Source organism: Pedobacter sp. KBW06 (assembly GCF_003852525.1).
Classification (GTDB): Bacteria; Bacteroidota; Bacteroidia; order Sphingobacteriales; family Sphingobacteriaceae; genus Pedobacter.
Genome location: NZ_QAJL01000003.1, coordinates 1 through 115,343 on the forward strand (window position 1 = coordinate 1; position 115,343 = coordinate 115,343).

The following is a 115,343-nucleotide window of genomic DNA, read 5'->3' on the forward strand; positions in this document are numbered from 1 at the left end:
TAACCGATAAACAGTCCGTCATTTCGCTCATCTGGTAGTCCCCTAACCGTCCTGGTAATCACGCCTCCAGCATTAAGCGTCCAGCCGAGTCCCACCCAGGATCCAAGCTCAGCCGGCTTCGTCCCTCCGGCATGATAGCTCAAAGAAATGGGCACCACCAATCCTTTACTACCAATCGAACCTAAAGGCAGAGAAATTTCAGGTATGCCATTATAAACATTCACCGGAAAATCAACATATTTAGCCAATGCGGCAGAATTTGGAGAAGGGGGAATAACACTAATCTTAACGGCACCCTCTTGTGATTGTCCAAAGGAAATCAATGAAGCAAAACAAGAAAAAATTATTGCGTACGATTTTAACAGGAAAAGGGGTCTTTTCATCAGATTTTAACAGCTTGAATAATGTGGGAATATTTTACTTTAGAATACACCAGGTCTTTCGAATAAAAACAACCAGGTAGAAAAATTAGATTGAGAGGCATTTCACATATTAAGAATTGATTCCATAAAGTTAAACAAATACTTCAAAAAGCATAATTTTATTATTCTTTCTTCTTTGAAGATATCCTATCTAATCCTTTAAAATCTAAACTCAACATATTTTTCCTGGCGCTGTCGTTCAATAAGTCTTGCTTGGGGGCTTTAATCTGCATTGCTGAAATTTTCCCTATTCCTGAAGTCTTTTCCAAGGTATCTATCAGCTTTACCAGTTGTACAAAATTCCCATAAAACTTCAAAGACTGCAGCCTGCCTACTGTAGTGCTGTCACTCTCCGAAGAGGTGTTTGCTGCAGTGTACTCAATACCAACACGGTGTTTAGCGGCAATTTCAGATCCACGCATCCACAAAAGATCACTCCAATCCTCCCCCACCTGATATCCTTTTAAAATGCGGTCGAGCGCTGCCTGCTTACGTTGAACATAAACCGGGTTAAATGAAATGTCATTTTCCTGCACAGTGTCGACATTCAGTTTCCGATGAAGTAAAATGGCGTCGAAAGTCTTACTAAAAGCCAGGAACCAACTTAATAAAAGACCAATTCCCACCAATGGTAACAGCAACTTATTCTTCTGGATATAATTTAATTTAGGCGGCATATCAATAACTTAAAAGTAATGTAAAAACCTGGGTCCCTTTTTGATCGTCAGCCATATACTTTTCCAGCTTCACTTCCTTTACCCATTGTTTTTCCTTTAGGGTATAAATCCAGTTATTTACGGCATAGATGCTGCTTGTTTGTCCTTTAATTCTCATGCTACCATTATCTGGCTGAGGCACCTTCAAAAGGCCGGAAACAGCTCCGGATAGTGGATTGATCTGCATTTCCTCCAGCATAATTTCCTTTGGTAAAGTCTGCCCGATCTGATCACAGAGGTAAGCATAGGAATATCCTTTGTTCCAACCTAATTTCTGCACCTTGCTCTCTTTTATCTTCACATCTTCTTCCAGCTTCTGACGGTTCTCAAAAACATAAGATTTTTGACCAGCCCTGCTCATCAACTCCTGATTGCCGGAATTATAATAACTAAACACTAAAAAATTCAGCATCAATAACATAAAAAAGAACACAAGTATTAGCATTCCATACTTCTTAAATTTTAACTTCGCGGAGTAATCCACCAAATTTTGTTTGATTTCAGCCGACAGAACTTCAATGAGGTTCAACTGCTCATGGAGCATAAACTGAAAGCCGGCTGCAAACGCTAACAGATAATTTTCCGGCATAGGCTCTATGTCTACCTTGAGCGGAAACCCGGATTTTGCATCAAATGCGAATGAATACTCCTTCCAGTTCTTATCCCCGTCAAAAGTAATATGGTGCCCGTCAAATATCAATTGCGTACCATACGAGTTAATTTGTGGCATTACCTGTTCAACTATAAAAGGACCCAGGCTCAGCAAAACGATATCGGCAGACTTTAATTTAAAGGCAGAGATAATCGCGTCAACAACCTCTTTTCTTATAATGGCAATAAACGAAGAAGCACCTGTAGGAAAATGCTGAACATAAAACTCAGACAGTTTCATCTGAGGGAAAAGATGCTGAAGTCCCTGTTCTGTAACCTGTTCCAACCTATTTGTTTTTTTGATCAACAAGCCTTTTCCGGTAATCGTAAGTGCTACAGGCCCGGAAAGATCATTTTTTAAAACTTCTGCCAAGCTCCCCGAGTACTCTTTCTTAGTTTCAATCTGTATGATTTTTTTTGACAAAGAAAGCTTCAGCAGTCTTAAAGAACAGCTTCCATCAGACTTCAAATGGATTTCTATACCCGTGCCCGCAGCTGTTTTCATATTAATAAATGATCGTTGGTTTAATAAATACAACGGTAACGACTTTATTGTCAGACTTGCTTCGGCTGCTGAACAACCATTTTAAAATTGGTATTCTTGATAAAAATGGAACTCCCTCTCCGCCTTCACTCTTTTCTGTTCGTTCAAGCCCCCCCAATACCACCATTTCTTCATTTTTCATCCTGATAATGGACTCAAATTTACTGGTAGAAGTTGGTGGAGGTGCATCCTCAGGAGGATTGCCAATAAAGTCAGATATATCCACGTTAATTTTTAAAGTCACCTGATCATCTCCTGAAACAGTGGGTCTGATTTTAATATCCAGATTCGCATCTACAGCATGAAACTTCTGTGTAATCAAAGTTTGGCTTGTTAAAGACGGGATTACATTCTGTGTTTTTTCACTATAATATCTTTTGCTTCCTATGCTCAGACTTGCGGCGTGTCCATTTAAAGTAGATAATTTGGGAACGGATCGGATTTCTACATTACTATTGTTCTCCAGGGCACTTAATTTGACATAAAAATTAGGGGTAACCCTTCCCAGATTGATAGAGTTGTTGCGGCCAAGCATAGATAAAAAACTATTGATGGAATTGGCACCGAAAGTATAATTCAGTCCGGGAAACACAGTCCCCCCCGTTTTCATCGTATCTGATACTCCGGCAGAAATCCCCGTCTTTATACTTTTTCCTTTCCTTACATCAATCAGGGTAACCTCTATTAATATCATTGGAACCAGCTTATCCAGTTTTTTGATATAACTTTCTATCTCGGTAATCTGTGGAGAAGAACCAGATAAAAGGATCGTATTTTGTTCTCTGAATTCCTTGATCTCCACTCCTTTTCTCCATTCTGTAGGGATCATATTCTGAATTGTATCAATAGACCGGTTTTGCAATTGAACCAGGCGGTGGGATCGCAATCCTTCTATTTTCCGATCTCCAATCATATAAATGCCATTTTCAACCCTGTAGGTAAAGTCCGTTCCCTGAAATATCGAAGTCAGCAACTGATCAAAACTGATGTCATTTACTCTGGAAGTAATGTTTCCCTTAAGATCTGAATACAGGAAATAACTAGAATTGTCCTCCTGGGCCGCATTCTTAACCAAATCTAAAATAGGAACATTAACAGCATCTATGCTGATCAGCTTCCTACCTCCCGCAGTCCTACTTTGGATTCTAAAATTCGACGGAGAAGTATTCCCCCCTACATTAAGCGGCCTGGGGTTTCTCCTCACAGACGTATTTCTTTCATTATTAATAAATAGCTCTTCACCTTCAGCCAGCGGCTCAAAAACATAGACATTATCATTTGTCTTCACCACTTTCAACTCATTGGCGAAAGCCATTTTTTCTAAAGCAGTTTCCAATGGAGCATCAGAGAAGTAAGCAGTAACCCTTTTCGATAACAATGTAGCTGGAACTACCAAGTTCTTTTGAGACAACATGGTGATTTTACGCGCAACGAGCGCCAGTGAGTCATTATTCAACTCTAACGTTAATGTATTCCGTTCACTATTGTAACTGGCTTTAATCTCCTTTACAGGAATTACAGGTTTTGGGGGCTGAGTCCGTGTCACGGACATGATCGATCCAACAAGGTTGATATCTAAAGCATGTTCTTTACTTAAAAAGATCAACACATTCAATGCAGTTTCGTTGGTAAAATTATTATAGATCTTGAAATCCAACTTTGGATCAATATTAATATTAAGATTATTTGCCTGCGCCAATGCCCGTAAAAATTCCTGAACAGAAACATTAGACACATTCATCTGCACCTTTTGATTAAGGCCAGGAACAGTAATAGCGAGATTTCTCAGGCGATTCTCTACCAGTCTTTCCCGCTCTGAGGCAGCAGTAACCTGAGCATTTGTAATGTTAACCTGTAACAATAAGGATAAGATACAGATCACTGTAAATATAAATTGGAAGGCATTAATTTTGAGCGTCTTCATTAGCTTGTAAAAAGTAGCGGATAAATTTCTTCTATTGTTGTATCTCCGGAGGCAAAAAGGGAGAAAGCATTCTCTCCTAACGTTTTTATTCCCCTCGCCTCCAGCAAGGGATTGATATACATATTTCCTTGTTTAATCTCGACAGATAACTCCTGATCCAGCGGAATTACCTCATAAACTGCTTTCCTTCCGCTGTAGCCCGTATAATAACATGCTTCGCAACCTTTTGCAACATAATGTTCTTTTACCACGCTGTATGGCCTAAATTGTTTGGGATAAGCAGCCGGATCAAAAAGAACTTTTTCCCTGCATTTTTTACACAACAAACGCAGCAGTCGTTGTGCTACTGAAGTATTCAGGGTATTGGCTACTAAAAACGAAGGAATCCCCATATCCATCAAACGTGATACAGTTCCCCATGCAGAATTGGTGTGGACTGTAGAAAGCACCAAATGTCCCGTCAATGCCGCTCTAATGGCCATGTTTGCCGTTTCTGGGTCTCTGATCTCTCCTACCATGATTACATCCGGATCCTGCCTGAGGAAAGTTCTTAAAGCAGAAGCAAACGTAAGTCCAATGCTTTCTTTTAATTGTACCTGATTAATTCCCTGAAGGGTATATTCAATGGGATCTTCAATCGTTAATATATTTCTGGTTTCTTTGTTCAGATATTTGAGTGTAGCATACAGGGTAGTGGTTTTCCCGGATCCTGTAGGGCCACTGATCAGGATAATTCCATTTGGTCTTTTTACACCCTGCAGGTAATTTGCCAGATCAAAATCGGAAAAGCCAACACGGTTCAGGTCTATATTTGCGGCATTGTTGTTTAACAAACGCAACACCACTTTCTCGCCGTGCAGCGTAGGTAAAACTGAAACCCGGATATCAAATTGTTCCCCTCCATTTCTGAAGTTTATCCGGCCATCCTGGGGAAGCCTCTTTTCGGCTATATCCAGATTAGACATGATTTTGATCTTATTGATCAGGGCAGGATACTCCGTCTTTTTCAATACATAACGCTCCACCATCATTCCATCTATACGGATCCGAACCCTGCAACGCTCCTCATAAATCTCAATGTGAATATCACTGCTTTTCAGGTTCCGTGCTTCCCGGATTAAATCATTCAGAAAGCCATCTCCTTCAATCGCAGTTACCGTCTTCTGAAACTGGTGTTGCCCATTCTCTTTAAGGTAATGCTTGTGAAGCAAAGTACTGATGATTTCAGAAGAGCGCTGTTCAAGAAGAATACTTTTACCAAGTAATATTTCCAGTTCATCAGCCAGCAACTCAGGTTCCGCGCCCTCCTCACAAAGGAAAACCATTCTTTCAGGACTGTTTTCCTTCGGAAGAATGCGATAATGCCAGGCCTGCTCTTTACTTACCGCATGGATAAATATCGGGTCGAATTCTTGATTTTCTAAACTCATTTACTGATCAACTCATTAAAATATAAATCCAGCCATCACTATATAAAGTAAATGCCTTAAAAAAATAGTCTGTTATCATTAGTAAGGCAAGTAACATTGCCTGCAAACCCGCTAATGGAATGTGTTTATTGCTTTTCTTAGCCTGAAGCCCCCCCATACCTATCGAATAGAGCAAGACCAGAATGAGACTGCCAATATAAAAAAGCACATAATTTCCAGGAGAAAGGTAAAATGTAATGACAATTAAAAACAAAATATCTCCCCAGCCCAGATAGTCATTGGTAAGATTTACCACTTTCCTGTTCTTTACAGAGAAATAGACCCATAAAAACAACAATTGAATCAGGAGAAATAACAGACCATAGCCTGTCTCTGTAAGTGCATCCCAAAGACCTGTCAGGCTATACTTTAAACCAAATAGCAAAATTGCAAGAATAGGGAAACAAATCCAGTAAACCGCTCTATAACGCATATCCTGATAAAAAATGGAAGCCAGACACATCAGGATTATGATTTGTAAAAAAATCATCAATCCGCTACCACTTCTTTCAGATTCTTGTCCTGATCAATTTCCCAAATGTTGAAGGTACCATCTCCATCAAAATCCGTCACGGCCGTAGCCCTGGCAAGAAAGGCATTATTGGTAGCTGTTACGACTTCTATTTTATAGTTCGCTCTTCCATCTTTCCCGTCGGTGGTCAGTTTTTCCTGTATAAAACCAATTTCGGTAAGATCAGCACTATATTTAGATTTCTCATAAAAGTAGCTCTTTTCGAGTGTTGCTACATGTTCCAGTTGAACCTTTGCTTCTGTACTTTTAGCTTTCGTGATTAATGGAAGCAAATTGGGTAAAGCCAGTAATACCAGGATCCCAATGATCACCAATACCACTAATATTTCTGTAAGTGTATAAGCCCTTACTTTTCTTTTGAGGAGCAGTTTATTCATAAGCAACGATAATTTTGACTAAAATAACGCATTTTTTGTGTAATCATAGGATATTAAAAAATCAAATGGAATTTGGCTTCGTCTCCAGTTTACTCATTCGCTTTTCCAGTTTTTGAATTTGTTTATCTTTCTCAATCAGATGTAAGGTTAACTCCTCTATTTTTTGTAAAAGTTTCCTGTTCATCTCTCCCAAATCCAGCCCATTCTTTTCTACTTCCTTTGCAGCAGGCATATTTGGCAAATGATTGTTCAGTTTAATAAATGAATCGATTTGAGTCAACGTCATGAGGGGATAATCCTTTTTGAATACATAATCAGGCCAGATACCTCCTTCTACCTTTATTTCCTGCGCCCGGATTTTACCTTTAACGGAAAGCATTTCCGTAGGACTAGTGGTACCTATACCATAAAATCCCTGCTCATTACTGATCAGAAGTGTACGCCAACCTTCCCAAGTCGGAGAATTTCCTGATCTGAAAAAGATTCTTCCATCATTAGAAACTGCGAGTTCATGAGCCTTCCCTCCCGTACCATCGGGCAGCCAGGCACGAAATCCCAACACTGCATAAAAGGGATTACCTCCCGTAGAGCCTAAACCAATACTACTTCCGTATTTAAAATGAGGCTCGAACGAGTAAGAATAAGAATCAGGACTGGAAACATCAGACCTGGAATCAAGAAACATTAATTTATTCTGCCCTTTCGCAGAAATCGACACACATAAAATTAGCGCAGATAGAATCCCAAAATACTTTCTATTATTTTTCATTTAATTTGTTTTATTATTTTTCAACTTTGCATTCTCTTTTTCCAAAAGACTGACCTTTTTATCAAGCACTGTTAGATGTAAAGTCACCTACCTCTTCGAGCTTCTCGAGCAACTTTCTGATGATTTCCTCCAATGCTACACCATCGGATTCCATTTTTTTTTGCCGGGAACATAGATGGCAAATGTTTATTGTGCTTAATGTACTTTTCAAGGTCAGATAGAGATAACAGCTCATAATCATCTTCAAAAACATAATCAGCCCCCTCTTCTAACTTTATTTCTTATGCACGAATTTTTCCTTTCACAGCCAACTTATAATCACCAGGCATTGAGGCTTTCACTTGAAAGTCCATTTCCGTTAAATATCCCGGAATTTCCAGATCAAGTTATCCAACCGCTAAGATCAAGGATATTTTGAGCCTGTAAACCTGGGAGATAAATCACCGACATAGAAAGGAGACAATGACAATTTTGAAATAGCGTTTTATTTCAAATATTGAAATTGAACTTCTCATTTACCTTTTTTTAGTTGGTCTATTTCCTTTTGCTGTCGGATCAAATGCAGGGTCAACTCCTCAATCTTTTGTAATAGCTTGGCATTCATTTCTCCAAGGTCAATCCCATTGGACTTTACCTCAGAAGCCATAGGTATTCCAGGTAGGTGACCATTCTCATTAATGAATTTTTCTGTTTCAGCTAAAGCCGGGAGTTTATAAGATTTAGCAAATACATAATCCGGCCAGGCTGTGCTCAACTGTACTTTGATCGATTCGGCAATCACATTACCTGCCACCGCTAATTTATAGCCTTTGGTGTCGGTAGTGCCAATTCCCACTTTACCATCAATTTCTAACAAAACTTTGCTCCATGCCGTACTTGGGTTATCAATAGTTTTTCTAAAAAACAATTGCTGGTCGTAAAAGCTTCCGGCAAATTGCATTGCAAGATTATTATTTCCATTACTATGCCTCACATCCAAAAAATGCCACCAACCTGTAGCACCTGCGGGGTAGTTTATAGGATTATATGCATCAAAAAAACCTGAAGTAGCACCGGCATTCCCCTGAAGGCCTGCATCATTTCTACTTTGTGCAGTAAGACTTAATGGCAGTATTGCTGCCATTAGAATAATTTTAAATGATTTTTTCATATTTATATTTGAGATTATAAAACAAACTAAAAACTATTACTCATCTGGAACATAGGAAGATACATGGCAATAAGAATCACACCAACAACCAATCCCAGAAAAATAATGATTAAGGGCTCCAGCAGACTGCTAATCGTATTGGTCCGATATTCTACTTCCTCTGTATACTGTGATGCAATCTTTTCAAAGAAATAGTCCATCCGGTTTACCTCTTCCCCGACCTTAATTAACTGGATCATTTTGGCCGGATAAAAAGGAAATGAAGCCAGACTTTTGTGCAGGGATTCCCCTTGAAGAATATCCTGTTCCACTTTTAATAATGAGCTTTCAATCGGATAATAACTGATCATCTGTCTTACCAGCGCAATAGAACGCAACAAAGGCGTGTCTGTACTGACCAATAAACGCATCGTGTTGGCAAATCTCGCCAGGTATATCTTTCTGACAATATCTCCCAGCACCGGAATCTTCAAAAGCAGACCGGAAGAAATTTTTCTAAACCATTCGCTCCTTCTCTTGAGGAAATAAACAACAGCAACTCCAACAATAAATAACAGGAATAAGCTAAAATACCGGTCAAACCAATTCGAGAAGCTGATGATTGCTGCAGTAATCCAGGGCAATTTACCACCAAACCGGAGGAAGACATCGGCAAACATCGGCACCACAAATTTGATCATAAAAAATACGGCACCAAGAGAAGAAAGCAATACGATAACGGGATAGGTTACTGCGCTGACAATCTTCCTTCTCTGCTGAATTTTACTCTTATAATACTTCGACAAATCGGTTAATACCTCACCTAAACGACCGGTTTCTTCCCCGATCCGGATGCTATAAAACTCATAGTCACTAAATTTCCCTGTTTCCTTTAGCGCTTCAGAGAGGGCTAATCCCGACAATATTTTTGCGCTGATTCCTTCAAACAAAACTTTGTCCTTTGCCTGTTCCTGGTCTACCAGGATCAACTCAAGTGCGGTCCGGAGATCTATCCCCGAAAGCAACAAAGTACTTAGTTCAACGTACAAACTTTCTTTCTTCTTATCAGAAACCTGGTTACTTCCAAAGCTAATGTCCTTGTTCAGAAACGCAAACAAGTTATCCGTGTCTGGTTTAGCATTTGGTCGCTTCTTTTTCTGGTATTGTGAGATGTCTATTGAAGGCATAGTTATTGAAATAAGTCCTTTGCACTATATGTTTTCTGATAATAAAGTGAAATTGTCTGTTTGTCAATTTCTGTTTCAAAGCTGCACTGATCTACAGGATCACCATCTGCAACCACCTCATTCTCAAATAAAAAATTAAGTTTATCAATTCTCAGCCTGAAAGTGTCTGTTCTAAGAGAAAACTGATCACGAAACAGGTAGGCGTTGTTAAAATTATAATTGACCATACCGTCTTCCATTTCCAAAGCTAATCCATCCTGAACTTTAATGATCTTTCTTGCTTTAAGGAAATCCTGTTTCAACAGTTTGTCGGCAGTAATAAAGACTGCTACCCGATCTTGCTTTCTGACAAAATTAAGGTAAGATCCACTTACAATCCTGTAAGCAGTAAAAGTAACCGCAACAGCTATTGCTGCAATCAGCATCGCAATAGTTACTTCCATCAAAGTAAAAGCTGGCAATTTCTTATTTAGCATCCTCCCTCCCTTTTCGTACAATCTGTCTTGACTTTCCAATCTCTTTCCCATCTTCTGTTGCTGACACGCTAATCTGCAACAACTCAGGATCGTCTATATAAGGCAGAACCGTTTTCCGGAAAACGATACGATCAATTTCTATCGTCTCATCTGTCCAGTTACGCTGATATAAAGATTCCTGAATAATACCCGAACTGAGTGATCTGACCTGTTGCTGTTTCACTGATGGAGAGGAAACGATCACTTTGGTAAAAATCCCCGTTGCAAGTACAAAAACGATTAAAATGATCAGCATCGCTATGATCACCTCCAAAAGTGTTGAAGCTTTTAAGGTGCCCGGTTTCAATTTAACCACTTTAAAATCCTCCTTTCCGGCATTTCTCTTTTAAAGATCACTGAACTCAGATAATATTTACTTAACAGGCTACGGTTCAGTGTAACGTCAATCAGATAATTCTCATAAAGCGTGGCCGGTGTCTGCATGATAAAACGTTTAGCATAGACTTTCCCGTAAACAGTGATCCCACGCTCCATTTTAATATAACCTGTAGCAAAGACCTCCCCTTTCAAACAGCTCTTTGCTCCCAAGGAAATCATGGTCTGCAAGTCAGACCTCTTCTTTTCGTAAGTCATTAGAATCCCTGAAAATGTCACACCTTCTCCAATACTAATTTTCGACTGGATCTTACCATGCTCCGGCTTAAAAACTCCTGCAAAAGAAGGATAATTGAAAGTACAACCCTTCCCAATAACAATAGAGTCTCTTGCGAACAGCTGACAGCTTCCTTTAAAACCAGGAGCGACAATGATAGCAGGAGCGTAAATCTGAACGTCCTCAAGTGTAGAGGTTGCACCTATGGTGACTACAGTATCAGAGACAAGTATCATCTTCCCCTTCAGCTTTGTATCTCCAATCGTCGACTGATTCAGTTCCAACCGATACAACTGAACCGTATTAAAAAAAGAATTTATCAGGGAATCGCGCACATTAAAAAGCAATCCCTTCTCTGGCTTAAAATTCCTCTCCAGTTGCTGTACCAGTTTTTCATCCAATGGAGGAACGTCTCTGCCGCTTTCTCTGATTTTTCCTTTTATCAATTCTTTACCCTCATAAGGCTTTCCATCTACATAGGATTGTTTCAATCCTGACTTGGGCAATTGGGCATCCCCGCTTAGTGTTGTTTTTCCGCTCAGGGAAAGTGGGCGGTCTTCATCTGCAAGGTAAAGTACATTGGGATCTGAAAAGGCATTCCCGATCAAAAAAGTACGTTTCAGCGTGTCTTTAAGCTCAAAAGCTTTTACCATTCCCATTTCATAGGCACCCCAGAACTCTTTTCTCAATACCAGACTGTCTTTTTGGTCAGCAAACAAATCCATTACAACATCTTTGTTGTAATCGCTAAACCCCTCAGAAAGCAAGATTTCTCTTCCTGAATTTTCATTATGAAGCAGGTTGTCCAGTCTCGTCTTTTTTTGAACTTCCAGCCTATAATAAAATGCAATGGTTAGCAATGACGCGGAGATCATCGCAATCAGCAAGGAAATCACGACTACAATATATAAAGTAGATGCTTTAAGCATGGTCAATTTGTTGCATCTTTATTAATTAAAAATGCGCCTTATAAAACCTGGAACAATACTTTTTGGGCTGCTCACTTTACCTTTATGATAATAGATGGTCCTCGTACTGTCGCCAGCAAAAATCTTCTGTTTTCCATGCAGTACCCCGTTGCGGTACTTGCCTCTTTCCAGAACTCCGCCCAGGCTGTCATATTTATGGTAGATTCCATTTTTCTCCCCAAAGTTCCAGGTATAGTCTTCAGTTAGCTTTCCATTCTGACTCCAGCTTCTCCATACCCCGGCTTTTAACCCTTTGTAAAAATACCCCAGTTCTTTTAGATTTCGGTTGGCATAAGACTCCCTGTAATCTCCATTCAACAATTTACCGCTATAGCCACCTTGTGTGCTTTTGATGCGATGAGCAGAAAACCAGTAATAATATTTATCTGTTTCTACAGGCCATCCTCTCACCGGCTTTACATAGGCAACAATGGTACAGTCATCCTGATTGACAATAATTTTATGGCTAAGTAAATTCTTCTCATTACGCTGCCCCGAAGCACTGCCGGCCGAAAAGATAAACGCAGCAATCAGGATTAGAATATTTATACTTGATTTAATCATTGTTTGATATGTTTTTGCTTACCCTGCCAATACACCAGGATGGAATCTTTTTTATTTTTTAGGAGTTTTAACCCTTCCAGAAATTCGCCTTCAGCAAGCATCCTTTCCTTTCCGCTCACCTCCACTATGGATACCAATTTCTTTGTCTGTGGATTAATCACGTAACCTTTATACTTTACTACTCCCCAGTTTATCGGTGGCTTAAATGGAGCAGGGGCAAAATTAGTTGGCTTGGCAGCAATTTCAACAGGTTTAGGTACTGCCTGCACCATACCAACAAAAGGATCCCTATAATTCAAGGCAAGCCTGAAGGTGTCTCTTTTCAATTCGTATTGATCGTAAGGTTCTGCTCTTTTCACAACCGGCTGAGCCTTTAACTGATAATCGTCGTCGGAATTATTGAATAAGACCCTATACAAAATTATTCCCCAAACCGCAACGACCGCACAAATCAACAGATATGTAAGTTTCTTATTCTTCCCCGCCTCCATATTTATTGGATTGTAAAACTCCTCACTTCACCTGCCGGGCCAACATTTCCATTACCATCAATAGCTCTGACTTCCCAAAACAATTTTTCGCCACTCAGCCCGTCTGCAAAAGCATAAGAAGTGGCAGTTAAAGTAAGTGGAAAGGTAGGATCATAAGGTGTATTTCCGTTGCTTTGGTAAACAAAGAGCTTGTATTTCTTTGCAGTTGATAAGGCTTCCCATTTCAGGTTCACAGGTTTGGTTACAGCTACATTGTTTGCCGGAGAAATCAGCACAACCTTCGCTGCCGGGCTATTGTCAAATGTAATATTTCTGACCACTGACCATTTAGATTCTTCCACATCATTCTTAGCCTGTACTCTCCATTGATAAACTTTATTTCTGCTAAAGGTGACTGGATATTCCAGACCAGGAATTGTCTTATCCAGGAAAAGCTTCGTCTCGTCAGAAAAATTATTGGTATCAATCTGTAGCCTGTATTTGTCTGCTCCGTAAAGCTTAGCCCAGCTAAATACAGCGGTTGATTGGTTGGTCGAAGCACCGTTCGCAGGCAGCGTCAACTGAACCTGCTGTAACTTCATAGAAGATGGGTGAATGGTAAAAGCAGCACTAGTATAGTGTGTATTACTACTTCCATTCTCCGCCCGCACTCTCCATTCATAATTACCCGGATCAAGAGTTTGATTGAACTTATTGCCCTTTATAACCGTATCTGCAATTAACCTTACGGTATTGTTAAAACCAGGGCTAACAATTTGCAGGCGATACTTTAAGGCATCCTCAACTACCTCCCACCAAAAGGTCTGATTATAGATGATGGACTCGGCGCCATTTGAAGGTGCCAGCAATACTACATTTTTTCTTTCTATTGAGGGTTCGATAAATTCTTTACAACCGATAAAGAGCATAGCTAATATAAGTGCTATTTTCGAGAGGTTATTTATTTTTAACATGAGGCCTTAAATATAGCTAATTTGACTTAACCTGAGCAATGTTATTAATAACTAAAATTTAACGTTATTGATGCTTTTATCTGGTATGTCAATATCATAAAAAAATATAATTAATAAACAGCAAAAGATACATATCCATTTTTTTTAAATATGATAGGTCATTTTCACTCTTTGTTTCGTTATATCTTGCATCAGCTTTAGCTTGCTCCCTATCTTTTCCAGCCTTTGTATCTTGATGCTTGTTTTTTATTTTTCTCTTGACGATTTTTTGTGTGCTCGGCATGGGCTCTTCTATTTTCCTTTTTGTTTTGATCTGTCTTTGAATCAGAAGCTTTGTCTTTGTTATTGCCTTTCGTCAACAAAAGATGAGCAGCGTTAAGTTTAAAGGATAAAGTCGTTTTATCCGCACCGCCACCAGTTTCAGTTGGCAAAAGAACTAATCCTATCGTATCAGTCAATGAATGACCCGGCTGTTAGGCTATTTAACATAATAGCCTATAAGGGCTACTTTGGTCGCTGGATGGCTTCGCGTGGCTGTTTTATAATGTGTATTATGTTATATAGCTTGGGGTTGGTCTTCCCGGCAGAAGGGGCAGACGGGCGCTAGGGCAGCAAAGCACAGAGTTTTGAGGTCACAAATTGTGACCTCAAACTATCAAGCTCTTCTTTCGTCATCTCAAACATAAAGTCTTCGGGAAAACGGGTAATATTGCATCTTACCGCTTGCTTTAATACCTTGGTTTCAACTCCATACAACTCTGCAAGATCTCTATCGACCATAACTTTCTGATCACGGATCACATAGATTTTGCTCATGACCACCTCATCGGATATAGTAACATTCTTTAAGGAGCTCATAGTACGAATATATTCAGATATTGACTTGTCAGATCAGGTTAATCTTGATTGTAAATCAGTAATCTTTTCACGTTCCAGGTGGAGCAGACTTTCATAGAGACTTTTAATTTCCTCATGAAGTGTTCTGTTCTCTCCGTAGATCGTTTTCAGCTCTTTCATTGCTTCGACTAAAGCGATAACAGGATCGAAATTTTGAGTATTTGTGTTATTCACATCTCCTTGGATTTGGTTATAGTTAACATGTTGACTACCCTGATTAAATGTATTAAAATAGTTAATCGCCGCCTGTTCATTAAAGTTCTCTAATACCTGCACCGGGATTTTTAGCACTTCGGCAATCGAATTCAACAAACCCGGATCTACCATCTCTCTGGATTCTATTAAAGAAATCCTTTTTTGGCTCCACTCCGACCCTAATAGATCGGCCAAGGCCTCCTGTCTTATCCCGAGCATCTCGCGAAAGCGTTTTACATTTTTTCCCTGATGGATTTTTGCTGCTGCATCTATTGTAGTTCCCATATCATTTAAGTTTTATGAAATCAAATTTACCGAAACAATACGATATAAATAATACAATAAAGAAACTATTTTTCAGTTTAATTAACTAAAACTTAAATAGAATAAAAACTGCATGGGTTAGAATTTCCGGATTATATCTATTCGCTTAACAAACACATGGAAATCATGAAGACTAAAAACATTTCTACAAAAACACTTCTACTTTATAACCTCAGCCAAAATGAAATCGAAAACCCCAAGGTTATATTGAAAGATTTTTGCCTTCATAACTACCTTCCTGCCCATCTGGAACAGCTTAAGTATTGGCGCAACCTATTGCTCAGTAATAAAACATACAGCAGAAGAAATTGCCCATCAGACTTATTCCTTCAATACAGAATGACCATAAAGCTATTAGAAGCAGCCTGGCTATTGAGAGAAAAAGGCAGGCTTAACAATTTCAATCCGGACGAATCAGAGAAAGCACTCAGAGAAGAGTTCCTCAGCAAAGAGCAACAGGAGTTTAAATTTTATCCAACAGTGTTGAGCGTAGAAGAAATCTGGAATCCAGGAATACTGTTTAGCAAGCTGTTTAAACAGTATAAACTGACAGACTACAGGCGTATTCTGCAATACTGGATGAGCGAAGCATTGAGTCCTTTTTGCAGTGACGAGCTCCTTATGAAGGCCGAAATCATCATCGTTTATGAAAACCTTCAAAAGCTTTACGAAGCCAGTTGGCTGGTATACGAACGGGACAACAGAACAAAAGAAATTCAGAACTAAAACCAATTTATCCACTCACATAAAAAAACAATAACATGAAAACAGCAACAACAACTTTAGCAGAAACAAACTTCAGACAACTAACCAGTTATGAGATCGACTTCCCAATGTATTGTATTGGTAAATTCTGGATCCTTGATGCATATATCGAAGATTTCCGGATTGAGGTATACAATTGGATTAAAACAGCATGTTCATTGTCGAATGATCAATTTGGAGACCCGGACGAATTTGAACTGCTCCACCATCAATGCATTAAACTATTGGAAATTGCGCACATTCTATATACCAGCGAGGAAAACCTAAGTATAGAAACAGACCATCCTGCGCACAGACCTGATAAAAACTGCTTTGGCTATCATCTGGAAGATGAACAGGTTTTAAGCTGTCCAAACCTATACCTCCGCACGCTGGTAGGAACCGAAATCAATGACGTTAAGATTTTCTTTGAGGAGCTTTTTGAATTTAGGAGTTTAACGGAGTGGTACGACATTCTGGATCAGCTACTGATCAGTTCAAGGGAAGAAAGCAGTATAGTAAAAAACGAAGAAATAGGCCCTGTGATTTTGGAAATTAATGAGTATCTGGAGAAATTAATGGAATCAATCTATGTGGTCTATGAAACAAAAGCAATGGCTTACATCAATCAATATCATCCTGAATTGTTTGATTAACCCGAAGCCTGGCACAAGATTAAAACTGACTGTGATAGTTATTCTGGCCGGAAGAAATTCCGGCCATTTCTCACATTTTGACCAACAATTCAGAAAGAATTGTTTACATTTTTGGTAAACTTCTATGTATATTTGATAGGCGATGCACGTATTAAAGAACAGCATACGTGAAAAGCAATTCGTAACCATAGCTAAAATTGATACGATTGAAATTTCACTGATTAATAAAACGAAACAATTTGATTTCAACTGGAATAAAGAAAAGCTTTTCAATGTTTACAAGCTGACCGTAGAGGAAAACGATGAACCAATTGGATTACTTTCACTGGATGAAAGATCAGATGATTATGCTTTGGAAATCAGACTCCTCGCATCATCCAAACAGAATATTGGCAAATCGAAGAAATATAGCCGTATTGCTGGCTGTCTCATTGCTTTTGCATGTAAGGAAGCATTTAAAAGAGGCTTTGATGGTTTTGTCTGTTTAAAACCAAAAACAAAGCTGGAGGCGCATTATATAAAGAAATATGGATTCAGATCAACTAAGCTGTATCTGATCACAGAAGGGGAAAATTCACTAAAATTAATTAAGGAATATTATGAAGATTAAAAAAAACAGAAAAGAAATTCAAGAAACAACTTTTTCAAAGTTTACAGAAGAAGAACTTGCTGATGCTTTTGTCTTCCCTTCCGATAAAGTTCTGACTGCGAAGGAAAAAAAAGAAGATAGTGACTTTTGGACAGCTCGTCGAAAACAATTTGAAAATCGTACTCCCATACAAAAGATGTACTCCAGGTTGCTGCAATTGAAATTTCAACTGGAAGACTACGTAAATAGCGATCAATATAAGGAGGCACTCAATTTTGGATATTTCCTAAATGAGTATGTGAGCAGACAGGATAAAAAAGACAAACAATTTGCAGAAGAAGTGGATGTTACTCCAGCTGTGCTTAGTCAATATATCAATAACCATAGGAAACCTAAAGATGAGTTTGTGATTAGACTTGAATTACACTCTAATGGAATGATTCCCGCAATAAGTTGGTTTAAAGTTATTCAAAAAGACAAAGAACATGAAATCATGACCAATCAGGAATTAAGAGAAGAGGAAAGTAAACATGTTAAAAACAGGCTTGAATTTGCCTACTAAACCAAGCTATTTATATGTCATTCAATTATATTAAAATCATACTCATTATTAGTTTTACAGCCTCAATATTTAGTTGTCAATCTGAAAAAACAACTCAAAATAACAAACTAGAAGAAATTACCTTTAGAACTGATACTTCAGAAGGATTTAGAGACATTTCTCTAAAAATATTATCCGATAAACCAACAGATAGTACGCACATCTACCTTGCAAAAGGTCTTTATAAAGGTAAAACAGTAGGAATACAGATTGAAGTTAAATCTGATATGCCTGCAGGTATAACAAAAGACGGTGAGATCAGTAATACGGGGTTTGTTAAAAAACCCGTAACATTTTTTTCTATTGGTAAAGAAAGTAATGAATTTGTAAAGGCATTAAGCAATCTATACGCGGTCGATACGTCCAAGCCATTTACAAAGCGAGTAACAGCAACGACTGCATTTTCCTTAAACAAAGACATCGCTAATCTTAATACTGCAGGTGGTTATAAATTTAAACTATTCTTTGAAACTGAAACCGATGTTCCTGAAATATACTTGAACTTAAACCTTCAGGAAGGAATCATAGAAATATCAGAAAAAGATCAAGCCTATAGGAAACCTATAATGAATATTTTAACTAAATAGTATAACCAGATCAAAATTCGGCATTATACCCTCTGAAAGAGGTCTGTCTGAATACCCGGTGGGCTTTAAATTCAAAATGATCCGGATCAAAGCAACTAATGATTGCACGAGTCGTAACACGGTTAAAACCTGCCAACTCTGAATCTACAGCATGATAGCCTCCATCATTAATCTCGAAAGTTAATAATATAGATTGCCCTTTTATCCCTTCTAAATAATTCAGGAAAAAGCTTAGACCCGCAACAATCGTGGACCTAAATTCTATAGGCAATTCTATTTCCGGCACGTTCCAGATCACGTTACTATCATTATTCAGGGATTTATACATTTTTATTTTTAGATGGGCATAAGCTCTATTCATTGCGCCGGCATACAGCGCCTTCCCTTCTACAGGACTTAAATCCCAGTTAGCCAGGTAGGCATTTATATGATTAAACTCCTTAGCTTCAATTATATCTGATTTTATTCTTACTGCTTCCACAATTTTTTGATTTATGTAAAAAGTTACCTGTCCATGCTTCGTGAGACAAAATTATAGTTTCTCAATTTCTTCAATAGAAAGCTCTGTGATTTCGAAAATTTGATCAACCGACATTCCTGTTTCCTTTAATTTAAGAGCAATAGCCAATCTTTCTTCTAGTCGTCCCTCCAGTTGTCCTTTTTGCTCCCCTTCCTCTAATCCTTCAATCCGAGCCTGTTTCCCTGCCTCTTTTCTCGCGAAATCAATACTATTCTCATAATCCCACTTTGCCTTTAAGTTGGATTCATAAATTTTCCGTTGCTCTTCTGTTAATTTACTCACCTCTGCAATTTTAAATAATTTTTGAAAGATTCCTTTATTGAGGTACAGTGGTATCTGATCCATTTGGCTCATATTTTTAAGAATATAAAACCATTTGTTCAGATCTGACATGGGCTAAATTAGGAATTCTACATCATGAAGCCAAACTTAAAGAAAATTACTATCTTAATAATAAAAAAAACTCATCTGCAAGGAATTTAGATCACCGGTTGTAAGATCATATAACCGGACTGAAATCGCAAAATTAAATCTGCACAACAAAGCATCATCTATTTTCCTATCTTTATTCGAGCCAAGTCAGCGAGGATCCATACAATGAACAACAGCTTCAAACCACTTTACCGCAAAGAAAACAAAGTATCCCTATCCAATAAATACAATGTATCAACCGGCAGTGAATACCGCTATCAGCGACGTAGCAAAGCGTTCCTGAATGATGACCGCAACCACAAATCCATGACAAGCGGCAAATACGGATACGACTATACTCCCCTGTTTAAATTCCTTCTTTCCAAAGTAGGCAACGATTGGGACAAAATATATGCTGAAGCAAAAAATAGACTTAATGATCCGGCTCCCATATTCTGGATGGTAGCACTGCACGAATCCAAACGCAGAAACATCGTACGAGTTGGCGATTCCACCTATTATTCAGGGCTATTTGTCGATGACAATGGAATACTAAGTATTGTAAATCCAAATATCAGCTCTTCTGAACTTCCAGATCCGTATCCAGGGGAAACTCTTTCCTTCAACGGGCTCGTCATAGATAAATAAAGCACCTTAATCCCGGAATCGATTGCCGAAAGCATATTGCAAAGGAATACTGCTCTCATTTCACCTATATTTTAGATAAAGGATTAATCAAAAATCACAAAACGAATCACCCCAGGTTAAATGATCAAATATTTGATGTATTTGCTAATATTTTTAGTATTATTGTGGTCTAAATTTTTATGTTATGGCCTCGGGGGAGAAAAAAACAAAAGTAAATGATCCGTTTTATGAGGATCGATTGAAGATATCATTACAGGCGCACGCAAGTGGATGCCTTATCCAATCAATTTTAACCAAGAAACTTTATACTCCAAAGGAGTTTCTGAACTCTGATGAGAAAGTCACTTACACAAATCTTGGATTGGAAAACTACCCTTCTGTTACCCGTCTATATCCTGGGTATATTCTGGAAAGTCGGGTAAAAATAGTTGAACAGGCTAAAGAGGAATTAGCAAAAGCAGAAGCAGATCTGCAGGACGTAATTAAGAAAGTAATCACAACATTTGATTTTACGCCAAAGTCCAAGCGATAGGAACCAATTATGACAAAGGTGGCATCAAGAATTAACTTGAATGCCACCTATCTTTCCCCTGCCCACTGTCTATGAGAATAGGCTTTATAATCGTTAACCAGATGAATCACATCTAAAATAAACCTTAAAAGTGCTTCCCTGTCCCAAAACACTTTCTACAAGAATCTTACCTCCCATTGCTTCAACCTGATTTTTGGTAATAAACAAGCCGATCCCTCTTGCATCTTTATTGGCATGAAAAGTTTTATACATCCCAAAAATCTTATTTCCATTTTTCTCAAGGTCAATGCCTGATCCATTATCCCTGATAGAAAGCAGTACGAAGTTATCTTCTTTTTCTTCTGTAATGGAAATGAGTAACCTTCTTTCATCAGATCTGTATTTGATGGCATTGGTCAGTAAATTAAGAATAGTACTGTCCAGATATGCTGGTATAACATTTACCAATGAATCAGGATTCAATTCAATTTGGCATCTTCCATCCACCTTTTTAAGTAATGCATGTACGTTACCAACGGTGTTGTCTACCACAGTTTTTAGATTTGCAACTTTGAACCCATCATTAAGACTATGGTTCATGGATACTACCTCCGCTAAATGAGAAATAGTCGCTTCCAAATTTGATGTAGCCTGCTCAAACATAGACAATAATTCTGTCCGTGCATTTTCATCCCGTTCTGTCTTCATGAAGTCTATCAGCATATTTAGGTTACCAGAGTGGGATCTAAGATTATGCGAGACAATCTGTGCAAAATTCATCAGTCGCTTATTTTGATCATTGGTGACCTCAAATATCATTTTCACATGATCTTCTGTCTTTTTCCTATTGGTAATGTCAATGATTTGGGAAACAAAATGCAAAGGTTCTCCAAATTGATCACGAACGATTGAAACAGATAAGATGGCATAAATGGTACTTCCATCCTTATGAAAATATCTTTTCTCCATTTCATAAGTATCTTTCTTCCCGTTGACCAATTTATTTAAAGCGTTCAAATCTTTATTGAGGTCTTCCGGATGGGTCAGATCCTGAAAGGTAATCCTCATCAACTCGGCAGGTCTGTAACCTAACATCTTAGACAAACTCTTGTTGACCTGGATCCACTTCCCATCGAGACCAACGATGGCCATACCAATCGGGGCATGTTCAAATGCTCCTCTAAATTGCTGATCACTGATTCTTAATTTCTCATAGAGAATTTCAGAATCAGTCTCATGCCCGGGCGAATTTGTTCTCTTATCTGACAGCATAAATTTTCTGACTCAAATATCCATTAATTTAAATGTTTTTCACAAAAAAAGAGCTAAGAAAGGGAAACTCTGCCTTGTTTTGAATCATACAAGATTGAAATTGCTTAAAATAGTTATTCCCGACCCTTAGAAATTCCGGCCATTTCCCTCGCCTGCGGCTAGCAAAAAATTAAATTCTAACCGATTTCCAAACAATTATGATCGCAATCAAAAGTGATTAATTTCCTAATGCCCTAATTTTAGCAGTACAAACTAATGTAAAGAACTAATAAAGATTCCGTCCAAAACCTGCTTCATCAGACACAGGATTTCTTTAGTGGTGATTTAGAAGTAAAGCAACCAATTTCTAACCAAAATAATCACCATGAAAAGAACACAAATTAATCTCCAAAAGTATTTGGCTATTGGCCTGTTATTTTTCGCAACCGCCTGCAGCAAAAACGAGACTGAACTAAGAAATCCGGTTCAGGCAGAAGATGGCAATTTAGCCAGGAACCAAGCCACTAATGGCCAAACTTCAACATTTAACAACGGCGATGTCCTTCTGGATGTAAACTATGAAAACGGAACATCAAGCTCTGGCATTACCGGTGTAACGGCCACACATGCCCAGGCGGCCGATGCCGCTTATATGATTACGCCAGCAGAAAATGGCAGCAATTACGCCATCGCACACAAAATTGTTTATGGCGATCCTGCTTATTTATCGGATGAAGCCATTAGAAGTGAAAGCGATGCGGTAGCCATACCGGCTGCCCAATTTTTCCCTGGAGATGAACGTCGATATGAGTTTAGTGTATTGTTGAAAGACTGGACGCCATGGGTTTCCGGACCTACACACGAAACCACTGTTTTTCAGCTAAAAGTATCCGGCAATTCAACCAGCGGATCCGGTGTCCCCCTTCAGTTTCGTACAGCAAGAAATGCAATGCGCCTAAGGTATACAGGCTCCTCTTCGATAAAAGATATTATACCTAATCTGCAGCTGTATAAAAATCAATGGATGCATTTTAGGGTAGATGTTTTATGGGCCGATAATGCTACAGGGTATATGAAAACGTATATGAAACTGCCAGGACAAAGCAGCTATGTACTCGTAGATGAAAAAAACAACTACCGCACTTTTGACGGAAATGTGGCTGTAGGCAACAAAGGTTACATCAAATGGGGTGTTTATGTAACCCAGGAAGGCCTTACGCGGATTGCTTATCACGATAATATCCGGATCATCAAACTTCCGTTACAGTAAACGCGTAACATTGTCCAAATAAAGTCCTTCCAGCAGCCATTCTTTTTATCCCCTGACATACCGTTGTCACAGGCCGGAACTATTTTTGCAGCGTGTATGCACGTAACAAATTTAAAAATCCGGTATGAGAACAATAAAAATATTTGGTGCCCGTCAGAATAACCTGAAAAATATTTCATTAGAAATACCTAAGAACCTGATCACCGTATTTACCGGTGTTTCAGGTTCCGGAAAGTCCTCACTTGTATTTGAAACCATCGGCGCTGAAGCACAGCGTCAGATCAACGAAACGCAAAACAGCTTCACACGAAACCGTTTAAATCATATTGGCGTTGCAGATGTCGATAAAATTGAACACTTAAATGTGCCTGTAATTATTAACCAAAAGCGGCTTGGAGGAAATGCAAGGTCAACCGTAGGAACAGCCACTGATATCCAGGCATCCTTACGACTGCTATTTTCGAGACTTGGAAAACCCTTTGTCGGCTATTCCAGTGTATTTTCCTTCAATAATCCCCAGGGAATGTGCCCGGTTTGTGAAGGCCTGGGCTACGTCAGTACGATAGATATTAACCAGCTTCTGGATAAAAACAAGTCTTTGAATGAAGGCGCTATTTTATTTCCGACATTTCAGCCCGGAGGCTACAGGTGGTTGAGATATGTCCTTTCGGGCTACTTTGACGGGGAAAAGAAACTTAAAGATTTCACAAAGGAAGAATGGGAACTACTCCTCCATGCAGAGGAACACAAGCCCGAACATCCGGATAAATCATGGGGAAAGACGATGCGCTACATCGGGCTAATGAGAAGAATAGAGAACGACTTTTTAAAGAAGGAATCCAAAGAACATCAAAGGAGGCAAAAGGACCTGCAAAAGATCATCACATCAGGAACTTGCCCGGATTGTAAGGGCAAAAGGTTAAACAAAAAAGTACTTTCCTGTAAGATAGCCGGAAAAGATATCGCTCAATGTGCAGCGCTTCCGATGGAAGAACTGCTGGAATTTGTACAGTCGCTCTCCTCAAAGGCATTTGAAACGATATTAAATGAACTTAAAAAAAAGCTTGAAAATGTAATTACCATTGGGCTTCAATACCTTACATTAGACAGAGCAACCAATTCTTTGTCGGGCGGAGAATCACAGCGCATCAAAATGGTCAGGCATTTGGGAAACAGTCTGGAAGACCTGTTATATATATTCGATGAACCGAGCATTGGACTTCATGCAAAAGATCTGGACCATATTTCCCAAATCATCAAACAAATAAAAGAAAAGGGAAATACGGTACTTATTGTGGAGCATGACCCTGACATCATCAAGATTGCCGATCATATTGTTGACATGGGTCCATTTTCAGGTATCCATGGCGGCGAGATCATTTATCAGGGTAATTTCAAGAATCTCAAGACTTCAGAAGGCAAGACCGGCAAATATTTTTCGACCGCACGCAGCTACAAAATGAATCCACGTAAAGGGATTGGATCCATAAAAATTGAAAATGCGAATTTGTATAATTTAAAAAATATTTCTGTTGAAATCCCTAAGCGGGTGTTATCAGTGGTTACAGGTATTGCGGGATCTGGTAAGAGTACCCTGATCAGCAGGGTTTTGCCAGTTCAGTTTCCTGAAGTTATCATTATTGATCAGTCTCCTGTTGCAGGACATTCAAGATCTACGCTGCTGACTTATTTGGGAATTTCGGATAAAATAAGAAAGCTATTTGCAGATGCCAATCAGACGGGCAACCAGTTTTTCAGCAGTAATAGCAAGGGTGCTTGTCCGAACTGTAAAGGGCTCGGTACGGAAAAAATTGACCTGGCATTTATGGATGATATTGAGCTACCTTGTGAAGTATGCCATGGAACTGGATTTAACCCCGCTGTTTTAAAATATAAATTTAAGCATAAAAATATTGCCGAGGTCATGAGCTTAACGGTAGAAGAAGCGGAAGCCTTTTTTGAAGAACCTGATTTTCTGGCGTATTTCAGCCTGCTCTCAGAATTAGGCTTAAGTTATTTGAAATTGGGACAACGCCTTAATTCATTCTCAGGGGGAGAAATGCAGCGGCTAAAACTCAGCAGGGAATTGAAGGGTGGAGAAAATGTGCTGGTGTTGGATGAGCCAAGTACAGGATTGCATCCATCGGACACAGAAAGGTTGATGCGTATTTTAAATAAGTTGGTAGATGAGGGCAATACACTCCTGGTTATTGAACATAATCTTGACATTATTTCGCAAGCGGACTGGATTATTGACATTGGTCCTGGTGCAGGCAAATATGGCGGAAAGTTGGTTTTTGAAGGGACAGTAGCGCAATTATTAAAAGATAAAAACTCCGAAACTGCCAGGTATTTGAGAAAACACCTGGCATGACCAGCGCCAGGCAATGGGTGTTTTTATACCAGATATAGATTCTATTTTAAGTTTCGTCTGCCTGCTTCGTACTTATGGCATCTGCTTTACCAATCACAAGCATCGTTATTCATTTATCAATTGCTGAATCTTTGTCAAATCAACAGCAGTCCCTGGTTTAAATGCAGCCCCGGCCATGTATTTTTCCAGGCTGTAGCGCAGCTGACGGGCTTCCGGGCGTTTGTCCTGGTCCGTTAGCAGGTCTATCGCCGAAACCAGCAATTTGCCCTTTCCAACATTACATTCAAAGACCAAACCCAGGGAACGCGCCGTTACCCAGTCGTCGATAACCCTTACAATTGGTTTGATGTCTTTTCCTATCGCGCTAAGCTTGATGGCATTTGAATGTGTCATTGCATCCCACCATTGCCAGTTGGAATGGTACTGTGTAGGAAACTCTGCCAATGCCGGGTGTTTTGGATCACATAGAATTCCCATCGTTGTTGGAGGCTGACTTTTAGTCCATGCCGTATTCCAGAATATAGTAGAGAATCCGATTTTAATATCACCTCCCATTTCTGGCTTAACCGATCCTTTTTTAAGCGTGAGCAATACCTTCCCGCCCTGATTTAGTGTTTCAATTGCCTTAGTATCCAGCTCCTGGGTCAGCATGATTTCTTTATAGGTTTCAGATCGTTCTTCCGGATAAACAAAGATGTCCCATGTATTGGTATGGTTTGATACTGTTGCTTTCAAAATGACACGTTGTGCTTTTTTAATTGCTCCGAGCGACTGCCGGATGGTTCCTAACTTTATGGCATTTCCCATCGCGATTGTCTCATTTTTAAAGCTTCCGTTAAATAACCGGACTCCGCTTTCAGACTCGATACTCCAGCTGACAATATCTTTTATAGGCGCATCACTGAAGTTGGCGATTTCTAATGGAACAATGAATTCTTCATTATTGGTATAAACCATTTTCGGCAACCTCGCCAGCAGGACTACAGGCGCACAAAACCGGCTATATTCAGACGCATTAATATAAGGTTTCGGTTCCCAGAATGGATCTAAAACGCCAACCAACGCTGTTCCCTGACCAGGAAAATCATTTAAACCCAACAGTTGAAAACCTGCAAAGCCAGGCGTACGCAGTGCCGCTTCAATATCGGCCTTATAACACAGGGACTGCAATTTTCCTGAGGCCATAAAAAAGCTATCCGCCAGCATAGAAAGTCCGTTTTCTTCCAGTTTATCTCTAAAGATCTCGAAGTTCTTTGGCTTTAAGACCCCATCATATTTTTTAATTTCCCTGAAATTAGGGTATACACACCACTGACCAATTTCATGACTAACCGTAGGCTGTTTCCAGTTGGAAATAATCTTTGTAAAATCGTAATCTGATCGTGGCGCTTCTTTATTGATGATACTCGACAGTCCCTGCCCCCAGCCCTGAATTCTTGGTTCCGGCATATTGTTATAGTCACTTACATCGTTTTGTGGCCATCCCGCAGCGGTGGTATACATTCTTCTCGGATCTTTTGCCTTCCAGTAATTGACAAAATCGACCAGGTATTTAACCATATCTTTCCCTCCCGGCTCATTTCCATAAGTCATCATTACAAAAGAGGGATGGTTGCCATAGGCTTTGACCATTTTCTCACTTTCCTCATAAATGTATTTATCCAGGGCTAAACCATCACCAATTGAAGCACCATTACCCCCATTTGCCCAGGCAGAGGATTCGACCTGCAAAAACAGACCGAGACGATCGGCCGCCGTAAAAGCGGCTTCTGGCGGGCACCAGGAGTGAAACCTGATGTGGTTTAATCCGTGGGCCTTTACCGTATTAAAGATCTTCAACCAGCTTGCTACATCGGTTGGAGGATAACCGGTTTTAGGAAAAGAAGCACAATCCAGAGCGCCTCTTAAAAAAGTAGGCTTGCCATTGATGCTGAACTGTGTTCCATTGGCTTTGAATTCGCGCATTCCAAAGGTTATAATTTTATGATCAGATGCTCCTTGTTTTTGCTGTTCAAGGCTGACCTGCATTTTGTATAAATTGGGATGAAATTCATTCCATAACAGGGATTGATCTCCCATAGGATAAACGATCTCGACGGTCTTTTCCTTTTCAGAAAGCAGTAATTTCCGGCTCAGAGATTTCCCTTTCGCGGCTCCCTTTTTGTCTATAATAGCCGATAGGTTTAAAGTTACTTCCTGTGAAGCACCAGTGGTATTGTTCAGCTGAATCTTCGCAAGTACCTGGTTGTTTTTAAGGTCCGGATAAAGCTGTACATCAGCAATGAAAACATTTGACCTGGCCCGGAGACTCAACTCTCCCACCATTCCATTCCAGTTGGTCTGAGTATGGTCGCTCACACTATGTGCGTTCTCGCCCATGTTAAAGGTCTTGATCCTGTTGTCTACCCTGATCGTTAACCGGTGTTTTCCTGCTTTTAATTTATGGCCAATTTCAAATACCTGCGCTGTTCCCAGACTGTTCTCCATTCCAACCTGAACATTGTCTAACCATACTGTTGTTTCCCAATGGCTTCTTTCGATAAAGAGTTGTATCGTTTTGTTTTTCCAGTTAGTCGGGATCTCTATTGTTTTCTGATACCAGGCAGCACCTTTATAGTACTTTTCCGGTTGCAGCCAGAAGGGAATTTTAACATTTCCAGGTTGTCTGTATTTTGCATATTCGCTGCTGGTAAACCAGGATTTGTCAAGGATCTCTCCTGTCCATGGTGTATTTACTGTAATTTCGTTGCCTTTTCCATTGGTAGTCATTGATCCCGGAAGCTTAATTTGCTCCCTTAATTTCAGGTTGTACCATTTGTCGGCAACACCTTTATCCAGCGAATCGATTTGAAAAGCCCAGGTTCCGGAAAGGTTAATCTGAGCATCATTTTTAGACTGTGCGGCGGCTGAAAACACGATCAGATGCACTATTAAAAGTGACTTACTTAATTGTGTAAGGAAATTTTTCATATATCTGGTTGGTTGGCAATACAACAAACTTATCAACCAAAGGCACTTTACACAATAGACAATCTTATGCAAAGGATGGACATTCTCATTTCTGCTATCGTCTGTCTTTTATGATTTCGGTGATGTCTTCGTCTGAATGAATTCCTGCTTCCGCTTCGGTAGTCTCGTGTTGGGCTTTAGCGGCGTATTCAAACATTTTGGTCTCATAGTTTTCTATGGCCTCCTCTATACTTTCAAATTGTCCGCCTGTAAGACTTTCGGCCAGATACAAAGCGTCCAGCAAACCTATATTGACCCCTACTCCTGCAAATGGTGGCATGACGTGCGCTGCATCCCCAATCAGGGTGATATTGCCTTTTTTATACCAGGGCTTGTCGAGCGGCATTTTTCGCATCGGTAAAAGTGTAAAGGTTTCAGTTGCCTGAATCAGTTCTTTATAGGAGTCATGCCAGTTCTTTAATAAATCGTTCAGAAAGGAAGCGATGGCTGCTTTGTCTTTGAAATCCAAACCATGCTCTTTTATCCAGCTTTCAGGTCTTTTAAATGAAACATAATAATTCATAGCACCATTGGATTTGGTCTGAGAGAACAACATTTTTTGTTCGCCCATTACCATGAAATTGCCCTGTCCGGATGTTTCTTTGAAGTTTGGACATGCAGTACCGGGGTTTGAAACTTCGCCCTGGATGATGATTGTTCCTGTATACCGAGGGGTCATATCGGTCACGTAATTTCTTAAATTGCACATTCCCCCATTGGCACCGATGATCAGATCGGCAGTTTCGGTGATATTGCCCTCGAAATGTACCTCCCAGGACTCCTTGTTTTTTGTCAAGGAAAGGAATTTTCTATCCCAAACCACGGTACCTTCCTCTAAATTGTCGAGCAGCAATTTCCTCAGTTCAGTCCGGTCAATTTCGGGTCTATAGTACAAGTGTTCCTCGTCCGGAAACTCTTCCATAACAATGCCACCATCCATATTTGCTGCCCTTTCTCCTGTCGGTCTTGCAATTTTGTAGAATGCCGCGATCAGTCCGGCTTTTTCCAGGGCTTTTTGTCCGGTGTCGTTGTGGAGATCCAGCGTGCCTCCTGTTACCCTCGCATTTGCATTTTCATCGCGTTCATATACTTTTACACTTGCACCTTTTTGCTGCAAAAGTCGGGCAAGGGTTAATCCTACCGGGCCTCCCCCTATGATGGCTACTTTTTTATTTTTTAATAACATATGATTTTACCTGTTTATTTACAGGACAAAATTACTTTTTACTGATGGCAGAAATTTGAATAAATCGGCCGTTTTCATTTCTATGCAATTCTTTTGGATTTACACCGGATAGCTTTTTCACCTCCCTGCTGAAGTGGGCCTGATCGGAAAAATTTAATTCAGGAAAAAGTTCACCCTTTTTAATTTGTACAAAAGAAGCTTTAAAACGGAGGATGCTGCAATAGGTTTTTAACGAAAGACCAAAGTATTGGGTAAAGTAGCGGTTGATCTGCCTGCTGCTCCAAAATGATTGTTCAGCCAATTCGGCAACGGTCATTTCGCCATTTGAGGCATAAATTAATCCGAACAGGTTTTCTTTACGGCGATCGATGCTGGCAGGGATTAAGCTTTTAATTTTATCGGAAGCTTTTACTGAAAAGGCTTCAAAATCGTTCAGGTCGGCTTCTTCAAAGTTCCAAAAATCGTTCGGCAATGGCTGAAACTCATTTAGAAGCCCTGCAATTGATCGATGGAATAAATATTCAAGTGCCAAAAGTTTGAAGCTGATCAAAAACATTTTGGTATTAGCCTCTACTTCTCTCTTACCATACAAAGTGCCCAGTCCAAGTAAAGAAATCTGAAAGGGTTCGCCGGCATCTTTCGAAAGAACCAGATCAAAATTGGCATCAGGCATCACCACCACTTCTTTTTCGATCCCCGTGGCGTTTTCGACCATCCAAAAGCACTCCACAAAATCTGCTATCGATTTATCGGGGAGCCGTTTTTTATATTGAATTTCGTTTAGATCTCCTTTATGATCCTGGCTTTGCATGACAACGCTGAAATTTGTTTTTCTATTCCAAGATAGGCTTTTATTCATGTAAATGAGTAGTCTCAGGGGATGGTTGAGTCGGATTTGTGCAAAAAAAAGTCCTTTTAAGTCAATTTTTTATATGGTTTGCTTTTGTACATTTGAATTCAACCAAATTATCCGAATGAAAAAAATATTTATCGGCGTCTTCACCGGCGCAATATTTTATTTAAACGTACATGCACAAAAAAATGTGATCAGCCTACAAAATACAATTCCTGTAACCGCCACTGATACAAAAGCATCTATTATAGCTAAAGCGGCCCATGTAGTACCCAGCGCCAATCAGCTTGCTGCCTTAAAAAACGAGTTTATTGCCTTTATACATTTTGGTCCCAATACTTTTACCCGCATGGAATGGGGAAATGGTAAAGAAGACCCGAAAATTTTTGATTTAAAGGAACTCCATACCGATCAGTGGTGCCAATCGATGAAATCAGCAGGGATGAAAATGGTGATCCTGACGGCAAAACACCATGACGGATTTGTACTTTGGCAAAGCCGATATACCAATCATGGGATCATGTCTACAGGTTTTCAGAATGGCAAAGGAGATATTGTGAAAGCCTTGTCCGCTTCCTGTAAAAAATATGGCTTAAAATTAGGGATTTACTTGTCGCCCGCAGACCTCTTCCAGATTGAGAGCGACAGCGGCTTATACGGTAATTTAAGTAAGGTTAACAAACGTACCATTCCGGGAACGGTTGCTGGCAGACCCTTTGCCAACAAAACCAAATTTGAGTTTGAGGTGGATGATTACAACGAGTATTTTCTTAACCAGCTCTTCGAACTGTTAACAGAATATGGTCCGATCGATGAAGTTTGGTTTGACGGGGCTCATCCGAAGACAAAAGGTGGCCAGAAATACAACTATGCTGCCTGGAAAAAACTCATCCATACTTTGGCGCCTAAGGCAGTTATTTTTGGTAAAGAAGATATCCGCTGGTGCGGTAATGAAGCCGGTGGAACGCGAAATACGGAATGGAATGTTATTCCATATCCTGAAAATCCCAATACTGCAACTGATTTTCCGGATTTAACTGAGGAATCACTGGGTACCAGGAATGAACTGTATAAAGGGAAATATTTACATTATCAGCAGGCGGAAACAAATACCTCCATACGTGAGGGCTGGTTTTACCGGGATGATGAAAAACAGAAAGTTCGGAGCAGCGATGATGTGTTTGACATTTACGAAAGAGCCGTTGGCGGTAATTCTACTTTCTTATTGAACATTCCGCCAAACCGGGAAGGCAAATTCTCTCCGGAAGATGTAGGTGTACTTACCGAAGTAGGCAAACGCATTAAGGAAACTTATGGCAAAAATTTATTCGCTGCTGCAAAAGGCCCGAAACAGGTACTGGATAAAAACTTAAATACCTATTTATTGCTGACAAAGCCGGAAAACAGCATAGAAATTACGACCGGCAGTCCGGTTACCATCAACAGAATTGTTTTGCAGGAAGCGATTGCGTCTCATAGTGAACGGGTGGAAGAACATGTACTGGAGGCCTTTATTGAAAATAAGTGGCAGAAAATTGCTGCTGCAACGAATATTGGTTATAAGCGCATTCTCCGTTTTCCAGAGGTGACGGCTTCCAGATTCAGACTAAAAGTTTTGTCGTCAAGGGCTGTTCCGGCAATTGCCACAATTGAGGCACATTACTACCGGTCAAAACCACCTCAACTTCAATTCGACAGGGACATTAATGGCCTTGTGACCATATCGCCCAAAAAACATGAGTTTGGATGGAAACCACATGGACAGGATGCTACAGGAAACCTGGGTACCGGTACTCAAATTTATTATACCACCGATGGTACCGAACCCTCTTCTGCTTCAAAAAAATACACAGCCCCTATCCTGGTCGTTAATGCAGAGGTTAAAGCCATTGCCATTGCGAATCATGATAAAGGAAGTGTTGCCAAAGCAACATTTGGCCTGCTGCAAAAAGACTGGAAACTCTTAAATGCAGGAAGCGAACCAAACAAAGGAACAAAGGCTTTTGATGCCAACAAAGACACTTACTGGCAAGCGGAATTTAACGATGAAACATCGCTGATGTCTATAGATTTGGGTGTTGTACATAAGTTAACGGCCTTCATTTATACGCCTCCCAAAGCTTTTTTTGATGGCATGGTGGAAAAGGGAATCATTCAGACCAGTAAGGATGGTAAAAACTGGGAGGATGCAGAAAGTTTTGAATTTGGCAACCTGATTAACGATCCAACCGCCAGAACACACTATTTTAAAAATGAAATATCAACCAGGTATATCAGGCTGAAGCCAACAGCAATTGCCGGAAGTAAAAAGTCAGTAGCGATTGCAGAACTGGATTTTTTGTCACTAAATTAGTGGCCCGCATCATCCAAAAAATATGAGAAAAATAGACCTCGTGACCGACTTTCAGAAAAAATCGATCGCACAAATTCGGCAAGCTTTCTTCAGGGAGCGCACAGCGTCCGGGGAATTGGTATTTGAACTTGAATTTTGGTCAGTGTGTTTCGACAAGATCTTATATCTGTATCCCGACTATAGAGAGCTGCCAAAGGAGAGCGTCATCTACAAATATTGCTGGTCGAATGAACATGATGACGATGTTTGGGGCAATGAAGACGATGGCGAGGTGGAATTTGATCGCGTTGAAGAATTCTACGGACACCTGAAATCTATCACCCTTCCTGAGGATTCGTACGGGAAAGAAGAATATCATGCGATTCTTGAAATATGTGAATCAGCCATAAAGAATAAGAACAAACTATTCTTTATGGCCGATTACTAAGGCAAAGCCCTATTACCTCCCTTTGGCTACAACATAGCGACCTTTGGCTACATTTCTCTTGCGCTTAGTTCGGACTTTTGACTTAACAAAAAAAGCAAAACATGAACATCGTACTTACAGGCTCGCTTGGAAACATTGGCAGGCCACTCACAGAAACATTGGTTGGCAATGGCCATACCGTTACCGTTATCAGCAGCAATGCCGAGCGTAAGAAAGACATTGAACTCCTGGGTGCAACAGCAGCCATTGGGACCTTACAGGATGTAGATTTCTTAGCAGAAACTTTCAAAGGCGCGGACATTGTTTACCTGATGGAAACTATGGAAGCTGCCGGCAATATGTTCGATCAATCCGTTGACTTTATCAGCGACATTACTAAAATCGGCGAAAATTACAAAGCGGCTGTAGAACGCTCCGGAGTGAAACAGCTGATCCACCTCAGCAGCATTGGCGCACATACCAATGAAGGGACCGGGATCATCCTTTTCCACCACAATGTTGAGACCATTCTCAGACAACTTCCGGCCGGGATCGCGATCAAGTTCATTCGTCCGGTAAGCTTTTACATCAACCTGTTTTCTGCTATTCACAACATCAAATCCCAGGGGGCCATCATTTCGAATTACGGTGGTGATGTCAAAGAGCCATGGGTTTCGCCGAAAGACATTGCTGCCGTTGTTGCCGAAGAGGTAGATAAACCTTTTGAGGGCAAAACCATACGTTATGTGGCCAGTGATGAAGTTTCGCCTAATGAGATTGCTCAGGCGCTGGGAGAAGCCATCGGCAAACCTGATCTGAAATGGCAGGTTATTCCAGGCGAACAGTTGCTGAATAGCTGGCTTAGCATTGGTTTTAACGAACAGGTAGCCAGGGGTTTTGTGGAGCTGCAGGAAAGCCAGGGCAACGGAAAGCTCTACGAAGATTACCATCAACACAAACCGGCTTTAGGCAAGGTGAAGCTGAAAGACTTCGCCAAAGACTTTGCCGAAGCCTATGAAAGGGAATAAATAACCCGTTTAATGTTCCAGGTATTTATTAATTTCGGATAAAAGGCAATGCAAGAGGAATAGCAGGCAAGCGCATGAGAAAAATTAAAAAATTAAAAACCATTAAAGAATTTCATCAGACCAGAAGTCTTAGCCCTCCTGAGCACCCTTTAATCAGCATCGTGAATTATGCGGAGATCCAAATGCTGCCAGAGTACCTGGAATACAAATGGACCTTTGATTTCTATCTGGTAGCACTTAAAAAGAATATTGGTGGCAAGGTAATGTACGGTCAGCAGTCCTATGACTTTGACGAAGGTGTGATGTTCTTTATTGCTCCTGGTCAGGTATTCGGCATAGAGCAGATTGCCGGTACACCTGCCGATAAATCTGGCTGGATGTTGCTCATCCATCCGGATTTCCTTTGGAATACTGCTTTGGCTAAAGGGATAAGGAAGTATGAGTATTTCGGCTATGCCATTCATGAGGCCCTCTTTGTATCTAAAAAGGAAGAAGATATCCTGATGGGGATCATCGGTAACATTGAGCGGGAATATCACGCCAATATTGACAAGTTTAGTCAGGGGATTATTATTTCCCAGCTGGAGACGCTGCTCAATTACGCTGAGCGATTTTACAACCGCCAGTTTATTACCCGAAAGCGTGCCGGCCACCAAATGCTGGATCAGCTGGAATTGTTGTTTGCCGATTATTTCGGCCAGAATCTCGCCAGTGCGAAAGGCCTGCCAACGGTGCAGTATTTCGCGGAAAGGTTACACTTATCTCCGAAATATTTAAGCACGATGCTAAAGACCTTAACAGGGCAAACGGCTCAGCAATTTATCCATGAGCAGCTGATAGAACTGGCTAAACAGCAATTGTCTGTCACTTCTCTCAGTGTAGGCGAAATCGCGTATCTCTTAGGTTTTGAGCATTCCCAGTCCTTTAACAAGCTCTTCAAGAGCAAAACTTCCTTTACACCGCTGGAATTCCGAAAATCATTTGAGAACCAGAACTGAGACGTGATCTCCCCCCTTAATTGTCGCTATCTCCACGCGCAGGTTCGGAGAGGCTGCCGTACATTTGACATACAAACCTATAGTTATGAGAAAGTTAGTAATGAAAATGTCGCTTTCCCTCGATGGCTTCGTATGCGATGCAAATGGCAAGAACGATTGGATCTTCAAAACCGGAGACGAGGAGTCTCTGGCCTGGAGTGTCGAGAAAAGTAGTGACGCAAGCCTGTTGATCATGGGCAGAAAGTCGTTTGAAATAATGGCCCCCTACTGGCCCACTGCGACCGGGCCTTTTGCCGCACCGATGAACCAGATTCCAAAGGCGCTTTTCACAAAAAAAGGATTTAAAGGCATCAAATCCGGGAATGTCGGAACTGCGCAACAGACAGCTGCAGCGGCCTCCTGGGCAGAGGCAAAAGTTTTCGACGGGGATCTTGCCGAAGAGATCACCGCACTTAAAGCTGAATCCGGGAAGCCGATTGTAGCATTTGGCGGGGCGGAGTTTATGCAGAGCCTCATCGCAACGGGCCTCATCGATGAATACCACCTGGCCATCCATCCTGTGGTTTTGGGCTCTGGATTGCCAATTTTTAAAGGTTGCAAAGTACCTTTTTACCTGAAACTGGCAGAGGTAAAGGCTTTTCCGGGAGGAGTCGTTGCTCTGACCTATCGCGTGTAAAATATTAGTTTTTGGATAAATTGATCATCTTGCCGAATTAGTAAGGTGATCAAATATTCTTAAACTGAAACAGGCAGGAAATATGCTATATTAGGTTGACAAGTAAGTAATTTACCTATGCATACAATTTTACCTTTTCTACTGGCCATGGTAGCAGCAATCGTGCTGTTGAATATGTGGGCTGCCAAACTTAAAATCGCGTACCCTATTCTATTGGTTGTTGCCGGGCTACTGGTTAGCTTTATCCCCGGACTACCAGCAGTAAATATTGATCCGGACCTGATCTTTTTCATATTTCTGCCACCTTTGCTGTTTTCGGCAGCCTGGTCCATTTCTTTTAAAGAGATGAAAAAATGGTGGCGCATCATTGGCAGTTTCGCTTTCCTGGTCGTGTTTTTCACCGCCCTTTCTGTGGCTCTGGTCACCAATCATTTGATCCCTGGATTTACCATCGCTTTAGGCTTTTTATTGGGCGGGATTGTGTCGCCACCTGATGCAGTAAGCACGGGGGCCATCACCAAATTTGTAAAAATCCCCAGATCAACATCAGCAGTCCTGGAGGGTGAAAGCTTGCTGAATGATGCTTCTTCACTGATCATCTTTCGATTTGCACTCGTAGCGGTTGGCACAGGCCAGTTCATATGGCAGGAAGCCGCGCTCAGTTTTCTCTGGATGGTGATTGGTGGTGTCGGCATTGGTTTACTGCTGGGCTGGATATTTGTGCAGAGTCATAAAAGATTACCGACCGATGCACCTTCAGATATTGCACTTACCCTCATTGAGCCTTATTTTATCTACTGGATTGCAGAACAGCTTCACAGCTCGGGTGTAATGGCGGTGGTAACTGCGGGTTTATATATGTCTGCGAGAAGGTTAACTTTTCTGGACAGTGCCAGCCGCATCAAAGGCCACAGTGTATGGGAAAGTTTTATATTCATTCTGAATGGCATTGTCTTTCTGATTATAGGGCTGGCACTACCGGAAATTGTAGATGGACTGCGTTCGAAAGGGATCCCTTTAAGCACCGCAATTGGTTATGGCTTGCTGGTAGCCGGGGTATTGGTTGGCGCCCGCATCATCAGTTCTTACGTTGCCATGACGGCCACACTTATTTTCCGGCCAGGTGTTGCACCTCGTGCCAGGTCTGGAGGAATGCTGCTGACCATGCCACTTTTGCTTGGCTGGACAGGAATGCGTGGCGTGGTGTCCTTAGCTGCGGCACTGGCCATTCCGGTCACTTTAGCGGATGGCACTGCTTTCCCCTACCGCAACCTGATCCTGTTCATCACTTTTGTGGTGATCTTGCTTACACTGGTGGTACAAGGGCTTACCCTCCCCTTTTTTATAAAACGGATCGGTGCATTTGGTGGAATGATTAATGAAGAAGCAGAGGAATTGGCCAGACGCGAAATGAAGAAAGGCTTGAAGCAACACGCTTATCAATTTCTCAAAAACAAGTACGACAATGAGCTAAAGGGCCATGCAGGCATGGAAAAAATCCTGAAGCATTGGGAAGAAAAAACACAGGCGGCAGACGACAGCTGGATGAACGACGAAACGAAAGCTATTTTTGTCAGCTTGCTTGATAGTCAGCGGGAATACCTGTCGGAACTCAATAAAGACGTTTCCATTGATGAAGAAATTATTCGTCAGCAATTGTACCAGATAGATTTGGAAGAAGAGCGGCTAAAGATTATTTAATTGCCCTTAGAATTCCTTTCAGCCAAAATTCAGCGAGACGTTTGGATCCCTCAGCATTGGGATGCAAATAAAAGGTGCCATGCTTTCCATCCTCCGCTTTAAACAATTGTTTATGTTGCTTTTGAAAGAAACTGAATACTGCTTTATTGCCTAAATAAACCTGATTTGGATGGATAAGTTTATGCTCTGCATATACAGATTCGATTTGTGAAAAATAACTGCTTAAGCGATCCAGTCCTTCCTGCATGTATCCTGCGTTGTTGTGGGTATTCGGACTGTACCAAAGCGGGTATTGCAGGACGAATTTGGCATTGGGGTATTTTTTAATCAGGGTATTGATCAGGACATTCAAATTGTCTTTGTACTGAGCTGCCTGGACAGGTGAACCGTTTGGCCCAAACATGGCGCTGTCGTTGGTGCCCAGCATAATCGAGAACAACAGAACTGCTGTTTGATCTTGTGCAAAGGCATCGGCAGCCTGCAGTACTTTTGGAAAATCAATGTTGTTAGCCGGCAAAAAATCTACGGTAGTGTGTCCGCTAAACCCTTTGTTACTGATATTTACGGCACCAATATCTTTACGATCTCTCAGCAGTTTGGCCACATAGACCGGCGTAGCTTCTGTTTTTGGATCGGATAAAGCACTGCCTTCGGTAATGCTATCGCCAATAAAAACAATATTTAATTTTTCTGTCTTTTTTCCAGAAAAGGAAGTCAGCATTACAAGCAGGAACAAACAGGTATACTTAAAAATAGGTTTCATCATTTTTAAAGGTCGATAATTTTAAGCAGATTTTTAAGTGGTTTCGAACTGCTGATTTAATAACCATAAAAGAAATACCGCTGCATTGTAGTTAAGCGTTTTATTATTAACTTGCATTAAAACAAAACAAACATGGAGCGTATCATCAACCTTACACTGATTTTCTCTGTTGTCATTTTAATAGCAATTTTAACTTTTGAGTTTTTAAACTACAAAGAAGGATTTGTTAGCCGGTTTCCTTACCCTTTAATCACCTCAATCTGTTGCCTTTATTTTATCAAAACGAAGCGGGCAAGACGTATTCAGCAAGATTTGGAACAGAAAGGCTAAATTATTGATATGTTTAAGAATCTCTTTAACAAAAAAAATGATAAGCCAACGATGATTACTATGGAATTTTGGCCTCAGCAGGTTTACTTGTTTGGGATGTAAATTAGTTTTAATCAAAAGGAAATGAGCTCCCCTTAGGCGAATTTTACAAAAAAGAATTTTTCAGCTTATTCACTTCTTAAGGCATCCATAGCATTCGCCCTCGTAACTCTAATGGATTGAATACTTACGGTTAGCAAGGCAATAAGCAGGGACAGCACTGCTGCCAGTATAAACGGAAATGCAGATATGGTTACCCTAAAATCAAAGGACGATAACCATTTATTGATGACCAGATAGGCTAGCGGAAAGGCAATAAGATTAGCAATGATGACTAATTTTATGAAATCCATATTGAGCGAAGTCAAAATGCTATAGGTATTTGCACCGAGCACCTTACGGATGCTGATTTCCTTTTTACGTTGTTCTGCCATGTATAAAGCCAAACCGAGTAAGCCCAGACAGGAAATAAATATCGCGAAGCCCCCAAACCAATTCGATAAGGTCCCCAAGAGCTGCTCCTGGGCAAACTTTTTCTCAAATGATTCGTCTAAAAATGTACGGTCGACCGGAAAGTCAGGACACCAGACAACAGCGTGTTAAAAACTCAGAAATTAAATGATTTAGGTGACCAGCCCCTACCTTAGCACATTCTCAGACAGAAAAGATTGCCGCAATCCTGCGTTCGGCCTCTTTCAATGAAATTCCTGCATAATAATCCCGAACAAATGGATGGTTAGGGTCTTCATGAGGAATCACGTCAGGACGTTGATTGCCTTTTCTTGTTTCCACATTCATTGGAATTGAGCCGCTGTAATCGTAGTCAGGAAGCCAGTTTGACAACCAGCCAAAGTAAACAACCTCATGGTTTTCGTTGTCAAAATTCTCATTATAATCCAGGAAGCTCTTTTCACTCAATGAAACCCATACCCCATAATCCAATCCTTCACAGCTTCCGATTACTTTTTGAGTCAGTGTGGTCCGTATAAAAAAGTCAGTTTGATCGGGATATTCAATCACACAAAAATCTTCATTGAGTTCTGTTTGTCCGTATTGTTTTTCCTCCTCAGTAAGTGAACCATAACTGGAAGGAAAAGGGAAAGCCAGCGCAGGCCACTGGGTATGTTCTTTGCCGCATGACGGGCAAATGAAAGTGTGTAAAGCATTCATAGTATCGCCAAAATTAGAATAATTCCCTAACTCCGGAAATACAAAAGCCCCAGATTTCTCTGAGGCCTTGTCTTGGAGCGTCATCAATTTATAATCAGGGGAGATTATTATTTAAATGACTCTGCTGTTCATCCTAACCATATGAAAGGAAATTACAGCGTTATTTAGTTGAAACACAACCATGATCTCTCTATGTATTCTCCACCTGCTTGTGTATAATAATCTGTTTCAACACAACCCTCAGAACTTACAATATTGGATTTGATTGCATGTCTTCCTCCATTTACGTGTTTCAATTCATCCCTGGTAAGTTCTTTGTTTTCTGAAGAGAATTTACCCTTCATTCCATTTAATTTTTTCATAAAAATAACTTTAAGTGAATAGATACTTAAATATAAAAAGAAATTTAGAAAACAACAAATATATCACATAATTGTGAATTAATTTAAATCAGCTTGGCTTTATGTAAAAAAAAATGCTGTAATACAGCGCAGACTACAGGCTTTTACCCTGTGTTTGTGATAATAAAAGTAATATCATTAAATTTGCCGCCCAACGAATAAATGGGCTGAAATACCTGGAATACTTTAAACAACTACAAAAGAATAAATGGAAGAGAACGACTTTGTCTCCATCTGGCTGGAAGAAAGCGGAAACCCCGCGATAGAGGAATTATCACAGTTGAACCTGGACCTTGCCAGTAAAACTGTAAAAGTACTGGCCGATAAAGGCCTTTCTGCAAATGACCTAGCTGTTTCCCTGGACATCAATCCGGACGAAGTGAACAGATGGCTGACCGGCAGACATACTTTCAGTGCAAAGATTATAAAGGAAATCTCTGGTAATTCTATCCACGATCAGAATTAAGAGCTCCAGCTCAGCAAATGTTTTAGCAAATGAAGCTAAAAATGATAATATCCAGAATGATATGGCTGGCCTAGCCAGCCTTTCTTTTTTTCAATTTCTCCAACCATTCTCGTGCCCCAAGGCTGAATGAGCGCCATACAAATACAATACAATACAACAGGGTTAAGTCATAGAAATGTAAGCAATCTTAGACACTTACCTGACAAAACTTCGCTTTTGATTTTTAAAACGGCCAAATTTGTCAGCACTTTTAAACACGAAAACCTTTACAATATCATGACAACATATTGACAATTAAAATCAGAACTGCTTTATTGCTATATTCTGCCAAATCTTAGGGCCTTTTCTGTCAATAAAGACAAAATTTCAGCATGACAAATCGCATGTGAATTTATTCTTAAAAAATTACACCGGAGGTTTAGGTACAGGATTTGCCTTGTCTTTAAGGGCCCACACAATATGCATCATAATACTGACTACCAATAAATTACCAAACCAAAACCGAAACGATTATGGAACAAATCACGAAAACCCAATTTAGGAAGATCATCGAAGATCTTCCCTCTTCATTGGAAAACGCTGGTAGTCAAGATGACGAAAGCGATGCCAGTACCGTCCAAGCGGGACCCCGACATGTAATCGCTTGGGCAATCAGTAGAAACCGTACCGGTATGAAGCTTTTTTTGGAACAGGAACTTCCGGAAAAATTGAATATCATCATGCAACAATCCTTTGTTGTATTGGACCGGTATAGCCAAAGATTCGAGTCGATAGACTTTAGTTTTTGGGAAAACGACCGGGCTACCCTTTTGGAGGCTCTATCATTCGCCGAGCACCATACTGTATGGTCAAAATTGTGCCGTTCCAGTATCGTTCAGGGTCAGATCATCTCCCCTATTGTCGTAGCTATTTTTTGCGGAAGCACCGTGTTTTTTGCAGCAAAACTTGGCTTGATTTCAGGCAACACAGCTCAGGCTGCGACGACGATACAGTTGAAGCCCGTCTCTGAACATTATAGGATTAATGGACAAGTCTTAGTTAATGGAGTTCCTAAAGCTGGCGTCAGAGTTGACCATCATCGTTCAGGTGTACAAATCACTGATGAAAAGGGGAAATTCATTCTGGAATGCAATGTTTCAGATCATACAGATAGCCTGACGCTTTATCTGGGTACCATCACCTCAAAGGCTGCGATCCCTCTCCACCTCAACACCGTCAGATACAATTTAGTCCTGCCAGTTGGGCTGCGCGAACTTGCCCAACGATAATATATCAAAAGATTTGAAGGGCAGCTAAGCTAATTATGCGTGCTGCCCTTTATTATTCCACGAACATTCTTTTAATATCGCAATGCAAAATAATATTTCCTCCGACTTGATTATCAAAAATATTTTGCCCTACTTTATTATAAATTATTAACGCTCTTAAAAACCAGATCATGGAAATGACGCTCCCTCACATTGTTGAGATATTGAAAAAATATCTCCCAAAAAACAACATGCCTGAAATCTTGTACGACTCGCCTGAAACCAATGCAGTTTACAATGAGAAAAGACAGATCTTCAACACCTATTATCAATTCCGTCCTACGGCGATTGTATTTTGTAAAAATACAGCGCAGGTATCAGAGGTGATGAAATGTATCAAAAAATACGATTACAAAGGGGTCCTGAGGGTACTCTCCGGAGGCCACGATCATGAAGGTGAATGCTCGGCCACAGATTCCCTTGTGATAGACCTCTCGGGTATGGATACCGTTGACATCCAGCCGGAAAAGAATTATGCCATTATACAGCCTGGCATCATGTTTTTAAGCCTTATTGAGCAGATGAATGCGAAGAATGTAGGCTTACCACATGGCACCTGCTTTTCAGTACGCATCGCAGGTTTCTCCTTCGGAGGTGGCTGGGGTCCCTGGACACGTCAGAAAGGAATGGGCTGCGAGAGCCTGGCCGGAGTGACCATTGTATTGGGTGATGGCGCTTACCGGACAATTATAGACAATAAGCTGATCCCGGTATATCAGGGAGGTCCTGTAAAAGACCTCAATGAAGAAGACCGTAAACTGCTATGGGCATTGCGTGGTGGCGGAGGCATGAGTTACGGAATCGTGACCGAGCTGATCTATAAAACATTTACACTGCCGGATTATACGACTAAATTTACGATCTCCTGGGAACAAAAACCCGGCAGGGTTATTCCTCCCGCAGTTGACTTGCTGAAACGCTGGGAAGAACTCATCACTTACAATGAGAACAAGGACCTCCTTGGAACAAATCTCAAAATTGTGGCCAAATACAAAGATGAAAAAGATAAAACCCCGGTAGAAAAATCACTGCACAATTGTTATTTCTATGGCTATTATATGGGCAGTAAGTCCCGGTTTAAAAGTCAGCATGACTTTGAAAAGGCACTGGAAGAAATCATCGTTAAAGACTGGTTTCCACGCAAGCAATATGATTTATATGAGGTGAAATTTGAGGATAGTATTGAGGCTGCATTGTCCAACAACACGACGGATGGATCATCAGGCAAACTGATGGCAGTTCCCGATATCAACAGACGTGCATGGAGTACTTTTTCTGCATGGGACAGAGTGGTAAAATGGGATACGGATGATCATAAAAATCCGCTTCTGGAAAGTGTGTATGATACTGCAGCACTACCCAGGCACTTTGAAGCCATCCCTCCGGAAATGGATTTACCTGCTCCCCATAAAATCACCTCAAGATTTGCCACTGTACAAAGTGATAAGCATCTGGCCGATTTGCGCAGGAAAAAATTAATTGAAAGTCTGGAGTCCAATCTTTTGGATGTCCAAGGAGCAAAAGAAAAGCTATCGGCCTATTTTACGCTTGGTGCCATTACCGGTGAATACTATAAAAATTACAACCATAAAGCAAACGAGTTTCCTCAAGGCAGTGCCTTCCCTTACAAAAAATGCTACTATACGATACAGTATCAGGTTTGGTGGGACAATGAGGGTGTAAATCCCAAGGTACAGCCTTATGTGAACCGTGCGTTAGACTGGCTGGAGCGATGCCGTGACTATGAGATCCCGGCCACATATGGTGCTTTCATCAGTTTTAAAGATGATAGTATTCCAACACAGGTTTATTTTCAGGAAAGCTATGACCGCTTAAAGGAAATCAAAGCAGCCTACAGTAAGGATCCTGACAATATGTTGAGCAGCCGGAAAACGATTATTTAATCTCCGGGATTCGAACCCTGGGAAATTTAGGGTTTACCTATAATAGAACAGCCTNNAGGCTGTTCTATTATAGGTAGTTATCAGATTTTATAACCAATACTGAAGACTGTTCTTCTTGGCCAAAACGGTCTGTAAACCCCATCAGTAGCCAGATAACCTGTATTATTTGTTAAATTACTGACACTTATCCTGGTAAAGATATTTTTATATTTATATCCTGCTACCAGATCCATCGACAAGTAACTCGATACTTTCTGGTTGGGCAGGTTCAGCGTGTTGCTATAAAACTGACCTCTGTAAGAAAGTCCATAACCAACGTCAAGGCCTTTTAATAAAACCTTGTCCAACTGATAGTCAACCCACAAATTGGAAATTACTTTTGGCGCTCCGGATAAAATATTTCCGGTCTTGTAGGCCGGGTCAGCTACCACCTTTGCTTCGATATAGGAAGCCGCAATATTGACAGACAAATCACTGGTAATTTTTCCATTGACATCAAGTTCGATTCCTTTACTGCTGTGTTTTGCACCGTCATACAATGCCCATTTAAATTGCTCATTGTAGAACAGATGCGGAAAATCCGGTTTGCTGCCCAGCCCCATCACATAACCTGTTACATCTGTTTTATTGATTTTGAAAACTGACAATGAAATCCCAAGTCTGTCATTTAACAGATTTGATTTGACACCAAAGTCCAGCTGCTCCCCCATCGTAGGTTTCAACATAATTCTGGAAATCGTTTCCCATCCATTTTGTTCGTATGATTTGGCATAGGAAGCATAAAAAGAAAGATTAGCGTATGGCTTAAATAACAAACCAAATCTGGGCGTAAAAGGTGTTTGTTTATCGTCCAGATAACCTTCCGGTGCCGGAACCGCAGCTGTATATTTCTGGCCCCTGATCGTTTTATTAAAGCGTATGCCCAACAGAAACTGGATTTTATCCTGCCATATTTTGATCTGATCCTGTAAATAAAATCCATACCTTTTGATAAAACTTCTCTCTTTGTCTTTATCCCCTTCATAACCCGGAATCAGGGGCAATTCATTCTCTCCATACCTGGGGTTATAAATATTGAATGGCTTCAGTTGCTTATATTCAGCATTATAGTAAGCATTATCGCTATAGAAATTATCAAAGCCTAACACCACATTGTGGGTGGTATTCAGTACCTTGATTTTACCGATTAAATCGTTGGAAGTTCCGATGTTTTTTTCAAAAGTTTTCCAGAATTCATTCGTTCTGTTCAAATCTCCATTGTCCAGGACTTTGTTATCCGTAAAAAAGATAGACTCATACGAAGAATTTGCTTTTGTATAATAAAAGGTATTCTGGAAATGCCAGTTGTTATTTACTTTGTAACTCAAGGTAGAGTATACGCTCGCTTCATTATATCTTGCCTGCGTATTCGGTTCTCCCAGGAATGTGCGGATTGGCATCTTCTTCACTTCAGAGAAATCCGCATTTTTCGAGACAATTCCGGGAGCCATGGTTCGCTGGTCATTTCTGGCCACCAATTCTATGTTCCAGTTCAGGTTGTCCGTTATTTTCCAGGCTACCGTTGGCGCAATTAAATAGGTTTTGTTTTTTACATAATCAACAAAGCTACTGCCGCTTTCGTAACTGGTATTCAACCGGTACAACAGTTTATTGTCTTTGGTAAGTTTACCATTGATGTCTATTGCAGGCCTGATCATTCCATAGTCGTCAGCTTTTAGTTCGAACCTTTGAAAAGTAGAATCCAGGGGCTTTTTGGTGACAAAATTCATTACCGCTCCAGGTGCGATGTCACCAAATTGAATAGAGGCCGGTCCTTTCAAAATTTCGATACTTTCTATGTTGTCTGTATAGAGCTGGGTATTGTTGTACGTAAAAATGCCGTTTCTCCGGAAGTTTGCAGAAGAGTTTAATCCAAAACCTCTTCCATTAAACATCGAATAAGCACCATTATAAGTGTCTGTCTGGGTAAGGCCACTCACATTTTTAATGGCATCTTCTATGCTCGTGATCTGTCTTTGTTCAATGAGTTTATGATCGATCACCTGTATAGATATAGGAATATCAATTAAAGCCAATTCTGACTTGGTAATTGAAGCCGTTTTGCGCTTTTGTCCGGTGATCGCAACCTCAGTAAGGCTTTCGGATTTGAACTCCAGCTTAAAGACAAGCGCGTTCTGTTCCTTATCTTTAACAGTAATGACTTCCTGTAATTCCTGATATCCTAAAGCTTTGATGCGTATCTGATATGTTCCCGCGCTGAGGGCGTTGAATTTGAATTCACCCCTCCTATCGGTAACTGTTTTATGCTTTGTATTCAGAAGGGTAATGGTTGCCTTATCGATTGGATTGCCTGATAAATCAGTCACCCGGCCTGATAAGGGGACTTGTACATTACTCAGGCTATCGGGTACCTGAGCTGATAAGAGTGTGGGGAATAGGGCTAACAAGATAAAATAGAGGTGTTTCATATCAATATTCTTATTTAGATTTATTATAAATTAGGCGAATATATATAATAATTCCAATATGATAGGTATCAATGGTATGTTGGGAGAATATTGTGGTTGGTTCAATATACCGATGATAAAACAGCATAAAAGAAAACAGCCGAACTACATTTTTAACAAGGTTTTAACCGAAGTTTTCTTCTGTTTTGAAATGGGTACCTTCTGACTACCGTAATCCATAACCAGGTATCCGGAATCTTCATTGAGGATACTGGTCACATGTGTTTTATTGACCAAATGTGACTGGTGACAACGAATAAATCCATAAGGGCTCAGCAATTCCTCATACTCATATAGGGGTTTTGAGATCAGGTATTCCGTTCCGTTGGTCAGAAAAAACGTGGTATAGTTATTTGAAGAGCTGCAGCGAACAATATCCTTTACCGGAACCAGATAAGTTTCTTTCAAGGTGGGCAAAGCGATTTTTTGCTGCTCGTCCGGTAATTTACGGTCTAACAGTTTAAAGAGGTTGTTTAGGCGAAGGTGATGCCTTTTGGCATTGACCGATTGGGCTATTTTGTCTACCGTATTTTTGAGCTCTGCAATATTTATGGGTTTCAACAGATATTCCAGTGCTGAAAATTTAACGGCCATGATGCCATAGGCATCGTAAGCGGTCACAAAAACAACATCAAAACCAGGATCTTCTATAGACCTTAAAAGATCAAAACCATTCTTTCCGGGCATGTCGATATCAAGAAAGACTACATCCGGCGCTAATTCCAGGATATGTTCTTTTGCCTCATCTGCATTCATCGCGGTGGCCACGACCTCAATTTTTTCACAGTGACGGGCCAGCAAAGCTTTCAGGTTATCTATATTGATGCGCTCATCATCGACTAATACTGCAGTTATCATCTAATTATTGATCCAATTGTGAAATGTTAAAATCGCTTCCGTTCCGGATTGTTTATGGAAATCAAGCACAATCGCCTGTTCTTCTCTCAACTTGTTGATCGTCAGTATTCTTTCTGCGGTTAAAGAAAGACCATAGCCTGAATCTGTTTTTTTATCCAGCCAGGTTCCGTTATCCTTCACGATCACTACAAAAGTATTCTTTTTCTCCCCTTCCCTGCAAATGATCAGCAATCGTCCCTGATCACCAAGCCCCGAAAGGCCATGTTTAACCGCATTCTCGATCAGGGGTTGCAGGAGTAAAGTAGGAATTTCTATGTCGGATGTATCGAGCTCCGGGGCGACTTCAATGTCCCAGGAAAAATTGAAGCGCAAAGCTTCCAGGTTCAGATACATGCGCATCATTTCCAGCTCCTGATCCAGGCTGTTAAACACCGCTTTGCTTTTAGCCAGCGTTTTCCTCAGCAGAAGGCTAAATTCCTGTAAATAATGATTGGCTTCCTCAATGCGACCGGTGTTCATCAATCCCTGAATAGAGCTGAGTGCATTAAAGGTAAAATGTGGATTTAACAGAGACTGCAGTCTAATCGCCGCCTCTTCCATTTTTTGCTGCTCCTTTTGTGAGGATCTGACCTTATTTTTTAAACCTCTTGTGATCAATAGAAAACCGATGACTACCACTACGAATAGAAATATCACATAGCTGATCAAAGATTGATACCAGTAAGGTTTTACATGGATGTAAGTGAGCTGTTGGCTTTCTTTTTGAACCACATAGTTAACCCTTAGTTCATAATCTGTATTCGCAATCAGCTTTAAAGAATCGAAGCCGGTTTTTCCAACTCCGCTTTGAACCCTTCTGGTCTTTAGGTTGATTAAAGTATATTCCAGCTCCATATCTTTAAAATCAGTCCTTGCGGAAATGCCTAATTTTATTTCTCCAGGCGATGTGCTGAGTTCATCAGAATGATCTACGGAAGATGAAATATGGAAGGGGTTTTCGCTGTTTTCAGCCTGATGGAAGAACCTGACTTCAGGAATCAGCTTCGGCCTTTTGATGACATAGCTGCTCAGCACCGTATCATTGTTTCTGTCCAATACATTGATGGAAAACTCCTGACCAGGGTAGATATAAACCTCGAAACCACCCTCCCGAACTTTAGTCTCATTTTTGGTATTCTTTTCGGAAAGCTTGTGGATCAAGCCATTAAATGCAGTGGTGGTATGAACGTGAATAAAGCCACCAGAGGTATAAACTTTCGTCAAGTTTCCCTGCACGGTTTCCTTAACCTCAGTCCCCCGAACCTCTGCAGCTTCAAAACGCAGGTATGATTTTGCCGGTGCATGAACTTGCTGACCATAGGCACTTTGAATGCAGGCAATCAGCAATAAAATAAAGGGAATTAAGTTCATATGCCTTTCTTAAACCACGAATATAATGTTAATATCATTTGGCTCCTTATTGTGCCCCGGCAATAGCGATCATTGCTTCCAGTTCATTGATGAGTTCAGTATCAGTTGAATATCCTATAGTGGAAAACCTGAGTTTGCCCTTTGCGTCGATGACGATTTTGGCGGGAATTCCATCTATTTTATAAGCGGATGCCACCTGGAACACTTTCGGATGCTGATCTGAAGGCCGGTCCATCAATACATTAAGTGGGAATTTATGCTGTTTAATATAGGACTTTACCCTTTGTTCTGCAGCTTTTCCCTCCTCTCTTGTTGCCACAAAAAGAAAGACAACCTCCGGATGTGCTTTACTGATTTTTTCCATTGCCGGCATTGAGGCAATGCAGGGATTACACCAGGTGGCCCAGAAGTCGAGCACAACAACTTTTCCCTTCAGGCTGGCAAGCGTTACACGCTTTCCATTGAGGTCTGAGAGGCTGAAACCCGGAGCTTCCAGGTTAGTTATCATTTTCTTAGCAACCTCAATTTTATAGGTATTACTGATGTTTTTTTGAATGGAATCCAAAAAGATGACAGCTCTTTCGGTTCCCATTTTGTTGACACACAAGCTCCTGAACTGAAGGTTCATATTTAAGTTTGATTTTCCAACCCTGGTCATTTTCAATAATATTTCATATGCTTTATCCTCCTGCCCCTGTGATGCCAACAGTCTGGTATAAAGTGCCACTGATGATGTGCCAGCATCTTCCAGGTTAAGGTCTTTTAATGCTTTCTCTTCGAATAATAGTGCGGTTTTATCATCGCCATTGGCATGAAGAATTTCGGCATAGGTTTCGTAATACGGATATGCTGCCATCCTCATAAACCGATTCCAATCTTCCAAAGGAAAATTGCCTGGCCTCGCCGAAGGATCATCTTTGTAAGAATCGTACAATTGGACAGTTCTTTTTGCCAGAACTTGCGCGTAAGCTATGTTAGCTTTGGCATCAAGTAATTCTGCCACTGCGAGGTTCAGGTAAGAAGTCTGGTTAAATTTGTTGCTGATCAAACCGATATAGGCTTCAAATTTTGGAAATGCACCAGCTTTGAGAAAAGAGATGGCAACCTGTCCTTTTAGCATATCAATGTCCTCTGCGTTTTTAAGGGAATCCAGTTTGTATTCCCTGATGATATTGTGCAGGGAAATCACATTTTTTTCCGGGTTCATTTCTTTAGTCATCGATTGAATCCGGCTCTGCATGGTTTGGCTGGATTGTGCTTTTACAGTCCATGAGAGGCCAAATAACATGCTTAACAATAAAGTGCTGATCGTTTTCGTTTTTTTCATAGGGCTAAAATTAAGCCCGGGTATCAGCAAAAGAAAGGCAGACTGTGAGAACGGGCTGTCTGGCTGTGAATTCAGAAACAGATGCCGGCCAGTTTAACCAATCACACCATCCACTTATTTACCTTACCGATCAATTCATCTAAATCAAAAGGCTTGGCAATATAGTCGTCGGCACCCGCAGCTTTGGCAATCACCTCCCCTTCTGTGCTTGCCGAATACATAATCACCGGAAGGTTAACTATACTGCTGCTGTCTTTTATACTTTTTAAGACCTGATCTCCTGATAATACAGGCATCCAAATGTCTAAGATCAGCAAATCAGGTTTTTCCTTTTCAATTCGGGAGATGGCATTCAGACTATTGATTTCTGAGATGACTGAAAATCCGGCATCCTCCATGATCAGTTCGATTAAGTCTAATATTCCTCTGTCGTCATCACATACCATTACTTTTTTAATCCCCATAAGCCGCTTTTTTATCCGGATTTACCGGTAAAGTAAAACTAAATACCGATCCTTCTCCCAGTTCACTTTCTACCCAAAGCGTTCCTTTATGATTTTTTATAATCTGATCACAGATATAGAGACCAATGCCCATACCCGGATAATTTTTCTGAATATCCCCAACACGATAAAACCTTTCAAATACTTTTTTCAGATCATCCTCTTTTATGCCAAGTCCATAATCTCTGACTGAAAACTTAATAAAACTACTCACCCGGGAGATGTGGATCTCGACCTCTTTGGAATCCGGCGAATATTTGATGGCATTACTGATCAGATTGTTGATCACCTGCACCAGGTTGGATTCATCACCATAACACTGATGAACAGGTTTCCCTTTAACAACGATGCGGTGTCCGGGAGCAGCGGTCTGGAGCCCATCAATGGTCTCCCTAACCATTTTATCGAAGTCGAAATAATCCATATGCAATTCGATATTGCCAGATTGTATGCGTGAAACATCCATCAGTTCTTTCAGCAGCTGATTCAGACGTGCAACATATGTTCCTGTTTTTTCGACTACAGAACGGAATTTCTCTGATGAGTTTTCAGGCATAAGGCGCTGCATCATCTGCACATAACCAACCACAGTGGTTAAGGGGGTTTTCAACTCATGACTGGCAATGGAAAGGAAATCATCTTTGCGTTGCTCAACGGCCTTTCTTTCCGTAATGTCTTCAATTGCCAATAAAATCCGATCCTTAAACTGACCTTCCAGCTCTACCCTATGCGCATTCAATAGCATCAGCTTCCGGCCGATATGCGGAAACTCGTGTTCGACCTCATAATCAAGCACCGGGTTATTGGTTGGCAATATTTCTTCCATCATTAACCTCAGTTCAGGAATGTTCCATTGTCCGTTTCCAAGGTCGTACAACAACTTTCCTTTGGTATCATTGATGGACACCTTGAAAGTATTCAGAAAATGGTTGTTTGCACTTAAAACCGTATAGTCTTTATCCATGACCAGCAGGCTTTCGCGGATGGTTTCCACAATACTGGAAAGGTACTCTTCACTCTCTTTCAGCATCCGCGTTCTGTCGATCACCTGCCTTTCAATTTCCTTAAAGTTCATTTGAAGCGTCTGTTCAGCTTTTTTTCTTAAGCTCACATCATTTTGTATGCCGATAAAATGAGTCACATTACCAGCGGCATCTTTCACCGGGGAAAGGTAGAGCTCATTGTGAAACAACCGCCCATCCTTAGTGTAGTTCCTGATTTCCACCACACAGTTTTCACCATCTTTGATGGCCTGGGCAATTTTAAAGCGAGACTCCTGACTGCGATCCTTATCCTGTAAAAAGCGGCAATTATGACCGATGATCTCGTCGTGGTCATAACCACACATTTCCTCAAAAGCAGCATTGCAATAGATGATAGGGTTGTCTGGCAATAAATTATCAGTTATGACAACACCTGTATTGGTCGCATCCAGTACACTGGCGAGAATAGCCGGATCAATAAACCGTTGTTCCGACAGGGGCGTATATTTTATGTTTTTCGTATCCAAGGGCAAATAAATTTTTCAATTAAACTCAAAAAATATAGGGTTTGTTTGAAATTTCGATGATTTTTTCAGGAAACAGTTCATATTTAAGTCCTTTGGAAATTAAAAAAATCCAGCTCAGAAGCAGATTTAGCGGCGATTTTAATCAATATATAGCCTTACTTTAACCAAATTCATTAATTTAGTATTTGTGGCCTGGAAACATCCTGCATAGCACATTACTCCTAATTAAGAAATGATAAACTTTCCAAAAATGATGAGATTTATTTCTGTACTTTTTTTAACGCTTCTGGCGATCAGCAACAATGAATGCGCCGCACAAAAGGCGTCCTCAAACCAAAATACATCCAATAAACCAGGAATAATCACAGGTGCCGATCAGACTGAAAAATATTTGCCTTATCTAAAAGGAAAACGAATTGGCCTTGTTGCAAATCAGAGTTCCATTATCGGTACAAAAAGCAGCGTAGACAGTCTGGTGAGCCTTGGAATTAAAATTGTAAAAGTCTTTGGACCTGAGCATGGCTTTAGAGGCAATGCCAGTAATGGAGCAGTGGTGGGCAATGAGGTAGATGCCAAAACCGGCATTCCAATCATTTCATTATACGGCAAAAACGAGAAGCCAACAAAAAAACAGCTGGCAGATATCGACCTGATGGTCTTTGACATTCAGGATGTGGGCTGCCGCTATTATACGAATATCAATACGCTTGAGTATGTAATGGAAGCCTGTGCAGAAAACAATAAAGAACTGCTTATTCTTGACAGGCCCAATCCTAACGCATATGTAGTTGACGGGCCGGTAATGACTGATGATAAATTTAAATCTGCCATAGGGATCCACTATACGCCCATGACGCATGGTATGACTATCGCTGAATTTGGACAATACCTTAACGGAGAGGGGTACCTGAAAGAACAATGCAAATTAAAGATTATAAAAGTTGCCAATTATGATCATGACATGTCTTATGTATTACCGGTAAATCCCTCACCGAATTTAAATACACAGCAAGCGGTGATGCTTTTCCCAAGCTTATGCATGTTTGAAGGAACAGCGATCAATGAAGGCCGGGGAACGTATATGCCATTTACCATATTGGGCGCACCTGCATTGAAAGACAAGTACTCTTTTTCCTACAAACCGGTAAGTATTCCGGGAATGAGTGAGGCCCCACGTCACAAAGACGCAGTTTGCTATGGCCCTGACCTTCGCAGTTATGACATTAACAAGCTTCGGAAAAGCCGCCAGATTAATTTATCCTGGTTAATTGAATTGTACAATGCCTACCCGGATAAAGCTAATTTCTTTACTCCCGGAAGAGCGAACCAGGATATATCCGCTTTTGACCTGCGCATAGGTACCGATCAGCTGAGAAAACAGATCATCGCCGGCGTATCTGAAGCAGACATCAGAAAAAGCTGGGAACCCGGATTGCAGAAGTTTAAGGCCATCCGGGCGAAGTACCTTTTATATCCCTGATTGGTTAAGTTAAGCGCCAAAGGTTGAGGTATCCTGAATCAGGTTATACTTTGAGCGAAGCACGAAAGCCCCTTGCGCCGTAATAAGATTCTGCGCCGTTGTGGTAAACGAAGATCGTACCGTAGCGGTAATCAGCAAAAATTGCTCCGCCAAGCTTTCTGATATCTGCAGGTGTTTTTATCCAGCTGGAAGTTTTGGTATCAAACTTTCCAAATTGCTGCAATTCGCGATATTGCTCTTCCGTTAAAATTTCGATACCCATGGCAGCAGCCATCTCGAGGGCACTATTTTTGGGTTTATGCTCTTTCCTCGACTCCAGCGCTTCGCCATCATAGCAAACACTTCTGCGTCCTTTCGGGCTTTCGGGCGAACAATCATAAAAAATGTATTCGTCAGTTTTTTGATCATAACCAACAACATCCGGTTCGCCACCGCTGATTTCCATGTCGTCGAGTGACCAAAGCTTTTGGGGCTTAGCTTCCAGTTTTGCCAACACATTGGCCCATTCCAGACCTTGATGACGGTTCATATTTTTCTCAAAACGCGTTTTTAAGGTATTGAGCAGTTCTTCCCGTTGTTCCGGTAACAATTCTTTTTTATTATTTTTCATACATGCAGTTGGATAAACAAATCCATGATTAAATATATTTGATTTTAACGACAAAAAAAATGGAAAGTATTTTTTAAAACATAATGGGTCGGGCCCGGCCCTGTTTTCATTGGGATTGGATCGATAGTTGAATTGAGTGAATTACGCTAAATTCAAAGCTTTTTCATTTAAATAATGAGTTTATCTTACGCAACATCATACAGATTCCAAAACTTTAATATATTTGTTTAAACGGGTAACTTGTTTAAACAAATATATTAAGCTGATAAATATGACCTTGCGCTTTAGTGATAAACAAGAAAATGCCCTCAAATCTATTTGGATATTAGGTATTATTGTTGCGTTTCTTCAAATAAGCAATTATTTTGTAGACAGTTACGGACCAGACAATTCCTTTTACGGTTATCTGTGGCAGGCACAAAACTGGTTTTTAGAAAGTCTGGTTTTTGCCTGGTATTTTTACAGGAACAAACTCATTGCTAAAGGCGTGCTGATACAACTCCTTTTTATTCCCTACTATATCTTCAAATCAGATTGGTCAGCTTTCCTCGATTATCATTTAGATATAGAAAACAGCATGGGCATTTATAATGCGATGAGGTTTGTTACCTTTTTTATTCCGCTGATCTGTTTTACGGTATTTTACTTTAAAACTGAAGCCAAACCGGCAGGCATATCCAGGTTCAAATCCTTCATTATCCCCTTGTGCGGTGCATTGGTTTTCAGCTATGCGGTATCCTCCGATCCGGACTCTTTATATAAATACACCGAATTTATAACTGCAGAATCTTTATACGTAAAAGACATTCTCGTTTCGATCATCTTCTTAGTGCTCTCTTTTAAAACCACGGCGGTATTAATTGGCTTCCTGTACCTTTCCAACCGGATTTATTCCATTGAAAAATTAATGTACCCAATTGACCGTCAAGCCATTTCCGGTACTTTCTTTAAATGGGGCTTTATCATCAGTTACACGATCCTGTTACTGACCATTTTGGATATGATAGGGTCGATATTTTCTATGTCGTTCTCTTCCTCTTCGCTAAAAATAACAACGATCACCTATATCTTGTCCTATTTGACCGTATTGATCATCAGCGGGAGATTTTTCGCTAATTTGATTCAGTACAGGAATTATACCTTACAGAAGTATTTGGGTGTTTTAAATGCCATATCGGTCTTACCCATCTTAAACCTGATCTCCTTTTTTGTATTGCTCTTCGTTAAAAAGAGTGTTGCACCTGTTGCCAGTTACGTTGAAAATTTAAAGAAAAACAGAAATATCCACCTGATGGTTTATGGGGCGCTAATTACCCTATACATTCTTTATAAATATTTTGGAGACCCTGCGGCATACCGGGAGCCTGCTATATTCTACAAAATACCGGTATTTATTATTGCCGTAGTATTACTGAGCAGGTATAAAGTAAGTACGAAAATAGTTCCTTTTTTCGTCTTTCTATTTCTGTATTACAGCGATATCAAGGAGTTCTTCGATTTCACAGAAGGTTACCTTTCCTTCTTTAAAGGCAAGATCCTATCCTTTATCTGGCTGGGACTTACCGCCTCGGCCCTGGTTTACTATATCATACATTATGTCCTTCACAAGTCGTTTTACACGGAATATTTTGAGGAACATGATGCAGAGAAATTTGAGCAGTATATGGAAGAGTTTAAATAACTTATTTTCTCAGTATGATGGAGAATCCTTTGGAAAAGCTGCTCAGGTCCTGTGTAAGTTTAAAATCAAAATTATACTTGCCGTCTTTGGGTACGACAAACTGAGTGTTTTCAATTTCAAACTTATGTTGTGAATAGTAAACGGTTGAATCTTTTCCGGAAGAACTACTGGAACGATAAGATTCGGTTGTCTTCTTTGAATTGATCTCATGTTCGCCTTTAAACACATCCAAACTATCGTACAGCAGCGATTTCCCTTCACTTTCGATATGGTACCTGACCTTAAAAGCAGGAGAATCATCCTTATCATTCATCTCCAGTTTAGACCAGATCATGACCTTATCGCCTTTTTTTAAGTCGATCCCTTCAGCCGAAGACACTTCCCCTACCTTCAAAGGAATTTCAATGATGTCGGTTCCGACAGGATTGCAGGAAATCAGTGCAAGCAGCAATAAAGAAGGGAGGATATGATATTTAAACATGAGTTTAGGTTTTAGGTGTTCCTTATTTGGATTTAAGATCTAAAGTATGGTGCTTACTAAAGTAATTAAAGATTTTAACGAACAGGTCTACATCACCAGCCTGCAGGTCATCTACCATAGTTTTTAGTAGAAAGCTTTTATTGCGATAATCTATCGGGCAAAGCACTTCTACTGTACCTGGAGCAAATACACCATCATACCCTTTGTGCGAGGTCTTTATGATGTAACAATTGCCATCGGTATTTAAGGTATACCTGTTCTGGTTGTTTACATCAAAAACATCCCGATTATAATCCAGATTAGTTAACTCACTTACCTTATTTGCTTTTACCGCATCAATAAATTTATGAAAAGCCAATTGCTCATTTGTCGTTAGCCTGGATAATGCGGCAAGCTCATAATTAGCTTCCGTTCTTGGGGCTATGGTTTCACCTTCTTCCAGAAATATGGCCTGCTCTTTTTCCAGCTTTTTAAAAAACCTATTGAGCATATTTACTTCGATCAAAGGCAGGTTATGTGCATACTCTTCCCAGGAACTGAATTGAATGGCCGGAGTATTTTTATCCGTAAAGTTTTTAGCGTTCCTGATCAGGTGTGCAAAGAGGTTTATCTTTTCCTCCTTTGGAAGCTTTTGACTCCAGCCCATTTCAGCTTTATAAAAAATATAGCTTTTATGCAGCACATCATATTTCAGGTAGAGGGCGATAAAATTATCATTCTGATCAAAAATAATACTGTTTTCATCCTGGAAGTAAACCGTTTCCACATTGGGAAAATCTGCTTTGACGTCTTCCACAGTAAGCAATGTCGAATCGGCTTCCGGAATGATCATGATGCTCTGATGGTACAAACGCTCCTCTTTGGAAAAGACATTTCCAAAAGAAATGACCGAAATGCTATCTTTCAGGGTCGAAAGGTCCAGTTTCCCTAGTTTATGGTCATCTTCCAGTTCCGTAGCCGCCAGCCTTTGTACTGCAAAAATATAATGCGCAGGTATGCTAAAACTATACTGCTGATCCACTAAAATTGTTTTTTGCGGCAGCTTCAGGCTCATAATCTTCTTCATTTCGGCCTTAGAATCTGCTTCAGAAACGGCAGGAGCCTGCTGGGCCTGATGATCTTGTTTAACCACGCGCTTACAGCCCGAACCGATTAAAATAAATAAAATCAGGTATGCCCAACAGTTTCTAAAAATCATACTCATAGTATTTCGTTTATTTATTTTCAAATATATAATTTAACCCGTCAATTATTCCTTATTCTTTATGTCAATTAAAAGCCTCCTGAACCAGAGGATCAAAGGACATAGATCATATAACTAAATGAATCAATCCAGAAATACGCGATAAGCCCAATTATACTCCTCCTGTCTATTGTTGGATCTGAACAAAGCAGCCTAAAAATTATAAAAAAAGTTGACCATGATTGCTTATTTAAAATCCCTGGATTCCGGGAAGAGCTCTGCCTGGATTACCTTTTTACCTTTTTTAATATCTGTTTCTACGAGTCCCTGCAAAAGACCCGAGAAATCATAGCAGTGTTGTACCACCACATGGGTCACTTCTCCCTCCCGCTGTAATTTCCCTTCTACCATGAGCAATTTTGCCCTTAAAATTTCCTTGCGGTATTTGGTAAACAGTTTTTGAAAAACCACGAGATTCGCGATTCCTGTTTCATCCTCAATTGTGATGAAACAAACTCCTGTGGCCGTTCCCGGTCTCTGCTTCACCAGGACCAATCCGCAGACCCTGACCAGTGTACCATCGGGCCAGCGCTTTAATTCTTTAGCAGAGAGCACCTGACGGTGGAACAGTTCCTTTCTGATAAAGCTTACCGGGTGGGCTTTTAACGATAAGGAAGTGGTACTGTAATCATGAACCACATGTTCCGACAAAGACATCTTTGGCAATTGGATTTGCTGCTCTTCTTTACTTTGTTCTTTTAATTCCCCTTCGAATAAACCCAGAGGGCGGTCGGCAAGTGCGGTTACTTCCCATAAAGCCTGCCTTCTGTCCATTCCCATAGAACGGAAAGCATCTGCATCGGCTAATTTTTCCAGTGCAGCCAGAGACACACCCACTTCCATTAAGGTATGGATATGGCGGTAAGGTTCCTGTTGCCGTCCCGCAACCAGCAGATTGATGTCCTCCGCATTCAGGCCGCTGACCTGACGGAAACCCAACCTCATTGCACAGTATTTACCGGATAATTCTTCAAGGGTATTGTCCCATGCCGATAAGTTCACATCAATTGGCCTGATCTGCACTTGATGTTTCCTCGCATCGCTGACAATCTGCGCAGGCTGGTAGAATCCCATAGGCATACTGTTCAGTAAGGCCGCGGCAAAAATATCCGGATAATAATGCTTTAGCCAGCAGGATACATAGACCAGCAAGGCAAAACTTGCCGCATGGCTTTCCGGGAAACCATAACTCCCGAATCCTTCCAATTGTTTAAATACCCGTTCCGCAAAATCTTTTTCATAATTTTTTGCGACCATGCCATCCACCAATTTCTTCCGGAACTTGCTCACCATCCCATGTGATTTGAAACTGGCCATACTCCGGCGCAACTCATCGGCTTCCGCTGGTGTGAAGCCCGCCGCAACAATGGCAATTTTCATGGCCTGTTCCTGGAACAAAGGAACCCCCAATGTGCGACCAAGAATATCTTCGAGTTCCTGTGAAGGATAAGTAATGTCCTCTTCTCCATTCCGGCGCCTCAGGTAAGGATGCACCATATCCCCCTGAATTGGTCCCGGGCGGACAATGGCCACTTCGATCACCAGATCATAGAAATTTCTCGGTTTTAATCTCGGCAGCATAGACATCTGTGCCCTGCTCTCGATCTGAAACACCCCTATGGTATCCGCATGACTGATCATGTCATATACTTCTGAATCATCCTCAGGAATATTGGCCAGGGTAAGGTCAAGGCCATAATGTTGTTTCGCCAGGTCAAAAGCTTTTCGGATACAGGTTAGCATGCCCAATGCCAGGACATCTATTTTAAGGAAGCCAAGGGCATCAATATCATCCTTATTCCATTCAATACAAGTCCTGTCTTCCATGCGTGCATTCAGAATCGGGCAAAGCTCGCTCAGCTTGCCCCTGGTGATCACAAAACCACCTGTATGCTGTCCCAGCTGACGGGGAAAACCGATAAACTGCTGTGTGAGCTGCAGGATCTTCATCAGGTGCGGATCATCGTGTTTAAATCCATGATCAGAGGGCGCTTTGCCCTCCAGCCATTCGTCAGTAAATTCCCACATGGATTTAGAAAGCCGGTCTACCGCATCTACAGAAAGGCCCATCGCTTTGGCCACATCACGCACTGCCCCTTTCCGGTGGAGCTGGGTAACGGTAGCTACAATGGCTGCACGGTCGCGTCCATATTTGTTATAAATATACTGGATCACTTCTTCCCTCCGCTCATGCTCAAAATCCACATCAATGTCTGGCGGTTCATTTCGTGCAGAAGAGATAAAGCGCTCAAAAAGCAATTCAAACTTAGTCGGGTTTACAGAAGTGATGCCCAGGCAGAAACAGACCGTTGAATTGGCAGCAGATCCCCTGCCCTGGCACAGGATATTTTGTTCCCTGGCGAACCTCACGATGTCATATACCGTGAGGAAATAAGGTGCATAGTCCATTTCCTCGATGAATTTCATTTCATACTCAATGGCAGTCGTAATTTTTTCCGGCAACTCCTCCCCAAAAAAATCCTTTGCCCCCTTCCAGGCGAGGTAGGTTAATTCTTCCAGAGGGCTCCGTCCTTCAGTGGTAATTTCCTCCGGGTAGACGTATTTCAGCTCGTCAAGGGAAAACTGACAGGCCGCTGCGAGTTCCTGACTTTGTTTGATGGCATCCGGATATTGCCTGAATAGGCGTTCCATTTCTGCTGCAGGTTTCAGGTATCTTTCTGCATTCTGATAGAGGTGATAACCTGCATTATAGATCGTACACTTTTCCCGGACACAGGTCACGATGTCCTGAAGTTCGCGCCGGTCAGGATGATGAAAATGCACATCATTTGTGGCCACCATTGCTGCTCCGATCTGATCTGCGAGCGCTGAAATCCTGTACAATTTTTTCGCATCATCACCACGGTAGGAAAAGCAGGCACCAAGGTAAAGATTCGATCCAAATGCTTCTTTATATTCCTTTAAAGCGGTTTTAAACTCTGCATCTAAATCGAATTCCGCGTTTAATTTACCCGGAGGGACAGTGATGAATCTGATGCCTTTAGAGAAGTGATAAACATCCGCTTTATACAATTCGCATTTGCCTTTTTCTGTACGCAGGTTGCCTGTAGAAAGTAAAGCAGACAAACGGGCATAGGCTGGCTGATCTGTCGGATAGGCCAGCAGGCTTGGTCCATCTACCAGGTCGAGCCTGCAGGCAGGGATGATTCTGATGCCATTTGCTTTGGCAGCAGCATGAGCTCTGACAATCCCGGCAAGGGTATTGTGGTCGGTAATTGCAATCGCGCTATAGCCAAGCGATACGGCCTGCTGAATCATTTCTTCAGGATGCGACGCCCCCCTCAGGAAACTAAAATTTGTGGTCACCTGTAATTCTGTATAACTCATCTCTCTCCTTTAAGCAAAAAAACCATGTATAAACCATTCCGGCTCGTCGTCATGATAATGACCCGAGCGGAATACCCAGTAACGTGCACCCTGCTCGTCCTCTACCCGATAATAATCTCTGACCAGTCCCTGTTCGATCCACCATTCCCGTTCAATTCTTTCCGGCCCGTCTGCTTTTCTGATTTTATGAACTATTCCCTTATAAATAAACAGCATGGGCGGATAATCCGGGATTGGCGAGGTGACCTGAATTCTTTCCGGGCGGGGCAATAAGCAGAGGGGCCTGGGCTGATCTTCCGGCCAGGCAATGGCTGGTTTTTCCTGTAAACTTTTGGCTTCCCGGATCGAGCGTTCCGGCCAGTGGTGCTGATCAGGCAGGTAGCGGTGGATGGCATTCGCGCCAAACCGCCCTGCAATCCTGTCCAGCAAACCTGCGATGGCGAGGTGTTCCTGATTGCTGGCTGCCCAAAGGCTTTCCTGTTGTATGGAAAGTTCTTCTACCACAGGCGCTTCTAAAACAAACAAGTCGATTCCCAATCCCGGTGCAATCGTAGCGATCTTCAGTTCGAAGAGCTTAAATAAATGGCCTATATTTCTCACCGGCTCATTCGTCCCGATTGCGATCTGCTGAAGTTTCCCATCGATCCGGTAACCTTTAAACACGGCCTTCCTCATTCCCTTTCCTTCGCGGAATAAGCGCTGACAAATAATTTCCAGGAGCTTCCGCAAGGCGATTTCAATGCCTGTGGCCGTACGGATGGGCTCCAGGGATGGAAGTGATTCCTGGTATGGAACGATGGCCTGAATTGGTATGATCGGCTCAGACACCAATCCCAAGGCCTGATCCAGCCTGTTTAGCAAATCCTGTCCGAAACGTCTGCGCAAGACCCTTTGCGGCATATTGATAAAACTCCGGATCTGGTACAGGCCTAATTTTTGCAGGCGGTCCAGGACCGGTGCTTCCAGTCGCAATGCAGCTGGTGGCAAAGCCTGTAAAGCATCAATATGAGCTCCCGGCCCGATTACCGGACTGTTTTGTCCGAACCGGGAAATGGCCCATGAGGCACCGATCGTATCTGCTATCGCCGCCCGTACTTCATAGCCAGGCTTACGGAGTTTGCTTAAAATATCTTTGAGGTAGGGTTCTTCGCCACCCCAAAGGTGGGCACAACCACTGATGTCCAGAATCAGGCCATCCGGCAGGTCAACAGCAGCAATCGGCGTATACCTCAAACTCCATTCGGCCAGGGCACGAAGTAATTTTTCTCCCCTGAGCGGATGGTCATCCAGGACCTCCAGGCTAGGAATTAAGGCCCTTGCATCAGCCAATACCATTCCTGCTTCAATTCCTTTCTCTGTGGCAGCGGCACTGCAGGCCTTTACCACCATTCGTCCGCGTTCGGCAGCAGCCAGTACAAAGGGCTCCCCTTTCAGCTCCGGCTTGCGGATCGCGAGTTGATCCGTCGTTAAATGACGGAACCATATCGTAAGGTATCGCCTTGACATGTTATCCGGTTTGTTGAATAAAAGTACTTTCTGTGGCTGTTGTTGTCAAATGGGTAAATCGCCCTGCCGACCATTCCAGCTGCCAGCTTCCCGGTTTGCCATTGCGAATCTTTTGCAGTTCGACATTCCAGCGGGGATCACCTACCCCCGGAACACCCGCTTCCAGATGGCTGACAATGGGACTGATCTCCCATCGGGATACAGAGGCTATATGGTTTGTCTTTTTAGCATTGCAGCGGTGCAGAAAACCTGTGACCCGACTTCTTTCTACTGCCAGCTGTAATCGCCTGGATTCAGTGAGACTGATTTCTTTGAGTTCGGCAACTACTGCAGTCAGGGCGCTGCATTTCAGGCCTTCTTCGATTGCCCAAAGCACATCGCGTTCGCGCTGCAGGTCTATAAAAATCATCCGGTCTGGCGAGATTCCGAAGGCTTTGAGGCCAGGAGGGAAAAGCTGACGTCCTGTGCCTACCCAAAGGCAGGTACCTTCCGTTTTCATTAAATGGCTGATCAGGCCGGCCATAAAACCTGTTGTTGCTGCTGCAGCTGCTGCATGGGCACTCACAAATTCATGCACCGCAGCGGTTGGAAAAATATGGTTAGGAAAAGCTTTTTCCATTGGCCCGAGGCCAATATCCGGGCGTTCATGATCTAAAACTGCAGAGAATCCCTGCATCAGGAGCATCTCCTTTTTCAGTTTTTCAATGATCTCACTTTTATTCGCCGCTTCTTCCATCACAATTAATTTTAAAATTACTACATTTGACACGATCAGTGTCAAATATTTGACACTAATAATAACAATACAAAATGAATACTCAAAAAGTTTTTTTTTCTGCCAATATTAAGTTCCTCAGGGAAAGGAAGAAACTGAGTCAGGAAATGATGGCTGAAAGCCTGGGGATAGGCCGTTCCAAGCTCAATGCACTGGAAAGCGGGCAGACCAAGGCCCCCCAGCCGGAGGACCTCATCAATTGTTCAAATATTTTTAAGATCAGTATAGACAGCCTGCTGAAAGTGGAACTTTCCAGGATTTCGGAACTCAAGCTCCGGGAACTGGAAGCCGGAACTGACATTTATTTACAGGGAGGCAACCTGCGCGTCCTGGCGATCACGGTGGATAAGGACAACAAAGAAAACATGGAATATATTCCTGTAAAGGCGAAAGCTGGCTACCAGGCAGGATACAAGGACCCGGAGTTCCTGGCCGCTTTGCCCAGGTTTTCCCTGCCCAATCTCCCAGAATCCGGTACATTCCGGATGTTCCCTACCACAGGGGCTTCGATGTTGCCCATTCCGGAAGGTGCTGAGGTGATCTGCAGGTTTGTGGCCGACTGGCAGCAGTTAAAAGCCCGCAGCCTCTGTATCGTGGTCTTGAAGGGAGAACAGGATTTTGTGTTTAAGCAGCTGACGCTTGAAAAGGAAGGAACGATGCTGCTGGAATCTTTAAACAAGCTGTTCCAGCCCTATCGTGTACCTGTTTCTGAAATATTGGAATTGTGGCAGTTTCATAGTTACCAGAGTCAGGAGATTCCGGAACAGGAAACCGATTTAATGGAAATTAAGCACATGATCAGTTCCTTACAAGACCAATTGCTGAAAAAGAATTAAAGGTTGAGGTAGAAAATAGAAGCGTCATATTTTGCAAGCTCACCAGTTTCAGCAGGCGCTTCCTTTTTATCAATTAACAGCTTTTGGGGTTTATATACCCCTTCTTTAAATTCCAAATTAAGCTCATAAGGAGTTCCATCGGCCAGTTTCAGGTAAAAGCTTTGTGGCTTAGTCCTCGCTAAAACATATATTTCTTCAGAATACAGCTGATAATAATTGAACTTTTCTGAGCCATAAGAAAACGTGGGGCGAATGGAAAAGCTAATTTGTTTCTCTACACCTTTATCATCTTTTTGAAATAGCTTAATCTGATTCAATGTATAAGCCTCTTTATTGGCTGGATTCAATAAATCCAGATTAGCTACATTTTTAATCACCAGCGCAACCCCCGGATAAGTAGCGGGAGAACAGGCACAAAGTCCATCTGTCCTTGATATTTTTTTACATCCCAGATTGGCGATAAAGAGCACAACGAAAGCAATGATAATTTTTTTCATATGGAGTTAATTTAACTCAAATATATTATTTTAAAACAAAAAGAAAATAATGTTTATCATTAAAATCCTCAAAAGATTCTGAAGTCCAGCAGGTAACATCCAATGCATTCCAAACCTCCGCGCCCGATCCCGAGCCTGAGCACAGGTGGGCAAAACAGTTGCGCTAAACACAAAACCACAAATTAAAACACTACAAATCAATCATTTAAATAATTATCTGAGTGATTAAAAAACCAAGATGGAATGATCTTGCGTAAGTGTTCTCAAATCATAAAAACAAAAACATGAAAAAAATACTCTTATCTGCAATTGTCCTGGCAGCCATCACATTTGCATCTAACATCACAGTTCAGGCACAGTCAAAAGCTGGCATGACTGAAAAAACAAAAATGGTTGGCGGTGCAGCGATGTATCCTTCAAAAGACATCATTGACAACGCAGTGAACTCAAAAGACCATACTACATTGGTTGCAGCAGTTAAAGCAGCAGGCCTTGTGGAAACCCTTAAAGGCGCAGGTCCTTTCACCGTATTTGCCCCAACAAACAGTGCTTTTGACAAGCTTCCAAAAGGAACTGTAGAAAACCTGGTTAAACCAGCCAACAAAGCAACATTAACGAAAATCTTAACCTACCATGTCGTAGCAGGAAAAATGGACAGCAAAGCAATTGCTGCTGCCATCAAAAAAGGAAATGGAAAAGCTGAGTTGACTACTGTAGAAGGTGGAAAACTTTGGGCCTGGATGAAAGGTAGCAAACTCGTACTAAAAGACGAAAAAGGCGGAATGAGCACTGTAACTATAGCAGATGTTTATCAGAAAAACGGGGTCATTCACGTAGTGAATACCGTTCTGATGCCGAAATAAGCCAATCAGCTAAAAAAGGTCGTCCCTGAAATTTCAGGGACGACCTTTTTTTATACAAGCAACTCAGTGGTTCGTTTTCCTTCTGAAAACGAACCACTGAGTTTTGATTAAAAAATTAAGTATCTTGCTGTAAGATGCAACAGTCCCTTCTCTCTCCTCCTGTTTATGATCAGGAAATATTAAAAATATTTCTATCCGTACTCTGTGGAAGCGTTCTTGGCTTTGAGCGGGAAATCCGCGGCAAATCTGCCGGATTCAGGACCCTGGCTTTAATTTGTTTTGGTTCTACCATATTTACCATTTGTTCTTACCTTTTAGGTGTAGACGCCAACCGTGACCGGATTGCCGCGAACATCATTACCGGAGTCGGCTTTTTGGGCGCTGGTGTCATCTTCCGTAATAACATCAGTGTTTCTGGTATCACTACTGCGGCCTCCATCTGGATTGCCGCAGCAATAGGGATGCTGATTGGCATTGGCGAATACCTCCTTACGGGCATCTCAGTGGCACTTTCCCTGTTTGTTTTATATGTAATGGACTATATCCAATTCTGGATCGACAATCGTTTTCAGCAGAGGAATTACAGGATTCTGTTTAAGGATAAAAATGAAGCAGATGCCACTTGCCGGAAAGTGACGCAATTGGGGCTCCGGTATAACCACCTGAAGGTTTCGCGCACTGATCAGCAAATTACGCTGGAAATGGTGGTGAACGGGAAAGGCGATCAGCTGGAAATATTTAACAGCTGGCTATTGGAGGAACAAACCATCGGATCCTTCTACTGGTAATTTTAAAACAAAGCATATGAATACAATTATAGAGAGAATTGAGAAATTCAATGCTCCCTTACTTCCTGAAATGGTTCAGTTAAAGTATAAAGCGATGAAACAAAATGCCTTCCGTTTTTTCAGAGGCACTTGTCATCTTTTTTACGAGGACTTAGCTCAGGCAAAAAATTTCCCTCTTTCTCCGCTCTCCTGGATTTCAGGCGACCTTCATCTTGAAAATTTCGGCAGCTATAAAGGCAATAACCGTCTCGTTTACTTTGACCTGAATGATTTTGATGAATCCATGCTCGCCCCTTTAAACTGGGAACTGGCGAGGGTGCTGACCAGCATTTACGTAGCCTTTGATGTACTCAAGTTAAAAACCCCGATTGCAGATGAAATGGCAACCCTGTTTTTAAATAAATACCGGGAGACTTTGAAAAGCGGAAAAGCGGATAGTATCGACCCCAGAACAGCAAAAGGAACGGTACGTCTTTTTCTTAATAATGCGAAAAAGAGAACCGAAAAGGAACTCATCAAAAAGATAACAGATGCCAGTCGCAAGAAATTAACCATAAAAATTGACAATACATTACATTTTAAACTAAAGCCGAAACTAAAAGAGGCGCTCCTGTCTCAGCTTGCCGGCTGGTTAAAAACCATCCCTTCCTGGCCAAAGGACTACCTGGTAAAAGATGCCGCTTTTCGTGTTGCGGGTACGGGGAGTATCGGATTAAAACGATACATGTTTCTTTTGCAAAACCGTAAGGATAAAGACTCGTTTTTACTCCTGGAAATGAAAGAGGCCAGGGCCTCATCACTCGCTCTTTACAATAACACCATTCAGCCTCACTGGAGCACTCCTGCCCAGCGCATCATTACCAATAAATACAGAATGCAAAATGTCTCCCCCGCTTTATTAACCACCATCAGGTTTAAACAAGCCAGTTATGTATTGCAGGAGATGCAGCCTTATGATGATAAGATCAGGTTTGAATTGCTTGGAGATAAGCTCAGGGAGCTGACCGCAGTATTGACAGATATGGCCATCTTAACCGCATCCGCACAATTGCGGAGCAGTGGCATCCAGGGATCTGCAATCAATGACGAGTTAAGGGCCTTTGCCAGCCGTAAACAATGGCAACCGGCTTTGCTCGCTTACGCTAAAAAATACGCGAATCAGGTAAAAGCCGATTATAAACAATTTGTAAATACCCTACCTGATTAAAAACCATCAACGATGTTACAAAAGGATAAAATACAAGTAGATTTAAAAATGTTTACATTTAACTAAGCAATTATCAGAAACGCCAGCTTAAATTTATTTATGAAGTTCATCTCTTTTCTTTTTGTACTCATCGTGACAAGCATATTGAAAGTTCAGGCGCAAACCAGGCAGGATACCCTGGACATCAAAAGAGTTGCACTTGCTTATATTGAGTCTCAGCATACGCCAAATCCAAAACAAATGCAGGATGCTTTACACCCAAGGGTGGTCAAAAGATCGGTCTTCAAAAATAAGAAAACACAAAAAGATTTTGTTTCTGAATATTCAGCTGAAAACCTGGTGATCCTGGCAGAAACCTATAATACCAACGGGGATAAGTTTCCAAAAACGCCAAAGAAAGAGATTAAACTTCTGGATGTATCTGCATTAACAGCATCTGTAAAATTAATTGCCGACGAATGGTTTGATTATATGCACATCGTGAAAACGAATGGAGAATGGAAAATTATCAACGTGCTTTGGCAGTATAATAAACTCTCCGAGCATCAATAACATTCCATCCTGATCATCCGGAATTTATAGATAAAAATAGTTAACCTTTTACGGTTAACTCCTCATTTGTTAATGCAAAATAAAGGTTCTGAATCTGGTGCACATATTGCAGCTTATAATCCAGCATGGCAATTTCCCCATCCATAGGCTGGAGTGTATCACTCAACACGAACTGATGACCGTTCTTTTTTTCTAATACATAAGTGATCTCCATCCCCTCTTCATATTCAAATTCGAAGCGTTCAAAACCAAACTTAACCACCCATTCTTCCGTTAACAAGATCGGTTCCATCAATCCCGCAGAATCAATATCAGAGCCATAAGGTATTTGCTCAGGATGACCATGATCCAATGTATAATTCCCAATTCTTAGTTCAGTCGCTTCCATAATCTGTTCTTTGCCGGCAAAAGTACGATAAAAACATTGCTATATATTGTTAAAACCCGAAACATAAAGAAGCCCGGATGAATGAATCAACCGGGCTTCTTTAGAAGATCCTGCAGATTAAATCGGTTTCAGGGTAATGCTGCTGATTTCCGGCATAGACTTACCGGTGATCCCTGCTGCCTTTAGCTCCAACCTTAGCGAGGCTGCACCTATCGCCTGTTGCGAAACCTCGATCACTCCTGCCTCCACCTCTTTAAAACCTGCCGTATTTCCGGCCGGAATGCTATAATTAAGTGCATTATTTTCGAGATTAAACTGCAGTGTTCCGGCTGCATCTGCTGATGCGAAATAATTGACCATGACTTTATACTTTCCTGGTTTCTGAATTTTCAAATCCCAATAAGCATAATCATTTTTATTGGTCCAGAAAGCGATGGTATTCGGCCTGTTTGGATCATGAGTTGATGCTCCTTTTAACTTAATGCCACCGTTGCCCGTCAGTTTCGCATTGTTTGCATTCAGCACAATACTTCCATCCTTTAGCGAGCTTACCTTGTTCTCCACTACTACCGGCAGACCTTTGATCTCTGCGACGATGACCATTGGTTTCGGCCCGGAGAAATCAGCAGGAAGCTGGATTGTCTTGCCATTGGCAGTCGTTTTAACCAACAATGCTTTTCCTTTATTTCCTAAAATATAAGCTTTGCTGATGCCGCTGGACAAAGGAACGTCCAAAACTCCATTTGCCGGAGGATTAAAAACTTCAAGGTATAATTTTCCGGGTTTCTGTGTGGCATAACCCCAATCCAGTGATGGAAATGGGCTGGCCGTTGTTCCATATACCGCTTCGTTGTTCACCTTCATCCATGCGCCTATTTCCTTCAGGATCTTTACACCTTGTTCAGGAATCTGTCCTTCCCCATCGGGACCAATATTTAATAAGAAGTTCCCTCCTTTACTTACGGTTTCTAAAAACAGGTTCATCATCTTATCATAAGATTTCCAGTTTTGATCATGGGCACTATAGCCATAACTTTCGTTCATGGTATGGCTCACTTCCCAATCCATTCCCGGCAAACCTGCTGGCGGAACGTATTTCTCAGGTGTCCCGATATCTCCGTTTTTATTCTCCAGACCATCCCAGAAGCGGTTATTTACGATAATACCTGGCTGCCATTTGATGAGGTCTGTCAGGATTCGTTTGGTTCCCCAGGTTTCGCCCTGAGTATCTCTTCCGCTGAAATCCAGCCATAGCACATCCATTTTACCATAATTCTGGGCCAGTTCTTTTACCTGATCGTACAGGTAATCTTTGTAAACCTCGTGGTTCGGTTTGGTTCCCGGAACACGCGGATTATTTTTAAAAGTATGGTAAGAATCAGGATGCTGCCAGTCCAGCAAGGAATAGTAAGCACCGGTTTTCAGTCCTGCCTTTTTAAAAGCGGAGACTGTTTCCCCATATAGATCTCTTCCTTTCGGAGAGATGTTCGTTCCTCCCGTTACCGGATTATTCAGGGAATAAGGCGCTTTACTGTTGAAAATGCTAAAACCTTCATGATGTCTGGAGGTGATCACCATATATTTCATTCCTGCTTCTTTTGCCAGTGCTGCCCATGCTTCCGGTTTAAACTTTGCTGCTGTAAACTTTGGCTTTAGTGTTTCGCTATATTCCTTGCTCGGAACATTGGCCCAGGTTTCGATCCATTCTGCATAATGCTGAGGATATACCTTACCATTCCAGGAACCACCGGCAGCGCTGTACAGGCCCCAGTGGATAAAGAGGCCAAAGCGGGCTTCCCTAAACCATTTGAGCCGCTGATCTTTGGTTTCCGCCCAACCGGGAACCCCTTCATAAGGTTTAGATTCCTGAGCGAAGATGGACGCTGCTGTACTGAGCATCAGGATAAAAGATAAAGTGATTTTTTTCATTTGTATTCAGGTTTCATTTATGTTCAGATTACCAATAGAGGCAGAATAAAACTAAATGCTTTGTATGATATAATCAGCGATATGCTAAAATTGTTGAATGTTATGTTAGTAGCATACAATCTTTTTTTTTATTAATGCTATCTTGCGGCCTTTTCAATACCAATGGACTATAAAATACACAAAAACTATAAAATTTCAGCCTACTTAATTTTTGCAGCCATCACTGTTGATGTGATTAACGGATTTATTCAATGGGGTAAAAACCCCAATTTCGACATGACCGTTACTGCTGAAATGGCTTTGATGTTCATGACCTTCGGATATTTTGCTTTTATTGGAAAAGAATGGATCAAATGGGTGCTGTTGCTTGCCACAATTCTCACCATATTTCCGGTAGTTGCCGCACTTAATCAGCCCGCGAATAACCTAAACTTATTCTATGCTTCGCAGTTCTTTTCCAGCTTACTCAAGTTCAGTGCCTTTACCCTTCTTTCTTTGGCTTCGAAGAAAAAATAACCGCACTTTACATAAATGAGCCTGGGATTAAGCTGATCAGCAGCAGCAGTTTACAGTCAAAATAAAAAGCCCCGGAATTTGTCCGGGGCTTTTTCATGCAATTCGCAATTGAAAACAGATCTTTATCAGATCAGGCTCTCTTCCGTAGATGCGAATACCACTTTTAAAGCATCACCAAGTTCCTGCGCAAAGGCATCACGAAGCATACTGAAGTGATCACCCGAAGCAGTCATCACCTTCACCGAGTTGCTATGGTCCTGCCAGCCCAATGCCTCATGGGCATGCTCCAAGGGGTTAATACTGGCCTTCACAATCGTCAATGGCGCTTTCACTTTACCCGAAATGCGGTAAGGCAATAACATGTTGGCCAGGTGCAGGTCCATTACCCTAAAAATCATCGCAGTATCTTCCCTTTGCAGGGCAACCTGATGTTTCAACAAATCAGTGAGGCAAGGAATGGCTTTTTGTGCAGCAAGATTCTCAAGTTCGGGCAGCAGTTCCTCCGAAAATGAAGGCTTCATCAGCTCCAGCATGTCATACTTTTTGAGTGATTGCCACACAAAATCCATGACTTCGCCGGCCTCAAAAGTTTCCGGATCTTCCGCTCCTCTTAACTGGCTCGCTACATCCAGCATAATGGCCACTTCTACCTCTTCACTCAAATCTTCCAGTTGCTTTATCATTTCATATAACACCTGGCCCCCAAAGGAATGTGCGATGAAACGATAAGGCCCTTTGGGTTGGATTTCCCGGATCCAGGAAAGCTGTAAGGCTGCAATTTCCTCCATGCGCTGCAGGGGTTTCTCTCCTTCCAACAGTCCCATCATCTGGATGCCATAGACTTTTACTTTATCCGAAAGCGCATTGGCGAGTTCATCGTAGCTGTCGCAGTTCCCCGTAGATCCTGGAATCAAAAAGGCCTTTCGTTCCTGTGCGCTATCGTTCAATAGCAGCACATGCTGGTTCATGGATTTCCTCAAGGAAAGCAACGCTTCATCCATCTTCCGGCCGGAGAGCAACATGGCCTGTCTGGCAATTGTGCTGTGACTGAGGATTTCCTGCAGCTGCACCTCATATCCCGCCTGACGGATGCGACCGAGCAAACGTAAAGTGTTCAGGGAATGTCCGCCAAGCAGGAAAAAATCATCATCGATGCTGATGCGTTTTAGTCCCAACAGCTGCTGCCATATTTCCAGCAGCAAACTTTCCCTTTCATTTGAAGGCGCAACAAGTTCAGGTGCATCTGCCATAGGCAGCCCCGAAGCGGCAAGTAAACGCCGGTCCACTTTTCCCGATATCGTTACCGGCAACTCCTCGACTAAAAAAATATGCGCAGGTATCATATAAGCCGGCAGACGTTCCCTGAGGGAGGCTTCAATCTCTGCTAAGGCCGTGTTTGGCACAGAAACGAGGTAAGCCAGCAAACGTTTCTCTCCGGCATCATCTGTATGAACCACTACTGCAGCTTGCTGAACCCCGTCTTGTTGTAACAGGATCATTTCTACTTCTGCAGGTTCTATACGATAACCGCGGATTTTCACCTGGTCGTCTGCTCTTCCAAGGTATTCAAGTGAACCATCCGGTAGCCATCTGCCCAGATCACCCGTGCGGTACATCTTCGCTTCCGGATCTTCACTAAATACATCTGGTATAAATTGTCTTGAATTTTGTTCCGGGCGATTGAGGTATCCGGAAGAGACACCTTCCCCGCTGATACAGATTTCGCCCGTTACTCCTGCCGGCAATAACTGCAGGCCCTCATCAAGAATGTAAATCCTCGTGTTTGGAACGGGTTTTCCAATAGGCAGGCGCTTTCCATTGGCTCCCTCATGATAGCGATAACGCGTGGCCACGATCGTAGCCTCAGTAGGTCCGTATTCATTGTAAAAATCCAGCTGGCTCCCCCAGAAAGCTGCAAGTTCAGGCGGGCATTCTTCTCCTCCAACTACCATCCGTTTCAGGCTGCCGGACAAAGCTTCCCTTCCCAGACTTTGCAGGAAGCCCGGTGTAAGGTCCAGGTGACTGATCCCTACCGTTTCCAGCATATTTCTGAAGAGGTCCGGATCCTGCAAAGTTTCCTGCTCCGGGATCAGTAATGCTGCCCCGTTAATTAAAGGCAGAAATACAAGCTGAACTGAAGCATCAAAACTGAAACTGTAAAACTGCAATACACGTTCGTCCATTGTAAAACCGATTTCCGCTGCGTAATGCCAGATCAGGTTTAACACCGCCCGATGTTTTACAGGCACTCCTTTCGGCCGCCCTGTAGAACCGGAAGTATAAATCACATAGGCATCCGAAGCAGAGGAAGGAACAGGGAATAAGGAAATTTCCGTATCCTCAGTCAGTTCCGTACCGATCCAGCTCAGCTCATCCGAAGGAAGCGGAAAATCAACCTTCCGGCGACCAAGTATAAACGCGGCCTTTGTATCTTCCAGAATTCCCATCATCCGTGCTGCCGGGATATTCGGATCTAATGGCACGTAAGCCGCAGCAGCCATCATAATGGCCAGGATTCCAGCCACTGTGTCTGCCGACCTGTCTGCAAGCAGGAGGACAAACGTTCCGGGCTTCACACCCGCATGAATCAGCTTTGTGGCCAGACGGGCTGACCATTCCTGCAATTCCCTGTAGGTATAAGATTGAGTCGCCGTGATCAGCGCAACCCGGTCAGGATAATGCAATACAGATTCCTCAAAACAGGAAATCAAGGTGCTTTCGCGGGGGAATACCGAGAGCGTATCATTCCATTCGTGCAATAACAAAAGCTGTTCTCTGGCAGGCAGAAAAGATTGTTTACTGATCCGGTCTGTTAACCGGTGCCGGAAACAATCCAGCACATGATCAAAATAATGCTGTACATCTTTCAGCGTCTTTCCACTTTGCAGTTTTCGTCCCTGAGAGAAGACGACCGCCATGGTATCGCCGGTAAGGCTCACCGAACAATCCAGAAAAGTATTGGAAAGCCCGTAACTGACACTGGCCAGCCATTGCTGAGCAAGGGAAACGTCCATCAGTTCTTCTTCCAGTTCATCATAAATATGGAAATTTATAAAATTGAAGATGATGTCAAAGAAAGGGTTTTCCTGCGGAGCAGAGGCCGTATTGATCCTTGCAATCTCTGAGAGTGAGGTCAGGTCATAAGATTTCAGCAATTGTAACTTATCCTCGATCTTTCTGAAATAAGCTTCCCAGCTTTCTTTTCCATCCGGCATCTCGAAGACGAAAGGAATGGTATTCAGGAAGCATCCCAGCAACTGATCTCCGTCTTCGACCACTGGTCTGTTGTTCGTCACCAGTCCGATGGTTAACTTCCGTTGATGGCTCAGCATCCCAATTGCATAAAGGGTGGCACCGAGGAAGACCCCTTTGAGGGAAAGCCGGTGTTCTCTGGCCAGATTTTTCAGGCTGTCCAGCATCTCCTTCGTATAACTTCCGATCAGATCATCCTGTTTTTCTTCCGCAGTAAACAAATCCAGCCGTTGCTGATCTTCCATTTCCTTTTTCCAGAAATCGTGGTTGAGCGCGGTCTTTCTGCCCATCATATTTTGCAGGACAAAATCACGATAACTTCCTTTCAGGCGGGTCAATGGTTGGGATACCGGACTTTTCTCCAATTGCAGGTACAGGTTAAAAAGTTCGGTATTGAAAGCGGCTACGCTCCATCCATCGAGGATCGCGTGATGGAATTGCAGGACAAATACCGTTCCCCTCTGCCAGTTCACAAGTGTTGCGCGCCATAGCGGGCCATGTTCCAGATCGAAAGGCCTTTCGCGTTCTTCCTTCAGGTATTCCCTGAGGTAAGGTTTAAGCGATTCTGCAGTATTGCCCGACCTGTCTAAAACACTCAGTTTAACCGGTATATTTTTATGCACCGCCTGCAAGCCCTGCACATGAAGATTGGGATGAAAGGTAGTCCTCAATATTTCATGTTTCGCGACGATCATGCGCAGTGCCTGTTCAAACAGCGAAACATCCAGGGCACGTGCTGCAGGATAGAGAAACTGATCATGGTAGACTGCTGATTCAGGATCGCGCAGGGAGGCGTAAATCATGCCACACTGAATGTCGCTCATCGGGTAAACCGCTTCCAATGCCATCCGGCCAGACAATAAGGGCATAAACTCTGCCACTATTTCCTTCAGCTCCTGTTGCAGGGCAGCAGTAACGGAGCCTTCATTGCCTGCATGTGAAGCCAGCAGCTCTGCCAGTTCCAGAATCGTTCCTGAACGATAGATATCCGCGACACTAACCTCCATGCCCGTCAGCTTTCTGATTCTTGCCGCAACCTTTACCACACGGATAGAATCGCCACCAAGCTCAAAGAAATTATCTTTCACACCTACCCGGTCTACACCCAGGATTTCCATCCAGATGTTGGCCAGCAGCTCTTCTCTATCGGTAGAAGGAGCCTGATATTCCGCATGGTGTTTCCATTGCTGATCTTCCAGACGGGACAGGAATGCCCGGTCTGCCTTACCATTGCCCGTTACAGGGATGCGCTGTAAAGCAATCAGGTCTGTCGGCACCATATAATCCGGAATCACCACAGATAAATCCTGCCGGATTTCTTTCTGTAAAATGGCCGTAATGTCCGGAAACAAAGGGATATTGGTAAAAGGAAGATCCCGGTCTGCCTGATATAAAGGCTTTACAACATCTCCTGCAGGATTTAACTCCAAAAGAAGCTCCATTTGCATCGGGTCTTTTGCAGGCATCATACGAACCGCATAACCCGCTTTTTTTGCGTTATTGAGCAATTGCGTTACCCTTTCATTTTCTTCGTCCGGTTCTTCCACTGCACGGATCAGGTCCCTTACATTGATTGCAGTATGATCTTTTAATTCCTGCAGCAACTGGCGTTCTTTCCATAAGCGTGGGTTCGGGATCCCGCTGATCGCAATGACCGGAGGGAGATTTTCAAAAAGCTGATCTGCCGATTCTTTTAAGTTCTTCCATTCAGACCATGGATGTTCCGACACCGCTTTGTCCAGTCCGACATGCAGAATCACCGTGAAGCGGTAAAGACTGAGTTCATTCACATAATCTCCCTCTTTCCATCGGATTTCCACATGGCTGATTTCCGGAAACTGCTCCGGCAGCTGATAAAAATAATCCGGCGTAAAGCAAAGCTCTTCCTCCTTCATCATTTCCTGATCCACCAGCCAGCTGAATTCCGTAACCGCTGCACGCTCCTGTAATTTTGCCAGAGAAAGGCGGGACTTGAACGCGTAAAGCAATCTGTAATCCCTTACATCACCCAGAATAATCCTTCCGGAACCTTCCAGGCGAACTATATTATCCGCAATGATCCTCGTCAGGTAATCCTCTCCCGGAAAATACTGGATCACGGAATTCATGATTACCGTATCCGTTTTTTCCATTTCATCCGGTTTTACCTCATGCGCTCCGCAGGACCGCAGCTGCGTATCCGGAAATTGTGCAGGATGCTGGTTCACATGACGCCTGATCTGTGCAACAGAAACTTCTGAAAGATCCACCCCTGCATAGCTCCTGATGTGCGGAGCCAACTGGTAGTAAATCATCCCTGTACCGCATCCGATCTCCAGCACATGTTCAGGTTTCTGTGATAAGATCAGCCCGGCAATGTCGTCCAGCCAGGCCTGCATATCTGCCGCTGGAATCGCTCCTCCCGTAAAGGAATCATTCCAGCCCGCAATGTTAAACTCTTCATCACCTGTGTCCGGTTCCGAGTTCCCATACGTATCTTCATACAAAACCTTCCAGTTGTTCACCTGATCTTCGTACAGGCTTTGTTCCAGCTCCTTTAGCCGGTCCTGATCCGGTACGTAATAACAAACCAGCTTCTTGTCCTGCGCTCCTGATGCTTTCAGTACCACACAATTTTCTGCTACCTGAGGCAGCCTGTTCAAAGCATGTTCTATTTCTCCGGGTTCTATCCGATAGCCCCTTATTTTAACCTGAGTATCGATCCGGCCGAGATATTCTATACTGCCATCTTCCATCCAGCGGCCCAGGTCTCCTGTTCTATAGATTTTTTCTTCCGGATCCCCACTAAAAGGATGGGGAATGAAGCGTTCCCTGGTCAGCTCTTCCCTGTTCAGGTATCCGCTGGCCAGGCCTGCGCCGGCAATAAACAGCTCTCCCGGAACGCCTATAGGTACAGGCTGCAGCCTCGCATCGAGGATATAGGCAGACAATGTAGGAATGGGTTTTCCTATTTTACTGCCAGCGCTATTCATTTCTTCCTCCCCGATCTCCTGGAAGGTTACATGGACCGTTGTTTCCGTGATGCCATACATATTGATCAGTCTGCATTCCGGATACCATCCCTTCCATGCTTTTAAACGTGAAGGATGCAAAGCCTCCCCGCCAAAGATAACGTAGCGTAGCGAAAGCGGCACCGGATTGCCCTGCAGGGATTCCTGCAGCACATAAAAAGCCGAAGGTGTCTGGTTAAGCACCGTCACCCCTTCTGTACGGAGCAGTGCAGCGAAAGCCATCGTGTCCCTTGCCATAGAACGGGGTACAATCACCATTCTGCCTCCATAAAACAGGGCACCATACATCTCCCAGACAGAAAAATCAAAACAGTAAGAATGGAACATCGTCCAGACATCCTGTTCATTAAAATCATACAGCGGCAGGGAAGTCATAAACAGGCGAACTACATTCCGGTGAGGGATGATCACTCCTTTAGGCCGTCCGGTGGAACCGGAAGTATAAATGATATAAGCGGCCTGCTCCGGTTTACATGCCGGTAACAGCGTTCCATTTTCCGGCTCTTCCCAATCGCCTGACAGGCAAATTAACTTTGCCCTGCTCAGCGCCGCGATCACCGAAACGGTATGCTCCATGACAAGGATCAGCGGAGCATCTGTATCTTCCAGCATAAAACGAATCCTGTCCTGAGGATACTCAGGATCTACCGGAACATAAACCCCTCCGGCCTTTAAGACCCCGAGGATCCCGATCATCATTTCTATCGCATGCCCTGTGCAGACCGGCACCAGGCTTCCTTCCACAACTCCCTCTTTCCGAAGCCTTCCAGCCAGCGCATCAGAACGGCGATCCAGCTCAAGGTAACTCAGTTGTTGTTTTTCGAAAGTCAGGGCAATTCTTTCGGGTGTGCGGGCAACCTGTTTTTGAAAAAGGCTGACAATCGTTTCTTCCATAGGATACTCCGCTTCGGTACCACTAAAATCATGAAGCAGCTGATGGCTTTCTTCCTTGCCCATCATTGGAATATCTGCTACTTTAAGCTGAGGGTTGGTTACGATCGCCTTTAACAACGCTTCAAAATGCCCTGTTAATCTGCTAATTGTCGATTCCCTGAAAAGGTCACTGCAATAAGCGACATCTGCATACAGTCCTTCCGGAGTTTCAAAGACAGAGAAATGGAGGTCAAACTGACTCGTCCGGTAATGGCTCGACTTTCTTTCCATCAGTGCCTCGCCCAGCTTCATTGCCGGCATCTCCGGTGCATTCTGCAATACAAAGACCACCTGAAATAAAGGATTTCGACTCGTATCCCGCTCTCCCATCACCAGTTTCACCACTTTTTCAAATGGGGCTTCCTGATGGTCATAGGCCTCCAATGTTGTTGTTTTAACCCTTTGCAGGACCTCCAGAAAATCCGGATCACCACTCAGATCGGTGCGTAATGCCAATGTATTTACAAAGAAGCCGATGAGCCCTTCCATTTCCTGCTGCATTCTTCCTGAAATGGCACCGCCAACACAGATGTCGTCCTGCGAACAATAGCGTTGCAGCAAGACTTTAAATGCGGCAAGCAAAGTCATATACAGCGTCACATCCTGCGCTATTGAGAACTGTTTCAGCTGTTCTGTCAGCATTTTGCTGATCTTTAACTTCATCGTTTCCCCACGCACGCTTTGCATTGCTGAACGGCCGAAATCGGTTGGTAAATTCAACAATGCTGTTCCCGACAATTTTCGCTGCCAGTAATCCAGCCTGGGCGCCAATATGGCTTCCCTCTTGCGCTGCCAGCGGGCATAGTCGCCATACTGAATCGGCAAATCTGTAAATTCAGGGGTTCCCGCCGCTGCGTAGGCATGGTAACCTTCATGTAATTCTTTTGCCAGGATAGACATCGACCATCCGTCTGCAGCAATGTGATGAATATTGACCACCAGGACATGTTCTCTTTCAGAGATCCGGATGATATGTGTACGTAACATGTGTTCTTCGGAAAGGATAAAAGGCCTCGTCACGAGTTCGTCCAGCAGTTGTAAAAGCCCTTCCTCTGTTGCAGCTGCAGGATGGTCATTTAAGACCTCCGCTTTCCAGGTATCCTTTTCCAGGATGTGCTGATAAGGCAGGCCCTCTTCCTGTCTGATCACCGTTCGCAATACCTCATGACGGTTCACAATGTGATTGAAGGTATTCAGCAAAGCATTCAGGTCGAACAAACCATCTATCTTGAGCGTCAGAATGATATGATACTGAATAGAACCATGAAGACGGTCGATAAACCAAAGGCGTTCCTGACCAAAAGAAACCGGAATGTGTCCCTCAGCTGAAGTGTCAGGCCTGATCACTTCCGACAGGCTTTCTTCTGCCCCTCCCTGCAATTCATTGATATGCGATGCCAGTCTCGCGATGGTTTTACAGCTAAACAAAACTGTTGGTGCGACTTCCAGGCCCCATTCATTTCTGATAAAAGCACTCACCCGCATCACCATCAGCGAATGTCCACCCAGTCTGAAAAAGTCGTCATGAATCCCGATTAGTGGCTTTTGCAACAGTTCCATCCAAATGGTTGCCAGGCGTTGTTCGGTTTGATTTCGCGGCATCAGCACTGCAGTATCGCCGGTACTTTCCGGAGCCGGTAAAGCTTGTTTGTCTATTTTACCATTTTCTGTTAACGGAATCTGATCCAGGACCAATATATGTGAAGGGATCATATAGGCAGGCAATTGCGTTTCCAGCCAGATCAGTAATCTTTCTTCTTCAAAATCAGGTTCAGGAACAACATAAGCCAGGAGTTGTATCACACCTGTGCTGTCTGCTTTTGTCAGCACAAGCACCTGTTTGACCAGTGAAGACCGCAATATTGCGGCTTCTGTTTCTCCGGGTTCCACACGAAAACCCCTGATCTTGACCTGATCATCTGCCCTGCCTTCAAATGCGATGTTGCCATCTGGAAGCCAGCGCGCAAGGTCTCCGGTACGGTATAAACGCGCTTTACTGTCTTGAAGGAAAGGATGAGGAATAAAGGCTTTGGCAGTTAGTTCCGGTTGCCGGAAATATCCGTCCGCCAGTCCTGCACCTCCTAAATACAATTCTCCTGTTACACCAATAGGTACAACTTTCTGGTTTTTATCCAGAATATAGGCACTGCGGTAGCTCAGGGGCCTGCCTATCGGAATTTCTGAAACCAGCGTATGATTGATCAGATAGCTCAGGGAGAAAGTTGTATTTTCTGTAGGCCCATATCCATTGTGCAGCTGTAAATGCGGATAACGTGTGCGAAGCTTCTCTGCACGTTGCACAGAAAAGCGTTCCCCGCCGACTATCACCGCCGATAAGGTTTCAAATACCGAAACATCGGTATCCACCAGCAGGTTAAACCATCCGGTCGTAAAGAACATCTTATTGACCCCCTGCCTGCGGATGATCTTTTTCAGCTGTGTGCTATCCATCAGCTGTGCTTTGGGCGCCAGGATCAATTGGGCACCATTCAGTAAAGCAGACCAATATTCAAAAGTTGTGGCATCAAAAGCCGGAGAACCGGCAGCAAGAATCCGGTCATCAGGGCTTATTGGAAAATAGTCTTTCGCCTGAACCAGGCTGACCACATTGCGGTGTGAGACCAGCACTCCTTTCGGCTTGCCTGTGGAACCCGAAGTATACATGATATAAGCCGGGTGATCAGTGCTAAAGCCTGTTGTTACTGTAGCATCCGGTAAGCTCAGCTGATCTGCTAAAATCAAGTCCGGAACATCAAAAAGCCTGGCATAATTACCCGTAACAATGGCGATCGGACTATTCAGATCCGCAATTAACCAGTTAATCCTTTCCTGAGGATATTCCGGATCTACCGGCACATAGGCAGCCCCTGCTTTGAGCAAGGCCAGGATCGAAATGATCAATGCAGGTGAGCGGTCTATGCAGACCGGCACAGGCATTCCCGACCGGACACCCTTCTCCTGCAGGTAAGCCGCAAGACGTTCAGATTCCAGGTCTAAAGCTGCGAATGTCAGTGCCATTGTTTCTGACTGAACAGCGATGGCTTCAGGCCGGATGGCTACCTGTGCCTTAAAAAGGGAGACGATGGTATCCTTACCGGTATATTGTTCTTTCTCATTACTGAAGTCTTTGATCAGCTTCAGTTCTTCTTCAGAGATCAGTGTGATATTGGCTACTTTGGCATCAGGGTTTTTCACGATAGCCCTTAACAGCGCTGAAAAATGGTCCAGCAACCTGCAAATTGTAGATGCTTTGAAAAGATCAGTACAATAAGAGACCTCCGCAGATAATCCTTCCGCAGTCTCAGAAACAGAAAAATGCAGGTCAAACTGACTCGTTTGATAGCGATGGGATTCTGCTTCCATCAGGGCATCACCCAACTTCATCTCCGGCATGTCCGGTGTATTCTGTAATACAAAAACCACCTGAAATAAAGGACTGCGACTGGTATCCCGTTCGGTTGTCACCAGGTTAACCACTTTCTCAAAAGGTGCTTCCTGATGGTCGTAGGCCTCCAGCGTTGTGGTTTTCACCCGTTGCAGTACGCTGCGAAAATCCGGGTCAGCGCTCAGGTCGGTACGCAAAGCCAGCGTGTTTACAAAGAAACCGATCAGCCCCTCCAGTTGCTGCTCCATCCTTCCCGAAACCGCCGCACCTACACAGATATCATCCTGCGAACAGTAACGCTGCAGCAAGACTTTAAAGGCTGCCAGCAAGGTCATATATAAAGTCACATCTTCCTGTAAGGAAAGCTGTTTCAGTTGTTCAGTTAATGTTTTATTGACCTTAAACACCATGGAATCCCCACGTGTACTCTGGATCGCAGGGCGACTGAAATCCAAAGGTAAATTTAAGGATGGCGTTCCCGACAATTTTTTCTGCCAGTAATGGAGTTGAGCAGTCAATGTGCCCTCCTCATTGCGCTGCCGGCGCGCATAATCGGCATACTGTAAAGGTAACGAAGGCAAGTCTGGTGTGGTATCGACGGCAAAAGCAAGATAGCCTGCAACCAGCTCCTTAGACAGGATCGACAGCGACCATCCATCCGCAGCGATGTGGTGAACATTTATCACCAGCAGGTGCTCTGCTTCGGAAATCCTAATGATGTGCGCACGCAGCAGGTGTTCTTCCGAAAGGTCAAAAGGCCTGCTCAGCAAGCCTTCTACAAGCTCCTGGCCTATTTTCCGATCAGCTGCATCAGGATGGTCCATGATCAGATCAGCTTTCCAGGTGTCCTTTTCCAGCACATGGGCATAAGGCAGGCCATGCTCCGCTCTGATCACTGTCCGCAAGGCCTCATGTCTGTTCAGAATATGATTAAAAGACTTTACCAAAGCATTTAAATTAAATGCACCATGAATCCTGAAAGCGAGGGCAATATGATATTGGACAGATCCCTGCAACCGGTCTACAAACCACATGCGTTCCTGACCAAAAGAGAGCGGCAGTGTTGCCCCGGCTGCTGATTCCAGCTGGATAAATTCTTCCGGCACCAGCTCCTCTTCCTGCAGTTCATCGATCAGTGCAGCGAGCCTTGCAATGGTTTTACAACTAAAAAATACGGTTGGCGACAACTTGATGTCCCATTCATTTCTGATATAAGCGATGACCCGCATGGCCATCAGCGAATGTCCGCCCAATCTGAAGAAGTCGTCATGAATGCTAATTTGCGACCTTTGTAATAACTCCATCCAAACCTCTGCCAGCTGCTGCTCTGTTTCATTTCGGGGCAGCACGATTTCCGACACTCTGGTTTGCTCAGGAGCAGGCAATGCCGCTTTATCTGTTTTCCCATTTGCGGTGAGGGGAATCTGATCCAGCACCATTATACAAGAAGGCAGCATTGCCGATGGCAATTGTGTTTCCAGCCAGGTCAGCAAAGTTTCCTGATCAAAGCCGGGCTCAGGAACCACGTATGCCAGCAATTGTAAAATCCCTGTAGCATCTGCCTTTGTGGTCACGACCACCTGTTTAACCAATTCCGACCGCTGTATGGTCGCAGCTGTTTCTGCAGGTTCCACCCGGAAGCCCCTGATTTTTACCTGATCATCTTTTCTGCCCACAAAGACAATGTTGCCATCCGGAAGCCAGCGTGCAAGATCTCCGGTACGGTATAAACGGTCTACCCCTTTATCTCCCGCAAAAGGGTTCCTGATAAAGGCTTTGGAAGTCAGTTCCGGCTGACGGAAATACCCATCTGCCAATCCTGCACCGCCCACATACAGCTCCCCGCTTACACCAATAGGCACCATTTCCAGGTTCCCGTCAAGGATATAGGCACTTCGGTAGCTCAGCGGCTTACCTACTGGAATTTCTGAAAGTCCGGCCCGGACCTGATAGCTTAAAGAGAAGGTGGTGTTTTCTGTAGGCCCGTATCCATTGTACAATTGTAAATCCGGATAATGTGCTTTCAGTTTTTCTGCGGAGGACAGCGGAAAGCGCTCCCCTCCGACAATCACTGCCGAGAGCCCCTGGAAGACCGAGATATCGGTATCTGCCAATAGGTTAAACCAGCCTGTGGTAAAGAACATTTTATTGACTCCATAGCGGCTGATGATCTCTTTTAATTGTCTGCTGTCCATCAGCTCTGCTTTACTGGCCAGAACGAGTTGGGCCCCATTTAATAATGTGGACCAATATTCGAAAGTAGCGGCATCAAAAGCAGGAGAACCTGCAGCCAATAAGCGGTCTGCCGGGCTAAAAGGAAAATAATCGCGCGCTTTAACCAGACTGACCACGTTCCGGTGGGAAACAATGACCCCCTTGGGAGTTCCTGTAGAACCGGAAGTATACATCAGGTAAGCCGCAGATTTATCGCTCAGGCTCTGCCTGGGCATCCGAAAATCAGAACGTTCCAGTCGATCTGTTAAAATGAGTTCCGGAACATCAAAAAGAGCCGCGTAATTACTAGTTGTGACGGCGATGGAACTCTTCAGATCAGCAATCAGTAACTTAATCCTTTCCAGCGGATATTCCGGATCTATTGGTACGTAAGCCGCCCCGGCCTTGAGCAAAGCCAGGATGGAGATGATCAATGCCGGGGAACGGTCCATCCCTACCGGAACAGCCGTTCCTGGTTGCAGCCCTTTTTCCAGCAGATAAGCCGCCAGATCTTCCGACTGCAGGTCCAGTTCTGCAAAAGTAAGCGCAAGTTTATCAGACTGTACTGCAATGGCTTCCGGGCGAAGAGCCACCTGCTCTTTAAACATCGATACAATGGTATCATCAGCGGTATACTGTTCTTCCTCGTTACTGAAGCTTTTAATCAGCTGAGCTTCTTCTGTTGAGATGACCTGAATATTGCTTACCGGACGATCTAAGGCATCCGGAAACTGCCCGATGATGGAAATAAACCTCCTGGCAAACCAGGCAATTTCTTCTGAAGTAAAATAGGAATGGTGATAAATGAATTCAATCCTCGCGGGATGACCTTCGCCGAAATCCTGCCAGAAAACCTCCAGTGGCCGACGCTGATGGTTATTTCTGATCAGGTTGAAATCTGCCTGGGTATCTGCGCCAAAATCAGGGGTAAAATTGATCCTGCCATAATTGACAATGACATCAAACAATGGGGTATCCTCACCGGAATTTTCGAGCAATGTTTTTAAATCGCTGGGCAGATAACGGTAATGCGGGTAATCTTCCCTCAGCTCATTCGAGATGCGGGACAGGAGTGCTGACAATGTTTCGTCAGGATCATAACTGCCGCAGAAAGGCAGTAAGCCGGAGAACATGCCTACAGATTTCCGTTCCTCCCTGGATCCTCTTTTATGTAAGGAGATGCCGAAAGCAGGTTGATGCTGACCGGTAACGCGTGCAAAATAGATGATCAGTGCGGCGAGGCTGAGTTTTTGGATTCCTGCGCCTTTTCCATTTACCAATGTCTTCATCAGGGCATCTTGTTCAGCGCTGAGTTCCAGGATATGGATGCCACTGCTATACTTTTGATTTATGGACTGGTACTTCTTCTCCAGCAGGACAGGAAAAGCAGCAGGGATCTTTTGTTGCCAATAGTGTTTTGTTGCGACATAGGCGTCTGACTGATAATAATCAAGGGCAGTTTTCATTAATTCCAGGTAGGAAGGGGCTTTGACCATCCGCTTCCCTCCCGCTTTCCTCTCGCGGAAATGTGCGCCCAGGTCATTCAGCCAGTTTGAAAGACCAACACCATCCATCAGCAAATGGTGGAACCGGGAAAAGTACCAGGAAGTATTTTCATTGATCTTTAACAAATAATGTTCGTGAGGCAGAAGCTCCGGGTTAAGCGGCATAGGGCTGTCCAGTATTTCCTGCATCCAGGTTCCGGCCAATTTTTCCGGATCTGTTACTATAGTAAAGTCTTTTTCTATTAGTATCTCCCGGGGGGAATCCTCGGCAATGAGTGCAACCGGTTCGGGATGATCCAGGTCGAACCTGAGGCGAAACACGTCGTGCGTTGATAAAGCGTCGTCCAGCGCATTGGAAAACAGCGCCTTGTCTATGTTACCTGTCAGAATCAGGTAAAAACCCAGGTTATAATCCGGGCTGGAGTGGTGCATGACCTGATCAACATAAATGTCTTGCTGTGCAGGGTGCAGGGAAAAAAATCTTTCAATCATGAATTCTTTTTTAAAAATTTAGAAATTCTCAGGCTAAATCACCAAAGTTTAAATAAATCCCCCCGCAGGTATCATCTGTAATAGCAACAAATGACTTAAACCACGATATTCATAAAGATATATTTATTAATAAAGACACAAAAATTATTTACAATAAATATTTATCATCAAAAAGTCGTTTTAGTGTTAATTTATTATTATAAATCAACATTTAAAGTATCACCAGATGAGAATGGAGGTCAAAATTATCGTAATAAACAGGCTAGCTTAAAAATTGACTTCCTTAAAAAGCGGTATGATTCTGTGGGCTTTTCAAAAAAGCCATAATATTTTTCAGGATGTTATTTGTAAAGCATTAAAAACAAACACACTAGCACTAGCGCTGGAAAAGAGCCCTTATTTGATTTGAAATATTTTCATTTTCATTAGGGAGATTAAACAAAAAGTGATACCTTCGCGCCCTCTTCAATTGTAAAAAGAAGACGATTCCGTAGCTCAGCTGGTAGAGCATTACACTTTTAATGTAGTGGTCCTGGGTTCGAATCCCAGCGGGATCACCAGATTCATCATCAAAACGTACAAAGCCCTGCAATCTTACGATTGGCAGGGCTTTTGCTTTCACAGGGTTTATCAGAGTGATTGTTAGATGATGCGGATTACCGGTATTAATAAAGAACAATAAAAAATTATGATAAACTCCTTTTTGATGATAGGTCAGTCCAATATGGCAGGACGGGGATATTTGAATGATGTTAAACAGATCTATGATGAAAAGATCAAAGTGCTGGTAAATGGCCGCTGGCAAACAATGACAGAACCCATTAATTTTGACAGACCCACATCCGGCATAGGACTTGCCGCTTCATTCGCGGGTGCCTGGAGGTTAAAAAATGATCCGGAAGAAATTGGTTTGATACCATGTGCCGACGGTGGGACAAGCCTGGATGACTGGGCTGTTGGGGGAGCACTTTTTGAAAACGCCGTGTTCCAGGCAAAGCTTGCCCTAAAGACCAGTAAGTTGACCGGGATCTTATGGCATCAGGGAGAAAATGATAGTTTTGGCGGACTTTCGGCTCTTTATTACGGTAAGCTGAGCATTATCGTTGATGCATTTCGCGCTGAGCTTGACGCAGCAGATATTCCTTTTATTGCAGGCGGCCTGGGCGATTTTTTAAGCGCTGGCAGGTATGGTAAATATTTTACTGAATATAACGAGGTTAATGATGCGCTTCAGAAATTCGCTGAAACAAAACCAAACTGCTATTTTGTAACAGCGAGTGGATTAACGGCTAATAGTGATGGGCTTCATTTTGACGCGGTATCGCAGCGCAGGCTTGGAATCCGGTATTTCGAAGCATTACTCGAAAAGAAAAATATTCTGGCACCACTTGCCAGCGAGGATGATTTAATCGAGATGATACAAAACAGGCCTTTAACAAAAAAAGAACAGGGTACATTGCTGGAAATTGATTTTGCCCTTGGTAAAATGTCTTTAAGAGATCTGGAGGAAAAATTGAGTCTGCTGAGCGACCAGTCCTCAAATTGATATGTTCTCTGAACAATTGACTGAGATCAGATCAACAGGCATCATCAATCCTCTTAAATTAAGTTTTTACAAAAAAAGTTGTGGCTTTAATTTTCATTTTTATTAGGGAGATTAAACAAAAAATGATACCTTCGCGGCCTCTTCAATTATAAAAGAAGATGATTCCGTAGCTCAGCTGGTAGAGCATTACACTTTTAATGTAGTGGTCCTGGGTTCGAATCCCAGCGGGATCACGAAAAGCCTCAATTTGCATTGAGGCTTTTTACATTAAAGACCTATCCAAACCGGGTCAACACAACCAATAAAACACTGACAATCAACGCCCTCAATACAACCTCGTAATAACAGGTATCAAAAAGCAGAATCAGCCAATTTTCAAATTATTATCAACAGGCATTAATCTGTCTGCGAGACTTAATGTATAGGTGAGTTCGGGATAAACGAAATCCAGGAGGCGATTTTCCTGTCCACGAAGTTTAAAAAATTCTGTTTTTTGTTCTTCATTCGCTGGCTCTAATAATTGTCCGGTCGAAAAATAAGGTAAGTTATCCTCAAACTGGATAAATGTTTTGGATTTTCTAAATGTTATACCCAACCATTTATTGTCTGATTCTAGTGGTTTTTGATGGGACGTACGATCTAATACAATTTTATGAAGGAACTTGCTGTTCGTTTCCACAGAAAATAAAATCACTGAATGATGTGTCAATGGAATTTCAAGCTCATCATCACTACCTTTTTCTTTTACGATTAACTTTCTCAACTGGTTGTCCGACAATTCTTCCGGATTTTTATAACAGGAAAAAAGTCCAATATAAGAAGTAGCATCCAAATCAAGATTTTGGTCAGAATGGTAATTCATTTTGGAATAATTAAAATCATAGACTTCAATCAAAGCATTATTAAAATCAAAAGATGAAAAATCATTCAATTGGCTATTTTTAATTGCAAGATTTATTTGTTCAATTATAAAATCGTGAATACCAGAAAAATTTTGTGCAGCTATATGATATGCTGTTGTAGTTCTAACGATTGGAACACCCTTTTCTCCGGTTTTCACCAGATGATTACCGACCCTCCCTTTGGCAACGTCTTCAAAATCAACAGAATTAATTAATTCCTCATATAAATTTACAGCAAATGAAAGCTGGAATTTTTGAAATCCGGAAATACTCATAATTATTCAATGAAGTAAGTTAGTATATTGGTCTTTCATAATCACCGGAATTCATACTAAAATGAATTCTACCATAATCAATTATGCTTTTAGTTGTATTTTCCTGGTAATAAGAATTTCGTAAATCTTCAAGCATTTCAGAAGTCATATCCTCAAGTGGTAAGAGCTTATTATCCTCTTTAATGTACGTTTGATCATTCATGTATATCGCTTCCAGGTTAGAACAACGTACCACATATCCCATTCTTGTAGGGATCTGATCAATGCTTAATACAGATGGTTTGATTTCATGGGTATACCATCTGTTTGTTGAAAGCGGAATAATAAAGACTGAATTTGGATATAGAGTTACACTAAATTCATTGATCAAAGTATGATCTTCGTCTGACTTTTTTAGTTTGAAGTGAAGTCTTGTTAAAGCACTGGTCTCCTTATAACACCAATCATATTTATCAGTTATGGAAGGTTTTATCTTGTCCGTACCGGACATGTCATAGAAGGTGCAAAAGGCAATAAGTCCATCTTTGGGCATATCTTTCGTTTTGTCAGAATGCGCTTTAATCTTAGATTTTATTTCTTTCTGATTTTCTTTCCTTTTGTTTTCATAGATCTGCGCTAATACGTGATTCAATTTCGTTTCTTTCTCAAAAACATATTTTGCAGCATCATTTAAAAGATCAATTATTTTACGGTCTGTACTGCGAAAGTTGTCTGTCGGTCCGGTTAAATTACTTGAACATCTCAATAGTCTAAAATGGAGTATTTCATTATTATCATTTGTTTCTTCTTTCAAAATCTCTGTCAGATAGATTCCTTTTCTAAATGATTTTGACTCCTTTGTAGATTCCGTTAATTCCTGAAATTCATGCTCGGTCTTTATGCTATGAAAATAATCATCACTAAATAAACTTCTAAAATAAACCCCGGCATTATTAATGATAACAGGAACTTCTCCAAGTTCAACAACATGTATATTGGTGTCATTCACCAAATCATCGTAATTACTTGAAAATTCTCTTATAATATAGGTTTGTATGTTATCCAGCTTGGTATTGCTCAGGTCTCCACAGATATAGCACCTTTTCCCTATTGCTGTCTGGACTTCCGGGAGTGCATTTACTACCATTCCGCAGAAATTCTCAATTAAATAGGTAATATCCAGGTGTAACGCTTTCTTTTCAAACAAAACAAGGAGTATATTTTTGTCTTTAGAAATTTGATTTTCAATTTCTTTCATTTTGACTTGTTATTTTATAACGGCGTTTTTAATATAATTTTTTATCGGAAAATTTGAAATCCTGTATTTTCGGTAAGGGTCTGATTAAAACTATTTTTTTTCTTTTATTTAATACTTTTTCTGAACCTAATTTCCCATCGGTTTCGATTCTGAGCCCCGAAATCAAGTTAAATTTAGCGTCTGTAAATATGGTATTTTCGTCGACATACCCTTTGGTTGAATTGTTGGTTAACTTTGTGACATGAATTAACTCAAAATTGCCCTTTTGATATTTGAAATCGTAAGTAATATTCCCTCCTTTAATCTCACTCCACATTGATAAAATCCCTTTTTCAATAAAAAAATTTGGAATTTGGTATCCATTAAATTTTCCCTGGTTTTCAACAGGATATTGTGGTTCAATTATTTTGGTGGACGATACGGCTAAAGTTAGTTTTTTCCCATTTGGCTGAGACAGGAAAATTTGTAATCTTAATGGTCTTGTTTCATCTACTGTATCCATTTCTACGATTATTTTGTCCATTTTACCATCATTATTTAAGTCGCCCTTTTCTTCTCTTACCTGATAAACATAATTGTTTTTGCTTTTAATCTTTTGAGCAAATAAATTCATGTGGACTGAGATCAAGATGAATACAAAATATAGGGAAATGTTTTTCATAATTTTAAGTTCATTTATTTTTTTGAAACTGAAGGTTAGCTCGTGAATATACAAATAGATCATGACAGGTAACATTCATTGACCTGGTCACCTCCAATAACCACAGGATACTTTCCCACACAGCAGAAGGTCTTCGTTTATTTTTTTTCATTTATAGGGGCAGTAGTACCCCCTATCTGTGCCGATGAACCTGGGGGCAAAAAAAGCAAAATTGAGACGAATACGATTATATAAGATAATTTTCCACATCGTTGAGAGTGAATATTGAATTTAAGAACATCGAAATTAGATTGGCATAAATATAAATTTACGCCAATCTTTACTTGTTGTTAGATGACAGAAGAACATGTACAACCATTACCGCCATCAAAGCATCTACCTTCCATGCCATCTGGCTTTATACAAATAGCACGGATCATACAGTTTCCAGATGCGTCCAGACAGGTCGCTGTAGCCGTATTAGATCCACCCATAACATTTTTCAATTGCTTTCTGGTTAATGGCTGACCTTCAAAAGAGCTTTGGTTTTTCAATGAAATTTTCTTCATAGTAATAAAAGTTATTAAAGTTAGACGTCCTCACATAACGCCGTTAATCTATTTAAAGTGGAAGAGATGTGAGCTCTTCCTTGTTTTTCAGACAACTTTGAATTCTGGCAGCAGCCCGTATCCGTTAACAAGCAATGTCGGTGTTACCCGGATTTTCATTGATTTAACCCAACTGCTCCTGGTTATAATTTTCCCTTTCTGGTTATTCATTATGATAGTGATGTTCGGTCTTTTCTAACTGCCCGCTTTTAATACCATATTCTACTAAGGTATCCTGCACCGCCAAAAGCGACGAAGCATTCAAATGATCCGTAAGCAAGAGTTTCAAATACAAGTTAGCATGCTTAATATTTAGGAATTTAAGTAAAAAACCACATACGTTGAATAAATCGTCGTTTAGTTTAGCTTTTAAAAAATTGGTTAGAATAGACATACTTTTTAGTTAAAAGTTGATCACTATCAAACTTATGAAAAATAAGTATTTTATTAGTAAATTAGAATGTTGATATTTATTCCTTCACTAGGATGGTTCAGATAGCCTGCTTTACAAATGGTAAAATTATAAGAAGGATGAAGTTTTACGGCGCTATATTGAAGTTTGTAAAAGGTTATTTACCCCCGATTAGTAAATATGATATATATATCAGCGCAGCCCGATAGCTTCTATTTCCTATGGCAATTGCAGCTACAACTTTTCAATTTCTCCCGTTTGGGCATCCCACAAACAGACATACACGTTCTAATCGGATATGATAAACAAATGGGCTTGACCAAGCATTTTAGTTCGTTCATTTCCACAAATGGCCAGGCTATGTTTTATTGTTATCCAGACACGAGGAAAAAACGGGATTATGATTCTTCGTTGCGTCCCCATATCATTGCAAAGCATTTCAAGGCAAACAGTTTCTTACAGGATCAGCACATCTTTTACCATGATTCGGATATCATTTTTACAGAATTGCCCGACTTTACTGCTTTATTGACGGATGAGGTTTGGTACGCTTCGGACACAAAAAGTTATACTGGTTATCAATATCTCTTAAACACGATTGGAGAAGAAGGTTTTCAAGGTATGTGCGCGAAGCTAAAAGTAAAACCAAGCCTGATCAAGTCCAAAGATTCCAGTTCTGGGGGAGCTCAGTATTTATTAAAGCGTGTCAATGAAGCCTTTTGGAAGCGCTTAGAAATAAACTGCGAGAAGGTTTTCCAATATTTGAATGATCTGAATAATGTGCAGGCCAGGGATGAAAGAAAGATACAAGCGTGGTGTACGGATATGTGGTGTTTATGGTGGGCCGCGATTAAATTGGGCAGGGAAGTATCCACAACACCTTTGTTGGATTTCGCCTGGGCCAACACATCGTTACAAAATCATAGATCCGAAATGATATTGCATTATACAGGGAACCTACATATAAGCGATACAAAGTTTTTCAGAAAAAACAACTATAGTCGATGTACGCCTTTTTTTTGTGACCACACGGCAATCGATCCATCCTCCTGGAGCAAAATATTAGTGGATGAAATTAAAGCCTATGTTTCTGAACTCAAAAGCAATAGAATTAGGCTGAATCAGGTAAGCATTCTAATTCCAGTACGCATCGATAGCGAAGATCGCCTGGAAAACCTATACATGGTCTGCGCTTATTTTGATCACTGCTTTGAAGTTGAAATCATAGTTCTGGAAGCTGATATATTACAAAAAGTTGATATCACAACTTTACCGGCAAATGTCAAATACCATTTTATAAAAGATGAAAGCCCTATATTTTACCGTACCAAATATATCAATCGGCTACTTTGTTTGTCGGTGATGGAGATTGCAATTATCCATGATGTTGACGCGATTATTCCTGCCCATCAAATATTAAATGCCGTAGATCTCGTGAAACATGGGAATGCTGAAGTTTGTTATCCATATGATGGAAACTTTATCGGCCTGGATCTATTGTTCAAATCGATGTTTGGTAAAACTTACAATGTAAATTTTTTTGAAAAAAATATTGGTAAACTCAATATCATCAGTAAGCGGTCATTGGGAGGGAGTATCATTGTAAAAAGGAATACATATCTATCCATTGGCGGAGAAAACGAATATTTAGATAACTGGAGGCCCGACGGTGTCGAGCGCTTTAAACGGATAAAAAAATTAGGCCTGCGCACGCAAAGGGTGGATGGAAATCTATATCATTTACCCCATCCGCGATCCCAAAATAGCGTATACAACAGCAACGAATTATATTTAGTACTGGCGGAAGAATATTTTAAAATATGCAGGATGAATAAGGAGGAGCTTTTAAATTATGTGAAACAATGGCCATGGAAGGTTGAAAACCAATTTTAATATGTTAGCATTATTAGAAAAAATATCACAATCTGCATCAATGGGATTGCATGAAGGCAAAATGGGTGCTGCCTTATGCTACTTTAAGCAATATCGGATTACCAAAGACAAGGCATATCTCAACAAAGGAAAAAAACTGTTAAAGTATGTTGCTGAAAACATTGGAGGGATAGAAAGTTGTGATTTTTCGAACGGTCTGCCAGGTATTGGCTGGGGTATCGAATGGCTAGTGCAGAACAAATATATGAAGGCAGACACGAATGTGGTGCTTAGCGACGTAGACGATGAGATTTATCGATTGGTATTATTTAGTAAAGCAGATAAATTAAACCTGGCGAACGGAACTCTGGCACGCCTGCTCTATTGCTATAAGAGGATTACGCATAGAAATAAATCCGGCGACTTCTACCGTGATACCGTGTTGACTGAGTGTCTAATATTGTGCATTGACGAACTTTTTGAAAGTATTGTGAATGATGAAGGAACTGGTCTGAACCAAACATATTTAGACCCTGAATTTTTGTCTCAGGTTTTCATTTTGGTGAATAAAATTATGCCACTGCGTGTAGATCACCAGGTAGTCATAATCAGAAACCTTATAGCAACACGGATATTATTTGATTTAAACAACAATAATATGTTGAATGAAAAAGAGAAATACCTCTATGCAAACTCCCTGCTCCAAGCGGGCCGCTATACAAAAAACAAGATTTGGATTGAAACCGCTGATCAGTTTTTTATAGCTAAAACAACCAGAAAAATTGTCCTAAGTAAACATTCTGTATATGTAGTGCTGGACAAATTGAGCGAAAGTACTAATGATTATAGCTGGAGGGAAGGTTGGCTATTAGGTTAAACTGTCACCAATATTAAGATTGGAAGTTTTAGAAAACGATTGACCATTGAAGCATCCTGAATAGTGCTGACCATATTTGATAAAGTAACATCGAAGGGATCTGCATCTACCAAAGATGGGTCTTATTAATTTTATTAAGATTAACAATAAATTTAAATGGTAACTGTCGCCTTAGTTCATCATTCCAAGCCAATTATTGTTGTGGTCTTGTTATGGACATCACCAGGTAGCAAAACAAATCAGCAACAGGCTCCCCTCTTTGCTACGTACAACAACACCAACCCAAATCGATTCAGTGATGCCGCCATCCAAATAATTGATGAATATCGAGCCCAGCTCGAGTTAAATAAAATCCAAAAAGAAATACAAACTGTAACGTTCTGGTTGATTACATGGTCTAACAATTACTGATTTGAACTCAATCAGGTAAAAATCATGAAAAAACTCGCATTCCTCCTAACGTGCTTTATTATTTCCGTTTCCTCTGCACAAGAACCGAAACATAAAATTGTATCATACACCAGCAATCCAAAAAAAGTAAAAGAGACTTTAAACCACGAATCTGTCCAGCTCCAAACTGATCAGATTTTTAACAAACTCATTAAAATCAGGAGAGACTTCCATGAGCATCCTGAACTGGCAGGTCATGAAATCCGGACAAAAAAAATCATTGCACAATATTTACTTGACCTGGGACTTGAGGTCGATACCAATATTTATGGCCATGGCGTTACCGGGATCTTAAAGGGAGGTAAAAAGGGAAAAACAATAGCCTGGAGATCGGACATGGATGCCCTGCCAAATGACTTTGCTGATGACGTTGCTTTCAAATCGAAAAACAAAGGGATTCAGCATGGTTGTGGTCATGATATACACATGGCAGTTGGACTGGGAATAGCCGAAGTTCTTGCAAAAAACAAAGCAGCTTTAAATGGAACAGTATATTTTATATTTCAGCCGGAAGAAGAAACCTTTATCGGTGCAAAAGCGATGATCAATGAAGGTTTATTTTCCAAAACAAAGCCCGATGAGATCTATGGACTGCATGTATCTGCCTTACCGGCCGGACAAATCATGGTCAAACCAAATGAGATGTTCGCCTACCAGAAAAGAGTCCGGATTCAATTAAAAAATGAATTGACGAAAGAGGAGGCAAAAGCATTGACAAAAAAAATCCACAGTTTTTTATCACGGAACACAACCAGCAGCAAACCCTGGGAAATACAACAGATGGTTGATCCCAAAACCGGACTGATGAACTCCAATACAATTTTTAAGGATTACCTCTTTATGGATGAAAATTTCAGTATCCAGTCTAAAAATGACATCCTCTTTCTGCAAGCCTATATATACGAGACCGATTCATCTCGTCTGAAAGACATCCTTCCTAAAATCAAACAGGCAATAGAAGATTCCGGTTATAAAAACCAACTCCTTTCCATTTCATTTACACAGGACAATCCAACGGTTATCAACGACGAAAAGTTGACCAACCTGGCATCAAAAACCCTTGAAAAGATCTATGGAAAAGATGTAGTCATTTCCGATTACGGCCAGGTTCCCTATTTCAATGATGACTTTGCCTATTTTCAACAAAAAATACCGGGTGTTTACTTCTTTCTTGGAGGCTCCAATATGGAAAAAGGAATTATCGCCATGAACCACTCACCTAATTTCCAATTTGATGAAGAAAGCATCAGGACAGGGGTAAAATGTTTTTCGTCTTTAATTCTGGAACGCCTGAATAAAAAATAAATACCCCGGCCAGCCGAAAAAAAATGCATCTTATGTACGAATCCTAATCATGATAGAAATATTCGATAATATCAGAAAGCTCTACCGTTTTTCGCTTCCAACGGAAACGCTCTCTCCTTTTATCGAATTTTTCTCAGAAACAGACCTTCTTTCTGCAGGAGCTTTTATTCAGGACAAGAAGTTTACGGTAAAACTTTTTCCGAGCTTCAGCCCTACCATCTGGATGAACCTCGGAAGTCCTTACCGGCTTCTCCTTGCAAATAAATCCCATCAAATCGATGAGAAAACCGATGTACTTGTGTTGCGGAGCCAGACGATAGAACGTGAAAATGCGCCAACAGACAATATATTCACGGTCAAGTTTTTACCGGGAGGTTTCGAGGCTATTTTTGGCATCAGTCAGACAAAGATCGCGGACCATGTCATTTCACTTGATGAACTCCTGCCCCATGACAAAATTGACCAGATCAAAAGAGCGCCCGATTTTGAAACGAGGATAAAGCTCTGGGAGGATTATCTGACCGAAAGAAAATCTCAAAATGAAACGCATCATTATCTCATGACGGTACAGCACTCTATTGATACATTTTCAGACACCGGTATGAAGCTTTCCGCAGCGCAACTGGCCAATGAACTTCACATGACTGAAAAGTCACTCAACAGGTATTTCAACAAAGTTGTGGGCACAGGACCGAAACACTATTTCAATATTTTAAGGGCCAGGACCTCCATTACAGATTTTCTGAGCAAACGGGATCTCTTCCTGCCAGCCTCCTACGGTTATTACGACATGAGCCATTTTTATAGAGATGTGATTAAATTCACAGGTACGCGAATTTCCGGATCACGATAATTTTGTCCGATTTTTACCTTTTTTCCATAAAAAGGCAACAGTAAATTTGTCTAAAAAGAACATGAAGTTTTCCTCCATCCTCCTCCTGTTATTTGCCCTTGGCCTATCCCCGGTTTTTGCGCAGTCCTACCTGCCAAAGATCGAGCCCTGTCCATGCAACATTAAAATTGAAAAGGGTGTGATTGCAAGGTGCGGCTACCTTGTTGTTCCGGAAAACAGGAAGCGGCCTGATAAAGCCCTTATTAAAATACCATTTATCTTTGTCAGAAAAGAAGGAATGGATTCCGTAAGGAACATTTCACTTTATACCACAGGGGGTCCCGGTTACAGCACGACATCCGGAATTTCCGGGATTACAGCAAACTCCGGCTTCCTGAAATATGGAGGCTTTATTGCTTTCGATCAGCGCGGAACGAAAAAAGCAATCCCTTCATTGGACTGTCCTGAAATAGAGGAAGCCATTCAGCGCTCGTATGTAGAAAACCTTTCCAGAGACAGCCTGGTGCTGCTTGCGGTAAAGGCTTCCCGAAAAAGGATCAGCGCTCAGGGCATTGATCTTTCTTCTTACACTACCACAGAAAGCGCTGCTGATATCAACGACCTGAAACTTGCTTTAAAAATCCAGTCGCTCACCTTGGTGGGTCTTTCTTATAGTGGGGGATTAATGCTTAAAGTAGCAAAAAACCATCCCGAAGGAATCAAAGCACTCGTTTTAAATTCACCACTCCCCGGCTTTGTCAATTATGAGGAGCATGGACTGATCAATATGAATGAGGCACTTGAACAGATTTTTGCCAATGTAATTGCAGACTCCTCAAAGAACGAAAGGTATAAAGATCTGCGGAACCGTTTCCAGGAATATTTCAGCAACATAACCGGTCAACGCTTTACGATGAAGTACTTGCCAAAAGGAAAAACAGACTCCCTTATGATAAGATATGGAAAAGCAGAGCTCCTTGATGCGATAATCGATAGAATTGACAACAGCCGCCTGCGATCCGTTCCATTTGTTATGGATGAGATCATTAAAGGCAATCATTCCCCTTATATCACTGAAATACTTAATGGCGTATTTTCAGGAGACCCGGGCCTCTCTTTAGGCATGCGGTATTCCGTTTATTGTTCAGAACAAATTGCCTATTCAGACCCCGCACTGATTGCCCTGCAGGAGAAAATCCTGCCTTGGTTTGCGGGTTACCCTTTTAATAATGTAGATGCAAAAATTTGTGATTGCTGGAAGGTCAAAGCAGAAGAAAAAGAAGCAAAGGCACCGGTCTACTCCAGGATTCCGGCATTGATCTCCGGAGGTGATGCAGATCCCTGGTGCAGGCCTTTTTACAATACCCTGATCAAAAGATACCTCCCCAATGCACAGCTGCTCCTCATCCATAACAGGGCACATGGATCTGGATTTAGCGCAGATGGATTTGACTATATGGAGGAGTTCATGGCCGATCCTTTCAAAAAACTAAAATCCAAAAGCAATAATGTGAGCATTCAGTAACCATAATTTTAATAGCGTGTTTGTATATTGCCAGATCAATAACTGGCTATGGGCAATCAGCTTTACACTACTTCCGGCAGGCATATGCTATTATTTCAACCAGGAAAAAAAAGCAACCGCCTTAGCGGCTTAAAAAAAGAACAAAAAAAGGCCCGTAAACCAACTGATTTACCGGGCCTTTGGATCGTTTTGATTCTATATTGCATCCATTAACAGCGATACTGCGATGGTTGGATTGCCAAGTACTTTAAGCGGAACAGTGGCCCCATACATTTCTTTATCGTTTGGTTCCACACGGATGCTCAGCAAACCGCCTGTTACAGCAGTGAGCGGTAACCTGAAGTCAAAATGAACCCTTGGTATTTTCATACAATTGGAACATTTTTCTACTTCGTCCGGCTGGAAAAAAACCGACTTATCCAGCACTTCCCCATCTCTGAGCAGGTACACCTTAAAAGTCCCTGGAATCTTGGTTCTGTCCAGGTCAGTTACCCGCACATTGACTTCCTGATTATCGGCCATAAAAGTACGCGCCATTCCCAGAAACAAGTGTTTGTTGGTCTGCGCATGCGGTAGATTCAAAGTCATAGATTCATAGGAAACATCGAAATTTGTAGCCAGGTCTATCGTAAATTCTGCCGTCAGGTCATCTCTTTTCAAGTTCTGTGCCCATGGGTTCATCTTACCCAGTGCAGGATTGGTAAATACGAGATAGCTGGAGCTGCTTTTGTTTTTAATGGTTTTCATAAAACCATCAACGCTTTGAGCATCGTTATTGGCCTGCCAGATCCACCACATTCTATCCAGGTTGCAATGGTAAAACCAGAAGATGGGATCAAAAGCGGAAACATTTTGCTTACTCATGGTATCGCCTGTGGCATCGTGTCCGGAATCATGACCGGCGATGAAGTCAAGGCTCGGCGTACCATCAAGCAAACCATTGAAATTGTCCCACCATACTTCTGTTTGTGCATTGGCATAGTATTTCATGACATCCGCATTGAAGTTGTTGAGAATGGTCTGCGCATCGTAACGGTTGGTTTGATAACCCGCTTTGTAATTGGGATTGGTGCTTCCTGAGGCAGTACCAATGTCAATTGGCAAAGTATAGGAACCAAATGGCGCCTCGTACATCCAATCGGGCAGCAGCTCATTGAAGTCCCAGTAAGGCAGTGTGACATCTTCGCAGCCTTCAATTGAACGCAGGCTGTTTTCAAATGCCCACATCTGAACCCTGTGCCAGGGCTGAAACCCCGGATCATGATGCTGGCAGAAGGCAAGTGGCAGTCCGTGTATTGCAGCATTCTGGAAATATCCATTCAAATCATCGGTACCAAGATTCATGATTCCGGTGAAAGCAGTTTTCAGCTTTTCCAGTTCTTCGGCAGTCAGCGAGGTCAGACTCTTCCTCACTCTGCCTGTTACCGGAGCGGCAGACATTTTCAGAAATGTCTTATTTTGATGTTGCGGTTCACCTTCCGGATATCCGGCTACCATCCAGGCAAGAAAACTACTGATCATTTCTTTAGACCATGGTGTTCCCGGATCCATCGGCATCCGCCCCTGTGCATCAGGAGGCAGAGACACACGTTGATAAATGTCCGGGGCATGGCTCACTACGAATGAGTAGCTGCTCAGGTCGAATCCCCTGATGGACCGCATTTGTGCAATATCAAAAGCGGTAAAATAATTTTTTACTTCCCCGTGCCATGTAGGCGCCTGGGCAATTTGTGAGGGTGTTAACATGATAAAAGGTGTTTTGAAAGCGTATAATTCTCTGTTTGGTTTAAACGTTATTACAACAATATAAAGCTATACATAAATTTATTAATCGCAATGTAAAAAACATGTTTTTCATTTACCTGTAAATCTGTTATAAACCCACACTTCCCTCTGCCCAATACCCCTGCAGTTTTATATTTTTAGAGCTGATCCCATGTTTTTTAAGCACGGCCCGGAACTTCTGCACAGAAGCGACATTGCCGGTCAGATAAAATACAGATTGCCTGAACAGCTCGGGCTTGGCAATGATCCAGGCCTCCAGTAAAATGATGGCTTCTCTTGCAGGCTCATCGGGCGTCCGAAGTACTGTCCTGACCTCATAACCCCGGTCGTCGGGGACCTTTCTGTTGATTTCATTCAGCTCAAATATCCCCCTCGCCCATTGCTTGTTTCTGTTAATCTCCCTAAGCAGCGCAACGTAGAAGCTGAGGCTCGTCTCGTCCCCGAAAAAGAAATGAAAGGTCTTGTCTTTGTCGTACAGTTTTTTTCCGCCGGGTGCAGAAACCTTTAAGCGGTCGCCGGGCAACAACCGGTCTGCCAGTCCGCTGCCCGGGCCCTTGCCATGGATATGAAATAAGATTTCAAATACGCCCTGCTCCCTGTCAAAAGAAGAGGGTGTATAATGGCGCAGTTCTCTGTCGCTGGCGCGAAAAACCATAGACGAACCGGGATAAAAGTCGAGATGGCTCAGTTCCGCACGGAACGTTATTTTTTTTATTTCCGGGCTGTAGCTGATCGTTTCTGCGACCTCAACGTCGAGGTATTTGGAGGACAATAAATTCTCCATCTGATCGGCAACCCATTTAGGTACATTAGGCATAACTTATGGATTAGTGTTAAAATGATTGGTGGCTTTTTGCAACTGAATTTGTGCGAGGATCAGTTCATAAGCGCTTTGGATATAGTTGCGCTCGGTCGTACTGACACTCTTCTCCGTATCCAGCAAGTTGCTGTAATCAAAGGCACCAAGACGGAACTGCTGCTGCTGGTTCCGGAAGATCGTTTTGGACAACCCATAGCTGTCCGCAGCGTTTTTCAGGTTTAAAACCGCATTGGCCAGTGTGGCACGTGCTTGCTGCACCTCGTAATTGATGTCTGCTTTCTTTTGCTGCTGCAGCAATTCGTTCTGACTGATCTTTTGCTGGTATTCGGCAAGCACCGCTTTGTTTTTGAAATGTGTTGAGATCGGAACATGGAGGTTAAGCGTCAGGTAACTGAAGGGACTCCACCACCTTCCCTTTCCGTAATTAAAGTCGGCGGACAGAAATTGCCTGGAATAATTGGCCCCCAGAAAAACGGATGGTAACGCAGTTTGCCGGGATTTCTTCAGGTTCAGCTTATTTTCCTGCTGCAGGAGTTCCAGCTGTCGCAATTCCGTACGCTCACCGGCCATCTGCTCATAAAGCTGATCTTGCGTTGCAAGACCAAGAGAATCCGTCAATTGCAGGCTTGTATTGTCCGGCAGGTTTAACTGATAACACAAATGCATCAGGCTGAGTTCATAATTCTGCTCCGCCTGTTTCTGCAACTGATCTGCGTTTTCACGATCCAGTTTCGTCCGCAGGTACTGGTTCTCAATCAGCGATCCATTCCTGAACATCCCTTCGGCAATCTTTTCATATTCCCTGTTCCGCTGCGCAATGTCGGCGGCAACTCTTTTCTGAAGTCTACGTAAACCCGCATCCAGATACGCACGGCTGATGTCGAGCATGATGTCTATCTCTGCTGCCCGGTTCTTTTCCCGTTGCTGTGCCAGCTGGTTCTTCGCCAATTTACTGTCGTTGATCAGGTTGGCATTAAAAACAGGCTGACTAAGGTTCAAACTAAACACGCTTTCGTTTTTTACCGTCAGGGGCAACAGCCCCCCTTGTTCGAAGCCGGGAAGCACACCTCCGGGTATCACCGAATTCTGAAGCTGGGGACTGTATTTTATCCGGCCTTCACCGCTCAGCTCCGGAAACCAGTTATTCCTTGCCTGCCTGATCCGGCTTTCGGCGATACTGACATGGTATTGATTGGCTTTAAGGTCAAACCTGTTTTTCAAACCGACCTGGATTGCTTCGCTGCGCGATAATTTAAGTGTATTGCTAATTGTTTGAGCATGGCTCAGCGCAGCCATCATGAGGATGGATATGAGGGGAATTATTTTTTTCATATGATGATTTAATTTAATGTGCATCGGTAACTGCTTCGGACTTGCCTTTGGGCGTTTTAATCAGCAGGATGACCGGGATGCACAGGGCGAAAAGGAAGGCAAAAGTGATGAAGCCATGGCTGTAACTGAGTAAGGTTTGCTGACTGATCACACTGTGATCCAGCAGCTGTGCGGCCGCTCTGGCCGCCTCATCCGTTGCATAGCCTGAGCTGTTGAACGTTTGCGTCAACAGCGCTGACCTTTCCTGCGTTGCAGTGCTGTATTCAGAAATATGGCCCACGAGGTTATTTCGCACAAAAGCCATATTATTAGTGGTATAAATGCTGATGATCGCCACACCAATTGCGCCCCCTAACTGTCTGGTCATGGTGGAAAGACCTGTGGCCTGAGCAAGGTCTCTGCCCCGCAAAGTGCCTACCGCAATGTTGATCATATTCGGTGCGACAAAGGAAACGCCGATATTGCGGATGATAAACGGCCAGAAGAACTGATCTTTGGACGCGTCCGGCGAGATGAGCCCCATGGGGATGAGCGAGATGATGACCAGGACCAGGCCAATGACCATTAAAACTTTCGGGCTTGTTGCAGGAAATGCCTTTTTGATCACGATCATAGCTACTGCACCTACCAATCCACCGGAGATCAGAAATGCGCCGGTCTGTGTAGCAGTCCAGCCCAGGCTCACCTGTGCGAGCAAAGGGAAAATAAACAATGTGCCGTTGGCCATGATGCCGTACATCAAACCGATGAGATTACCCAGCACCAGGTTGAAGTTCCTGTACAGACGGAGGTCTACAGCCGGATGAGCTGTGCTCAGCTCGCGCCAGACAAAGGCAACAAAAGAGACTAAGGAGATGCAGAAAAAAATGCGGATTTCTGCACTGTCAAACCAATCATGGATTGACCCCTCCTCCAGTACATACTGTAGCGAACCCAGGGCCATCGCGATGAACGCAATCCCTGCCCAGTCGATCTTAGCCGGCTTCAATGCATCCGGCAGGTCGGTCACATACTTCCAGGATAAGATCCCAGCGACCGCTCCAAGCGGAACATTAACGAAAAAGATCCAGTGCCAGGAAAGTGAATCCGTGATAAACCCGCCCAGTACCGGTCCGAAGATCGGCCCTAACATTACCCCAAGTGCGAAGATTAAAAAGCCGGTCTTTGCCTGTTCCGGAGGAAATGCACCCAGCACAATGGACATCGCTGTAGACAACAAACCACCACCGGCCATCCCCTGTATAAAACGCCAAAGTACCAGTACCCATAAGCTGTCTGACAGACCACAAAAAAGTGAGGTTACGGTGAAAACAACCACCGAACAGGTAAAGTACAATCGTCTGCCAAACAAATTGGCCAGCATACCTGACAGCGGAATAATGATCACATTGCCGATCCCATAGGAGGTGGAAACCCATCCGATCTCTGTTACTGTGGCGCCGATATTGCCACTGATCTCCCTCAGTGAAACGTTGACAATCGTACTGTCAATCAGCTCCATTACTGCACAGGACACACAGGTCAGCACGAGGATCCATTTGGCGGCCCCGGTTGGATATTGTATTTCTGCTGCCATATTAATTCAGTTTTACCTTCACGAATGCACTCAGACCGGGATAAAGCTGGTCCTTTCCGGAGCGGTTGTCCAGTTTGATCCTTACCGGGAACCGCTGTGCGATCTTGATGAAGTTACCGGTAGAATTGTCGGGTGGAACCAATGCAAAACGGGCCCCGGTTGCGCCGCCATAAGAATCAATCGTACCGGTCAGCCTGATGTCCTGGAAAGCATCAATAGCGATATCTACCTTCTGCCCTGGCTTGATCTTATTCATCTGCGTTTCTTTGAAATTTGCAGTGACCCAAAGCTCGTGGTGATTGATCACTGCACAAAGGGCCTGCCCTGCGCTAACGTATTGCCCCGTCTGCACGATACGTCTGGTCACAATGCCATCAAACGGGGCAATGATAAAGGCATGTTTCAGCTGCGCTTTGGCTGCGTCCAGTTCCGCTTGTTTCTGCAGGATCACATTTCCCGCCAGTACCACCTGTTTACCTTCGGTGAGCGCCCTTGTCTTTAATCCCGAAGAGTTGCTGGTTGAGGAACGCATCTGTGCTTTTGCTTTGAGGTAAGTTGCCTTTGCAATGTCGGCTGAGGTTTGCAGCTGCTCATAAGCATTCTGTGTCATTGCCCTGATCTCCAGTAACTGTTTGGCCCGGCTGAGGTCGGCCAGTGCCTGATCATAGCTTGAGCGCGCAGACTGAATCACCTGCTGACCTGATTCAGACTCAAAGACCGCGGCATTGGCGCTTTGCAAACTGGCCTCTGCCATGCCCCTGGAAACACCAACATTCAGTTTGGCATTTTCCAGCTCAGCACTGATCCTTTCTACTTCAGCTTTCCGTTCTGCTGTATCAAATACGATCAGTGTATCCCCGCGCCTGATCTCCTGATTGTCTTGGAAACGGATCGATGAGACATAACCGCTTATCCCGGCCCTGACCGGCAGCAGGTCGCCGTCGAGCTGTGCATTATCGGTCGTTTCATAGCTGCGGCCATTGAGGTAGGCGCTGACCGCATATGCCAGAACAGCCAGCACAACCACTGCGCCAATGAGCAATTTCATTCTATTGTTTTTGGGTGCTTTTTCTTCCATTTTCTGTCTTGTTTTTGAATAAGACAAAGGTTAGAAGCAGGACAATGCGAATCAATGAACCATTCGGAGGAATGTCTGGACTATTTACGGGAATTGCTTCGGAACTGAAGCGGAGGGATTCCTGCGATCTTGCTGAAAAGACGGATAAAATAAGGTGTGTCTGTATATCCCAACAGATGAGAGATCTCTTTAACCGTACTATTGGTATAAAAAAGCATCCGTTTAGCTTCGAGAATGATTTCCTGATGGATCCAGTAACTAACCGGATAACCTGTACTGTCTTTAACCACCTCATTGAGGTAGGATGCGGAGATATGGAGTGCAGCGGCATATTCCGAGGGACTTTTCATCTCCCGGAAACTGAGCAGCAGCAGTGTCCTGAACTGCCTTGTGATCAGTTGCGGGCGGAGGGCTGAGGAGCTCATCTGGCGCTTGTTGCCCCGACAGGCAGCCACAAACAGGCAAATGCATACCTCGAGCATGGACATCAGGGTATCCTCTTCCCGGTCCTCCCCTGTCTGTTCATTTAACCGGTGGAGCAATGAAAAGCTCTGCCTGAACAATTCGCCTTTTGATGCCGGCAGCGGCACCGGCTTATTCATCATAGCGAAATCGGCCAGCACGGTACGAAAATCATCTTTGATGCAGGTCGGATCCAATGCCAATACCCAGGCAGTAGTATGGAGCGTAGAGACACCGTAATGTACCTGTCCCGGAAGAATACAATGGATGGCGCAATCCGAAATGGTGATTTCCTGAAAATCCACAATGACGGTGCTCTCCCCGGATTGCTGAAACATCAGCAGGTAATTGTCATCGCGGTGTGCCTGGTTCCAATGCGAAATGTCCGGATAACGATCAAGGACCAGCAGCTGGAAGTTCCGCTCAGTGCGCTCGTGCAAATGGTAAACCGGAATCGGGGACTTCTCTTTCATTTAAATATTAAGCACCTGCAAGGTACGGCTTAACGGCTAAAAAAAACGATAGACCAATCAGGGATAAGTATGGACAATTCGGGGTAATTACAGGAGCACTCCCACTTCGGAGCTGGCATAGATCAGTGTCAGTACAACAATAAACGGAGCTGGTCCCAAATGCTGCCTGATGTGTTTCAGCGCATTGTACACTTGTTTTTTTACTGTTTGCTCCGATATATTAAGCCGCTCGGCAATGTCTCTGTGAGACAATTGTTCCGCACGGCTCAAAATAAATATCTCTTTCATTTTGTAAGGAAGGCTGTCTACAATATGATCTATATTGGCCTGTAGCATTTTGGTATCCATTTCTGATTCTACCACCGGCATTTCAATGCCGGAAAAGGCTTCAGACAGTGATTCCTGATGACCTGATTTTTCCAGGTTTTTCTCAATCAGACGGATGGCCATATACCTGGCTGCCGAAAAAAGGTAATTTGGTAATGCGCCCTGAATTTCCATCGTTGCCCTTCGTTTCCAGATCGACTCGAACAACTCCTGTACTACATCTTCTGCATCACTTTCGCAACCCAGAATCCGCATTGCATTGCGGTAAACCTTAGCCCAATAACGATCATATATCGCCGAAAATGCAGACTCATCGTTACATTTCAGCAATTCACATAATTCTTTATCAGTATATGAATTGTTTACCCTCACCTATTAATATTTTATAAAACTAACAAAAAACAAGAACAACCTAATACTAAAAGCGCAGCTCTGAAAAGGATGCGCCCGTCCTCCCGAACTTATTTCAGGGTGACGATGCGCATCAGCAGCTTAGGAATCCACCTGTTCAGCGTTCCTGTTTTTAGGGATTACCAGCCTGGATTTTGTTCCAGCACTTTCCCTGCAGGATATTTCTGCAGCTCCGAAAGCGGGATCGGAAAATAATACATCTTCGGATCGAACACCCTTTGCTCTACCACCTGCCTGGTATACTGACGTTTACCATTTACAGTTTCGATTCCCATTCCATAGATCGTTCCACCCAGCAAGGTAGCCCCCAGATCCCAACGACGAATATCCGCCCTGCGTTCTCCCTCAAAAGCAAGTTCTACCGTCCGTTCACGGACATAGCTCTCCCATGTCAGCTGACCAGGCTGTATTTCCGGCATTTTCACCCTGTTTCTTAAGAGATTGATGTATTTCCTGGCTTCTTCCGGATTTCCCATTTTAAGCTGGCACTCTGCGTAGTTGAGGTAAATCTCTGCCAGACGCAATACTACGCAGTTCTGGTAATTCAGGTTATTTCCAAAAAACACATACTTTGGATTGAGGAATTTACGAAACATATAACCTGTAACCGATGGAATGGTTGTGGCGGGATTAAAATCAGAACCCAGCTGCATGTCAATCACTTCTCCCCGCCAGCTTGTACCATCGTAAATAATGCTGGCCTGCAAACGCGGATCCCTGTTGTCGTAAGGTTTCGCCGCATCAAACATCGGAGATTGTTCCCAGGGCAAGCCATCCTTCATCAGGTACTGATCTACCATATTCTGTGTCGGTACATCCTCCGGACTATAAAAACCAGTGAAGAAGGAAGAATTCAAATACAGGTCCAGAGTATGGGTTTGCCCACTCTGGCTGCTGCCGTATTCTTTATTAAAAATCACCTCCTCATTGTCGTCATTTTCAGGAAAAAATATTCCGGCATAATCAGGAAACAAACGGTAAGCATTTAGTTCCATCACCGCTTTTGCGGCAGCCGCAGCGCCCTGATAATCTTTGGCATTTAACAGCAGGCGACATTTCATTCCAAGCGCAGCGCCTTTTGTGATGCGGCCCAGGTCCTTATTACTATAGCTCACAGGCAAAGCTGCAGCAGCGGCATCCAGATCATTTAAAATAAATGTCCGGCAGGCTTCATCCGTTCCTCTCGGAATGTTCAGGTCGTCTGTGACCGATAACACCTTATCGATAATGGGAAAGCGGCCGAATATCGTATACAACAACTGGTAATTGTAAGCCCTTAAGAACCTCACTTCAGCGCTGAGCTGCTTTTTGATCGCTTCATCAATTGGCATATCCGGCAAATGCGCAAAAAAAGTATTGCATTTCCGGATGTTCTCATAGGCACCATTCTGATGAAACCCGCCCGCACTTGACAAAGACCAAAAAGAGCTGAACAAATTGCTGGAAGCGTTGTACTGTCCCTGATTGATCAGGTCTGCATTGCTTCCCGAATAGTTCGATTTGCCTTCATCGGTGATATCTGCCGGTAACATTCCCTGGTTGATGGAATTATAACTCCCTACGTAATCATAGGTCGTGATGAGGTTCGAATAGATATCCGCTACAAAACGGTTAATCAACGCCGGGTCTTTCCATACATTTTCATCGCTGTATTGATCCAGTGGCCCTTTATTTAAAAAATCCTTTTTACAGCTACCCATAAAAAACAGGGCTAAAGACAAGAGGATTATGGTTAAAGTATTATATTTTGTCATGGTTTGTCGATTTGATATCAGCTAAACTTTTATGTTTTACAATTGCAGGGAGATTCCTGCGGAATAAGATTTCATCAAAGGGTCTGTGATTTGTCCCGCAGCTTCAGGGTCAAACAATTTGAAATTTGTAAATGTCAGCAGGTTATTCCCGGAAACAGAAACCTTTAAACCTTTTACGCCGATCTTTTGTAACATTGCTTTTGGAAAACTGTAGGCGAGCTCAATATTTTTCAGTCTTAAATAAGAAGCGTTAACAATCCAATAATCAGAGACTTCTGCATTGTTCTGGTAATTGGACCACAACCTTGGGAAACCTGCATTGGGATTTTCAGGAGTCCAGTGGTCTAACAACTGCCTGCTGCCGCTTAATCCTACACGGGAGTTTACCGTTGAATTATACGCTTCCACATTCGCAGAACCCTGCATTAACACATTTAACTCTAAACCTTTATAGGTTCCGCCCAGGCGAATCCCGTATTGTGTTCCCGGAAAAAAATGTTCTCCCAGCACTACCCGGTCATTCGGACTGATGCTGCCGTCCTTGTCCACATCCATATAACTGATATCTCCCGGAGCAACGGTATGATATAAAGGGGTTGGACCTGCACTCAGGCCCGCTGCGTTCTGATAAAGCCCATTGCTCCTATACCCTAATCTGCCAACCAGAGGATCAACGCTGGAATAGCTCGCTACAGATGTCCCGGTTATTTTCTGCCAGGCCGGCGTACTCATAGATTCCGGAAAAGAAACAATTTTATTGTGGTTAAAACTCACATTCCCCTGAACATAATAAGTAAAGTTACCAATGGCATTCTGATGTCCCAAGGTAATCTCAACACCACTGTTATCTACAATTCCATTGTTGTAATCCGGTAATCCTAAACCAATCACGGATGGGACCTGAAGTGCCGGAGCAGCTAAAATATCTTTGGTACGTTTCCGGAAATAATCGAATTCCAATGTCAGCAGTTTACCTTTATAATGGGCTTCCAGTCCAACATTGGTCATCACTGCACGTTCCCAGGTAAATGATGGATTTGGCAGGACACCGGTTTGCAGGGACTTATAAAACACAGGATTTGCACCGCCAAAGGTATAGCCTCCTCCATAATAGGGAGCACCCACAAGATTATAGGTTGATAAGAACTGATAAGGCGCTACCCGGTCATTCCCCAATTGCCCCCATGAACCACGGATTTTAATAAAGTCCAGTCCCTTGATGAGTTCTTTATAAAAAGGTTCCTGAGACAATACCCATCCTCCCGAAAATGAAGGAAAGAAACCAAAGCGGTGTCCCGGAGGAAAAATATCGGAACCATCATAACGGAAGTTCATTTCCAGCAGGTACCGGGAATTGTAATCGTAAGTAAAGCGGCCTACCAATCCTTGTCGCGCCGACTGGGATCCCGTTCCTGAATTGGAAGTCTGTGTAGGGTCACCAAGGTTCAGCTCCGGCAAAGTACCGGAAACAAATTCCCTGCGCTGTGTACTGAAATTATTTTGTGTAGACTCTGTTTGTGTGTACAAAAGCAATCCGGAAACATGGTGCGCACCATATTCCTGCTCATAACGCAATGATCCCTCCAATGTCAGGCTTTGCGGCTGGCCAAAGCTCTCGCTAAGTGACGGACTAGTCGGACTGGAAGCAGCTTTGGTATAATTACCTGCTGCATTAATGATATAAACATCATAAGGCAGGCTGAAGCTTTTGCCAAAGCTATACCCTTTATCATAAGCTGCAGTTCCTTTCGCAAAAAGACCTTTGATCCCCGGCAGTTCGTACTGCAAAGACAGCGTTGAGTTAAAAGTATTATTTGAAACCGTATTAAAACCACCTTTTCCGATAGATTGCAAATAAGCATTCCCCCTTTGTTCCGGAACCTGCGCATATAGCCCATTGCTAAACTGATTGACACGGATCGATGGTGTCCCATAGATCTGTTTCATGATGTAACTGCCGCCATACAGGTCCTGCCCGTCTTGTTTAACGAAGATACCGGCGAGGTTCAGGTCCAGTTTCAATCCGGGCGTAATTGTGGCCGTCAGGTTACTCCTTAAATTCCAGCGTTTATAGGCTTCAATAGGCACGATGCCGGCATTGTTAACGTAACCTACAGAAACAAAATAGCGGGTATCGTCATTTCCGCCTGAAGCCGAGAGGTTATAGTTGGCTTGCAGTACGGAAGCTTTTGTCAAAGTTTTAAACCAATCGGTATTGGGGTACCTGTCCGGATCGCTGCCATTCTTAAATAACTGCAGCTGTTCAGGTGTATAGCCCATTCCCAGCGCTGGATTGTAGGCACCTTCATTTTGCAGGGCCTCGTTCTGAATCATTGCATATTCATAAGAATTTACCCTTTTGTAAACCTGTGTTGGCACCTGGTTAATCAGGTTACTTGCAAAAGTAATCTCTGGTTTACCTGACACCCCTTTTCTGGTCGTCACGAGGATCACGCCATTTGATGCCCTGGCACCATAAACGGCGATCGCTGCTGCATCCTTTAACACAGATACCGCCTGAATATCTGCAGGATTCAGGTCGTCAATGTTTCTGCCCGGGATCCCGTCTACCACTACCAGCGGACTGGAATTGTTAAAAGTACTAAGGCCGCGGATTTTCAGGTCTGACCCTGCGCCAGGGGCTCCGCTGCTTTTTTGAACATATAAACCTGAAATCCGGCCTGCCAGCATATCTGAAACTGCGGCGCTGGAATGGTTCTCATTCAATTCCTTCTCTGTTACCGTAGAAATTGCTCCCGTGAGGTTGATTTTTTTCTGTTGTCCATACCCCACCAATACCACCTCTTTTAGTTTTTGCGTTGATTCCTGTAACACGATCAGCAAAGGTTTGGAATCCTGAATCGTCAGCGTTTTGGTTTCATAACCAATGCAGGACACTTGCAGGCGATAACCTGCCTGCACGTCCTGAAGCACAAACTTTCCATTTTCATTGGCAGAAACGGATCTTTTGAGATCGGTCAGCACAACTGTAGCACCAGGCAAAGGCTCAGATTTTTCATCCACGACCTTTCCCTCAACGCTAAGCTGGGCCGGGGCTGTATTGACCTTGACCGGGGCAGTCAAAGGTGTAATTACAAAAACCTTGTGTTTTAGCTCGTATCCCAGGCCTTTTCCTTTTATACTGATTTCCACGGCTTCTTTCGCGGAGACCTTGTTTACATTTACAGTCACATTGCCCGCTTTTTCCAGCATTTCATAATTTGCCAGAAACTCATAGCCGCTTTGTTTCTGGATTTCTTTGAACACCTTGGTCAGCGGTGTATTTTTCAGGGCCAGCGTGACCTGGGCAAATCCAGCGGAGGTAGCACTGAAGCTGCATAATAAAATAAATACCGCTGTTCGAAAAATAGATTTCCTGAACAGCATCGATTTGAATTGCATAACTTTGTTTTGGTTTAGGTTAATAAATAAACAGTTGAATTGGATTGTAAAATTTGGTTCGCCTAAACCTATTTCCGCTTCGGTCTAGACCCCGGAGCGGTTTTTCATTTAAGACGAAACCTTGGTTATTGTTGTTGATTATTGGGAGACGATGACTTTATTTCCGTCCAGCTTAAAATGTGCTGCACCGGTACTTTCCAGCATCTGAAACAATTGCTGAGGGGGGATTTCCTGAGATACCACACCCCAATAATGGGCTGTAATTTTTCCTTTATAAATCACTTCAAGATCATACCAGCGTGCCACCTGCCTCATGAGCGTATAGACATCAACTTTGTCCAGTACAAAAACTCCCTTTTTCCAGCCCATCACCTGTGCTTCATTTACGTCTTTAAGCAAGGTGATTGTCCCTTCAGGATAGACACTGGCCTGCTCTCCGGGTGCCAGCACCTGGCTTTTCTGGTTTTGAGTTACCTTTACCTTCCCTTCCAGCAAGGTTGTTTTCATAGCAGGCTCGTCCTGATAGGCATTGACGTTAAAATGTGTTCCCAAAACCTCTACCGTCGCTGCCGCTGTTTTGACAAGGAAAGGCTTCGCGGCGTTGGGCATCACTTCAAAATACACCTCCCCTGTTACTGAAACCGTACGACTGGGACCAGAAAAAGCAGTGGGATAAGTGATGGAGGAGGCTGCATTGAGCCATATTTTAGTCCCATCGGGCAGTTGCAATTCATAAGTTGTTCCTCTTGGTGTGGTCAGGGTATTGTAGACAGGACTTGCCTTGCCATCGTTTAAACCATGGTAGCTTAGTCTTCCTTTTTCCGTTTGTTTGACTTCGGCATCGCCCTGCCTTAATGGCTGAGTACCTGTGGCCCCGTTCAACAGCAGAATTTCTCCGTTCGCTAAAGTCAGGGTGGCATGGCGCTGCACTTTTGTTAAACCTTTAGCCAGTTCCGGTTTATTCGCCAAACGATCTCCGGATTGCAAGGGCTTAAAATAAAATGCGGCGGTAACTGCACAGACTAAAATGGCCGCCGCACCTGCGATTAAAAACCAGCGGTGGTTAATGCCCTTAGACTGAGTGCCGGGGTCGGCAAGCTGCAGCTTCCTGTAAATGTTGTTTTTGATCTTTGCTCCAATTATGGGCTCCTCAGCGGGCATAAAATCCCAGTCCGACTGATTTAATCGTTCCTGATACCAATCTTCAATGATCTGTCGTTCTTCCGGACTACAGTTTCCGGCATGATATCGCTGTAATGTTTCCCTAATAAATTCCTCTTTTAACATCCTGATGAGACTATTGTTAATGGTCTGTTTATATAGGTGTCAAAAAAGGAACTCTGGTGGTAGATGAAATCGTATTTTTTTTAAAATAGTTTTACAATGATGAGGATTCCGTTGGCACAAACCAGCTGTCCGCGGCCTTTTGAACTTCCTGATCATCTGCTTTCTGATCGGAAGCCCAGGCAACAATTCCATCGGGGCGTATCAGCAGGGCGCTTAAGCCCAACTGGTCCTTAGCCCGGCCCGAAACATATTTTATCTGATCGCCATAATTGCCCGCGACAGCGCTTAGTGATGCATTTCCATCGAAATCAAGCAGTATCCCCTGCCCGTCGTGCATGAGCGCTCCAATCGTCATCCCCTCTTCCAACTCAAAGTTGGGTACACTATGGCCAATCAGGGGGTGCCCTCCAGGGAGGTTATATTGCATGGAAATACCCCAGACCCTTGATGCGAAATAGGTAGCACCATCCCGGGTATTGATCAGTTCACGAAAAATTGCATACAATGAAAGGGCAGCCGGGTCCGGCTTCATGATGGCCACCTGCGCGCGGGACCAATCCAGTACCTTTACACCAATTGGGTGACGTTCTGCTTCATAACTATCCAGTAAGCTTTCCGCTGCGTTATTTTTGATAACGGCGGCGAGTTTCCAGCCCAGGTTCATCGCATCACCCAGCCCAAGGTTAAGTCCCTGGCCTCCCAGTGGTGCATGAATATGTGCTGCATCGCCTGCTAAAAAGACCCGTTTATTACGGTAGCTTGTGGCCTGCCTTGCCCGGTCAGTCCAGGTAGTTGCGATAGAAAGCGAGGTAACCCTGACGTCGGTGCCCGAGATGCGGCGCAACACGTCCTGAACATGTTCAAGTGTGATGGGCTTCCGGGAATGATGAAATACCCCGGCATCGAAATCCTGCATGATCAGATAATCCGGCCGGGATAACATGTACATACCTGCCGGCGTCACATTTCTACCAGGGCTGAGCTTCTCCGGATCGGCGATAACAAGCTGAGTAGAATAACCTGTAAATTCCGGTTCGGTACCGGCAAATTCAAAACCACCTGCCTTGCGAACAACGCTGCGGCTTCCATCACAGCCTGCGAGCCATTTACTCTGGAAATATTGCCCGGCCGAATGAACGGTTACCCCATCCTCCTGCTGCTCAAAATCAGTAATGGCAAAGCCGTATTTGATCGATACACCCAGGGATTCTGCGCGGCTGGTCAGCATGGTTTCAATTTCTTCCATTTCAGAAATTAAACTCGGCGCTGTGGCGCTCGTAAGGCGGTATTTCCACTGTGAAACATCGACATTGTCAAAGCTGAACGGAATCCCGGCGAAATGTCCGCCCAGACGTTGCGGTTCTGATGGTTGTCCCGGTACAGTGGAACTGGTATGTGGGGTTTTAATCTGTTTGTGTAGCTTCAGCTCATCTAGCAAATCACGGCGGTAAAGTGCTTCAACAGTAGGTGCCGAAAGCCCCCGGATCCCAAAAGGGACCTGCTTCAATGGCGATTTAGGATGCTCTGCCTTTTCCAGTATCAGCACCGAACATTTGGCCAGGGCGAGCTCACAGGCCAGAAAAAGACCTACTGGTCCGGCACCGGAAATGATGACATCGTAGATGAAAGGATCTTTAAGTATTGTTTTCATATAGAATAATTGAAACACAAAACTCAGGATTAGTCTTAGGCTAGGCTTGTATAAATGCGACAAAATTGCTGCCCGGCAGCTCCTTCCCTTTCTTTGCTTTCCGGGCGAATGCAGCAGGGCTGCTGCCACTATAACGTTTAAATTCCCTGCTGAGGTGGGATTGATCTGTATAGCCCAGCTCATGTGCCAAACCGGCAAGATTGGAATCCGGAGAAAACCATAAACGGTTGCGTACCTGTTCAAAACGCATCAGACCAGACACATCTTTAACTGTATAACCGGAAGATTGCTTGAAGTTTCTTTCCAGTGTACGGACCGTTGCATGAGCCGCCGCAGCTACCTGGCTTACCGGTATGCTGCCCTTTGCTTCGTTTATCGCAAGCCCCGCTTTGAAGAGCATGCTGTCAATAGGCACCCGCGACCGTGCGTCCAGAAAATATTGTTTTACCTGATCCAGCGCTTCCTCTACCCTCCCCGCAAGCATCAACTTACTCAAATCCGGTTGAAGCTGGGTGATGGGATGTTCAAATATCCGCAGCCCGTCCTTACCGGAAGGCAGTCCGAGCAAATCGAATACCGTCCAGGGGAAGCACCTGACCCCAATGATTTCTAAACGGTTTTTCGAGTAAAAAACAGCAGGCTGATTGAGCAAACCCATCATAAAAGGCGAGGGCAATGGCTGCAAATCTCCATTTTCGGAAATGCTGCAGTTACCTCCGAAATGAAAAATAATTTCAGCAGAACCATCGGGGATCACTTCAAAACTTGATTCCTGTTCTCCGGACTCCCTTATGTTGTACCAAAAACACTTTATCACATCCCGCAGTGCTTCAGGAGGTTCAAATTCTTGATGTTGCATACCGAAAGATAGGCATATTTAGGGAACCACGCTACTGATCGTTGCC

At 42.7% G+C, this 115,343-nt stretch carries 94 protein-coding genes and 2 tRNA genes; 35 read left to right on the top strand and 61 right to left on the bottom strand.

The window, feature by feature from the left end:
* From DBR43_RS14775 to DBR43_RS14865, 19 genes are all read right to left on the bottom strand, one after another.
* The coding region (locus DBR43_RS14775) for a hypothetical protein (RefSeq protein WP_199757059.1) at positions 1 to 383 on the bottom strand (383 nt) is incomplete at its 3' end.
* Between the two features lie 161 nt (positions 384 to 544).
* Entirely contained in the window at positions 545 to 1,099 is a 555-nt protein-coding gene (locus tag DBR43_RS14780) for a hypothetical protein (protein WP_124582120.1), read from the bottom strand.
* A 1-nt stretch (position 1,100) separates the two neighbouring features.
* Positions 1,101 to 2,294, bottom strand: a complete 1,194-nt coding sequence (locus DBR43_RS14785; RefSeq protein WP_124582122.1) for a PilN domain-containing protein — start codon at positions 2,292 to 2,294, stop codon at positions 1,101 to 1,103.
* A gap of 1 nt (position 2,295) precedes the next feature.
* Positions 2,296 to 4,257, bottom strand: coding sequence for a type II secretion system protein GspD (locus DBR43_RS14790; protein ID WP_124582124.1), 1,962 nt, complete (start codon positions 4,255 to 4,257; stop codon positions 2,296 to 2,298).
* Positions 4,257 to 5,687, bottom strand: a complete 1,431-nt coding sequence (locus DBR43_RS14795; RefSeq protein WP_124582126.1) for a GspE/PulE family protein — start codon at positions 5,685 to 5,687, stop codon at positions 4,257 to 4,259. The genes DBR43_RS14790 and DBR43_RS14795 overlap by 1 nt, the downstream gene beginning before the upstream one ends.
* A 7-nt stretch (positions 5,688 to 5,694) precedes the next feature.
* A complete protein-coding gene (locus tag DBR43_RS14800; protein WP_124582128.1) occupies positions 5,695 to 6,159 on the bottom strand; it encodes a hypothetical protein in 465 nt (154 codons plus the stop codon).
* 56 nt (positions 6,160 to 6,215) lie between these two features.
* A complete protein-coding gene (locus DBR43_RS14805; protein WP_124582130.1) occupies positions 6,216 to 6,635 on the bottom strand; it encodes a type IV pilin protein in 420 nt (139 codons plus the stop codon).
* A 61-nt stretch (positions 6,636 to 6,696) separates the two neighbouring features.
* Positions 6,697 to 7,404 (bottom strand): hypothetical protein, encoded by a 708-nt coding sequence (locus DBR43_RS14810; RefSeq protein ID WP_199757060.1) that lies wholly within the window; start codon positions 7,402 to 7,404, stop codon positions 6,697 to 6,699.
* A 511-nt stretch (positions 7,405 to 7,915) separates the two neighbouring features.
* Complete coding sequence (locus tag DBR43_RS14815; RefSeq protein ID WP_124582132.1) at positions 7,916 to 8,554, bottom strand: hypothetical protein; 639 nt, start codon at positions 8,552 to 8,554, stop codon at positions 7,916 to 7,918.
* Between the two features lie 26 nt (positions 8,555 to 8,580).
* Positions 8,581 to 9,720 carry a type II secretion system F family protein gene (locus tag DBR43_RS14820; RefSeq protein ID WP_124582134.1) on the bottom strand — a complete coding sequence of 380 codons (1,140 nt, stop codon included), beginning with the start codon at positions 9,718 to 9,720 and terminating at the stop codon, positions 8,581 to 8,583.
* Positions 9,721 to 9,722: 2 nt separating this feature from the next.
* The gene (locus tag DBR43_RS14825) at positions 9,723 to 10,196 is read right to left on the bottom strand and encodes a type II secretion system protein J (protein WP_124582136.1); all 474 of its coding nucleotides are present in this window, start codon (positions 10,194 to 10,196) and stop codon (positions 9,723 to 9,725) included.
* Positions 10,186 to 10,542 carry a type II secretion system protein J gene (locus DBR43_RS14830; protein ID WP_158622499.1) on the bottom strand — a complete coding sequence of 119 codons (357 nt, stop codon included), beginning with the start codon at positions 10,540 to 10,542 and terminating at the stop codon, positions 10,186 to 10,188. Before DBR43_RS14830 ends, DBR43_RS14825 begins: the two co-directional genes overlap by 11 nt.
* Complete coding sequence (locus DBR43_RS14835) at positions 10,539 to 11,777, bottom strand: hypothetical protein (protein ID WP_124582140.1); 1,239 nt, start codon at positions 11,775 to 11,777, stop codon at positions 10,539 to 10,541. Before DBR43_RS14835 ends, DBR43_RS14830 begins: the two co-directional genes overlap by 4 nt.
* 21 nt (positions 11,778 to 11,798) lie before the next feature.
* On the bottom strand, positions 11,799 to 12,380 hold the full coding sequence (locus tag DBR43_RS14840) for a toxin-antitoxin system YwqK family antitoxin (RefSeq protein ID WP_124582142.1): 582 nt from the start codon (positions 12,378 to 12,380) through the stop codon (positions 11,799 to 11,801).
* Positions 12,377 to 12,799, bottom strand: a complete 423-nt coding sequence (locus DBR43_RS14845) for a hypothetical protein (protein WP_124582144.1) — start codon at positions 12,797 to 12,799, stop codon at positions 12,377 to 12,379. The genes DBR43_RS14840 and DBR43_RS14845 overlap by 4 nt, the downstream gene beginning before the upstream one ends.
* Before the next feature lie 74 nt (positions 12,800 to 12,873).
* Positions 12,874 to 13,824: a hypothetical protein gene (locus DBR43_RS14850; RefSeq protein ID WP_124582146.1), complete on the bottom strand. Its 951-nt coding sequence runs from the start codon at positions 13,822 to 13,824 to the stop codon at positions 12,874 to 12,876.
* A gap of 209 nt (positions 13,825 to 14,033) precedes the next feature.
* A complete protein-coding gene (locus DBR43_RS14855) occupies positions 14,034 to 14,282 on the bottom strand; it encodes a hypothetical protein (protein WP_124582147.1) in 249 nt (82 codons plus the stop codon).
* A 145-nt stretch (positions 14,283 to 14,427) separates the two neighbouring features.
* Positions 14,428 to 14,640 carry an ORF6N domain-containing protein gene (locus tag DBR43_RS14860; protein WP_233602980.1) on the bottom strand — a complete coding sequence of 71 codons (213 nt, stop codon included), beginning with the start codon at positions 14,638 to 14,640 and terminating at the stop codon, positions 14,428 to 14,430.
* A 75-nt stretch (positions 14,641 to 14,715) separates the two neighbouring features.
* Positions 14,716 to 15,201 (bottom strand): helix-turn-helix domain-containing protein, encoded by a 486-nt coding sequence (locus DBR43_RS14865; RefSeq protein ID WP_124582149.1) that lies wholly within the window; start codon positions 15,199 to 15,201, stop codon positions 14,716 to 14,718.
* A gap of 165 nt (positions 15,202 to 15,366) precedes the next feature.
* Between DBR43_RS14865 and DBR43_RS14870 the strand changes: the two genes are divergently transcribed.
* From DBR43_RS14870 to DBR43_RS14890, 5 genes are all read left to right on the top strand, one after another.
* The gene (locus DBR43_RS14870) at positions 15,367 to 15,966 is read left to right on the top strand and encodes a hypothetical protein (RefSeq protein ID WP_124582151.1); all 600 of its coding nucleotides are present in this window, start codon (positions 15,367 to 15,369) and stop codon (positions 15,964 to 15,966) included.
* 35 nt (positions 15,967 to 16,001) lie between these two features.
* A complete protein-coding gene (locus DBR43_RS14875) occupies positions 16,002 to 16,640 on the top strand; it encodes a hypothetical protein (protein ID WP_124582153.1) in 639 nt (212 codons plus the stop codon).
* A 142-nt stretch (positions 16,641 to 16,782) separates the two neighbouring features.
* Positions 16,783 to 17,250 (top strand): hypothetical protein, encoded by a 468-nt coding sequence (locus DBR43_RS14880; protein ID WP_124582155.1) that lies wholly within the window; start codon positions 16,783 to 16,785, stop codon positions 17,248 to 17,250.
* The gene (locus tag DBR43_RS14885; protein ID WP_124582157.1) at positions 17,240 to 17,791 is read left to right on the top strand and encodes a helix-turn-helix domain-containing protein; all 552 of its coding nucleotides are present in this window, start codon (positions 17,240 to 17,242) and stop codon (positions 17,789 to 17,791) included. The genes DBR43_RS14880 and DBR43_RS14885 overlap by 11 nt, the downstream gene beginning before the upstream one ends.
* 14 nt (positions 17,792 to 17,805) lie before the next feature.
* Positions 17,806 to 18,417: a hypothetical protein gene (locus DBR43_RS14890; RefSeq protein WP_124582159.1), complete on the top strand. Its 612-nt coding sequence runs from the start codon at positions 17,806 to 17,808 to the stop codon at positions 18,415 to 18,417.
* Positions 18,418 to 18,427: 10 nt separating this feature from the next.
* On the opposite strand, the gene DBR43_RS14895 is transcribed toward DBR43_RS14890, so the two are convergent.
* Both DBR43_RS14895 and DBR43_RS14900 read right to left on the bottom strand, forming a co-directional pair.
* Positions 18,428 to 18,898 carry a hypothetical protein gene (locus DBR43_RS14895; RefSeq protein ID WP_124582161.1) on the bottom strand — a complete coding sequence of 157 codons (471 nt, stop codon included), beginning with the start codon at positions 18,896 to 18,898 and terminating at the stop codon, positions 18,428 to 18,430.
* A gap of 51 nt (positions 18,899 to 18,949) precedes the next feature.
* Positions 18,950 to 19,330 carry a PD-(D/E)XK nuclease family transposase gene (locus tag DBR43_RS14900; protein ID WP_124582163.1) on the bottom strand — a complete coding sequence of 127 codons (381 nt, stop codon included), beginning with the start codon at positions 19,328 to 19,330 and terminating at the stop codon, positions 18,950 to 18,952.
* 204 nt (positions 19,331 to 19,534) lie between these two features.
* On the opposite strand from DBR43_RS14900, the gene DBR43_RS14905 reads away from it, so the two are divergent.
* Positions 19,535 to 19,996, top strand: a complete 462-nt coding sequence (locus DBR43_RS14905) for a hypothetical protein (protein ID WP_124582165.1) — start codon at positions 19,535 to 19,537, stop codon at positions 19,994 to 19,996.
* 184 nt (positions 19,997 to 20,180) lie between these two features.
* Positions 20,181 to 20,528, top strand: a complete 348-nt coding sequence (locus tag DBR43_RS14910) for a hypothetical protein (protein ID WP_124582167.1) — start codon at positions 20,181 to 20,183, stop codon at positions 20,526 to 20,528.
* Between the two features lie 93 nt (positions 20,529 to 20,621).
* Here DBR43_RS14910 and DBR43_RS14915 read toward each other — a convergent pair whose 3' ends face one another.
* Positions 20,622 to 21,779, bottom strand: a complete 1,158-nt coding sequence (locus DBR43_RS14915) for a sensor histidine kinase (protein ID WP_124582169.1) — start codon at positions 21,777 to 21,779, stop codon at positions 20,622 to 20,624.
* A gap of 364 nt (positions 21,780 to 22,143) precedes the next feature.
* On the opposite strand from DBR43_RS14915, the gene DBR43_RS14920 reads away from it, so the two are divergent.
* A complete protein-coding gene (locus tag DBR43_RS14920) occupies positions 22,144 to 23,028 on the top strand; it encodes a heparin lyase I family protein (RefSeq protein ID WP_124582171.1) in 885 nt (294 codons plus the stop codon).
* Between the two features lie 124 nt (positions 23,029 to 23,152).
* Positions 23,153 to 25,402, top strand: coding sequence for an ATP-binding cassette domain-containing protein (locus DBR43_RS14925; RefSeq protein WP_124582173.1), 2,250 nt, complete (start codon positions 23,153 to 23,155; stop codon positions 25,400 to 25,402).
* A gap of 105 nt (positions 25,403 to 25,507) precedes the next feature.
* Here DBR43_RS14925 and DBR43_RS14930 read toward each other — a convergent pair whose 3' ends face one another.
* The 3 genes from DBR43_RS14930 to DBR43_RS14940 all read right to left on the bottom strand — a co-directional run bounded on the left by DBR43_RS14930 (position 25,508) and on the right by DBR43_RS14940 (position 30,408).
* The gene (locus DBR43_RS14930; RefSeq protein ID WP_124582175.1) at positions 25,508 to 28,372 is read right to left on the bottom strand and encodes a sugar-binding domain-containing protein; all 2,865 of its coding nucleotides are present in this window, start codon (positions 28,370 to 28,372) and stop codon (positions 25,508 to 25,510) included.
* A 94-nt stretch (positions 28,373 to 28,466) separates the two neighbouring features.
* Positions 28,467 to 29,597 (bottom strand): FAD-dependent oxidoreductase, encoded by a 1,131-nt coding sequence (locus DBR43_RS14935; protein WP_124582177.1) that lies wholly within the window; start codon positions 29,595 to 29,597, stop codon positions 28,467 to 28,469.
* Between the two features lie 31 nt (positions 29,598 to 29,628).
* The gene (locus DBR43_RS14940; protein ID WP_124582179.1) at positions 29,629 to 30,408 is read right to left on the bottom strand and encodes a helix-turn-helix domain-containing protein; all 780 of its coding nucleotides are present in this window, start codon (positions 30,406 to 30,408) and stop codon (positions 29,629 to 29,631) included.
* Positions 30,409 to 30,571: 163 nt separating this feature from the next.
* Between DBR43_RS14940 and DBR43_RS14945 the strand changes: the two genes are divergently transcribed.
* The 6 genes from DBR43_RS14945 to DBR43_RS14970 all read left to right on the top strand — a co-directional run bounded on the left by DBR43_RS14945 (position 30,572) and on the right by DBR43_RS14970 (position 37,612).
* Positions 30,572 to 32,803, top strand: a complete 2,232-nt coding sequence (locus DBR43_RS14945; RefSeq protein ID WP_124582181.1) for an alpha-L-fucosidase — start codon at positions 30,572 to 30,574, stop codon at positions 32,801 to 32,803.
* A gap of 22 nt (positions 32,804 to 32,825) precedes the next feature.
* Entirely contained in the window at positions 32,826 to 33,230 is a 405-nt protein-coding gene (locus DBR43_RS14950) for a hypothetical protein (RefSeq protein WP_124582183.1), read from the top strand.
* Positions 33,231 to 33,331: 101 nt separating this feature from the next.
* Positions 33,332 to 34,237 carry an NmrA family NAD(P)-binding protein gene (locus DBR43_RS14955; RefSeq protein WP_124582185.1) on the top strand — a complete coding sequence of 302 codons (906 nt, stop codon included), beginning with the start codon at positions 33,332 to 33,334 and terminating at the stop codon, positions 34,235 to 34,237.
* A 74-nt stretch (positions 34,238 to 34,311) separates the two neighbouring features.
* Complete coding sequence (locus DBR43_RS14960; RefSeq protein ID WP_124582187.1) at positions 34,312 to 35,235, top strand: helix-turn-helix domain-containing protein; 924 nt, start codon at positions 34,312 to 34,314, stop codon at positions 35,233 to 35,235.
* An 85-nt stretch (positions 35,236 to 35,320) separates the two neighbouring features.
* Positions 35,321 to 35,911: a dihydrofolate reductase family protein gene (locus tag DBR43_RS14965; protein ID WP_124582189.1), complete on the top strand. Its 591-nt coding sequence runs from the start codon at positions 35,321 to 35,323 to the stop codon at positions 35,909 to 35,911.
* 117 nt (positions 35,912 to 36,028) lie between these two features.
* Positions 36,029 to 37,612 (top strand): Na+/H+ antiporter, encoded by a 1,584-nt coding sequence (locus DBR43_RS14970; RefSeq protein WP_124582191.1) that lies wholly within the window; start codon positions 36,029 to 36,031, stop codon positions 37,610 to 37,612.
* On the opposite strand, the gene DBR43_RS14975 is transcribed toward DBR43_RS14970, so the two are convergent.
* Positions 37,605 to 38,378 carry a GDSL-type esterase/lipase family protein gene (locus DBR43_RS14975; RefSeq protein WP_124582193.1) on the bottom strand — a complete coding sequence of 258 codons (774 nt, stop codon included), beginning with the start codon at positions 38,376 to 38,378 and terminating at the stop codon, positions 37,605 to 37,607. The two genes, DBR43_RS14970 and DBR43_RS14975, sit on opposite strands and share 8 nt — an antisense overlap.
* A 129-nt stretch (positions 38,379 to 38,507) precedes the next feature.
* Between DBR43_RS14975 and DBR43_RS14980 the strand changes: the two genes are divergently transcribed.
* Entirely contained in the window at positions 38,508 to 38,705 is a 198-nt protein-coding gene (locus DBR43_RS14980) for a hypothetical protein (protein WP_124582195.1), read from the top strand.
* A gap of 167 nt (positions 38,706 to 38,872) precedes the next feature.
* Here the strand turns inward: DBR43_RS14980 and DBR43_RS14985 are convergent, their stop codons facing one another.
* The 3 genes from DBR43_RS14985 to DBR43_RS14995 form a co-directional block, all read right to left on the bottom strand.
* Positions 38,873 to 39,256, bottom strand: a complete 384-nt coding sequence (locus tag DBR43_RS14985) for an ABC transporter permease (protein WP_124582197.1) — start codon at positions 39,254 to 39,256, stop codon at positions 38,873 to 38,875.
* A gap of 142 nt (positions 39,257 to 39,398) precedes the next feature.
* Positions 39,399 to 39,998, bottom strand: coding sequence for a DUF2199 domain-containing protein (locus tag DBR43_RS14990; RefSeq protein WP_233602983.1), 600 nt, complete (start codon positions 39,996 to 39,998; stop codon positions 39,399 to 39,401).
* Between the two features lie 80 nt (positions 39,999 to 40,078).
* Complete coding sequence (locus tag DBR43_RS14995) at positions 40,079 to 40,276, bottom strand: TIGR04139 family peptide modification target (protein WP_124582199.1); 198 nt, start codon at positions 40,274 to 40,276, stop codon at positions 40,079 to 40,081.
* Between the two features lie 247 nt (positions 40,277 to 40,523).
* Here DBR43_RS14995 and DBR43_RS15000 point away from each other — a divergent pair, with 247 nt between their 5' ends.
* From DBR43_RS15000 to DBR43_RS15010, 3 genes are all read left to right on the top strand, one after another.
* The gene (locus DBR43_RS15000; protein ID WP_124582201.1) at positions 40,524 to 40,781 is read left to right on the top strand and encodes a helix-turn-helix domain-containing protein; all 258 of its coding nucleotides are present in this window, start codon (positions 40,524 to 40,526) and stop codon (positions 40,779 to 40,781) included.
* Between the two features lie 512 nt (positions 40,782 to 41,293).
* Complete coding sequence (locus DBR43_RS15005; protein WP_124582203.1) at positions 41,294 to 42,049, top strand: hypothetical protein; 756 nt, start codon at positions 41,294 to 41,296, stop codon at positions 42,047 to 42,049.
* A gap of 170 nt (positions 42,050 to 42,219) precedes the next feature.
* Positions 42,220 to 43,992: an FAD-dependent oxidoreductase gene (locus DBR43_RS15010; protein ID WP_124582205.1), complete on the top strand. Its 1,773-nt coding sequence runs from the start codon at positions 42,220 to 42,222 to the stop codon at positions 43,990 to 43,992.
* An 80-nt stretch (positions 43,993 to 44,072) separates the two neighbouring features.
* On the opposite strand, the gene DBR43_RS15015 is transcribed toward DBR43_RS15010, so the two are convergent.
* The 6 genes from DBR43_RS15015 to DBR43_RS15040 all read right to left on the bottom strand — a co-directional run bounded on the left by DBR43_RS15015 (position 44,073) and on the right by DBR43_RS15040 (position 52,107).
* A complete protein-coding gene (locus DBR43_RS15015) occupies positions 44,073 to 46,460 on the bottom strand; it encodes a TonB-dependent receptor (RefSeq protein ID WP_124582207.1) in 2,388 nt (795 codons plus the stop codon).
* A 144-nt stretch (positions 46,461 to 46,604) separates the two neighbouring features.
* On the bottom strand, positions 46,605 to 47,357 hold the full coding sequence (locus tag DBR43_RS15020; RefSeq protein WP_124582209.1) for a LytR/AlgR family response regulator transcription factor: 753 nt from the start codon (positions 47,355 to 47,357) through the stop codon (positions 46,605 to 46,607).
* The gene (locus tag DBR43_RS15025) at positions 47,358 to 48,767 is read right to left on the bottom strand and encodes a sensor histidine kinase (protein WP_124582211.1); all 1,410 of its coding nucleotides are present in this window, start codon (positions 48,765 to 48,767) and stop codon (positions 47,358 to 47,360) included.
* 46 nt (positions 48,768 to 48,813) lie between these two features.
* Entirely contained in the window at positions 48,814 to 50,094 is a 1,281-nt protein-coding gene (locus tag DBR43_RS32940; protein ID WP_158622501.1) for a TlpA family protein disulfide reductase, read from the bottom strand.
* 101 nt (positions 50,095 to 50,195) lie between these two features.
* Entirely contained in the window at positions 50,196 to 50,558 is a 363-nt protein-coding gene (locus DBR43_RS15035; RefSeq protein WP_124582213.1) for a PleD family two-component system response regulator, read from the bottom strand.
* Positions 50,548 to 52,107 carry a PAS domain-containing sensor histidine kinase gene (locus DBR43_RS15040; RefSeq protein WP_233602984.1) on the bottom strand — a complete coding sequence of 520 codons (1,560 nt, stop codon included), beginning with the start codon at positions 52,105 to 52,107 and terminating at the stop codon, positions 50,548 to 50,550. Before DBR43_RS15040 ends, DBR43_RS15035 begins: the two co-directional genes overlap by 11 nt.
* 250 nt (positions 52,108 to 52,357) lie before the next feature.
* Here DBR43_RS15040 and DBR43_RS15045 point away from each other — a divergent pair, with 250 nt between their 5' ends.
* On the top strand, positions 52,358 to 53,587 hold the full coding sequence (locus DBR43_RS15045) for an exo-beta-N-acetylmuramidase NamZ domain-containing protein (RefSeq protein WP_124582215.1): 1,230 nt from the start codon (positions 52,358 to 52,360) through the stop codon (positions 53,585 to 53,587).
* Between the two features lie 43 nt (positions 53,588 to 53,630).
* Here the strand turns inward: DBR43_RS15045 and DBR43_RS15050 are convergent, their stop codons facing one another.
* Complete coding sequence (locus DBR43_RS15050) at positions 53,631 to 54,197, bottom strand: DUF4256 domain-containing protein (protein WP_124582217.1); 567 nt, start codon at positions 54,195 to 54,197, stop codon at positions 53,631 to 53,633.
* A 271-nt stretch (positions 54,198 to 54,468) separates the two neighbouring features.
* Between DBR43_RS15050 and DBR43_RS15055 the strand changes: the two genes are divergently transcribed.
* On the top strand, positions 54,469 to 55,878 hold the full coding sequence (locus tag DBR43_RS15055) for a hypothetical protein (RefSeq protein WP_124582219.1): 1,410 nt from the start codon (positions 54,469 to 54,471) through the stop codon (positions 55,876 to 55,878).
* Position 55,879: 1 nt separating this feature from the next.
* Here the strand turns inward: DBR43_RS15055 and DBR43_RS15060 are convergent, their stop codons facing one another.
* From DBR43_RS15060 to DBR43_RS15080, 5 genes are all read right to left on the bottom strand, one after another.
* Positions 55,880 to 56,359 carry a hypothetical protein gene (locus DBR43_RS15060; RefSeq protein WP_124582221.1) on the bottom strand — a complete coding sequence of 160 codons (480 nt, stop codon included), beginning with the start codon at positions 56,357 to 56,359 and terminating at the stop codon, positions 55,880 to 55,882.
* A gap of 22 nt (positions 56,360 to 56,381) precedes the next feature.
* Positions 56,382 to 57,563 (bottom strand): hypothetical protein, encoded by a 1,182-nt coding sequence (locus DBR43_RS15065; RefSeq protein WP_124582223.1) that lies wholly within the window; start codon positions 57,561 to 57,563, stop codon positions 56,382 to 56,384.
* 225 nt (positions 57,564 to 57,788) lie between these two features.
* Positions 57,789 to 60,950, bottom strand: a complete 3,162-nt coding sequence (locus tag DBR43_RS15070) for an error-prone DNA polymerase (protein ID WP_124582225.1) — start codon at positions 60,948 to 60,950, stop codon at positions 57,789 to 57,791.
* A gap of 9 nt (positions 60,951 to 60,959) precedes the next feature.
* Positions 60,960 to 62,456 carry a Y-family DNA polymerase gene (locus DBR43_RS15075; RefSeq protein ID WP_124582227.1) on the bottom strand — a complete coding sequence of 499 codons (1,497 nt, stop codon included), beginning with the start codon at positions 62,454 to 62,456 and terminating at the stop codon, positions 60,960 to 60,962.
* A 1-nt stretch (position 62,457) separates the two neighbouring features.
* Entirely contained in the window at positions 62,458 to 63,192 is a 735-nt protein-coding gene (locus tag DBR43_RS15080; protein ID WP_124582229.1) for an ImuA family protein, read from the bottom strand.
* Between the two features lie 74 nt (positions 63,193 to 63,266).
* Here DBR43_RS15080 and DBR43_RS15085 point away from each other — a divergent pair, with 74 nt between their 5' ends.
* Positions 63,267 to 64,067 (top strand): XRE family transcriptional regulator, encoded by an 801-nt coding sequence (locus DBR43_RS15085; RefSeq protein ID WP_124582231.1) that lies wholly within the window; start codon positions 63,267 to 63,269, stop codon positions 64,065 to 64,067.
* On the opposite strand, the gene DBR43_RS15090 is transcribed toward DBR43_RS15085, so the two are convergent.
* Positions 64,064 to 64,564 carry a hypothetical protein gene (locus DBR43_RS15090; protein WP_124582233.1) on the bottom strand — a complete coding sequence of 167 codons (501 nt, stop codon included), beginning with the start codon at positions 64,562 to 64,564 and terminating at the stop codon, positions 64,064 to 64,066. The genes DBR43_RS15085 and DBR43_RS15090 overlap by 4 nt on opposite strands.
* Before the next feature lie 284 nt (positions 64,565 to 64,848).
* On the opposite strand from DBR43_RS15090, the gene DBR43_RS15095 reads away from it, so the two are divergent.
* The 4 genes from DBR43_RS15095 (at position 64,849) to DBR43_RS15110 (ending at position 67,974) form a co-directional block, all read left to right on the top strand.
* A complete protein-coding gene (locus DBR43_RS15095; protein ID WP_124582235.1) occupies positions 64,849 to 65,427 on the top strand; it encodes a fasciclin domain-containing protein in 579 nt (192 codons plus the stop codon).
* Between the two features lie 134 nt (positions 65,428 to 65,561).
* A complete protein-coding gene (locus tag DBR43_RS15100) occupies positions 65,562 to 66,215 on the top strand; it encodes an MgtC/SapB family protein (RefSeq protein ID WP_124582237.1) in 654 nt (217 codons plus the stop codon).
* 16 nt (positions 66,216 to 66,231) lie between these two features.
* A complete protein-coding gene (locus tag DBR43_RS15105) occupies positions 66,232 to 67,422 on the top strand; it encodes a DUF2252 domain-containing protein (protein WP_124582239.1) in 1,191 nt (396 codons plus the stop codon).
* Between the two features lie 99 nt (positions 67,423 to 67,521).
* Positions 67,522 to 67,974 (top strand): nuclear transport factor 2 family protein, encoded by a 453-nt coding sequence (locus tag DBR43_RS15110; protein WP_124582241.1) that lies wholly within the window; start codon positions 67,522 to 67,524, stop codon positions 67,972 to 67,974.
* A gap of 40 nt (positions 67,975 to 68,014) precedes the next feature.
* On the opposite strand, the gene DBR43_RS15115 is transcribed toward DBR43_RS15110, so the two are convergent.
* Together DBR43_RS15115 and DBR43_RS15120 are read right to left on the bottom strand one after the other, a co-directional pair.
* On the bottom strand, positions 68,015 to 68,362 hold the full coding sequence (locus tag DBR43_RS15115; RefSeq protein WP_124582243.1) for a hypothetical protein: 348 nt from the start codon (positions 68,360 to 68,362) through the stop codon (positions 68,015 to 68,017).
* A gap of 117 nt (positions 68,363 to 68,479) precedes the next feature.
* Positions 68,480 to 70,291, bottom strand: coding sequence for an alpha-L-fucosidase (locus DBR43_RS15120; protein ID WP_124582245.1), 1,812 nt, complete (start codon positions 70,289 to 70,291; stop codon positions 68,480 to 68,482).
* A 162-nt stretch (positions 70,292 to 70,453) separates the two neighbouring features.
* On the opposite strand from DBR43_RS15120, the gene DBR43_RS15125 reads away from it, so the two are divergent.
* Positions 70,454 to 70,807 (top strand): hypothetical protein, encoded by a 354-nt coding sequence (locus DBR43_RS15125; protein ID WP_124582247.1) that lies wholly within the window; start codon positions 70,454 to 70,456, stop codon positions 70,805 to 70,807.
* 125 nt (positions 70,808 to 70,932) lie between these two features.
* Here the strand turns inward: DBR43_RS15125 and DBR43_RS15130 are convergent, their stop codons facing one another.
* Positions 70,933 to 85,599 carry a non-ribosomal peptide synthetase gene (locus tag DBR43_RS15130; protein ID WP_124582249.1) on the bottom strand — a complete coding sequence of 4,889 codons (14,667 nt, stop codon included), beginning with the start codon at positions 85,597 to 85,599 and terminating at the stop codon, positions 70,933 to 70,935.
* 484 nt (positions 85,600 to 86,083) lie between these two features.
* Here DBR43_RS15130 and DBR43_RS15135 point away from each other — a divergent pair.
* From DBR43_RS15135 to DBR43_RS15145, 3 genes are all read left to right on the top strand, one after another.
* Positions 86,084 to 86,159: transfer RNA gene (locus DBR43_RS15135), tRNA-Lys, on the top strand.
* Positions 86,160 to 86,287: 128 nt separating this feature from the next.
* The gene (locus DBR43_RS15140) at positions 86,288 to 87,145 is read left to right on the top strand and encodes a sialate O-acetylesterase (protein WP_124582251.1); all 858 of its coding nucleotides are present in this window, start codon (positions 86,288 to 86,290) and stop codon (positions 87,143 to 87,145) included.
* Between the two features lie 160 nt (positions 87,146 to 87,305).
* A tRNA-Lys gene (locus DBR43_RS15145) sits at positions 87,306 to 87,378 on the top strand.
* Positions 87,379 to 87,509: 131 nt separating this feature from the next.
* Here the strand turns inward: DBR43_RS15145 and DBR43_RS15150 are convergent.
* The 4 genes from DBR43_RS15150 to DBR43_RS15165 form a co-directional block, all read right to left on the bottom strand.
* Positions 87,510 to 88,322: an alpha-ketoglutarate-dependent dioxygenase AlkB gene (locus tag DBR43_RS15150; protein WP_124582253.1), complete on the bottom strand. Its 813-nt coding sequence runs from the start codon at positions 88,320 to 88,322 to the stop codon at positions 87,510 to 87,512.
* Positions 88,323 to 88,341: 19 nt separating this feature from the next.
* Positions 88,342 to 89,559 carry a hypothetical protein gene (locus tag DBR43_RS15155; protein ID WP_124582255.1) on the bottom strand — a complete coding sequence of 406 codons (1,218 nt, stop codon included), beginning with the start codon at positions 89,557 to 89,559 and terminating at the stop codon, positions 88,342 to 88,344.
* A gap of 28 nt (positions 89,560 to 89,587) precedes the next feature.
* The gene (locus DBR43_RS15160; protein WP_124582258.1) at positions 89,588 to 90,220 is read right to left on the bottom strand and encodes a hypothetical protein; all 633 of its coding nucleotides are present in this window, start codon (positions 90,218 to 90,220) and stop codon (positions 89,588 to 89,590) included.
* Positions 90,221 to 90,549: 329 nt separating this feature from the next.
* A complete protein-coding gene (locus tag DBR43_RS15165; RefSeq protein WP_124582260.1) occupies positions 90,550 to 90,768 on the bottom strand; it encodes a hypothetical protein in 219 nt (72 codons plus the stop codon).
* A gap of 631 nt (positions 90,769 to 91,399) precedes the next feature.
* On the opposite strand from DBR43_RS15165, the gene DBR43_RS15170 reads away from it, so the two are divergent.
* The 5 genes from DBR43_RS15170 to DBR43_RS15190 all read left to right on the top strand — a co-directional run bounded on the left by DBR43_RS15170 (position 91,400) and on the right by DBR43_RS15190 (position 98,080).
* Complete coding sequence (locus tag DBR43_RS15170) at positions 91,400 to 93,112, top strand: hypothetical protein (RefSeq protein WP_158622502.1); 1,713 nt, start codon at positions 91,400 to 91,402, stop codon at positions 93,110 to 93,112.
* A gap of 1 nt (position 93,113) precedes the next feature.
* On the top strand, positions 93,114 to 93,968 hold the full coding sequence (locus tag DBR43_RS15175) for a lanthionine synthetase LanC family protein (protein WP_124582264.1): 855 nt from the start codon (positions 93,114 to 93,116) through the stop codon (positions 93,966 to 93,968).
* A 435-nt stretch (positions 93,969 to 94,403) separates the two neighbouring features.
* Complete coding sequence (locus tag DBR43_RS15180) at positions 94,404 to 95,723, top strand: M20 family metallopeptidase (RefSeq protein WP_124582266.1); 1,320 nt, start codon at positions 94,404 to 94,406, stop codon at positions 95,721 to 95,723.
* Positions 95,724 to 95,772: 49 nt separating this feature from the next.
* Positions 95,773 to 96,576: a helix-turn-helix domain-containing protein gene (locus DBR43_RS15185; RefSeq protein WP_124582268.1), complete on the top strand. Its 804-nt coding sequence runs from the start codon at positions 95,773 to 95,775 to the stop codon at positions 96,574 to 96,576.
* Positions 96,577 to 96,637: 61 nt separating this feature from the next.
* Positions 96,638 to 98,080 carry an alpha/beta hydrolase gene (locus DBR43_RS15190; RefSeq protein ID WP_124582270.1) on the top strand — a complete coding sequence of 481 codons (1,443 nt, stop codon included), beginning with the start codon at positions 96,638 to 96,640 and terminating at the stop codon, positions 98,078 to 98,080.
* Between the two features lie 195 nt (positions 98,081 to 98,275).
* On the opposite strand, the gene DBR43_RS15195 is transcribed toward DBR43_RS15190, so the two are convergent.
* The 12 genes from DBR43_RS15195 to DBR43_RS15250 all read right to left on the bottom strand — a co-directional run bounded on the left by DBR43_RS15195 (position 98,276) and on the right by DBR43_RS15250 (position 115,297).
* Entirely contained in the window at positions 98,276 to 99,826 is a 1,551-nt protein-coding gene (locus DBR43_RS15195; RefSeq protein WP_124582272.1) for a tyrosinase family protein, read from the bottom strand.
* Positions 99,827 to 99,953: 127 nt separating this feature from the next.
* Positions 99,954 to 100,682 (bottom strand): siderophore-interacting protein, encoded by a 729-nt coding sequence (locus DBR43_RS15200; protein ID WP_124582274.1) that lies wholly within the window; start codon positions 100,680 to 100,682, stop codon positions 99,954 to 99,956.
* Positions 100,683 to 100,685: 3 nt separating this feature from the next.
* Positions 100,686 to 102,017, bottom strand: a complete 1,332-nt coding sequence (locus tag DBR43_RS15205; protein WP_158622503.1) for a TolC family protein — start codon at positions 102,015 to 102,017, stop codon at positions 100,686 to 100,688.
* A gap of 13 nt (positions 102,018 to 102,030) precedes the next feature.
* Complete coding sequence (locus tag DBR43_RS15210) at positions 102,031 to 103,593, bottom strand: DHA2 family efflux MFS transporter permease subunit (protein ID WP_124582278.1); 1,563 nt, start codon at positions 103,591 to 103,593, stop codon at positions 102,031 to 102,033.
* 1 nt (position 103,594) lies between these two features.
* Positions 103,595 to 104,671, bottom strand: a complete 1,077-nt coding sequence (locus DBR43_RS15215; RefSeq protein ID WP_124582279.1) for an HlyD family secretion protein — start codon at positions 104,669 to 104,671, stop codon at positions 103,595 to 103,597.
* Between the two features lie 80 nt (positions 104,672 to 104,751).
* A complete protein-coding gene (locus DBR43_RS15220) occupies positions 104,752 to 105,606 on the bottom strand; it encodes a helix-turn-helix domain-containing protein (protein WP_124582281.1) in 855 nt (284 codons plus the stop codon).
* A gap of 87 nt (positions 105,607 to 105,693) precedes the next feature.
* Entirely contained in the window at positions 105,694 to 106,305 is a 612-nt protein-coding gene (locus DBR43_RS15225) for an RNA polymerase sigma factor (RefSeq protein WP_124582283.1), read from the bottom strand.
* Between the two features lie 158 nt (positions 106,306 to 106,463).
* Positions 106,464 to 108,098 carry a RagB/SusD family nutrient uptake outer membrane protein gene (locus DBR43_RS15230; protein ID WP_124582285.1) on the bottom strand — a complete coding sequence of 545 codons (1,635 nt, stop codon included), beginning with the start codon at positions 108,096 to 108,098 and terminating at the stop codon, positions 106,464 to 106,466.
* Between the two features lie 36 nt (positions 108,099 to 108,134).
* Positions 108,135 to 111,500 carry a SusC/RagA family TonB-linked outer membrane protein gene (locus tag DBR43_RS15235; protein WP_124582287.1) on the bottom strand — a complete coding sequence of 1,122 codons (3,366 nt, stop codon included), beginning with the start codon at positions 111,498 to 111,500 and terminating at the stop codon, positions 108,135 to 108,137.
* 138 nt (positions 111,501 to 111,638) lie between these two features.
* Complete coding sequence (locus tag DBR43_RS15240; RefSeq protein WP_124582289.1) at positions 111,639 to 112,787, bottom strand: FecR family protein; 1,149 nt, start codon at positions 112,785 to 112,787, stop codon at positions 111,639 to 111,641.
* 91 nt (positions 112,788 to 112,878) lie between these two features.
* Positions 112,879 to 114,438: an FAD-dependent monooxygenase gene (locus tag DBR43_RS15245; protein ID WP_124582291.1), complete on the bottom strand. Its 1,560-nt coding sequence runs from the start codon at positions 114,436 to 114,438 to the stop codon at positions 112,879 to 112,881.
* Between the two features lie 40 nt (positions 114,439 to 114,478).
* Positions 114,479 to 115,297, bottom strand: a complete 819-nt coding sequence (locus DBR43_RS15250; RefSeq protein ID WP_124582293.1) for a helix-turn-helix domain-containing protein — start codon at positions 115,295 to 115,297, stop codon at positions 114,479 to 114,481.
* Positions 115,298 to 115,343: the final 46 nt, after the last annotated feature.

Bases quoted from the DNA above. Each gene is read 5' to 3' on its own strand.
- DBR43_RS14780 (WP_124582120.1), bottom strand. From the start codon at position 1,099: ATGCCGCCTAAATTAAATTATATCCAGAAGAATAAGTTGCTGTTACCA.
- DBR43_RS14785 (WP_124582122.1), bottom strand. From the start codon at position 2,294: ATGAAAACAGCTGCGGGCACGGGTATAGAAATCCATTTGAAGTCTGAT.
- DBR43_RS14790 (WP_124582124.1), bottom strand. From the start codon at position 4,257: ATGAAGACGCTCAAAATTAATGCCTTCCAATTTATATTTACAGTGATC.
- DBR43_RS14795 (WP_124582126.1), bottom strand. From the start codon at position 5,687: ATGAGTTTAGAAAATCAAGAATTCGACCCGATATTTATCCATGCGGTA.
- DBR43_RS14800 (WP_124582128.1), bottom strand. From the start codon at position 6,159: ATGCGTTATAGAGCGGTTTACTGGATTTGTTTCCCTATTCTTGCAATT.
- DBR43_RS14805 (WP_124582130.1), bottom strand. From the start codon at position 6,635: ATGAATAAACTGCTCCTCAAAAGAAAAGTAAGGGCTTATACACTTACA.
- DBR43_RS14810 (WP_199757060.1), bottom strand. From the start codon at position 7,404: ATGAAAAATAATAGAAAGTATTTTGGGATTCTATCTGCGCTAATTTTA.
- DBR43_RS14815 (WP_124582132.1), bottom strand. From the start codon at position 8,554: ATGAAAAAATCATTTAAAATTATTCTAATGGCAGCAATACTGCCATTA.
- DBR43_RS14820 (WP_124582134.1), bottom strand. From the start codon at position 9,720: ATGCCTTCAATAGACATCTCACAATACCAGAAAAAGAAGCGACCAAAT.
- DBR43_RS14825 (WP_124582136.1), bottom strand. From the start codon at position 10,196: ATGCTAAATAAGAAATTGCCAGCTTTTACTTTGATGGAAGTAACTATT.
- DBR43_RS14835 (WP_124582140.1), bottom strand. From the start codon at position 11,777: ATGCTTAAAGCATCTACTTTATATATTGTAGTCGTGATTTCCTTGCTG.
- DBR43_RS14840 (WP_124582142.1), bottom strand. From the start codon at position 12,380: ATGATTAAATCAAGTATAAATATTCTAATCCTGATTGCTGCGTTTATC.
- DBR43_RS14850 (WP_124582146.1), bottom strand. From the start codon at position 13,824: ATGTTAAAAATAAATAACCTCTCGAAAATAGCACTTATATTAGCTATG.
- DBR43_RS14860 (WP_233602980.1), bottom strand. From the start codon at position 14,640: ATGAGCAAAATCTATGTGATCCGTGATCAGAAAGTTATGGTCGATAGA.
- DBR43_RS14865 (WP_124582149.1), bottom strand. From the start codon at position 15,201: ATGGGAACTACAATAGATGCAGCAGCAAAAATCCATCAGGGAAAAAAT.
- DBR43_RS14870 (WP_124582151.1), top strand. From the start codon at position 15,367: ATGAAGACTAAAAACATTTCTACAAAAACACTTCTACTTTATAACCTC.
- DBR43_RS14875 (WP_124582153.1), top strand. From the start codon at position 16,002: ATGAAAACAGCAACAACAACTTTAGCAGAAACAAACTTCAGACAACTA.
- DBR43_RS14880 (WP_124582155.1), top strand. From the start codon at position 16,783: ATGCACGTATTAAAGAACAGCATACGTGAAAAGCAATTCGTAACCATA.
- DBR43_RS14885 (WP_124582157.1), top strand. From the start codon at position 17,240: ATGAAGATTAAAAAAAACAGAAAAGAAATTCAAGAAACAACTTTTTCA.
- DBR43_RS14890 (WP_124582159.1), top strand. From the start codon at position 17,806: ATGTCATTCAATTATATTAAAATCATACTCATTATTAGTTTTACAGCC.
- DBR43_RS14900 (WP_124582163.1), bottom strand. From the start codon at position 19,330: ATGTCAGATCTGAACAAATGGTTTTATATTCTTAAAAATATGAGCCAA.
- DBR43_RS14905 (WP_124582165.1), top strand. From the start codon at position 19,535: ATGAACAACAGCTTCAAACCACTTTACCGCAAAGAAAACAAAGTATCC.
- DBR43_RS14910 (WP_124582167.1), top strand. From the start codon at position 20,181: ATGGCCTCGGGGGAGAAAAAAACAAAAGTAAATGATCCGTTTTATGAG.
- DBR43_RS14915 (WP_124582169.1), bottom strand. From the start codon at position 21,779: ATGCTGTCAGATAAGAGAACAAATTCGCCCGGGCATGAGACTGATTCT.
- DBR43_RS14920 (WP_124582171.1), top strand. From the start codon at position 22,144: ATGAAAAGAACACAAATTAATCTCCAAAAGTATTTGGCTATTGGCCTG.
- DBR43_RS14925 (WP_124582173.1), top strand. From the start codon at position 23,153: ATGAGAACAATAAAAATATTTGGTGCCCGTCAGAATAACCTGAAAAAT.
- DBR43_RS14930 (WP_124582175.1), bottom strand. From the start codon at position 28,372: ATGAAAAATTTCCTTACACAATTAAGTAAGTCACTTTTAATAGTGCAT.
- DBR43_RS14935 (WP_124582177.1), bottom strand. From the start codon at position 29,597: ATGTTATTAAAAAATAAAAAAGTAGCCATCATAGGGGGAGGCCCGGTA.
- DBR43_RS14940 (WP_124582179.1), bottom strand. From the start codon at position 30,408: ATGCAAAGCCAGGATCATAAAGGAGATCTAAACGAAATTCAATATAAA.
- DBR43_RS14945 (WP_124582181.1), top strand. From the start codon at position 30,572: ATGAAAAAAATATTTATCGGCGTCTTCACCGGCGCAATATTTTATTTA.
- DBR43_RS14950 (WP_124582183.1), top strand. From the start codon at position 32,826: ATGAGAAAAATAGACCTCGTGACCGACTTTCAGAAAAAATCGATCGCA.
- DBR43_RS14955 (WP_124582185.1), top strand. From the start codon at position 33,332: ATGAACATCGTACTTACAGGCTCGCTTGGAAACATTGGCAGGCCACTC.
- DBR43_RS14960 (WP_124582187.1), top strand. From the start codon at position 34,312: ATGAGAAAAATTAAAAAATTAAAAACCATTAAAGAATTTCATCAGACC.
- DBR43_RS14965 (WP_124582189.1), top strand. From the start codon at position 35,321: ATGAGAAAGTTAGTAATGAAAATGTCGCTTTCCCTCGATGGCTTCGTA.
- DBR43_RS14970 (WP_124582191.1), top strand. From the start codon at position 36,029: ATGCATACAATTTTACCTTTTCTACTGGCCATGGTAGCAGCAATCGTG.
- DBR43_RS14975 (WP_124582193.1), bottom strand. From the start codon at position 38,378: ATGATGAAACCTATTTTTAAGTATACCTGTTTGTTCCTGCTTGTAATG.
- DBR43_RS14980 (WP_124582195.1), top strand. From the start codon at position 38,508: ATGGAGCGTATCATCAACCTTACACTGATTTTCTCTGTTGTCATTTTA.
- DBR43_RS14990 (WP_233602983.1), bottom strand. From the start codon at position 39,998: ATGACGCTCCAAGACAAGGCCTCAGAGAAATCTGGGGCTTTTGTATTT.
- DBR43_RS14995 (WP_124582199.1), bottom strand. From the start codon at position 40,276: ATGAAAAAATTAAATGGAATGAAGGGTAAATTCTCTTCAGAAAACAAA.
- DBR43_RS15000 (WP_124582201.1), top strand. From the start codon at position 40,524: ATGGAAGAGAACGACTTTGTCTCCATCTGGCTGGAAGAAAGCGGAAAC.
- DBR43_RS15005 (WP_124582203.1), top strand. From the start codon at position 41,294: ATGGAACAAATCACGAAAACCCAATTTAGGAAGATCATCGAAGATCTT.
- DBR43_RS15010 (WP_124582205.1), top strand. From the start codon at position 42,220: ATGGAAATGACGCTCCCTCACATTGTTGAGATATTGAAAAAATATCTC.
- DBR43_RS15015 (WP_124582207.1), bottom strand. From the start codon at position 46,460: ATGAAACACCTCTATTTTATCTTGTTAGCCCTATTCCCCACACTCTTA.
- DBR43_RS15020 (WP_124582209.1), bottom strand. From the start codon at position 47,357: ATGATAACTGCAGTATTAGTCGATGATGAGCGCATCAATATAGATAAC.
- DBR43_RS15025 (WP_124582211.1), bottom strand. From the start codon at position 48,767: ATGAACTTAATTCCCTTTATTTTATTGCTGATTGCCTGCATTCAAAGT.
- DBR43_RS32940 (WP_158622501.1), bottom strand. From the start codon at position 50,094: ATGAAAAAAACGAAAACGATCAGCACTTTATTGTTAAGCATGTTATTT.
- DBR43_RS15035 (WP_124582213.1), bottom strand. From the start codon at position 50,558: ATGGGGATTAAAAAAGTAATGGTATGTGATGACGACAGAGGAATATTA.
- DBR43_RS15045 (WP_124582215.1), top strand. From the start codon at position 52,358: ATGATGAGATTTATTTCTGTACTTTTTTTAACGCTTCTGGCGATCAGC.
- DBR43_RS15050 (WP_124582217.1), bottom strand. From the start codon at position 54,197: ATGAAAAATAATAAAAAAGAATTGTTACCGGAACAACGGGAAGAACTG.
- DBR43_RS15055 (WP_124582219.1), top strand. From the start codon at position 54,469: ATGACCTTGCGCTTTAGTGATAAACAAGAAAATGCCCTCAAATCTATT.
- DBR43_RS15060 (WP_124582221.1), bottom strand. From the start codon at position 56,359: ATGTTTAAATATCATATCCTCCCTTCTTTATTGCTGCTTGCACTGATT.
- DBR43_RS15065 (WP_124582223.1), bottom strand. From the start codon at position 57,563: ATGAGTATGATTTTTAGAAACTGTTGGGCATACCTGATTTTATTTATT.
- DBR43_RS15070 (WP_124582225.1), bottom strand. From the start codon at position 60,950: ATGAGTTATACAGAATTACAGGTGACCACAAATTTTAGTTTCCTGAGG.
- DBR43_RS15075 (WP_124582227.1), bottom strand. From the start codon at position 62,456: ATGTCAAGGCGATACCTTACGATATGGTTCCGTCATTTAACGACGGAT.
- DBR43_RS15080 (WP_124582229.1), bottom strand. From the start codon at position 63,192: ATGGAAGAAGCGGCGAATAAAAGTGAGATCATTGAAAAACTGAAAAAG.
- DBR43_RS15085 (WP_124582231.1), top strand. From the start codon at position 63,267: ATGAATACTCAAAAAGTTTTTTTTTCTGCCAATATTAAGTTCCTCAGG.
- DBR43_RS15090 (WP_124582233.1), bottom strand. From the start codon at position 64,564: ATGAAAAAAATTATCATTGCTTTCGTTGTGCTCTTTATCGCCAATCTG.
- DBR43_RS15095 (WP_124582235.1), top strand. From the start codon at position 64,849: ATGAAAAAAATACTCTTATCTGCAATTGTCCTGGCAGCCATCACATTT.
- DBR43_RS15100 (WP_124582237.1), top strand. From the start codon at position 65,562: ATGCAACAGTCCCTTCTCTCTCCTCCTGTTTATGATCAGGAAATATTA.
- DBR43_RS15105 (WP_124582239.1), top strand. From the start codon at position 66,232: ATGAATACAATTATAGAGAGAATTGAGAAATTCAATGCTCCCTTACTT.
- DBR43_RS15110 (WP_124582241.1), top strand. From the start codon at position 67,522: ATGAAGTTCATCTCTTTTCTTTTTGTACTCATCGTGACAAGCATATTG.
- DBR43_RS15115 (WP_124582243.1), bottom strand. From the start codon at position 68,362: ATGGAAGCGACTGAACTAAGAATTGGGAATTATACATTGGATCATGGT.
- DBR43_RS15120 (WP_124582245.1), bottom strand. From the start codon at position 70,291: ATGAAAAAAATCACTTTATCTTTTATCCTGATGCTCAGTACAGCAGCG.
- DBR43_RS15125 (WP_124582247.1), top strand. From the start codon at position 70,454: ATGGACTATAAAATACACAAAAACTATAAAATTTCAGCCTACTTAATT.
- DBR43_RS15130 (WP_124582249.1), bottom strand. From the start codon at position 85,599: ATGATTGAAAGATTTTTTTCCCTGCACCCTGCACAGCAAGACATTTAT.
- DBR43_RS15140 (WP_124582251.1), top strand. From the start codon at position 86,288: ATGATAAACTCCTTTTTGATGATAGGTCAGTCCAATATGGCAGGACGG.
- DBR43_RS15150 (WP_124582253.1), bottom strand. From the start codon at position 88,322: ATGAGTATTTCCGGATTTCAAAAATTCCAGCTTTCATTTGCTGTAAAT.
- DBR43_RS15155 (WP_124582255.1), bottom strand. From the start codon at position 89,559: ATGAAAGAAATTGAAAATCAAATTTCTAAAGACAAAAATATACTCCTT.
- DBR43_RS15160 (WP_124582258.1), bottom strand. From the start codon at position 90,220: ATGAAAAACATTTCCCTATATTTTGTATTCATCTTGATCTCAGTCCAC.
- DBR43_RS15165 (WP_124582260.1), bottom strand. From the start codon at position 90,768: ATGAAGAAAATTTCATTGAAAAACCAAAGCTCTTTTGAAGGTCAGCCA.
- DBR43_RS15170 (WP_158622502.1), top strand. From the start codon at position 91,400: ATGATATATATATCAGCGCAGCCCGATAGCTTCTATTTCCTATGGCAA.
- DBR43_RS15175 (WP_124582264.1), top strand. From the start codon at position 93,114: ATGTTAGCATTATTAGAAAAAATATCACAATCTGCATCAATGGGATTG.
- DBR43_RS15180 (WP_124582266.1), top strand. From the start codon at position 94,404: ATGAAAAAACTCGCATTCCTCCTAACGTGCTTTATTATTTCCGTTTCC.
- DBR43_RS15185 (WP_124582268.1), top strand. From the start codon at position 95,773: ATGATAGAAATATTCGATAATATCAGAAAGCTCTACCGTTTTTCGCTT.
- DBR43_RS15190 (WP_124582270.1), top strand. From the start codon at position 96,638: ATGAAGTTTTCCTCCATCCTCCTCCTGTTATTTGCCCTTGGCCTATCC.
- DBR43_RS15195 (WP_124582272.1), bottom strand. From the start codon at position 99,826: ATGTTAACACCCTCACAAATTGCCCAGGCGCCTACATGGCACGGGGAA.
- DBR43_RS15200 (WP_124582274.1), bottom strand. From the start codon at position 100,682: ATGCCTAATGTACCTAAATGGGTTGCCGATCAGATGGAGAATTTATTG.
- DBR43_RS15205 (WP_158622503.1), bottom strand. From the start codon at position 102,017: ATGAAAAAAATAATTCCCCTCATATCCATCCTCATGATGGCTGCGCTG.
- DBR43_RS15210 (WP_124582278.1), bottom strand. From the start codon at position 103,593: ATGGCAGCAGAAATACAATATCCAACCGGGGCCGCCAAATGGATCCTC.
- DBR43_RS15215 (WP_124582279.1), bottom strand. From the start codon at position 104,671: ATGGAAGAAAAAGCACCCAAAAACAATAGAATGAAATTGCTCATTGGC.
- DBR43_RS15220 (WP_124582281.1), bottom strand. From the start codon at position 105,606: ATGAAAGAGAAGTCCCCGATTCCGGTTTACCATTTGCACGAGCGCACT.
- DBR43_RS15230 (WP_124582285.1), bottom strand. From the start codon at position 108,098: ATGACAAAATATAATACTTTAACCATAATCCTCTTGTCTTTAGCCCTG.
- DBR43_RS15235 (WP_124582287.1), bottom strand. From the start codon at position 111,500: ATGCAATTCAAATCGATGCTGTTCAGGAAATCTATTTTTCGAACAGCG.
- DBR43_RS15240 (WP_124582289.1), bottom strand. From the start codon at position 112,787: ATGTTAAAAGAGGAATTTATTAGGGAAACATTACAGCGATATCATGCC.
- DBR43_RS15245 (WP_124582291.1), bottom strand. From the start codon at position 114,438: ATGAAAACAATACTTAAAGATCCTTTCATCTACGATGTCATCATTTCC.
- DBR43_RS15250 (WP_124582293.1), bottom strand. From the start codon at position 115,297: ATGCAACATCAAGAATTTGAACCTCCTGAAGCACTGCGGGATGTGATA.